At 71.0% G+C, this 114436-nt stretch carries 97 protein-coding genes and 4 pseudogenes (2 of these 101 cut by a window edge); 54 read left to right on the top strand and 47 right to left on the bottom strand.

Going from position 1 to position 114436, the window contains the following annotated elements:
• The 3 genes in view from ACFYZJ_RS07485 to ACFYZJ_RS07475 are tightly spaced (at most 53 nt apart) and all read right to left on the bottom strand, a layout consistent with a single transcriptional unit that may run on beyond the window.
• Nucleotides 1-824, bottom strand: the 5' portion of a protein-coding gene (locus ACFYZJ_RS07485) for a TauD/TfdA family dioxygenase (RefSeq protein ID WP_388563879.1). Its footprint begins 181 nt before the window's first position; the window shows 824 of its 1005 coding nt (coding positions 1-824); it begins with the start codon at nucleotides 822-824; its stop codon lies off the left edge, out of view.
• A 53-nt stretch (nucleotides 825-877) separates the two neighbouring features.
• Nucleotides 878-4144: an amino acid adenylation domain-containing protein gene (locus ACFYZJ_RS07480; RefSeq protein WP_388563877.1), complete on the bottom strand. Its 3267-nt coding sequence runs from the start codon at nucleotides 4142-4144 to the stop codon at nucleotides 878-880.
• A gap of 21 nt (nucleotides 4145-4165) precedes the next feature.
• Complete coding sequence (locus ACFYZJ_RS07475) at nucleotides 4166-6751, bottom strand: Pls/PosA family non-ribosomal peptide synthetase (RefSeq protein ID WP_388563875.1); 2586 nt, start codon at nucleotides 6749-6751, stop codon at nucleotides 4166-4168.
• Nucleotides 6752-7128: 377 nt separating this feature from the next.
• Between ACFYZJ_RS07475 and ACFYZJ_RS07470 the strand changes: the two genes are divergently transcribed.
• Both ACFYZJ_RS07470 and ACFYZJ_RS07465 read left to right on the top strand, forming a co-directional pair.
• Nucleotides 7129-7674 (top strand): substrate-binding domain-containing protein, encoded by a 546-nt coding sequence (locus ACFYZJ_RS07470; RefSeq protein WP_388563874.1) that lies wholly within the window; start codon nucleotides 7129-7131, stop codon nucleotides 7672-7674.
• Between the two features lie 249 nt (nucleotides 7675-7923).
• Nucleotides 7924-8442, top strand: a complete 519-nt coding sequence (locus tag ACFYZJ_RS07465; RefSeq protein WP_388563872.1) for a YceI family protein — start codon at nucleotides 7924-7926, stop codon at nucleotides 8440-8442.
• An 11-nt stretch (nucleotides 8443-8453) separates the two neighbouring features.
• Here the strand turns inward: ACFYZJ_RS07465 and ACFYZJ_RS07460 are convergent, their stop codons facing one another.
• The 5 genes from ACFYZJ_RS07460 to ACFYZJ_RS07440 all read right to left on the bottom strand — a co-directional run bounded on the left by ACFYZJ_RS07460 (nucleotide 8454) and on the right by ACFYZJ_RS07440 (nucleotide 12802).
• The gene (locus ACFYZJ_RS07460; RefSeq protein WP_388563870.1) at nucleotides 8454-9446 is read right to left on the bottom strand and encodes an NADPH:quinone reductase; all 993 of its coding nucleotides are present in this window, start codon (nucleotides 9444-9446) and stop codon (nucleotides 8454-8456) included.
• A gap of 114 nt (nucleotides 9447-9560) precedes the next feature.
• Nucleotides 9561-10136 (bottom strand): Dps family protein, encoded by a 576-nt coding sequence (locus tag ACFYZJ_RS07455; RefSeq protein ID WP_388563868.1) that lies wholly within the window; start codon nucleotides 10134-10136, stop codon nucleotides 9561-9563.
• A gap of 133 nt (nucleotides 10137-10269) precedes the next feature.
• Nucleotides 10270-10713, bottom strand: a complete 444-nt coding sequence (locus ACFYZJ_RS07450) for an SsgA family sporulation/cell division regulator (protein ID WP_388563866.1) — start codon at nucleotides 10711-10713, stop codon at nucleotides 10270-10272.
• A 181-nt stretch (nucleotides 10714-10894) separates the two neighbouring features.
• Nucleotides 10895-12136, bottom strand: a complete 1242-nt coding sequence (locus ACFYZJ_RS07445) for an MFS transporter (RefSeq protein WP_388563864.1) — start codon at nucleotides 12134-12136, stop codon at nucleotides 10895-10897.
• 186 nt (nucleotides 12137-12322) lie between these two features.
• Nucleotides 12323-12802, bottom strand: a complete 480-nt coding sequence (locus ACFYZJ_RS07440) for a carboxymuconolactone decarboxylase family protein (RefSeq protein WP_388563862.1) — start codon at nucleotides 12800-12802, stop codon at nucleotides 12323-12325.
• A 122-nt stretch (nucleotides 12803-12924) separates the two neighbouring features.
• On the opposite strand from ACFYZJ_RS07440, the gene ACFYZJ_RS07435 reads away from it, so the two are divergent.
• From ACFYZJ_RS07435 to ACFYZJ_RS07420, 4 genes are all read left to right on the top strand, one after another.
• Nucleotides 12925-13914 carry a pirin family protein gene (locus ACFYZJ_RS07435; RefSeq protein ID WP_388563860.1) on the top strand — a complete coding sequence of 330 codons (990 nt, stop codon included), beginning with the start codon at nucleotides 12925-12927 and terminating at the stop codon, nucleotides 13912-13914.
• 22 nt (nucleotides 13915-13936) lie between these two features.
• Nucleotides 13937-14275, top strand: a complete 339-nt coding sequence (locus ACFYZJ_RS07430) for a GNAT family N-acetyltransferase (protein WP_388563858.1) — start codon at nucleotides 13937-13939, stop codon at nucleotides 14273-14275.
• A 559-nt stretch (nucleotides 14276-14834) separates the two neighbouring features.
• The gene (locus ACFYZJ_RS07425) at nucleotides 14835-16577 is read left to right on the top strand and encodes a pyruvate dehydrogenase (protein WP_388563856.1); all 1743 of its coding nucleotides are present in this window, start codon (nucleotides 14835-14837) and stop codon (nucleotides 16575-16577) included.
• A gap of 218 nt (nucleotides 16578-16795) precedes the next feature.
• Nucleotides 16796-17227, top strand: coding sequence for a BTAD domain-containing putative transcriptional regulator (locus ACFYZJ_RS07420; protein ID WP_388563854.1), 432 nt, complete (start codon nucleotides 16796-16798; stop codon nucleotides 17225-17227).
• Here the strand turns inward: ACFYZJ_RS07420 and ACFYZJ_RS07415 are convergent.
• The 5 genes from ACFYZJ_RS07415 to ACFYZJ_RS07395 all read right to left on the bottom strand — a co-directional run bounded on the left by ACFYZJ_RS07415 (nucleotide 17162) and on the right by ACFYZJ_RS07395 (nucleotide 23106).
• On the bottom strand, nucleotides 17162-18889 hold the full coding sequence (locus tag ACFYZJ_RS07415; protein ID WP_388563852.1) for an MFS transporter: 1728 nt from the start codon (nucleotides 18887-18889) through the stop codon (nucleotides 17162-17164). The two genes, ACFYZJ_RS07420 and ACFYZJ_RS07415, sit on opposite strands and share 66 nt — an antisense overlap.
• Before the next feature lie 241 nt (nucleotides 18890-19130).
• Entirely contained in the window at nucleotides 19131-19868 is a 738-nt protein-coding gene (locus tag ACFYZJ_RS07410) for a YoaK family protein (protein WP_388563850.1), read from the bottom strand.
• Nucleotides 19849-20373: a DoxX family protein gene (locus ACFYZJ_RS07405; protein ID WP_388563848.1), complete on the bottom strand. Its 525-nt coding sequence runs from the start codon at nucleotides 20371-20373 to the stop codon at nucleotides 19849-19851. Before ACFYZJ_RS07405 ends, ACFYZJ_RS07410 begins: the two co-directional genes overlap by 20 nt.
• 53 nt (nucleotides 20374-20426) lie before the next feature.
• Nucleotides 20427-21089, bottom strand: coding sequence for a hydrolase (locus ACFYZJ_RS07400; RefSeq protein ID WP_388563846.1), 663 nt, complete (start codon nucleotides 21087-21089; stop codon nucleotides 20427-20429).
• 130 nt (nucleotides 21090-21219) lie between these two features.
• Nucleotides 21220-23106 carry an amidohydrolase gene (locus tag ACFYZJ_RS07395; protein WP_388563844.1) on the bottom strand — a complete coding sequence of 629 codons (1887 nt, stop codon included), beginning with the start codon at nucleotides 23104-23106 and terminating at the stop codon, nucleotides 21220-21222.
• A gap of 392 nt (nucleotides 23107-23498) precedes the next feature.
• Here ACFYZJ_RS07395 and ACFYZJ_RS07390 point away from each other — a divergent pair, with 392 nt between their 5' ends.
• From ACFYZJ_RS07390 to ACFYZJ_RS07360, 7 genes are all read left to right on the top strand, one after another.
• On the top strand, nucleotides 23499-24470 hold the full coding sequence (locus tag ACFYZJ_RS07390) for an alpha/beta hydrolase (protein ID WP_388563842.1): 972 nt from the start codon (nucleotides 23499-23501) through the stop codon (nucleotides 24468-24470).
• Nucleotides 24471-24580: 110 nt separating this feature from the next.
• Nucleotides 24581-24706 carry a hypothetical protein gene (locus tag ACFYZJ_RS07385; protein WP_388563840.1) on the top strand — a complete coding sequence of 42 codons (126 nt, stop codon included), beginning with the start codon at nucleotides 24581-24583 and terminating at the stop codon, nucleotides 24704-24706.
• Nucleotides 24707-24960: 254 nt separating this feature from the next.
• Nucleotides 24961-25560: a sulfite oxidase-like oxidoreductase gene (locus ACFYZJ_RS07380; RefSeq protein ID WP_388563838.1), complete on the top strand. Its 600-nt coding sequence runs from the start codon at nucleotides 24961-24963 to the stop codon at nucleotides 25558-25560.
• A 1-nt stretch (nucleotide 25561) separates the two neighbouring features.
• Nucleotides 25562-26272: a ferredoxin reductase gene (locus ACFYZJ_RS07375; protein ID WP_388563836.1), complete on the top strand. Its 711-nt coding sequence runs from the start codon at nucleotides 25562-25564 to the stop codon at nucleotides 26270-26272.
• A 31-nt stretch (nucleotides 26273-26303) separates the two neighbouring features.
• Entirely contained in the window at nucleotides 26304-26618 is a 315-nt protein-coding gene (locus ACFYZJ_RS07370) for a DUF6510 family protein (RefSeq protein WP_388563834.1), read from the top strand.
• A gap of 188 nt (nucleotides 26619-26806) precedes the next feature.
• Nucleotides 26807-27730, top strand: coding sequence for an NADP-dependent oxidoreductase (locus tag ACFYZJ_RS07365; RefSeq protein WP_388563832.1), 924 nt, complete (start codon nucleotides 26807-26809; stop codon nucleotides 27728-27730).
• 305 nt (nucleotides 27731-28035) lie between these two features.
• Nucleotides 28036-29361: a UDP-glucose dehydrogenase family protein gene (locus ACFYZJ_RS07360; RefSeq protein WP_388563830.1), complete on the top strand. Its 1326-nt coding sequence runs from the start codon at nucleotides 28036-28038 to the stop codon at nucleotides 29359-29361.
• Nucleotides 29362-29477: 116 nt separating this feature from the next.
• Here ACFYZJ_RS07360 and ACFYZJ_RS07355 read toward each other — a convergent pair whose 3' ends face one another.
• From ACFYZJ_RS07355 to ACFYZJ_RS07295, 13 genes and pseudogenes are all read right to left on the bottom strand, one after another.
• The gene (locus ACFYZJ_RS07355; protein WP_388563828.1) at nucleotides 29478-30419 is read right to left on the bottom strand and encodes a LysR family transcriptional regulator; all 942 of its coding nucleotides are present in this window, start codon (nucleotides 30417-30419) and stop codon (nucleotides 29478-29480) included.
• A 573-nt stretch (nucleotides 30420-30992) separates the two neighbouring features.
• Nucleotides 30993-32213, bottom strand: a complete 1221-nt coding sequence (locus ACFYZJ_RS07350; RefSeq protein WP_388563826.1) for an SGNH/GDSL hydrolase family protein — start codon at nucleotides 32211-32213, stop codon at nucleotides 30993-30995.
• Between the two features lie 98 nt (nucleotides 32214-32311).
• Nucleotides 32312-33865: a glycoside hydrolase family 95-like protein gene (locus tag ACFYZJ_RS07345; protein WP_388564536.1), complete on the bottom strand. Its 1554-nt coding sequence runs from the start codon at nucleotides 33863-33865 to the stop codon at nucleotides 32312-32314.
• Between the two features lie 108 nt (nucleotides 33866-33973).
• A pseudogene (locus ACFYZJ_RS07340) lies at nucleotides 33974-34513 on the bottom strand (glycoside hydrolase N-terminal domain-containing protein); the annotation flags it as partial.
• Between the two features lie 406 nt (nucleotides 34514-34919).
• Nucleotides 34920-36794, bottom strand: coding sequence for an alpha-galactosidase D (locus ACFYZJ_RS07335; RefSeq protein ID WP_388563824.1), 1875 nt, complete (start codon nucleotides 36792-36794; stop codon nucleotides 34920-34922).
• Between the two features lie 429 nt (nucleotides 36795-37223).
• A complete protein-coding gene (locus ACFYZJ_RS07330) occupies nucleotides 37224-38360 on the bottom strand; it encodes an ROK family protein (protein ID WP_388564534.1) in 1137 nt (378 codons plus the stop codon).
• A gap of 875 nt (nucleotides 38361-39235) precedes the next feature.
• On the bottom strand, nucleotides 39236-39676 hold the full coding sequence (locus ACFYZJ_RS07325) for a VOC family protein (RefSeq protein ID WP_388563822.1): 441 nt from the start codon (nucleotides 39674-39676) through the stop codon (nucleotides 39236-39238).
• Between the two features lie 323 nt (nucleotides 39677-39999).
• Nucleotides 40000-40233, bottom strand: a pseudogene (locus ACFYZJ_RS07320) (transposase); the annotation flags it as partial.
• 114 nt (nucleotides 40234-40347) lie between these two features.
• Nucleotides 40348-40695, bottom strand: a complete 348-nt coding sequence (locus tag ACFYZJ_RS07315; protein ID WP_388563820.1) for a DoxX family protein — start codon at nucleotides 40693-40695, stop codon at nucleotides 40348-40350.
• A complete protein-coding gene (locus ACFYZJ_RS07310) occupies nucleotides 40692-42725 on the bottom strand; it encodes an acetoacetate--CoA ligase (protein WP_388563818.1) in 2034 nt (677 codons plus the stop codon). The genes ACFYZJ_RS07315 and ACFYZJ_RS07310 overlap by 4 nt, the downstream gene beginning before the upstream one ends.
• 16 nt (nucleotides 42726-42741) lie before the next feature.
• Entirely contained in the window at nucleotides 42742-44343 is a 1602-nt protein-coding gene (locus ACFYZJ_RS07305; RefSeq protein WP_388563816.1) for a bifunctional 3-(3-hydroxy-phenyl)propionate/3-hydroxycinnamic acid hydroxylase, read from the bottom strand.
• Nucleotides 44340-45314 carry a fumarylacetoacetate hydrolase family protein gene (locus tag ACFYZJ_RS07300; protein ID WP_388563814.1) on the bottom strand — a complete coding sequence of 325 codons (975 nt, stop codon included), beginning with the start codon at nucleotides 45312-45314 and terminating at the stop codon, nucleotides 44340-44342. Before ACFYZJ_RS07300 ends, ACFYZJ_RS07305 begins: the two co-directional genes overlap by 4 nt.
• Nucleotides 45311-46456 carry a VOC family protein gene (locus tag ACFYZJ_RS07295; RefSeq protein ID WP_388563812.1) on the bottom strand — a complete coding sequence of 382 codons (1146 nt, stop codon included), beginning with the start codon at nucleotides 46454-46456 and terminating at the stop codon, nucleotides 45311-45313. Before ACFYZJ_RS07295 ends, ACFYZJ_RS07300 begins: the two co-directional genes overlap by 4 nt.
• Before the next feature lie 138 nt (nucleotides 46457-46594).
• On the opposite strand from ACFYZJ_RS07295, the gene ACFYZJ_RS07290 reads away from it, so the two are divergent.
• The 3 genes from ACFYZJ_RS07290 to ACFYZJ_RS07280 all read left to right on the top strand — a co-directional run bounded on the left by ACFYZJ_RS07290 (nucleotide 46595) and on the right by ACFYZJ_RS07280 (nucleotide 49874).
• Nucleotides 46595-47230 (top strand): TetR/AcrR family transcriptional regulator, encoded by a 636-nt coding sequence (locus tag ACFYZJ_RS07290; RefSeq protein WP_388563810.1) that lies wholly within the window; start codon nucleotides 46595-46597, stop codon nucleotides 47228-47230.
• 548 nt (nucleotides 47231-47778) lie between these two features.
• Nucleotides 47779-48438: a TetR/AcrR family transcriptional regulator gene (locus ACFYZJ_RS07285; RefSeq protein WP_388563808.1), complete on the top strand. Its 660-nt coding sequence runs from the start codon at nucleotides 47779-47781 to the stop codon at nucleotides 48436-48438.
• A gap of 293 nt (nucleotides 48439-48731) precedes the next feature.
• Nucleotides 48732-49874: a PP2C family protein-serine/threonine phosphatase gene (locus tag ACFYZJ_RS07280; RefSeq protein WP_388563806.1), complete on the top strand. Its 1143-nt coding sequence runs from the start codon at nucleotides 48732-48734 to the stop codon at nucleotides 49872-49874.
• Between the two features lie 115 nt (nucleotides 49875-49989).
• Here ACFYZJ_RS07280 and ACFYZJ_RS07275 read toward each other — a convergent pair whose 3' ends face one another.
• The 3 genes from ACFYZJ_RS07275 to ACFYZJ_RS07265 form a co-directional block, all read right to left on the bottom strand.
• Entirely contained in the window at nucleotides 49990-50319 is a 330-nt protein-coding gene (locus tag ACFYZJ_RS07275; protein ID WP_388563804.1) for an NIPSNAP family protein, read from the bottom strand.
• Nucleotides 50320-50361: 42 nt separating this feature from the next.
• On the bottom strand, nucleotides 50362-50583 hold the full coding sequence (locus ACFYZJ_RS07270; RefSeq protein ID WP_388564531.1) for an SsgA family sporulation/cell division regulator: 222 nt from the start codon (nucleotides 50581-50583) through the stop codon (nucleotides 50362-50364).
• A 535-nt stretch (nucleotides 50584-51118) separates the two neighbouring features.
• Nucleotides 51119-51559, bottom strand: a complete 441-nt coding sequence (locus ACFYZJ_RS07265) for a hypothetical protein (RefSeq protein ID WP_388563802.1) — start codon at nucleotides 51557-51559, stop codon at nucleotides 51119-51121.
• 1048 nt (nucleotides 51560-52607) lie between these two features.
• Between ACFYZJ_RS07265 and ACFYZJ_RS07260 the strand changes: the two genes are divergently transcribed.
• The 8 genes and pseudogenes from ACFYZJ_RS07260 (at nucleotide 52608) to panD (ending at nucleotide 59359) form a co-directional block, all read left to right on the top strand.
• On the top strand, nucleotides 52608-52826 hold the full coding sequence (locus ACFYZJ_RS07260) for a ferredoxin (protein WP_388563800.1): 219 nt from the start codon (nucleotides 52608-52610) through the stop codon (nucleotides 52824-52826).
• Entirely contained in the window at nucleotides 52823-54226 is a 1404-nt protein-coding gene (locus ACFYZJ_RS07255; protein ID WP_388563798.1) for an NAD(P)/FAD-dependent oxidoreductase, read from the top strand. Before ACFYZJ_RS07260 ends, ACFYZJ_RS07255 begins: the two co-directional genes overlap by 4 nt.
• Before the next feature lie 68 nt (nucleotides 54227-54294).
• The gene (locus ACFYZJ_RS07250; RefSeq protein WP_388563796.1) at nucleotides 54295-55563 is read left to right on the top strand and encodes a cytochrome P450; all 1269 of its coding nucleotides are present in this window, start codon (nucleotides 54295-54297) and stop codon (nucleotides 55561-55563) included.
• 24 nt (nucleotides 55564-55587) lie between these two features.
• Nucleotides 55588-56667, top strand: coding sequence for an NAD(P)-dependent alcohol dehydrogenase (locus tag ACFYZJ_RS07245; protein ID WP_388563794.1), 1080 nt, complete (start codon nucleotides 55588-55590; stop codon nucleotides 56665-56667).
• 66 nt (nucleotides 56668-56733) lie between these two features.
• Nucleotides 56734-57411 carry an HdeD family acid-resistance protein gene (locus ACFYZJ_RS07240; RefSeq protein ID WP_388563792.1) on the top strand — a complete coding sequence of 226 codons (678 nt, stop codon included), beginning with the start codon at nucleotides 56734-56736 and terminating at the stop codon, nucleotides 57409-57411.
• A 263-nt stretch (nucleotides 57412-57674) separates the two neighbouring features.
• Nucleotides 57675-58095 (top strand): annotated as a pseudogene (locus ACFYZJ_RS07235) (CBS domain-containing protein).
• A 298-nt stretch (nucleotides 58096-58393) separates the two neighbouring features.
• On the top strand, nucleotides 58394-58630 hold the full coding sequence (locus tag ACFYZJ_RS07230; protein ID WP_388563790.1) for a hypothetical protein: 237 nt from the start codon (nucleotides 58394-58396) through the stop codon (nucleotides 58628-58630).
• Between the two features lie 306 nt (nucleotides 58631-58936).
• Entirely contained in the window at nucleotides 58937-59359 is a 423-nt protein-coding gene (gene panD / locus ACFYZJ_RS07225) for an aspartate 1-decarboxylase (protein ID WP_388563788.1), read from the top strand.
• An 873-nt stretch (nucleotides 59360-60232) separates the two neighbouring features.
• Here the strand turns inward: panD and gndA are convergent.
• Nucleotides 60233-61672: an NADP-dependent phosphogluconate dehydrogenase gene (gene gndA, locus ACFYZJ_RS07220; RefSeq protein ID WP_388563786.1), complete on the bottom strand. Its 1440-nt coding sequence runs from the start codon at nucleotides 61670-61672 to the stop codon at nucleotides 60233-60235.
• Nucleotides 61673-62047: 375 nt separating this feature from the next.
• On the opposite strand from gndA, the gene ACFYZJ_RS07215 reads away from it, so the two are divergent.
• The gene (locus ACFYZJ_RS07215; RefSeq protein ID WP_388563784.1) at nucleotides 62048-63226 is read left to right on the top strand and encodes a peptidoglycan DD-metalloendopeptidase family protein; all 1179 of its coding nucleotides are present in this window, start codon (nucleotides 62048-62050) and stop codon (nucleotides 63224-63226) included.
• Here the strand turns inward: ACFYZJ_RS07215 and ACFYZJ_RS07210 are convergent.
• Entirely contained in the window at nucleotides 63216-64286 is a 1071-nt protein-coding gene (locus ACFYZJ_RS07210; protein WP_388563782.1) for a DMT family transporter, read from the bottom strand. The two genes, ACFYZJ_RS07215 and ACFYZJ_RS07210, sit on opposite strands and share 11 nt — an antisense overlap.
• Nucleotides 64287-64578: 292 nt before the next feature.
• On the opposite strand from ACFYZJ_RS07210, the gene ACFYZJ_RS07205 reads away from it, so the two are divergent.
• The 3 genes from ACFYZJ_RS07205 (at nucleotide 64579) to glgC (ending at nucleotide 67794) form a co-directional block, all read left to right on the top strand.
• Nucleotides 64579-65286, top strand: a complete 708-nt coding sequence (locus tag ACFYZJ_RS07205) for a (2Fe-2S)-binding protein (RefSeq protein ID WP_388563780.1) — start codon at nucleotides 64579-64581, stop codon at nucleotides 65284-65286.
• Nucleotides 65287-65360: 74 nt separating this feature from the next.
• Nucleotides 65361-66536 carry a glycogen synthase gene (glgA, locus tag ACFYZJ_RS07200; RefSeq protein WP_388563778.1) on the top strand — a complete coding sequence of 392 codons (1176 nt, stop codon included), beginning with the start codon at nucleotides 65361-65363 and terminating at the stop codon, nucleotides 66534-66536.
• 37 nt (nucleotides 66537-66573) lie between these two features.
• Nucleotides 66574-67794: a glucose-1-phosphate adenylyltransferase gene (glgC, locus tag ACFYZJ_RS07195; protein ID WP_388563776.1), complete on the top strand. Its 1221-nt coding sequence runs from the start codon at nucleotides 66574-66576 to the stop codon at nucleotides 67792-67794.
• 25 nt (nucleotides 67795-67819) lie between these two features.
• On the opposite strand, the gene ACFYZJ_RS07190 is transcribed toward glgC, so the two are convergent.
• Nucleotides 67820-68665, bottom strand: a complete 846-nt coding sequence (locus ACFYZJ_RS07190) for an NAD(P)H-binding protein (RefSeq protein WP_388563774.1) — start codon at nucleotides 68663-68665, stop codon at nucleotides 67820-67822.
• Nucleotides 68666-68772: 107 nt separating this feature from the next.
• Between ACFYZJ_RS07190 and ACFYZJ_RS07185 the strand changes: the two genes are divergently transcribed.
• From ACFYZJ_RS07185 to ACFYZJ_RS07135, 11 genes and pseudogenes are all read left to right on the top strand, one after another.
• Nucleotides 68773-69171 (top strand): winged helix-turn-helix transcriptional regulator, encoded by a 399-nt coding sequence (locus ACFYZJ_RS07185; RefSeq protein WP_388563772.1) that lies wholly within the window; start codon nucleotides 68773-68775, stop codon nucleotides 69169-69171.
• A gap of 9 nt (nucleotides 69172-69180) precedes the next feature.
• Nucleotides 69181-69360: pseudogene (locus tag ACFYZJ_RS07180) on the top strand (hypothetical protein); the annotation flags it as partial.
• A gap of 149 nt (nucleotides 69361-69509) precedes the next feature.
• Nucleotides 69510-71840 (top strand): GH92 family glycosyl hydrolase, encoded by a 2331-nt coding sequence (locus ACFYZJ_RS07175; RefSeq protein ID WP_388563770.1) that lies wholly within the window; start codon nucleotides 69510-69512, stop codon nucleotides 71838-71840.
• Nucleotides 71841-71984: 144 nt separating this feature from the next.
• Complete coding sequence (locus ACFYZJ_RS07170) at nucleotides 71985-73346, top strand: wax ester/triacylglycerol synthase family O-acyltransferase (protein WP_388563768.1); 1362 nt, start codon at nucleotides 71985-71987, stop codon at nucleotides 73344-73346.
• 214 nt (nucleotides 73347-73560) lie between these two features.
• Nucleotides 73561-75048, top strand: a complete 1488-nt coding sequence (locus ACFYZJ_RS07165; protein ID WP_388563766.1) for an SDR family NAD(P)-dependent oxidoreductase — start codon at nucleotides 73561-73563, stop codon at nucleotides 75046-75048.
• Between the two features lie 99 nt (nucleotides 75049-75147).
• Nucleotides 75148-75381: a hypothetical protein gene (locus ACFYZJ_RS07160; protein WP_388563764.1), complete on the top strand. Its 234-nt coding sequence runs from the start codon at nucleotides 75148-75150 to the stop codon at nucleotides 75379-75381.
• Nucleotides 75382-75548: 167 nt separating this feature from the next.
• Nucleotides 75549-76241: a DNA polymerase beta superfamily protein gene (locus ACFYZJ_RS07155; RefSeq protein ID WP_388563762.1), complete on the top strand. Its 693-nt coding sequence runs from the start codon at nucleotides 75549-75551 to the stop codon at nucleotides 76239-76241.
• A 424-nt stretch (nucleotides 76242-76665) separates the two neighbouring features.
• Complete coding sequence (locus ACFYZJ_RS07150) at nucleotides 76666-76842, top strand: hypothetical protein (protein ID WP_388563760.1); 177 nt, start codon at nucleotides 76666-76668, stop codon at nucleotides 76840-76842.
• A 43-nt stretch (nucleotides 76843-76885) separates the two neighbouring features.
• Complete coding sequence (locus ACFYZJ_RS07145) at nucleotides 76886-77368, top strand: GNAT family N-acetyltransferase (protein ID WP_388563758.1); 483 nt, start codon at nucleotides 76886-76888, stop codon at nucleotides 77366-77368.
• A gap of 55 nt (nucleotides 77369-77423) precedes the next feature.
• Nucleotides 77424-78314: an SDR family oxidoreductase gene (locus tag ACFYZJ_RS07140; RefSeq protein ID WP_388563756.1), complete on the top strand. Its 891-nt coding sequence runs from the start codon at nucleotides 77424-77426 to the stop codon at nucleotides 78312-78314.
• Between the two features lie 44 nt (nucleotides 78315-78358).
• Complete coding sequence (locus ACFYZJ_RS07135) at nucleotides 78359-79882, top strand: FAD-dependent oxidoreductase (RefSeq protein WP_388563754.1); 1524 nt, start codon at nucleotides 78359-78361, stop codon at nucleotides 79880-79882.
• Between the two features lie 119 nt (nucleotides 79883-80001).
• Here the strand turns inward: ACFYZJ_RS07135 and ACFYZJ_RS07130 are convergent, their stop codons facing one another.
• From ACFYZJ_RS07130 to ACFYZJ_RS07115, 4 genes are all read right to left on the bottom strand, one after another.
• Nucleotides 80002-80370, bottom strand: a complete 369-nt coding sequence (locus ACFYZJ_RS07130) for a TraR/DksA family transcriptional regulator (RefSeq protein WP_388563752.1) — start codon at nucleotides 80368-80370, stop codon at nucleotides 80002-80004.
• Between the two features lie 55 nt (nucleotides 80371-80425).
• Nucleotides 80426-81613: an alcohol dehydrogenase catalytic domain-containing protein gene (locus ACFYZJ_RS07125; protein WP_388563750.1), complete on the bottom strand. Its 1188-nt coding sequence runs from the start codon at nucleotides 81611-81613 to the stop codon at nucleotides 80426-80428.
• A gap of 120 nt (nucleotides 81614-81733) precedes the next feature.
• Nucleotides 81734-84004, bottom strand: a complete 2271-nt coding sequence (locus tag ACFYZJ_RS07120; RefSeq protein WP_388563748.1) for a catalase — start codon at nucleotides 84002-84004, stop codon at nucleotides 81734-81736.
• 197 nt (nucleotides 84005-84201) lie between these two features.
• Nucleotides 84202-84375 (bottom strand): hypothetical protein, encoded by a 174-nt coding sequence (locus ACFYZJ_RS07115; RefSeq protein WP_388563746.1) that lies wholly within the window; start codon nucleotides 84373-84375, stop codon nucleotides 84202-84204.
• Nucleotides 84376-84617: 242 nt separating this feature from the next.
• Here ACFYZJ_RS07115 and ACFYZJ_RS07110 point away from each other — a divergent pair, with 242 nt between their 5' ends.
• Complete coding sequence (locus ACFYZJ_RS07110; RefSeq protein ID WP_388564528.1) at nucleotides 84618-85037, top strand: CBS domain-containing protein; 420 nt, start codon at nucleotides 84618-84620, stop codon at nucleotides 85035-85037.
• Between the two features lie 21 nt (nucleotides 85038-85058).
• Here ACFYZJ_RS07110 and ACFYZJ_RS07105 read toward each other — a convergent pair whose 3' ends face one another.
• From ACFYZJ_RS07105 to ACFYZJ_RS07070, 8 genes are all read right to left on the bottom strand, one after another.
• Nucleotides 85059-86435 carry an amidase gene (locus ACFYZJ_RS07105; RefSeq protein WP_388563744.1) on the bottom strand — a complete coding sequence of 459 codons (1377 nt, stop codon included), beginning with the start codon at nucleotides 86433-86435 and terminating at the stop codon, nucleotides 85059-85061.
• A gap of 143 nt (nucleotides 86436-86578) precedes the next feature.
• Nucleotides 86579-88762 carry an alpha-galactosidase gene (locus tag ACFYZJ_RS07100; RefSeq protein ID WP_388563742.1) on the bottom strand — a complete coding sequence of 728 codons (2184 nt, stop codon included), beginning with the start codon at nucleotides 88760-88762 and terminating at the stop codon, nucleotides 86579-86581.
• Between the two features lie 88 nt (nucleotides 88763-88850).
• Nucleotides 88851-90212, bottom strand: a complete 1362-nt coding sequence (locus ACFYZJ_RS07095) for an ABC transporter substrate-binding protein (protein WP_388563740.1) — start codon at nucleotides 90210-90212, stop codon at nucleotides 88851-88853.
• 15 nt (nucleotides 90213-90227) lie between these two features.
• Nucleotides 90228-91244: an acetylxylan esterase gene (locus tag ACFYZJ_RS07090; protein ID WP_388563738.1), complete on the bottom strand. Its 1017-nt coding sequence runs from the start codon at nucleotides 91242-91244 to the stop codon at nucleotides 90228-90230.
• Nucleotides 91238-93655 carry a glycoside hydrolase N-terminal domain-containing protein gene (locus tag ACFYZJ_RS07085; RefSeq protein WP_388563736.1) on the bottom strand — a complete coding sequence of 806 codons (2418 nt, stop codon included), beginning with the start codon at nucleotides 93653-93655 and terminating at the stop codon, nucleotides 91238-91240. Before ACFYZJ_RS07085 ends, ACFYZJ_RS07090 begins: the two co-directional genes overlap by 7 nt.
• 32 nt (nucleotides 93656-93687) lie before the next feature.
• Entirely contained in the window at nucleotides 93688-94626 is a 939-nt protein-coding gene (locus tag ACFYZJ_RS07080) for a carbohydrate ABC transporter permease (RefSeq protein WP_388563734.1), read from the bottom strand.
• A gap of 11 nt (nucleotides 94627-94637) precedes the next feature.
• The gene (locus ACFYZJ_RS07075; protein ID WP_388563732.1) at nucleotides 94638-95645 is read right to left on the bottom strand and encodes a carbohydrate ABC transporter permease; all 1008 of its coding nucleotides are present in this window, start codon (nucleotides 95643-95645) and stop codon (nucleotides 94638-94640) included.
• Nucleotides 95646-95695: 50 nt separating this feature from the next.
• Nucleotides 95696-97768, bottom strand: coding sequence for a fibronectin type III domain-containing protein (locus ACFYZJ_RS07070; RefSeq protein WP_388563730.1), 2073 nt, complete (start codon nucleotides 97766-97768; stop codon nucleotides 95696-95698).
• 400 nt (nucleotides 97769-98168) lie between these two features.
• Here ACFYZJ_RS07070 and ACFYZJ_RS07065 point away from each other — a divergent pair, with 400 nt between their 5' ends.
• On the top strand, nucleotides 98169-99353 hold the full coding sequence (locus tag ACFYZJ_RS07065; RefSeq protein ID WP_388563728.1) for an ROK family protein: 1185 nt from the start codon (nucleotides 98169-98171) through the stop codon (nucleotides 99351-99353).
• On the opposite strand, the gene ACFYZJ_RS07060 is transcribed toward ACFYZJ_RS07065, so the two are convergent.
• Nucleotides 99347-99796, bottom strand: coding sequence for a DUF5709 domain-containing protein (locus ACFYZJ_RS07060; protein WP_388564527.1), 450 nt, complete (start codon nucleotides 99794-99796; stop codon nucleotides 99347-99349). The two genes, ACFYZJ_RS07065 and ACFYZJ_RS07060, sit on opposite strands and share 7 nt — an antisense overlap.
• A gap of 172 nt (nucleotides 99797-99968) precedes the next feature.
• On the opposite strand from ACFYZJ_RS07060, the gene ACFYZJ_RS07055 reads away from it, so the two are divergent.
• Nucleotides 99969-100214, top strand: coding sequence for a hypothetical protein (locus tag ACFYZJ_RS07055; RefSeq protein WP_388563726.1), 246 nt, complete (start codon nucleotides 99969-99971; stop codon nucleotides 100212-100214).
• A gap of 151 nt (nucleotides 100215-100365) precedes the next feature.
• On the opposite strand, the gene ACFYZJ_RS07050 is transcribed toward ACFYZJ_RS07055, so the two are convergent.
• Complete coding sequence (locus ACFYZJ_RS07050; RefSeq protein WP_388563724.1) at nucleotides 100366-101067, bottom strand: FadR/GntR family transcriptional regulator; 702 nt, start codon at nucleotides 101065-101067, stop codon at nucleotides 100366-100368.
• A gap of 164 nt (nucleotides 101068-101231) precedes the next feature.
• On the opposite strand from ACFYZJ_RS07050, the gene ACFYZJ_RS07045 reads away from it, so the two are divergent.
• The 8 genes from ACFYZJ_RS07045 (at nucleotide 101232) to ACFYZJ_RS07010 (ending at nucleotide 109077) form a co-directional block, all read left to right on the top strand.
• Nucleotides 101232-102302, top strand: coding sequence for a sugar ABC transporter substrate-binding protein (locus ACFYZJ_RS07045; RefSeq protein WP_388563722.1), 1071 nt, complete (start codon nucleotides 101232-101234; stop codon nucleotides 102300-102302).
• Entirely contained in the window at nucleotides 102299-103795 is a 1497-nt protein-coding gene (locus ACFYZJ_RS07040; protein ID WP_388563720.1) for a sugar ABC transporter ATP-binding protein, read from the top strand. Before ACFYZJ_RS07045 ends, ACFYZJ_RS07040 begins: the two co-directional genes overlap by 4 nt.
• Nucleotides 103788-104813 (top strand): ABC transporter permease, encoded by a 1026-nt coding sequence (locus ACFYZJ_RS07035; RefSeq protein WP_388563718.1) that lies wholly within the window; start codon nucleotides 103788-103790, stop codon nucleotides 104811-104813. Before ACFYZJ_RS07040 ends, ACFYZJ_RS07035 begins: the two co-directional genes overlap by 8 nt.
• A gap of 101 nt (nucleotides 104814-104914) precedes the next feature.
• A complete protein-coding gene (locus tag ACFYZJ_RS07030; RefSeq protein WP_388563716.1) occupies nucleotides 104915-106255 on the top strand; it encodes an L-fuconate dehydratase in 1341 nt (446 codons plus the stop codon).
• Nucleotides 106252-107007: an SDR family NAD(P)-dependent oxidoreductase gene (locus ACFYZJ_RS07025; RefSeq protein ID WP_388563714.1), complete on the top strand. Its 756-nt coding sequence runs from the start codon at nucleotides 106252-106254 to the stop codon at nucleotides 107005-107007. Before ACFYZJ_RS07030 ends, ACFYZJ_RS07025 begins: the two co-directional genes overlap by 4 nt.
• Nucleotides 107004-107987, top strand: a complete 984-nt coding sequence (locus tag ACFYZJ_RS07020) for an aldo/keto reductase (RefSeq protein WP_388563712.1) — start codon at nucleotides 107004-107006, stop codon at nucleotides 107985-107987. The genes ACFYZJ_RS07025 and ACFYZJ_RS07020 overlap by 4 nt, the downstream gene beginning before the upstream one ends.
• Nucleotides 107987-108241 carry an L-rhamnose mutarotase gene (locus ACFYZJ_RS07015; protein ID WP_388564523.1) on the top strand — a complete coding sequence of 85 codons (255 nt, stop codon included), beginning with the start codon at nucleotides 107987-107989 and terminating at the stop codon, nucleotides 108239-108241. The genes ACFYZJ_RS07020 and ACFYZJ_RS07015 overlap by 1 nt, the downstream gene beginning before the upstream one ends.
• A complete protein-coding gene (locus ACFYZJ_RS07010) occupies nucleotides 108238-109077 on the top strand; it encodes an amidohydrolase family protein (protein WP_388563710.1) in 840 nt (279 codons plus the stop codon). The genes ACFYZJ_RS07015 and ACFYZJ_RS07010 overlap by 4 nt, the downstream gene beginning before the upstream one ends.
• Here the strand turns inward: ACFYZJ_RS07010 and ACFYZJ_RS07005 are convergent.
• Nucleotides 109065-110489 (bottom strand): lipase maturation factor family protein, encoded by a 1425-nt coding sequence (locus tag ACFYZJ_RS07005; RefSeq protein WP_388563708.1) that lies wholly within the window; start codon nucleotides 110487-110489, stop codon nucleotides 109065-109067. The genes ACFYZJ_RS07010 and ACFYZJ_RS07005 overlap by 13 nt on opposite strands.
• A 208-nt stretch (nucleotides 110490-110697) precedes the next feature.
• Here ACFYZJ_RS07005 and ACFYZJ_RS07000 point away from each other — a divergent pair, with 208 nt between their 5' ends.
• The 4 genes from ACFYZJ_RS07000 to ACFYZJ_RS06985 all read left to right on the top strand — a co-directional run.
• Nucleotides 110698-112770: a SpoIIE family protein phosphatase gene (locus ACFYZJ_RS07000; RefSeq protein ID WP_388563706.1), complete on the top strand. Its 2073-nt coding sequence runs from the start codon at nucleotides 110698-110700 to the stop codon at nucleotides 112768-112770.
• 47 nt (nucleotides 112771-112817) lie between these two features.
• Nucleotides 112818-113678 carry an Fpg/Nei family DNA glycosylase gene (locus ACFYZJ_RS06995; protein WP_388563704.1) on the top strand — a complete coding sequence of 287 codons (861 nt, stop codon included), beginning with the start codon at nucleotides 112818-112820 and terminating at the stop codon, nucleotides 113676-113678.
• A 95-nt stretch (nucleotides 113679-113773) separates the two neighbouring features.
• The gene (locus ACFYZJ_RS06990) at nucleotides 113774-114349 is read left to right on the top strand and encodes a GNAT family N-acetyltransferase (RefSeq protein ID WP_388563702.1); all 576 of its coding nucleotides are present in this window, start codon (nucleotides 113774-113776) and stop codon (nucleotides 114347-114349) included.
• A protein-coding gene (locus ACFYZJ_RS06985; protein WP_388563700.1) for a DUF6461 domain-containing protein crosses the window boundary here: on the top strand, nucleotides 114346-114436 show its beginning. Its footprint extends 500 nt past the window's final position; the window shows 91 of its 591 coding nt (coding positions 1-91); the start codon lies at nucleotides 114346-114348; its stop codon lies beyond the right edge, outside the window. The genes ACFYZJ_RS06990 and ACFYZJ_RS06985 overlap by 4 nt, the downstream gene beginning before the upstream one ends.

Genomic DNA, 114436 nt, shown 5'->3' with positions numbered 1-114436 from the left:
GTGTTGAGCAGGGCGACGACGTCCTCACCGATGGGACTGCCGTCCCCGAAGCGGGTGTTGAACGGCAGCCCGTCCTCCCCGTACTCGTCCACCAGGTACTCGCGCACCTCGGGCGCGAGCGTCCATTCGTTGAGGAAGGCGATCTGGTTGAACCAGCAGCGCCGTCCGGTGACCGGGTGCCGGACCACGGCGGCGCGCCGCTGCCGGGTGCGCAGCGACCCATCGGGCCGCCAGTCGGTGTCGATGGCGTTCTCACGGCAGTAGCGCTCGATGGCGGACCGGTCGTCGGTGCCGAACGACTCGGCCAAAGACGCCCCGATCTCGTCGTTGTAGCTGCGGGTGAGCAGCCACCCCTCACGCTCGAACCGCTCGCTGATCTCGGCCGGCAGTGCCCGCAGCACCTCTTCCGCGTCGGCCACCGCGGTCGCCCCGCCCTGACCGGGCGCGGTCAGGCACGCGAACAGCATCAGGCCGGGACACTCCAGGGTGTAGCTCAGCTCGTGGTGCATGCACATCGGCTGGTTGGCCGGCCAGGTGGCGGAGGAGTACAGCCGGGGGCCGTGGGTCTGCCGGGGGGCGAAGGCCTCCCGTTCGAGCATCAGCTCCCCGGCCAGCGCGGTGAACACTGCGCCGACCTGCTGCGCCTCCTTCAGCCCCAGGCCGCGGACGAGCAGTGCGCCGTGCTCGGCGACCCGCGCGCGCAGCGCTTCCCGGTTCTGGTCCGCCCAGCTCGCCGCGTCACCGGGGGCCTCGATGCGCAGGATCGGTGGTTTGCCCGGCTGCAGTGCCACTTCGGGCAGTGAGGCCAGGGACGATGACGACATCTGTGTTCTTCCTTTCGGTTGCCTGACGCGGAGGCTGACGGAGAGGCAGGGATTCAGGAGGACGGCAGGAGTTCGGTGGCGCCGAGGACGGCCCGTGCCGTCTCGGCCGGGCGGGTGCGCGGGAAGTAGTGGCCGCCGTCGGGCAGTTCGCACAGCTCCACCTGCTCGGCCAGCAGCTGCCAGTCGCGGTACCGGTCGCGGTACTCCGCCGTGTTCGGGTCGTCGGCGGCGACGACCACGGTGACGGGCGCGGACAGCCGCACCGCGGGCGGGGCTTCCAGGGCGTCGGCGAAGTAGTGGTGCGCACCGACGCAGTCGTGCCGGTAGGCGGCGCCGACGTGCTCCGCGTGCTGCGCGCTCAGCTCACCGAGTTCGCTGTAGCCGCTGTCCGCGCTCAGCCGGGCGGCGATCTCTGTGTTGCTCCGCCCCGTCAGCTCGGTGACGGCGGCGCGCCGCTCGGCCGCGGTGCCGAGCAGCTGGGCACCGAGGAACACCCGTGGCACGTCCACCCCGTGCTCCCGCAGCCTCCTCGCCGTCTCCAGCGCCAGGGCGGTGCCCGAGGAGTGGCCCCAGAGCATGACCCTGGTCAGGCCACGCCCGGCGATCTCGGCGACGACCTGCTCGGCCACCTGGGGGATCGGCGCGAACGGCTCGCTGGTGGCGGCCAGGTCGTGACCGGGCAGCTCGACGGCGTACACCGCGGGCCCGCCGTCCGCCAGGGCCGCGGCCATCGGACGGAAGTTGACCGCGTTGCCGCCCGCGTACGGGAAGCAGACCAGGGCGCAGTCCGGCACCCCGCCCGGCTGCGACAGCGGCTGCAGCAGCTCAGGGCGCTGTGGGGCGGCGGCACCGTCGAGGAGGGCGGCGAGGTCGGCGAGGACCGGGTGCCGGGTGATGTCCTTGAGGGACACCGCTCGGTCCAGGGCGATGGTGAGCTTGACCGCCGACAGCGAGGTTCCGCCGGAGTCGAAGAAGTGGTCCTGCCGGCCGATCCGGTGCTCGGCGACCCCCAGCAGCTCGGCCCAGGTCGCGGCCAGCTTCCGCTCGGTGGGGGTGCGCGGGGCGCGGTCCTCCTCCCCGGCCCCGTCGCCGTCGGGGGCCGGCTCGGTCCGTTCGGCGAGCGCGGTCAGGGCCTTCCGGTCGATCTTGCCGTTGGCGGTCAGCGGCAGACTGTCCTGCCAGTGGAAGGCCGTCGGGACCATGTAGGCGGGCAGCACGACGCCGAGCGCCTCGCGCAGCGCCTCCGTCTCCTGACGCCGACCGGTGTAGAAGGCGATCAGGTGCGTGCTGCCACCGGCCAGTTGAGCGGTGACCACCGCGCCGTCGCGCACCCCGGGCACCCGCAGCAGCGTGTTCTCGATCTCGCCGATCTCGATGCGGAAACCGCGGATCTTGACCTGGTTGTCCCGGCGGCCCAGGAACTCCAGCTTGCCGTCGGGATGCCAGCGCCCCCAGTCACCTCCCAGGTAGAGGCGCTCACCGGGCCGGTACGGATCCTGCAGATACGCCTGGCGGGTCCGCTCGGGATCGTTGACGTACCCCCGTCCCACGCACACCCCGGAGAACGCGATCACGCCGGGGGCACCCAGCGGCACCAGCGACAGGTGCTCGTCGACGACGTAGACGCGCACGTTGCTGACGGGACGCCCGAGCAGCACCCGTTCGGGCACCCGGTCAAGGACTTCGTGGTTGGTGTCGTCCGAGGTCTCGGTCAGACCGTAGGCGTTCAGCAGCCGGATCCCCGGTTGGATCGCGAACCAGCGCTGCACCAGCTCCCGTTTGAGGGCCTCACCGGTCACCGACACACACGTCAGGTCCGGCAGCTCGCGGGGGTGCCGCTCCAGATACGACACCACCACCTCCAGATAGGAGGGCACGACCTGCACCACCCCGACCCGGCCGCGGACCAGGGTGTCGACGAACCGCTCCACGTCCACGACCACGTCCTGCTCGACCAGCAGCGTCCGCCCGCCGACCAGCAGCGCGGCCAGCAACTGCCACAGCGAGATGTCGAAGCACTGCGGGGCCGTCTGCGCGACCACCCGCCCCTGGCCGATCCCCAGGTCCTCGATCTTGGCGTGGAGGTGGTTGAGCATCCCCGCGTGCTCGCACATCGCCCCCTTCGGCTCACCCGTGGAGCCGGAGGTGAAGTAGATGTACGCGAGCTGACCGGCGCTCACCTTCACGCCGGGGTCGTCCTCTGCGTGTTCCTCCGCGTACGCCGTCTCGACCAGCAGCTTCTCCATGCCCGGCAGCGTGGCCAGGGCCTGGTCGAGGGTGTGGGTGCTGCCGGACTCGGTGAGCACCAGCCGGCATCCGGCACGCGACAACGTCGTCCCGATCCGGCCCGCCGGGAAGTGGGGCTCGATGGGCAGGTAGGCGCCTCCGGCCTTGAACACCGCCAGCACCGATGCCAGCCAGTCGAGGTCGCGTTCGGTGACCACCGCCACGACGTCCTCCCGGCCGAGTCCACGCGCCAGAAGGGCCCGTGCGAGCCGGTTCGCGCGCGCGTTCAGCTCGGCGTACGTCCACTGCCGCTCGCCGTGCACCGCGGCCACCGCATCCGGGTGAGCCCGCACCCGCTGCTCGAACAGCTCGTGCGCCCGGATGTCGGGCAGGGCCCGGTGCGGTCCGACCAGTCCTTCGAGCTGGTACCTCATCTCCTCCGGCGACAGCAGGCTCTGCCGCGCGTGCCCGGCGTCCGGGCCGACCGCGATCAGCCGCAGGGCGGTCAGGTGGTAGCCGCCGATGCGAGCGGCGCACTCGGCGTCCAGGGCGTCCGTGCGGTACCGCACCCGCACCACGGGCCGCCCGCCACGGTCGCTGAAGCCCACGCCCAGCACGGCGTCGTCGGCCGGCCCGTGCCCGGCGCCCGTGGGGTCGAACACGACCTCGTACGACGGCTCCGAGAGCCCCAGCTCCCGGCGCAGCGCGGCCACCGGGAAGTCCCGGTGGGCCAGCATCTCGGCTTCGACGCGGTGCGCGTCGAGCACGAGTTCGCGCCACGACCCGGGGGCGACCGTCAGACGGCACGGCAGCGGCCCGCCCACCGCCCCGGTGGCGTAGCCCGTCACCACCTCACGCTCACCCGACAGCGCGGCCAGCACCTTGGCGTGCGCCGCCAGCAGCACCGAACTCACCGGCACCCGCAGCTCGTCCGCCAGGCCGCGCACCGCCGCGGCGATGTCGTCCGGCAGCACCGTCTCCTGCTCGGCCGCACCCGCCACCGGCTCCCGCACCCAGCGGGGCACCGCGGTGAAACCGCCGGCGGTCAGCACGCCGCGCCAGTACTCCCGGTCCGCTTCCACGAGCGCTCCCATCGATCGTCTTCCTGAAGTTCCTCAACCAGCCGCCGTCGCGGCGCCCTTCTCCGAGGCCATGCCTGTCGTCGTGCCGCTGCCGTCACCTGTGGTGTTGCGCAGCTCGACGGCGGGGTTTCCGCCCCACAGGGCGTTCGGGGGGACTTCCTCGCCCTTCATGAGGAAGGAGTCGGGGGCCAGGACGGCGCCCTCGCCCATGGCCACGCCGTAGTGCACATGGGCCCCGACCCCGAGGGTGCAGCCGGCACCGAGCACCGAGCGGTCGGACTTGAACGTGCCGTCCTCCTGCGAGTGGCACTGGATCTTGGAGCCGACGTTGAGCGTGCAGTCGTCGCCGATGGCGGTGAGCTCCCGCTCCGTCACGTAGCAGCCGTCGTCGAAGACCCTGCGCCCGATGCGCACCCCCAACAGCCGCCAGATCACGTTCTTGAAGGGGGTTCCGTTGAAGACGTTGAGATATTCGGACGGCACCTTCCACAGGCGTTCGTGCCACCAGAAGTACGGGTCGTAGATGGAGCACAGTCGCGGGCGCAGCGGCCGGAACAACGTGATGCAGCGCTCCACCAGGACGTAATAGCCCGCGGTGAACAGGAGCGTGACCGCCAGATACCCCGAGATCACCAGATAACCCAGCACTCCGTACAGGTCCACGGAGGCGACGGCGAGCGCCGTGAGTACAAAGGTGTGCAGCCAGCGCAGGAACAGGAACAGCGTCATCGAGCGGAGGTTGTAGCGGTTCTTGGCGGCCAGTCGGCGGCGCAGCTCCTCCCCGGTTCTCAGATGGTCGAACCGGGTGTCGCGCTCCACCGTCCGCGGAATCTCGAAACTGGGGGAGCCGAGCAGCCCGACGCCCTCACGCATCTCTCCGTCCAGCGGGACCATGACCTTTGTCGCGAGCAGACAGTTGTCGCCCGTTCTCGCCCCCGCGGGATACACGATGTTGTTCCCGATGAAGTTGCGCGCGCCGATCGACGCCCGCGACACCCGGAAGGACGTGCTGGAGAAGTCCGCATTGAGAATGGAGAGCCCGTCGGCCACCATCGTGCCGCTGCCGACCACGGCCAGATACGGGGTCTCGTGCTGGACCTCCGTACCGAAGTTGGAGCCGGTCTGCTCGACGCGGGACAGGTTGTATCCGAGACCGATCAGGTAATGGACGATGTAGGAGCTGTCACCGAAAAGCCAGGCGAAGAACTTGACGTTCGTCATACCGGAGACCGCCCGGAACGCCGCATAGCGGAAGCCGTAGAGCGGATAGACCTGGTCGGGCTTGACGGCCAGGTGCAGCAGGCGGGGCACGGCGAACAAGGCGGCGAGTCCCAGCACGACGAACCCGAAGAACACCGCCACGGACAGCAGCAGCGTGTCCACGAGGAACTCCGTCGTCAGGATGCCGACATCGTCCGGGTTCAGTCGGTCGTCGAGAGCGGGGATCCAGGTGAAGAGCATGTACAGGCCACCGACGGCCAGCGGGATGTACAGCAGGAACAGCTGGAGCAGGCCGACCAGAGCGAACCAGGCCCGGCGCCGCGTGCCGCACCGGGCCGGTGCGACCCTGACGTAGTCGATGTCCGTGCGCTGGGCCGGTGACCCGTGATGGCGCTCACCGGCCGGTACCGTCTGTCCGCGGTACAGGGCTGACGCGTGTCCGAGCTGGGCTCCGTCACCCATCGACGTGTCGATGTCGAGCACGGTCTTCGAGCCGATGTACACGTCCCGGCCGAGCGTGACCCGGCCGGTCTGGATGCGCCCTGCGTGCGCCCGGTAGCAGAGGAGGAAGGCGTCCTTCCGGATCACCGATCCCGACCCGATCGTGAGCAGGTCGGTGCAGACCGGCACGGACCGGGAGAGGATCGTGACGCCCTTGCCGATCCGCGCGCCGAGCGCCCGCAAGTACATGACGTAGAGCGGGTTGCCGACGAAGAGGATCACCGGATTGGCGTGGAGCAGCGCCTTGACGATCCAGAAGCGTACATAGGTCAGGCTCCAGACGGGGAACTCGCGGGGTTTCCAACGGCCGATGAGAACCCACTTGGCGATGACCGGGAACGCGCACAGGGCGATGAAACCGAGGCCGCCGAAGACGACCGAGCGCAGATAGACGTCGGACACGCCCGAACCGTCGGAGACCCACTCGTAGCCCTTGGCGGCGACGAGACCGGTGACGAAGGAGTAGCCCAGGAAGAACAGCAACTGGAGTGTGCCGCACAGGACGTAACGCGGCGTGCTTCCCGGAGCCGGAGCCGGATTCGGTGCTTGCGCCGGTGGTGTCGTGGGCGTGGGGGAGCCGTCCGGAGCCGGGGCGGCGTCCGCGAGGGCCGCCGCCAGGGAGCGGACCGTGGGATACCGGTAGATGTCCTTCATCGACACGGACGGAAGGTCCGGCCGCTTCCGGACCCGGGCGCAGAATTGCGCCATCACCAAGGAATTGGCACCGAGATCCTCGAAAAAATGACTTTCGGACGATACGCTTTCAGCGTCGACGACCTCGGCCAGAACTTCGGCGAATTTCCTCTCGGTCTCCGTCGCCGGGCCTGCGCCGCCGGGCCGGGCGATCGCGGGTCCGTCCTGACCGAGGACCAATGCCTCGGCAGACTTGTCTACCATTCAAGCTCCTTGAGGAAATCCGACGACCACCGGTCACGGGTGACCGGTCCGGTGTCTTCCGTGCTCGGCAGTGCCCGGACCGAGCAATCCGGAAGCCACGATGTCGCGCGCTCTTATCTGATCACGCCACCACGCGGTTCAGTTTGTGTCGGACATACTCAAGTTGCCACTCGTATTCGATCGCGACGAAACGACAGTAGCGCTGAACAGGGCGGTGTCTCCTGTTCCGTACCTCGATGGGGTGAGTGGCAAGTCACCCGTATGGGGGTTCACTCCGGCGGGGCGTGACAGGGGCGCCGAGTGGGGGACCGGCGAAGGCCCCCGGATGCCGGCCGGGGTGCCGGTTCCTTGTCCGCGTCGCACGTGACTGCGCAGTCATGACGGCGTCGTCATACGGCCGACCGGATAGGATCGCGCCGCCGGAGAAATCGGAGACGCCGTCACGCGAGTGGGAACACAAGGCACGGGCCCCGCCGCGCCGCGCAGTCGCCCGGGCCGGTGATGTGACGGCGGTGTTCGCCGCCAATGACGACATGGCCATCGGTCTGATCCGTGCGTTGACGGAGGCGGGTCTGCGTGTGCCGGAGGAGGTGAGCGTCGTCGGCTTCGACGACATCCCCGTCTCCGCCTGTGTGAATCCTCCGCTGACCACGGTGCGTCAGCTCTTCGACGCCGTGGCGCGGGAAGGACTCCGGCTCCTGGTGCAGGCCATCGAGAAACCGGACGTGGGGCCCGCGCCCCCGGCGACCCCCCGGTCGAACTCGTCGTCCGCGCCTCCACCGCTCGCCCGAGGTCCCTCGGGGCCGCGGACCGGGGCCGGCACGCGGCCTCCCGTCCGCGTGCGGGGGTGCACGCGCCCTCGGGCACGGATCCGTTCACCCCGTGATCAGGGATCCGCAGGTGTCCGCCTTCGTCGGAGGTGAGGGACCCGTGGGAGAGCGGGCCGGCCAGGCCGCGCGCCGGTCCGGGCCGACGAAGCCGACCAGGACGTGGGCGAGGGCGGGGACGGAGCGGAATGATCAGCCGTGCGCCCGGGAAGACAATGCTCCAAAACTGAACGATCTCCCCGCCAAGTGATGGTCCAAATTCGGATCACCTGCTAGCGTGCTGTTCAAATTTGGATGAGCTGGTGGCCGTCCTTTCCGGCCACCCTCCGCTGTCAGGAGATCCCCATGACCACCGCTGCGGTCGAAACCGGCCTCTTCGTGCTTGACTCCGCCGCCTCCACCGTCACCCTGAAGCACAGGACGATGTGGGGCCTGGTCACCGTCAAGGGCACCTTCACCACGGTCACCGGCCAGGGAGAGGTGCGCCCGGACGGCACCGCCACGGGCAGCATCAGCCTGGACGCCGCCTCCCTGGACACCAAGCACGCCAAGCGCGACGCGCACCTGCGCTCCGACGACTTCCTCGCCGCGGACCAGTTCCCCGCCATCGTGTTCGACGTGGTCGACGCGACCAGGCGCGGCGATGACACCGTCACCGTCCGCGGCCGGCTGACCGTACGCGGCATCACCCGGCCGCAGACCGTCACCGCCACCCTCACCCAGGCCGGACCCGACGGGGTCACCCTGACCACCGAGTTCACCGTGGACCGGGCCGAGTTCGGCCTGACCTGGAACCAGATGGGCATGATGCGCGGCCTGACCACCGTCAACGCCACCCTGAGCTTCCAGCGCGCATCCGCGTGAGGACGGGCGGCCTACCGGGCTTCGTCTTCCGGAGTGACACGCAGGACGATCTTTCCGCGTACGTCTCCCGACTCCAGCAGGCGGTGCGCCAGGGCCGCCTCCTCCAAAGGCATGGTGACGACGGCCGGCGGGCGCAGTGAGCCGTCGGCGAGCAGCCGGCCGACTCCGGCCGCGGACTCGGCGAGTTCGGCGGTGGTCGCGTGGGAGATCGTGAAGCCGGTGACCGAACCGTCCTTGAGGTAGAGCGCTCCGGTGGGCAGTGGCGGACGGGTCCTCATCCCGGACAGCACGACGATCCGCCCGCGCCGGGCGAGCAGATCCACCGCGGTGTCCAGGTCGTTGACGGCCGAGGTGTCGAGGAACAGGTCCGCGCCACCGGGACAGGCCCGCCGCAGACGCTCCGGCACATCGGCACGGTGGTGGTCGACGACCTCCGCCGCGCCCAGCGCACGCACCCGCCCCGCGTCACGGGCGCTCGCGGTGGCGACGACGCGGGCACCCGCCCGAGCGGCCATCAGCGTCAGGGCGCTGCCGACGTTCCCGCCACCGCCCAGCACGACCACGGTCTGCCCGGCGCGCAGGCGCCCATGGGTGAACAGAGCCAGATGGGCGGTGGCCGCCGGGTGCGCCACCGCCACGGCGGTGGTGGGATCGACGCCCGCGGGCAGGTGGTAGAGCCGGTCCGCCGGTACCACGACCTGTTCGGCCGCGGCGCCGGACCGCCCCGAGTGCCCCATGCTGTTGCACCACACCCGGTCACCGACGGCGAACCCGGGGGCTCCCGGCGACGTTTCGGCGACCGTACCCACCAGATCACGGCCGACGACGAACGGCAGGGGAACCGGAGTCCGCCAGGCACCGGAGCGGACGAACGTGTCGACCTGGTTGACGGCGGTCACCTCGACGTGCACCAGGACGTCGGTCGGGCCGGGCCGGGGCGCGGGCAGATGACCGCAGCGGATCGCCTCCGGGCCCCCGAACTCCTCGATGTAAGCGGCGAACATGGCCGGGATTCTGACAGTTCCCACCGGGGCGCGTCCGCGCACCGCGCCAGGCGTGGACGGCCCAGGACGCGGCCGGCTGCCGCGCCCGGTGCGGTGGGGGACGGTCTGTTCCGGTCAGGCGCGGACCAGGGGAGTGTCGACCAGGTGCTCCGCGATGAACCAGGCCTGCAGCTCGCCGGTGCGGATCACCTGCGAGACCAACAGGTCGTTGGTGCCGTCGTCGCCCAGCTCGGCGGTCCGGGCAGCCGCGTCATGCGCGTCCGCCAGGATGGTCTCGTGGGCTTCCAGCAGCCGGGAGAGCATGGCGGGGACCTCCTCGACGCCGTCCGGCGGACGCGGAATGGAGGTGATCTCCGCGACGTGCCGGGGGTCGCCCACGGCGACGCCGCCCAGGGTCTGGACCCGCTCGGCGATCGTGTCGACAAGCTCCAGCTGTTGCTCCGCGTGCTTGTCCAGGAGCAGGTGCAGCTGGTAGAAGGTCGCGCCGCGCAGAAGCCAGTGGTGCTTCTTGTAGAGGCTGTAGAGGATCTGGGTGTCGGCCAGGGCCTTGTTCAGGCGCTGGCAGGAGTACATGCGCGCGTCGTAGGACAGCGCGAGGGGGAACTGCTTGACGGTCCCGAACTCCTGGATGACCTCGCCCTTCTGATGCAGCCACGGCTGGCTGCTCGTGGGATGGGAGCTGGTGGTCATGGCATGCCTCCTGCGATGCGGTACGTGGATACATGACCGACGCTAGAGGCGGGAACGGGGGACGGGTTGCCCTGGAGTGCACCAGGTGGGGCCGCAGAGTGCACGGCTGCCCGGCGGGACAGGGCGCGGGGTGTCACTCGCTGCCGGCGGTGAGCCTCACGACGACGTCGTCCAGGTCGATGTGGCGGTGCTCGGTGCCCGGCGGCACGATCGCGTCGGTCCGTCGCAGAAAGGACGTGACCGCGCGGATCCCGACCTCGAGGACCGCCGCTCCGGTCCGCGTCCTGAGCAGGATGCGGAGCGCGTCCGGGTGGCACCGGTGGCGCGGGACCACCACCACGTCCCCGATCCCCGCGGACCGGCGAAGTCCGTCCGCGAGGAGCGACCGGGCGAACACCCAGTCGACGGAGGGGGCGCCGGGGGCACCCAGCGACAGGCACACGGCGTACGGGTCGCTCATGTCGTAGCGGAGCTCGGCGGGGAGCGGTACCGGCGGTTCGTCGGACACGGAGACGATGATCTCGGTCCTGTGGACGACCGACCTTTCGTCCGCGGTACCGAAGAGAGGGTGTCTCATGCCGCCCCCTGTCTGCGACTGTGCTTGCGGTTGCGTTCGTCAGCGCGGGATCTGACGGTGGATGCTGCCGACGACCGTAGGACAGGCCCGGGCGAGCGTCTTGCCGAAGAGCGCACGGGGTGTGGTCCGAAGACGAACCCCGTGCGGCACCTCTCGGCGGGCCGTGCCGCGCAGGGGCCCCTCACTCGGCGTCGTGGTCGAGGGTCCGTCCGGCGCGGCGGTGTTCGGTGGTCCAGTAGAGGAGTGCCAGGACCGGCAGGGCCGCACCGAGGACGGAGACCGCGCCCCAGCCGCCGGCGCGGTAGGCGATCGAGCCGAGCTGGGAGCCGAGGGCTCCGCCGAGGAAGAAGGTGGCGATGAAGGCGCTGTTCAGACGCGCCCGGGCGTGCGGGTCGAGCTGGTAGACCGTGTGCTGGCCGAGGATGAGGGTGGTCTGGACGGCCATGTCGAGGACGACGGCGGCGAGGGCGAGCAGCACGACGCTGTGCCCGCCGAGGCCGGCGAGTGCGAAGGCCGGCGCGGCGGCGGCGAACGCGGCGCCGGTCATGCGCCGGGTCAGCCCGTGGTCGGCCCAGTGCCCGGCGAGCGGGGCGATGGCCGCACCGGCGGCTCCGACGAGCGCGAAGATGCCCACGCCGATGGGCGAGTAGTGGAAGCGGGGGCCGGTGAGGACGTAGGAGACGGTGGTCCAGAAGGCGCTGAAGGCACCGAACATGGCTGCCTGGTAGAGGCCGCGGCGCAGCAGTGCGGGGTGGGTGCGTACCAGCGCGGCGGTGGAGCGCAGCACGTGGTGGTACGGCACGGTCGTGGTCGGGGCGTGCCGGGGCAGTGCGACGCGCAGGGCGACGGCCAGGGCGGCCATCAGGACGGCCGAGCCGAGGTAGACGACGCGCCAGCCGGCGATGTCGGAGACCAGACTGCTGACCGTGCGGGAGAGCAGGATGCCGGTGAGCAGGCCGCTCATCACCCGTCCCACGATCCGGCCGCGTGCGTGGTCCGGGGCGAGACTCGCGGCGAACGGGACGAGTATCTGGGCGACCACGGAAGTGGCACCGCTGATCAGGGAGGCGGCCAGCAGCATGGGGAAGCCGGTGGCGAGGCCGGCCGCCACCAGCGCGAGCGTGGTGACGGTCAGCAGGATGGTGATCAGGCCGCGCTTCTCCAGCCGGTCGCCGAGCGGCACCAGGAAGATCATGCCGATCACGTAACCGACCTGGGTCAGCGTGATCAGGGTGCCCGCGGTGGCCGTGCTGATGTGGAAGACGTCCCGCAGGGACGACAGCAGGGGCTGCGCGTAGTACAGATTGGCGACCGTCATGCCGGAGGCGACGGCCAGCAACGCGATCAGCCAGCCCGGCACACCGTGCGCGGGTGCGGTGCCGGCGACCTTGGACGGACTGTGGAGACCGGATGGCTGGGACAAGGGGGACCTTCTTCGGGGCGGGGAGCCGGCCGGACCGGCTCGGAAGGACGCCTGGCGGTGATCGAGCAGCTTCCTCGGTGCTCTCACGGGGGCGTAAGCGCTCGGCCGCCCCGTTCGCTTCCCCACCCGTCGTGATGGTTTCGAATAACGGTCATCTCGTTCGGAGATGAAGGCCGCGGGGACCGTCTACCGGTGCCGCACCGGATGCCCGCTCATGACCGAGACCCGGTTGAAGGCGTTGATGGTGACCGCCACCCAGATCACGGCGGAGATCTGGTCGTCGGTGAGGACCTCCCGGGCGGTGCCGTAGGCGGCCTCCTGTGCCATGCCGTCGGCGACCGCCGTGGTCGCCTCGGCGAGCGCGAGCGCCGCGCGTTCGTCGGGCGTGAACAGTTCGGTGTCCCGCCAGGCCGCCAGCACGCCGAGTCGCTGCGGGGTCTCACCCGCGCGCAGGGCGGCGTTCGTGTGTACGTTGAGGCAGTACGCGCAGCCGTTGATCTGCGACACGCGCAGATTGACCAGTTCCACGAGCGTCCGGTCGAGCCCGGCCTCGGCGGCGACCGCCCGCACGGCTTCGGAGGTCCGTACCAGCGCCTGATAGGCCGCGGGGCTCTGCTTGTCGATGAAGATCCGCTGGATCGCGGACCCGGTCGGGTGGGTGCTCAACCTGGGACTCCTTCGGGGGCCGCGGAGGGCTCCCTTTCTGTTGGTGTGCGCGGTGCCGTCGCCCTATGATCGGGCCTGGTAGTTGAATATAGAACAAACAGACGGCTGGGAGGCGGTCCACGGTGAGCAATGTCGAAACGAAACCGATGGAGCTGCGGTGCGGCGCATCGGCGGACGGCCGGCGGCCGGCCACCACGCCGGGAGTCGACGTGCTGACCCCACGCGATGTGCCCCTGGGCGGTCCCCGGGCGATGACCGTGCGGCGCACACTGCCGCAGCGTGCCCGGACCCTGATCGGAGCCTGGTGCTTCGCCGACCACTACGGGCCCGACGACGTCTCCGAGACGGGCGGCATGGACGTCGCCCCGCACCCCCACACCGGGCTGCAGACGGTGAGCTGGCTGTTCAGCGGCGAGATCGAGCACCGGGACAGCCTGGGCAGCCACGCCTTCGTACGGCCGGGCGAGCTGAACCTCATGACGGGCGGCTACGGCATCAGCCACTCCGAGGTCTCCACCCCGCGGACCACCATCCTGCACGGCGTCCAGCTCTGGGTGGCACTGCCGGACGAGCACCGCGACACCGCACGCGACTTCCAGCACCACGTCCCCCAGCCCGTGCGGATCGACGGAGCCGAGATCAGGGTCTTCCTGGGCTCCCTCGCCGGGGTCACCTCGCCGGTGCGGACCTTCAGCCCCCTGCTCGGCGCCGAGATCCTCCTCGAGCCGCACGTGACCGTCACGCTCGCCGTGGACCCCGCGTTCGAACACGGCCTTCTCGTCGACCAGGGGGACGTCCGCCTCGCCGACTCCCTGGTGCACCGCGCCGAGTTGGGTTACGCACACCCGGGCACCGACACGCTGACGCTGACGAACGAGTCGGAGGACACGGCACGGACGGTGCTGCTCGGCGGCACTCCCTTCGAGGAGGAGATCGTCATGTGGTGGAATTTCATCGGGCGGAGCCACGAGGACATCGCGAAGGCCCGGGAGGAATGGCAGAACTCCTCCGACCGATTCGGCGTCGTGGAAGGATATGCGGGAAACCGTCTTCCTGCCCCCGCCCTGCCGAACGCCGTCATCACGCCGCGCAGAAATCCGCCGCGTCACTGAACCCCATTCTGAAAGGCGCCCCATGAGCCAGTCTTCCACCGCTCCCCTCGTCGAGCGGATAGATGCGAAGAACCGCTACGAAATCCTGGTCGACGGCACGCGTGCCGGGCTGACCGCCTACCGCGACCGCGGTGAACAGCGGGTCTTCTACCACACCGAGGTCGACGACGCCTTCGCCGGTCAGGGCCTCGCCTCCCAGCTGGTCCAGCAGGCGCTCACCGACGTCCGGGCTTCGGGGAAGCGGATCGTGCCCGTCTGCCCCTATGTTGCCAAGTTCCTGAAGAAGCACGAGGAGTTCGCCGACATCACCGACCCGGTGACGCCCGACGTCCTGCGCTGGCTGGACACGGAACTGGGCTGAGGGCCCACGCACCGGCCCGGCCGCCGGTCACGGCGGCCGGGTGTACGAGTCGTGCACTGCCGCTGTTCCCACAGTGCACGATATGAGCCCAGGACTGCCCTTCCGCTTTCACCGTGGTCGGTGTCGAAGCCGCTGAATTCCACCGGTTCGGCGTTTCCCATGAACGCCGTGTGGCGACGGGCGGAAAATGCCCGCACGACGATTGGCGCAGGTGCGCTCTCGAGGGTGGGCGCGACGACGCCGCAGGAGAAGGCGTTGGCCTTCGCGGGGAACTCCTCGCCGCGCGCGGCGGCCGCGGCGGCCGTCCGTTCTTCCTGCCGGACGGGGCCCCTCCACGTGGCGGACGAGGACCGGCACCTACAGGTGCGCTGTCGGAACCGATCTCGTGCGCTGACGGTCAAGTGGCGGTCATCCGCGCTCACTAGCGTCGTCCGTGCGCCACCGCACGGGTCCCGCCGTGCCGGCGTTCGGCGGGTCGCGCCGTGTCCGCGCACGGCGGGTCTCGCCGTGCCCTCGTACCGTCGCGCCCGCCCCCCGAGCAGGAATTCCGAGGAGTGCCATGGCCAAGCAGACCATCGCCGAACAGTACGTCGACCTGATGGCCCGGGCCGGTGTACGGCGTATCTACGGGGTCGTCGGGGACAGCCTGAACCCCGTGGTCGACGCGGTCAGACGGCACGAGGCCATCGAGTGGGTCCAGGTCCGCCACGAGGAGGTCGCCGCGTTCGCGGCCGGTGCGGAGGCCCAGCTCACCGGCCGGCTGGCCGCCTGTGCGGGCTCCTGCGGACCGGGAAACCTCCATCTGATCAATGGCCTGTACGACGCCCACCGTTCGATGGCGCCGGTGCTCGCACTGGCCGCCCACATCCCCAGCGGCGAGATCGGCACAGGATACTTCCAGGAGACGCACCCCGACCGGCTGTTCGCCGAGTGCAGCCACTACTCGGAGCTCATCTCCTCGCCCCGGCAGATGCCGCGCGTGGTGCAGACGGCGATCCAGCACGCCGTCGGCCGGCGCGGCGTCTCCGTGGTGGCCCTGTCCGGCGACACCGCCGCCGAGGACTCCCCGGACGCCGCGCCCGAACTGGCCATGCCGCTGGACCTGCCCGCCATCCGCCCGAGCGACCAGGAACTGACCCGGCTCACGCAACTGGTGGACGCGGCGGAACGCGTCATGGTGTTCTGCGGCCGGGGCGTCGCCGGCGCCCACGCCGAGGTGATGGCCTTCGCCGAGAAGGTCAAGGCACCGGTGGGTCACGCCCTGCGCGGCAAGGAGCACATCCAGTACGACAACCCGTACGACGTCGGCATGTCCGGCCTGCTGGGCTACGGAGCCGCGTACGACGCCATGCACGAGTGTGACCTGCTGCTGCTCCTCGGCACCGACTTCCCCTACACCGACTTCCTGCCCCGCCATGTGCGGACCGTCCAGGTCGACGTGCAACCCGAGCGGCTCGGGCGGCGAACCCAACTCGACTTCGCCGTCTGGGGAGACGTCCGCGAGACCCTGCGGTGCCTCACCCCGGCGGTGCGGGAGAAGCACTCGCGCCGGTTCCTCGACCGCATGCTGGAGCGGCACGCCCACGCGCTCGAGGGCGCCGTGAACGCCTACACCCGCAACGTCGACAAGCACACCCCGATCCACCCCGAGTACGTCGCCTCGGTGCTCGACGAAGAGGCAGCCGACAACGCTGTGTTCACCGTGGACACCGGCATGTGCTGTGTGTGGGCGGCGCGTTACCTCACGCCGAACGGACGCCGCCGCATCCTCGGCTCGTTCGTGCACGGCTCGATGGCCAACGCGCTGCCCCAGGCCATCGGCGCACAGTTCCTCGACCGCGGCCGCCAGGTCGTCTCCCTCTCCGGCGACGGCGGGTTCTCCATGCTCATGGGCGATTTCCTGACACTCGTCCAGTACGGGTTGCCGGTGAAGGTGGTCGTCTTCAACAACTCCTCCCTGGGCATGGTCGACCTGGAGATGATGGTCGACGGACTGCCCCCGCACGCCACGAGCTACCCGCACACCGACTACGCGGCGATCGCCACTGCGGCCGGTGCGCGCGGCATTCGGGTGGAGAAGCCCGCCGAGGTACGCGACGCGCTGCGCGAGGCCTTCGCGCATGACGGACCGGCGCTGGTCGACGTCGTCACCGACCCGACGGCGCTGGCCGTCCCACCGAAGATCACCGCCGAGCAGATCAGCGGCTTCGCGCTGTCCGCCGGCCGGACGGTTCTGACCGGCGGAGTGGGACGCATGGTCCACCTGGCACGGGCCAACCTCCGCAACATTCCCCGCCCTTAGGGCGCACCCGGGGGTGCCCGGCAACGGGCACCCCCGCCAGGGGAGTGCGCGCACGGACGCTCGCAACTCCGGGTGACTCCCCCGGTCCTTTCGGCGGGCCGCCGGCTGATCCGTGGCGCGGGCGGGTACCGGCTGCGGGCCGACGGCGACTCGGTGGACCTCCTGCGGCTCCGCGAGCTGAGGGAGGAGGCCCGGCGGGCCGCTCGTCCGCACCGGCCGTGGAGCTGCTCACCGCGGCCCCGTGGCGGTGGAGGGGACCGGTCGCCGCCGCGATCGTGCCTCAGGCGCGCGCCCGCGCCGCGTGCGGTGCCGCGGAACGCGGGCACATGGCGGCGCGGGAGGCAGCCGACGCGGCGCTGCCCGCCGGCGTACCGGACGCGGTGCTGCCCGAACTCCGCAAGGCGGCCGACCACCCCCTGGACGAACCGCTGCCGGCGAGACTCGTCCTCGCGCCGGCGGCCACGGGCCGCCGTTCCGAGGCACGGGAGACCTACGAGGCCGCGGTGCAGGGCCCGGCTCCACGAACTGGACGAGCGGCTCGGCGCGGTGTGAACGTCAACGGCAGGTCCGGACCGGACGCCGGATCATGCGTGGCCGGATTCGGGCGCGGGTGTTTCCTGCTGTTCCCGCCGCCGTTCCTCCTGGTCTGACCGTTCCTTGCCTCCCCCCGGTTCCCCCCGTTCCCCCTGATCCGGCACGGCGGGTCCCGAACCGGCCGCGAAGGCGTGGGTGACCTCGGGCACCGTGCCCGGGACGAGCAGCGCGCGGGCCCGCTCCTCGTAGCGGCGGTCGGTGACCGTGAGGCGGCTGTGGTGCTGGGCGACGTGTTCCGCCCAGGACGCGACCAGGTAGTTCTCGACGAACCGCTCCGGGTCGTGGCCGTCCTGGTAGAGGCCCCATTCGAGGGCTCCCGTACGGCGCCTGGACCACGCGACATGGTTCATCCGGTCGGTGAACGCGGCGCGGTGGTCCGGGGCGACCCGGTAGACGACGGAGACCAGAACCGGGCCGTCGGTCTCTCCGGGTTCGAACACCAGTGGGGGAGCGGGCCAGTGGTCGGACAACGACGGGTCGATGCCCTCCGCGTCGTACAGCGGCCACCGCCGCACGCTGGCCGCGCTCAGCAGCATCACGGCGCCGGCGACCAGGAGGGCGGCCGTGAGCCCGAGCCAGTCCGCCACCGCGCCCCACACGGGTGCCGCCAGCGCTTGACCTCCCTGGAACACCAGGAGGTAGACGGCGAGTCCGCGCGCCCTCACCCAGCCCGGAAGCCGCGTCTGCACCGCCGCGTTCAGGGTGGACAGCACGCTGATCCAGGCGAGGCCCGCGGGCAGCAGGGCGATGGTCACCAGCCAGGGCATCCGGACCGTGGCCAGCACCGTCAACACCGCGGCGAACACCACCGCCCCGGCGGCGAGCGTGCCGTTCGTGCCCAGTAGCCGCCGGATCCGTGGCAGGACGAAGGCCCCCGCCACGGCACCCACGCCGACCGCCGTCAGCAGCAGCCCGTATCCGCCCGAACCGAGGCCGAGGGAGCGGCTCGCGCTCAGCGGCAGCAACGACCACAGGGCGGCGCCGCCGGGGATGAACAGGATCGTGCGCAGCAGGACCCGACGCACGCCGGGCGCGTTCCAGACATAGCGGCGGCCCGCGTTCAGGGCGGCCGACAGCCGCTCGTTCCCCGCGGTGGGCAGGGTCGTCCCCGGGCGCCGCCACAGCACGAGGACCGCCGCGATGCCCAGATAGGACACCGCGTTGAAGGCGAAGACCCACCCCGCGCCCGCCGCCGCGACCACCGCCCCGCCCAGTGCCGGGCCGACCGCGCGGGCCAGGTTCACGTTCACCGCGCCCAGCGCCGCCGCCTGACCGAGCCGCCGGCGTTCCACCAGCTCCGGCTGGATCGCCTGCCAGGCCGGGCCCATCAGCGCGGTGCCGCACCCCAGGAGAAAGGTGAGGGCGAGCAGCGCCGTCGGCCTGAGCGCATCCGTGAACGCCAGCACGGCCAGCGCGCCGGAGACCGCGAGCATCGCGAACTGCGCGACGAGCAGCACCGAGCGGCGGTCGAACCGGTCGGCGACCACCCCGGAGGGCAGGGCGAGCAGCACGACGGGCAGGCTCGACGCGGTCTGGACGAGGGTCACCAGAGCCGCGTCGTGCCCGACGAGCAGCCATTGGGCGCCCACCGTCTGCATCCAGCTGCCGATGTTGGAGACCAGCTGGGCGATCCACAGTGCCCGGAAGACGCGCCCTGCGAGCGGCGCCCAGGGGGAGTCGGACCTCGAGGGGCCGGGTGATGACGGAGCGGCGCTCATACTGGTCCTGACCGGTGCGGAGTGGGGGCGGAGTGCGGGCGAAGTGCGGGCGAAGCAGGGAGCAGTGCGGGAGGACATGCCCTGCCAGGTGGTGCGGTCGCATGAGAGCCCAGGAGTCACCGACCGCCGAGTGCTGCCCGGGAGCGCACCGGTCGTGGTCCGCCGGCGCACCGGCCCGGCCCCGGCCGGCGCCGCGTCCGTGTTCCTGTACGGCGGGGCCTGCCGCGGGACGGGCCCGCCCTCACGACTCCGACCGGGTCCAGGCGGGACCGCCGGCCGAGAGGCGGTGAGTGGCCGCGGAGGTGACCGCGAGCAGCAGCAGGGCCAGGCCCAGGGTGAACACGAGGTGACCGTGCAGCAGCAGTCCGGTTCCGACGAGGGCGCCGAGGAACATCGCCAGCACGGACAGGATCCGGCGGCCGGGCCGCGGTGCCGCACCGCCGGCCGGGGTGGAGTCCGCGGCCAGCCCCGTCAGGGTCAGGGTGAGTACGGTCGTGGTGAGATCCGGGACGCCCAGGCGCCGGGCGACCGCGTTCTGCAGGCCCATGCCGAGCCCCAGGAACACGATCAGTGTGTACTGGACGCCGGTCGTGACCCGGCCGCCGGTGACCGCCGCGACGGCCACGGTGACGGCGACCAGGACGGTCTGCACGGCGGTCGCCGTCTTCAGCAGGTGCCCGCGGTGCGCCGCGAACCGCGTGCCGACCCGGCCGCCGGCAAGCGCCCCGAGGAGGAACGCTGTCAGCGAGACGACGGAGGCGAGTGCGGACAGGTTGGCGGCGCCCGCCAGCGCGAACCCCAGGAACACCACGTTGCCGGTCATGTTGGCGACGAAGACATGCCCGAGCGCCAGATAGCTCACCGCGTCGACCAGACCGGTGACCACCGTCAGCGTCAGCATGAGGGGAGGCAGAGGTCCGTGGCGGTCGCCCGTGGGCGGCACGAGCGTGCGGACCGCGTCATTCAGCAGCCGGCGCATGCGGCTTCCTTTCCGGTGCGGTGGGCGCGCGGTGCAGCACCACGCGGGTGAGCAGCCCGCTCAGCGGGCCGATCACGATGGCCGGCAGCACGATCCACAACGGCCAGGGCGTGATGCCCAGCGCGTGGTCCAGGGACCGGCGGCCGGGCCCGGTGAGTGCGAGCGCCGCGGAGATGACGACCAGGACCATCGGATACTCGTAGCCGTCGTTCTGCACCCACAGGCCGTGGGACCACTTGACGGTGCCCGCGACCGTCATGACGCCCATGGCGGCCATCGCGGCCAGGGGCGTGAGGAGTCCGGCGGCCAGGAACAGGCCGGCCCCGATCTGACTGGCTCCCGCGACGACCGCGGTCAGCCGACCGCCGCGGAACCCGTCGTGGCGGAACTCCTCGGTTCCGCCCGCCAAGCCATGGCCCCCGAGCCGGAAACTCACCTTCTGCACTCCATGACCGGCGATGAGAAGTCCCGTCACCAGCCGGAGGACCAGCAGCCCAGCGTTCATCTGTTCCTGCCTGTTCCTGACTCCGTCCTGACTGCTCTGCGAAGGAGCCGGGATCAGCCGGCGGCGTGGGCCCCGATGATGGCCTGCGCGTAGACCATCCCGAGGCCGTAGGTGCCGCCGTGCTCCTTGACCACGTCGCCCACGGCGGCGTACGTCTCGGTGCGGGCCCAGTCACGCTGCAGCTCCAGGAGGACCTGCACCCAGGTGACCGGGACCGCGCCGGCCTGGACCATGCGCTGGACGGCGTGTTCGTGGGCCTGCGGGGTGACGCCACCGGAGGCATCGGTGACCACGTAGACCTCGTAGCCCTGAGCGAGCGCGGAGAGCACGGGCAGGACGATGCAGACCTCGGTCCACAGGCCGGCGAAGACCAGCTTCTTGCGGCCCGTCGCCTTGACCGCCTCGACGAAGTTGACGTCCTCCCATGCGTTCATCGTGGTGCGGTCGATGATCTTCTGCTCGGGGAAGACCTCGGGCAGCTGAGGCATGATCGGGCCGGAGAAGGTTTCGGCGGCCACGGTGCTCAGCACGACCGGCACGTCGAACGCCTTGGCGGCCTTCGCCAGGCCGACGGTCGAGTTGATGATCGCGGTGCGGTCGCCGCTGCCGGTGCCGAAGAACATCTGCGGCTGGTGGTCGATGAACAGCACCGCGCAGTCGTCCGGGGTGAGCAGGTCGGGGCTGGGGGCAGCGGTGACCTCGGAGATGTTGACCATGGGAGTGCCTTTCCATGAGTGAGACGCGGACGGGCGTCCGTGTCGGGCAGGCGCCCTCCTGGGGACGGGGCCTGTGGTGGGGTGGTGTCCCGGGAGGGGCGGCTCCGGGGCCGGGCCCCTCCCGGGAGCTCTAGAGGACGAAGCAGGGGTCGAACGGGGTGCCGGCGCCGTCCGGGGTCAGACCGCGCTGGACGCGCCACTCGCGGTGCCGCTCCGACTCGGCCACGGCCTCGCCGAGCGCCTGCGCCTGCCGGGCGCCCGCGAGGCCCTGCCCGGACGCCTGGTAGCCGCCGAAGTGCGCCACCGGGCTCCAGGCGGGACTGATGGGCGGCAGCTCCTCGTCGAGGCCCTCGTACTCGGCGGCGGCGTACACGATCCGGCCGCCGGTGACCGTGAGGAGCGACTCGATGTGGGGGATGACCGGCTCGGGGGCGGTGAAGTAGTCCTCGGACAGCACCGCCAGGTCCGCGTAGCACCCCGGGCGCAGCACGCCCTTGACCTCCTCCTCGCCGGTCAGTTCGGCGCCGGCCCGGGTGAACATCTCCAGTGCGGTCTGCCGGTCGACCTGGTTCGTCCAAGGACGCAGCGCCAGGTCGCCGACCGTGCGGCCACTGACCAACCAGTGCAGGGCGACCCAGGGGTTGTAGGTGGAGACCCGGGTGGCGTCCGTGCCGGCGGCGACGGTCAGCCCGCGGTCCAGCATGGCGCGGATCGGCGGGGCGTCCGCGGCGGCGCCGGGGCCGTAGCGGCGCAGGAACGCATCGCCCTGGAACGACAGCCGGTTCTGCACGGACATGGCTCCGCCGAGGGCGGCGACGCGGTCCAGGCTGTCCGGCGAGACGGTCTCCGCGTGGTCGAACAGCCAGCGGTTCCCGGCCGGGAAGAGCCCTTCCGCGGCCAGCTTCTCGAACACCTCGAGGTCCCGGCGGATGGTGTGGTCATACGTGGCGTGCAGCCTGAATCCCCACCCGTTCTCCATGAGGAGACGGACCGCCTTCTCGAAATCCGCCTCGTAATCCGGGGCGAGGTCCGGGCGCGGCTGGGCGAAGTTCTCGAAATCGGCGGCCGCCCAGGTGAGATTCTCTCCCGCCCCGTTCAGCCGCAGCCATTCGTCCCCGTCCTCGGGACGGGCCATTTCGATCCAGCGGGTCAGGTCGGCTATCTCCTGCCCGGCCGTCTGCGGGAAGAGATGGTAGGCGATGCGCAGCGACAACTGACCGGCCTTCGCCAGTTCGATGACGGTGCTGTAGTTTTCGGGGAAGTTCTGGAATCCGCCGGCCGCGTCGATGGCCGAGGTCAGTCCGAACCTGTTCAACTCGCGCAGGAAATGCCGGGTCGAGGTCTTCAGGTCCTCGCCCTGGAGCACCGGCGCCTTGGCCAGGGTCGAGTACAGGATGAGAGCGCTGGGCGCGGCCAGCAGCATGCCCGTCGGCTCCCCGTCCCGGCCGCGTACGATCTGCCCGCCCTTGGGATCGGGCGTGTCCTTGCCGTAGCCCGCGGCCTTCAGCGCCGCCCGGTTGAGCACGGCCGACTGGTACAGGTGCAGCACGAACACCGGGGTGTCCGGAGCGGCGGCGTTCAGTTCCGCCACGGTCGGCAGCCGGCGCTCGGCGAACTGCTCGGCCGACCAGCCCCCCACCACCCGCACCCACTGGCCCTTCGGGGTACGAGCGGCCTGTTCACGCAGCATCGCCAGGCCCTGACGCAGGCTGCGCACCCCGTCCCAGCGCAGCTCCAGGACGTAGTTGAGCCCGCCGCGGATCACATGCAGATGGGCGTCGTTGAGGCCTGGGACCACCCGTCGCCCGAGCGCGTCCACCACCTTGGTGTCCGCACCGACGTACGGCGCCACGTCCCTGTCGTCGCCGACGAGCGTGATGACACCGCCCCGGACGGCGATCGCCTCCGCCTGGGGGCGGTTCGGGTCTCCCGTGTGGACCTTCGCATTGCGGACGACGAGCTCCGCGGAATCGTCGGTGGCTCGGGGAACCAGTCCGCCGACCGGCATTGCTGACATGTGTGTACGACCCCCTCCGGGACGAACGGATGCGATGTCCGCTGTGGTTGACGTCCGCGGACGAAGCGAAGCGGAATTGTGCGTGTGTACGTCGGCCCGAATGCACGGGCGGACCGCGACCGCTCGGCCACCACACTAGGCCCGCTGGAAACCGTGGTGTTTTCTGTCAGTGCACCGCCGTCTTCCTCTCAGCGCACCGGGATTCGCAGGTCGTCGATCGGCGACCACGGCGACGCCTGTGCGCTGTGGGTAAAACAGCCGTGCGCTGTGGGGCAACCGCCGCGCCCACCGTGGTTTTACGCTGGCTGTCAGCGGCGCCGGAGTGGTCAGCACACGAACCGGGTCGTTCGCCGGCAGGACCGGCGTCCCCGACGTAATCCGAGGAGTTTTCCATGTCCGATGCCGTCGCGCTGGTTCAGCCGGTACTGGAAGCGGCCGCAGCCGAGTTCGCCGAGGCGACCGCCAATCCGCCGTACCTGTTCGACCTTCCCCCGGCGGAAGGGCGCAAGGCCGTCGACGAGGTGCAGTCCGGCGACATCGACAAGCCGGCGGTCGACGAGGAGTGGATCACCGTCTCCGGCGGTCCGACGGGCAGCGTCCGGGCGCGCATCGTCAGGCCGGCCGGCGCCACCGGCACCCTTCCGGTGATCCTCTACATCCACGGCGCGGGCTGGGTCTTCGGCAACGCCCACACCCACGACCGCCTGGTGCGCGAACTCGCCGTCGGCGCGAGTGCCGCGGTCGTCTTCCCCGAGTACGACCTGTCGCCCGAGGCCCGCTACCCGGTCGCCATCGAGCAGAACTTCACGGTCGCCCGCTGGGTCGTGGAGGAGGGCGCGGCCAAGGGCCTCGACGGCTCCCGGCTGGCCGTCGCCGGTGACTCCGTGGGCGGCAACATGACCGCGGCCCTGACCCTGATGGCCAAGGAGCGCGGCGGCCTCCCGCTGGCCCAGCAGGTGCTGTTCTACCCGGTCACCGACGCGAACTTCGACACCGGCTCCTACCACCAGTTCGCCACCGGCTACTTCCTGCGCCGGGACGGCATGCAGTGGTTCTGGGACCAGTACACGACCGACGAGAGCGAGCGCGCACAGATCACCGCCTCCCCGCTGCGCGCCACCACCGAGCAGCTGAGGGACCTGCCTCCGGCCCTGGTCATCACCGCCGAGGCCGACGTGCTGCGGGACGAGGGCGAGGCGTACGCCAACAAGCTGCGCCAGGCGGGAGTCCCGGTCACCGCCGTGCGCTTCCAGGGCATCATCCACGACTTCGTGATGCTCAACGCCCTGCGCGGCACCCACGCGGCCGAGGCCGCCATCAGCCTGGCGGCGCGCACCCTGCACGCGGCTCTGCACACCGCCTGACGAAAGGAAGTGGACGTACCCCGTCCCGGGCGGCGAGGACGCGGTCGAGGTCACCACCGCCGAGGAGGCCTTCCCGTCGATCTTCGCCGCCGACGTCCCGGCGGACGCGAGTGCTTCGGCGCGAAGCGGGCGGGGCGACCGTCGCCGAGCTGGAGGGCGTCTCGCTCGCGGTCGCGGTCTCGGGGCCCGAGGAGGTCACCCACCTGATCCGGGACACGGTCCGCGCGACGAGCTGACCGCGCGCACGGACGGCCGCGCGGAGGCACTCCCGCCCCGCTGCGTGCGGAGGCACTCCCGCACCGCGTCCGCACGGCCCCACCGCGACCGAGTGGTGGGGCGGCCCCGGCCGCCCGACACTGGAGAGGTGGCCGGGCCCTCGGTGGCCGGTGCACCAGGCGCACCGGAGGTACGGACCGCATGGGCGGCGCCGGCCGCGTCGCGGGCATGACGGCATCGGCCGCAGCGGCGGCATCAACTCAGGAGACCAGCTGTGACTTCCTTCTCACCGGGCTTCCATGGGCGCGGGCGGCGCCTCGCGGACCGGCTGCCGCCCGGTCAGTACCCGACCGAGTCCTTCCCCGTGCTGTCGGCGGGTCCCACACCGAGGGTCCCCACCGAGACGTGGTCCTTCACCGTGACCACGGAACTCGGCGCCACGCACAGCTGGACCTGGGACGAGATGATGGCCCTGCCGCAACAGGAGACGACCCACGACATCCACTGTGTGACGCGCTGGTCGAAGTTCGACACGCAGTGGCGGGGCGTCCCCGTCGACGCCTTCCTCGAGGACGTGGAGACCGCCGCGGACTACGCCGTCGTCAGCAGCTACGGCGGTTACACGACCAACCTCCCCCTGGAGGACCTCCTCGACGGCAAGGCATGGATCGTCCACACCTACGACGGCCACCCGCTGTCGCCCGAGCACGGCGGGCCCGCGCGACTGCTCGTACCGCACCTGTACTTCTGGAAGTCGGCCAAGTGGGTGCACGGACTCACGCTCACGCACGAGGACGAGCCGGGTTTCTGGGAGAGCGTCGGATACCACAACTACGGCGATCCCTGGCGCGAACAGCGCAACTGGGGCGACTGACATGGCCATCGCCTGGCGCGGCGCCCGGCTCCTCGCGCGCCACTCCCAGACCGCCACCGCCCGCTCCCTGGTCTTGGCGGTGCCCGGCTGGCCCGGCCATCTGCCGGGCCAGCACGTCGACGTACGGCTCACCGCCGACGACGGCTACCAGGCCGTACGCAGCTACTCCCTGGCCGCGCCCGCCGACGGCGACCGCATCGAACTCGGTGTGCAGACCGTGCCCGACGGGGAGGTGTCGCCCTACCTGGCCGACGGGCTGCCGGTGGGCGCGGAGGTGGAAGTACGCGGCCCGCTCGGCAACTGGTTCGTCTGGCGGGCCGAGCAGACCGAGCCGGCGCTCCTGGTGGCGGGCGGCTCGGGTGTGGTCCCGCTGGCGGCCATGGTCCGTGCCCACCGCGCGGCACGGTCGCGCGGCCCTCTTCACCTGCTGTACTCGGTGCGCACCCCCGACGACGTCTGGTACCGCGACCACCTGGCCGACGGTGACCCCTTCCTCGACGTCCGCATCGTGTACACCCGGCGGACTCCGCCCGGCATCGCGCGCCCACCCGGCCGCCTCACACCGACGGACCTGGACGAGGCCACGGCCCGGCTGAAGCCGGCCAGTCCCGTGTACGTCTGCGGGCCCACCGGTTTCGTGGAGGCTGTCGACAACCTGCTGATCGACAGGGGCCGGGACCCGGTCACGATCCGCACCGAGCGCTTCGGATGATCCACCGACCCCGACCGCACGGGAGGTCCCCATGGCAGAAGCCACCCCTCACCTCGACGGCAACTGCCTCGCCGGCCCGCTCTCCGAGATCCTCTCGGTGGAGCCCACCACGGCCTGGTGGCGGTGCCCCGAGTGCGCCCGGTCGGGTCCGCTCGCCGAACTCCACGTCTACGGCCCCGAACCGGGCCTGACCGCCCGCTGCCCGGGCTGCGCGTACATCGCCCTGCGCCTGGTCAGGGACGGCGAGCACATCTGGCTCACGATGGGCGGGGGCACCGGCGCGTTCCGCTTCGCCACGAGCGGTGCGCGGTCCTCGGCGGCGGGGGCGGCGCAGGTGTCGCCGTAGGTGCCCCGCTCCTCCGTCCTCCGCCTCCAGCGGCCCTGACGGTCCGTCGGGGATCGCCCGTGGCGGTGAACAGGCGCAGCGCGGTACGTGTCGGCGACGCAAGCGGATGGTGTTGCCGATGAAGCCTGTTCGTGGAGATGCGGCAGAGACCGCGGACCAGCCACCCCGCGACGCCTATCGTGTCCGCTATGCACGCAATTATTGTCAACCGTTACGGTGGCCCGGAGACCCTGGAACTGGCGGAGACCGACGACCCCAAGGTCGGACCCGACTCGGTGCTCGTGCGGGTGAAGGCCGCCGGCGTCAACCCGGTGGACTGGAAGATCGTCGCTGGTTACCTCGACCCGATCATGAACGTCCACTTTCCCCTCGTGCCCGGATGGGATGTGGCGGGCGTCGTCGAGGCGGTCGGCCTCGACGTCCCCGAGTTCTCGGTCGGCGACGAGGTCTTCGGGTACGTCCGCAAGGACGAGGTACAGCACGGCACCTATGCCGAGCTCGTGGCCGCGCCCGTGCGAACCCTCGCGCGCAAGCCGGCGTCGCTGAGCTGGCAGCAGGCGGCCGGCGTCCCGCTGGCAGGGCTCACCGCCTGGCAGTCACTGGCCCGGGTGGGGGTCGGCGAGGGCGACACGGTCCTGGTCCACGCGGCGGCCGGCGGTGTCGGGTCCTTCGCCGTGCAGATCGCGGTGGCCAAGGGGGCGCGGGTGATCGGCACGGCCGGCGAGCACAACCACGACTTCCTGCGCTCCCTGGGCGCGGAACCCGTCACCTACGGCGACGGTCTGGCCGATCGGGTCCGGAAGCTGGCGCCGGAGGGCGTCGACGCGGCGGTGGACTACGTCGGCGGTGACGCGGTCGCCGTCTCCGAGCAGCTGCTGAAGGACCGCTCCCGCCTCGCGTCGATCGTCGACGCCGCGGTCACCGAGCGCGGTGGGCACCACGTGTGGGTCCGGCCCGACAGCGCGGACCTCGCCGAGCTCGGTCGACTCGCCGACGCCGGCAAGCTCGGTGTCCACGTCGAGCACGCCCTGCCCCTGGCCGAGGCCGCCGAGGCGTTCCGTCTCAGCATGAGCGGGCGGACCCGCGGCAAGATCGTGTTGGAGGTCGGCTGACCAGCGGCTCGGGGCATGACCGGCGGCGGCAGCGCACGGGAGAGCAGCCCGTGGCTGCCGCCGCGGCTGTGCCACGCGACCGTCCCCCGGCACGCTTCCCCGACAGAAGGACGCCGCAGTTCGCCGCCCTCGCCGCGGCGCCGCACACTGGTTGATAGCCCGCCGAGGACCCGGCCGACCGGTTCGAGGCGGGGCACAGACGCAGGAAACCGGTGACCGGTTCGGGCCGTGTGGGCCGTACGCAGACCGCTGTCACGCACCTGCCGCCCGGGAGGGCGGGTGCGACGCACCCAGCGGAGGAAGCCATGCACGTCGCTGTGATGGGGCAGGGCTATGTCGGGGTGACCGGTGCGGTGGAGCTGACCCTGCGGGGGCACCATGTCACCGGCATCGAGCTGAACCCGGCCCGGCTGCGCGACCTGGGAGGCGGACGCGTCCCCTTCAGCGAGCCGGGGTTGCAGCACGCGCTGTCGGCGGCCCTCGCCACCGGGCGGCTGTCCTTCACCGGCGCCCTCGCGCCACCCCACCGACACCAGCCCCTCGACGTTGTCCTCATCACCGTGGGGACACCGCCCGACGGGCACGGATGGGTGGATCTCTCGCAGATCCACACCGCCCTGGACGCCGTCCTCCGGCTGCGGCCCGCGCCGCGTGTGGTGGCGGTGAAGTCCACCATCCCACCGGGCACCAGCAACGACCTCGCGGCCTCCCACCCCGGGCTGCGGGAGCGTTACGTGCACAATCCTGAGTTCCTCAGCCAAGGCAGCGCGCTGCAGGACTGGGCCCGCCCGGCCCGGATCGTCGTGGGCCTGTGGTCGCACGACCTCCTTCCGGCGCTCCGCGATCTGTACGCGGGCCCGTCCTGTGACTGGGTGGTGACCAGCCCCACCGGCGCGGAGATCATCAAGTACGCCAGCAACGCCTTCCTGGCCACCAAGATCAGTTTCGGGAACGAGATCGCCCGCCTGTGCTGTCTGCCGGACGTCAACGTCGACGACGTCATGCGCGGCATCGGCGCCGACCCGCGCATCGGGCACACCCTGCTGCAACCCGGCCTGGGATTCGGCGACCACTGTCTGCCCAAGGACACCGCCGCCCTGGCCCACTGGGCGGCCGGCCTGGGCGTTCCCACGCCGCTGCTGGACGCCACCATCGCCGTCAACCGGGACCAGCCCCAGCTCGTCGTCCGCACACTTCAGAGCGCCCTGGACGGGCAGCTGCCCGACGCGGTCGTCGCCGTGCTGGGCCTCAGATACCAGCCGTGGAGCGACGACCTGCGCGCGGCCCCCAGCCGCAGCATCATCCCCGCCCTGCTCGACCAGGCGGCCGAGGTCCGGGTCTGGGACCCGGCCACCGGCAAGGACGACATCGCCGCGCTGTTCCCCGGCACCCGACCCGCGGACTGCCTGAGCACCGCGGTCCAGGGAGCCCACGCGGCCGTCATCCTGACCGAGTGGCCGGACATCGTGGAAGCGGACTGGCGTGCCCTGAGCGGCCTGCTCACCGAACCCCGCCTGATCGTGGACGGCAAGAACTGCCTCCAGCCCCGAAAGCTGCTGGGCCTGTCCGCCCGCTACCACTCGATCGGCTCCCGCCCACCCACCACCGGATCGGCGCCCCGGCCGGCCTGAACGACCTGTAAGCGTCGCCCGGGCCCCACAGTTCGTCGATGTCGGCGGACGAAGGCGGCGCCCCCAGGTGGGGGACACCGCCTACGGGGCTGTGGACAAGGGCGATGCGGTCGTACCTACCGATCGTCGCCGGGCACCGGAGCTGTCTCCGGCTCACCGGTGCCGAGCGTCTTCGTGCAACTCGCGGTGACCGTGTCGGCAAAGGTCCGAGCGAGCGGGGACAGGGCGTCCCAGCGGCGTACGGCCCAGCCGACCGACAGCGGCGGCAGCGCCGGAACGGGGATGAGACGCAGGGGGCTGCCGTCACCGGGTGTCGGGAGACCCGGTACGGCGGGGACGACGGCGTGGCCCAGGCCGAGTTCGGCAAGGAGCAGGGCTGTGTCCCAGTCGGCGACGCTCGTGTCCGAGCCGACCCGGATGCCCAGTTCGGCGAAGGCGGCGTCCAGACGGGCGCCTGAGGTGGAGTTGGGCGGCAGTCGGACGAGGCGGATGCCCATGAGGTCGGAGGCGTCGATGCGCGGCCGGGCCGCGAGCGGGTCATCGGACCGCATGGCGAGGACCCAGGGCAGGTCGGCGACGGGTCGCTGCTCGATGCCGCGCACCGGGCCGCCGATGGTGATCCAGGCCAGGTCGAGGTTGCCGGCATGGAGGGCGTCGAAGCATCCGCGACTGGAGGTCTCGGTCTGGAACTCCAGGCTCACCTTCGGGTAGCGCCTGCGAAAGGAGACGATCGCTTCGGCCATGAAGTGCCGGACGGTCGTTCCGCCGGTCGTGATCCGCACGGAACCGCTTTCACCGTTCACCAGGTCTCCCAGGCGGCGCAGCGCGAGATCGAGCCCGGCGATCCCGTCGGCGGCGGCGTCGCACAGGACGCGCCCCGCCGCCGTGGGAACAACCCCTCGCGGCTGACGTTCCAACAAGCTCACGCCCGTCTCTCGCTCCAGGCGCTTGATGTGCTGGCTCACCGCAGACTGCGTACAGGCGAGCTCACGGGCCACGGCGCTGAGGCTTCCCGCCCGACACACGGCCACGAACACGCGCAGGTCATCCAGAGTCATGTCTAAGCTTAACCTTGGGTGATGCGAGAAATCCCCAGGATTGACTGGGGTACCGAGGTGTCAGAGGATCGTTGCAGGGCCCAGGCGGCAACCCGTGCGGCGCCTTCGTACGGATCCGGACCGACGAGGGCGCTGCGCGGGTGCCGACCAACCCGTCACCGAAGACGGCACCGAAAGCATCGCCCACCCCGGCGGAGCTAGCCGCCGGTGCACATCAGCGGCTTACCTGTGCTGACCCGGCCGGCCCAGGGGCAGCGTGCGGCACGTCGACACCACCGCGTACGGCATACCCGCCCGGGGGACGACCCGGCCGCTGCCGGTGACGACGCTGACCGTCGGCCTGGACGGACTCAACACCTCGGGGAGCGTCAAGGGGGCCCATCCGCGCAGCGTCGAGGCGACCGCCTTTCGTCCGACGTGTGACGTCCCGGCCGGTCAGTCGAGGTCAGTCGAGGTCGGACCCGCCTTCCACCGGTCTGCGTCCCGAATACCTCGGCACGCACAGTGCCCCACGCCGAGCCGTTTCGGACGACGTGGGGCACCACCTCCAAGGGCCTGGTACCAGGGGCCGCGTCAGCTGCGCAGGAGTCGTAGGCCGATCGCGTCGGCCATGGCCTTCATGCCCTCGTCGTTGGGATGGATGTGGTCGCCCGAGTCATAGGCCGGGTTGAGGGCGGCCGGGTTCGCGGGGTCACGCATGGTCTTGTCGAAGTCGATGACTCCGTCGAAGTCGGCGCTGGTGCGGATCCACCGGTTGACGCTTTGGCGGATCGCCTCCGCGGCAGGCGTGTAGTAGCCGTTGCCCTGATCGGGCATGAGGGTCGCGCCGATGACGCTTACGTGGGCGGCATGCGCCTCGTCGATCAGGGTGCGGTAGCCGTTGACGAGGTCCTGGGCGGTCAGCGCGCGGCCGTCGGGGCCGGCGTTGTTGCCTATGTCGTTGATGCCTTCGAAGAGGATCACGTCCTTCACACCCGGCTGGCCGAGGGCGTCGTGCCCGAACCGCTTGAGGGCGCTGACACCCTGCCACAGGGTCGGGACGTCGGTGAGCACCCGGTTGCCGCCGATGCCGGCGTCGACGACGCTCAGCCGCTGCGGCCCCGGTCCGGCGCCCAGCCGGCGGCCGAGGAAGTCGGGCCACCGGCTGTAGGTGCCGGTCGAGGAGTGGTAGCCGTCCGTTATGGAGTCACCGAAGGCGACGACGGTGCCCCGCGCGGTGGGTGACACGACGTCCAATCCCGCCAGGTAGTACCAGGATGTCGTGGCGGTGCCGAACGCGGCGGCGCCGTCGTCGCCGGTGTGGTTGCCGGAGGCGATGTAGGTGGTGTCGAACGCGTCGGAGTGCCAGGTCGACATACCGGTTGTGCCGGGCACGTAGAGACTGACGAGCAGGTTCTCCCCGGCTCCCACGGATATCGGGATGACGTCGCTGACCGCCTCTTCGCCCGCGGGGATCGTGACGTCGTGGGCCTGGCCGAAGGTGACGTTCCGGGTGGTCCCGCGCGTCGCCTCGCCGCCGTCCGCCTGGACGGCCACGTCCACGGCGCGGACAACGAGCGGGGAGGTGCTGTACCGGTTGGACAGGGTGATGCGGGCACCGAAGCCGGCGACGCTGCCGTGCACCACCATACGGATGGTCTGGTTGTCGAAGGACGGGCCGCCGGTCGTCATACTGGGCGACCAGGCGCTGACCCGGGTGCCCTTGCCCTGTGACGTGGGCGCCCCAGCGCTTGCCGGCTGCGCGGCGCTCAACGGCACGACCGTCAGAGCCAGTCCGGTCAGCGCGCCGCACACGGACAGCAGGGTTCCACGACGCGGTCGACGACCCGTCGCCGTGGTTCTCTCTTCCGGGGACATTGTCGATCACTCCGCTCTTCTCGTGGTCCGCATCCTCAGCCGAAACTGCCCAGAGTGACGGACTCTCCGGGTTCGAGGCTGATCTTCCGTGAGGTGCCGCCCGAGAGGACGGTCGTGTCACGGCCGCCGACGCTCTTCAACGTCACCTGTGTGACCTTGCCGTTCTTCCACTTCAGGTCGGCGACGAAGCCGCCGCGGACGCCTACGCCGGTCACCGAGCCGGATGCAGCCCATGCGGTCGGCAGCGCGGGCAGCAGTTCGACGTGGCCCGGCCGCGAGTGGACGAGCATCTCGATGATCGCGGAGGGGGTGCCGAAGTTGGCGTCGATCTGGAAGATGCCACGGCCTTGTCCCATGTCCATGATGTCGAAGAGGTTCGGCGCGGTGCCGTTGCTGCCGTTCACCGAGGGCTTGAGGTTGTTGACGACGAGTTGGTAGGCCTTCCCCGCGTTCTTCAGCCGGGCCCAGCACAGGCTGCGCCAGGCGTTGGACCAGCCGTAGCTGTTCATGCCGCGGGCGGTCAGGAGGGCCGTGGCGCCGGCGAGGATGTCCTTCGGGGTGGAGTCGTCCGGGCGGATCCGGTCGCCCGGGAAGAGGCCGATGAGCGGGGAGAGGTGCCGGTGCGTGGTCTCGCCGAGGTTGTCGGGTGACATCCACTCCTCCAGCCAGCCGGTCTTGGGGCTGACCACGGGCAGGTACAGGCGCTGACGCAGCGCGTCGATGGTCGCGCTGTAGGAGGTGTCCCTGCCGAGCAGTTGGGTCGCGGTGTGGTAGTTGCCGAACAGGTTCCACACCAGTTCCTGGGCGTAGGTGATGCCTTTGGCGTCCAGCGGGCCCTGCTCGGGCGACCAGTCGCTGTCGGCGATGAGGACCTCGCGCGAGGCTCCGGAGGCGTCGGTGACCGTCGTGGTGATGAGGCGAGCCTCCCAGAACTGGACGGCGCCCTTGAGGAGGGGGTAGATCCTCTGGAGGTAGGCGCGGTCCTGGGTGTATTCATAGTGCTCGAACAGGCTCTGGCAGAGCCAGGCGTTGCCGGCCGGGTGCCACCACCAGCCGCCTCCGCCGTAGGGGTTGGTGGAGATGGCTACGGTCCAGCCGGCGATCTTCCCGCTGGAGTTGCGGTATCGGTTGGTCTGCGTGTTGAACAGCCGCCGGGTGACGTCCGTCCAGGAGGGCAGCTGGGCGAGGCAGTAGTCCGCGAAGGCGTCGAAGCAGCTCGACAGGCCGGCGCGGTCGGCCATCCAGTAGTTCATCTGGACGTTGATGTCGGTGTGGTAGTCGCCCATCCAGTCCGGGTCGTTGCCGTCCAGCCATGGACCCTGCAGGCCCATCGGCAGGGTGCCCCGCGACCCGGAGATCATCAGGTAGCGGCCGAACTGCAGGTAGGCCGCTTCCAGTTCGGGGTCGGGTACGTCGTCCCGGTAGCGGGCCTGTATCCGTTGCCAGGTGTCCAGCCTGCGCTGCGCGGCGGACGAGGTGCCGAGGTTGATGTCCAGCTGCTCGAAGACGGGGCGGAAGTCGGCGACGTGTGTGTGCAGCAGGGTGCTCGCAGAGTGGTGGGCCGCGTTGAGGACCTTCGTACGCGCCAGGTGCTCCGGGTCCAGGGACGGGTCGCGGAAGCCGGTGGCCGCGTCGGGCGCGTAGTCGGTGCCGCCGCTGACCACGACGGTGAGGTCCTTGCACCCCTTGAAGGAAATCGACGAACCCTTCACGGAGACCGTGCCGCTGCTGCTGTAGGCGGTGACGGCGGCGCCGTACTTCAACCCGTTGGCCAACGAGCCGCCGAACGAGGCACAGCCCCCTGGGCCGTCGGCGGTGGTGTTCTCCCCGTGGGTGCCGGCGAGGGCAACGGTACCGGTGTAGCTGCCGCCACCCTGCTGGGAGAAGTACAGGACGATGACGTCGTCGGGGCGGCTGGCGAAGATCTGCCGCCGGTAGGTGACGCCGGACAGGTCGTAGGAGGCGCTGACGAGGCCCTGGGCCAGGTCCAGGGTTCGGCGGTAGTTGTCGACGGAGCCCAGATCGTGGGCGGGGATGTCGACGGTGAGTTCGGCGAGCAGGGTCAAGGAGCCGAAGTCATCCCGTCCGTAAGGGAATTGGCCGTCGCTCTGCAGGGTGTCGTTGAGGCCGCCGGTCCACAGCGTGGCGTCGGTGATCGTCAGGAGTTCGCTGGAGGGGTCGTTGCCCGCCAGTGCTCCGAGGCGCCCGTTTCCTACCGGCAGGCCCTGCTGGATCATCGAGTTGGCGGAGCCGGGAGCCTGCCACCACAGCTGGTTCTTCGCGGCGGCGGCCCCGGACAGCAGGGGAGAGGTGGCGGGGCGCACGGGTGCCGCCGAGGCGGTGAAGGCGGGAAGACCCCCGAGAGCGGCGGCCGCGCCGGCGGTGGCGGCGAGAGCGAGGAAGCCTCTGCGGCTCGGGTGGTTGTCGCGCGATTCGGTGTGATCGGTGTGCTGGGTGTCCACGTTGTGCACTCCAGGTTCGGGGAACGGCGCATGCGGGAAGGGCGGGTCCGGGCCGTCGCGCGTTGCGTGAGGCGAGGAGCCGGGCGTGGGCACGCCCGGGTCGCGGGACCGTGTGTGCGGGGGTGGGGACGGTCCCCGGCGCGGGCCCCGGGGCATGTCACTCCCGGGACCCGCGGAGGGTTCAGGCGGACTTGGGTACGTCGATCCTGTCGATGTCGGGCGAGTAGTCCCAGCCGCTGTCGAACGTGATGCTGTTGGAGCCCGCCTTCAGCGCCAGCTGGACGCTGACGGTGTCGACCGTGGACCAGTCGCCGGTGGAGGGGAACTTCAGGCTGGTTCCGTGGCCGCTGTTGGAGTGGACGGTCACCGAGCGAGGGTCACCGCTGACGTAGGAGACGTTGACGGTGTAGATGCCGGCCTTCTTCACCGTGATGTCGTTGAACTGCAGCTTGCTGTCGAGATAGAGGTTGCCGATCTTCTTGCCGCCGGAGCAGGAGTCGCATGGGGCGACGGAGGCGTTGCCGGTCAGGGTGTTGTTCGCCGACTCGGCCTCGTAGCGGGTGGTCGCCAGCGGGGTGCCACCGGGATGGACGGTGAACAGCCGGGAGCCGTGCGCGGGCAGCGCCGCAGTGATCCTGTTCCTGTACGTGCCCAGGTCCTGGTGGTTCCACAGGTCGCGCACGGAGGCGGCGCCGGTGAAGCCGAAGGACGCCCAGTCGGCGGTGACGGAGGCCGACGAGCCGCCGAGGTTGAACAGGGCGACGGTGTATGTGCCGTCGGCGTTCTTCGTGCCCCAGACTTGCTGGTCGCCCATCGGCGTGACGGGACGGGCGACGGGTGAGGTGTTCTGGTCGACGGCGATGACCTCCTGGTTGGTCAGCAGGGAGCGGCCGTAGTTGTCCAACTGGGTGAGGTCGTCACCGGTGAACAGGGGCGACTTGTTGATGGCCCACAGGGTCATGTAGCTCTGCCGCTCGGCGTTGGTGAGGCCGTCCATGGCCCCGTTGCCGATGTCGATCGCATCGAGGTCGTTCCAGCCGCCCGGGCCTGCCTCGTGGCTCCACACGGGGGCGTCGTTCCACCGGTCGTTGACCGAGTTCTCCCAGGTGACCAGGGTGTTGCAGTAGCACTCCACATCGGTGTCGATGCGCCAGCCGTTGGAGTACTTCTTCCAGTCGGCGGCGTGACCGATGTCGAGGGACCAGGACAGTTCGAGGTGGATCGGGCGGCCGGTGGCGGCGATGGCCTGGTGCCAGGCGGCGACGTCCGCGACGTTGTTGTAGTTGTCCCCGGACTTGAACGAGCCCGGACCCACCCCGTCCAGCTTCAGGAAGTCATAGCCCCAGTCCGCCAGCATCTGCGCCTGCGAGTCGATGTACTTCTGCGCGCACGGATTGTCGAAATCCAGCTTGTAGGCGCTGTCCCAGCCGTTGGTCGTACGCAGGTCCGGGTAGACGACGTCCGCCGTGGTGCAGCCGGGGGCGTTCCATATCGGCAGCTTGCCGCCGCCGTACGCGCCCTTCTCCAGGCCGACGGGCAGGTAGATGCCGGCCTTGAGGCCCTTGGAGTGGATGTGGTCGGCGACCGACTTCATGCCGTGGGGGAACCGGACCGGGTCGGGTGTCTGCCGGCCGTACTGGTCGAACTCGGACGTCCAGTTCTTGTCCATCCACCAGCCGGCGTCGATGTTGACGTAGTCGTAGCCGTACTTCTTCAGCGTGGTGGCCAGGGCGTCCGTCTGCTTCAGGACGTTCGCCTCGGTGAGGTAGCTGTAGTTGCCGTCCGGGTTCAGGCCCGGGTACCGGGAGGACTGCATGCTCCAGCTGGACCAGCCCATGTACGGCTTGGCCGGCAGGCTGGAGGTGGCATCCGCCGTGGTGGCGGCGGAAGTGACGGCTGCGCTTGTGGACTTGGAGGCGACGGCCATGGCCTGACCGGCGGCCGGGACCGCCGCGGCGAATCCGGCCGTGACGGCCAGGACCAGCATCGCGCGGAGGGTACGGCGCGGGAAGCCGGGGAGGGCTCCGCGCAGGGCTCTGTACGGGGATGACCGCATGGGTCGCCTCCTGGGGTGAGGGAGCGGAATTGTTCGAGGGAGCACCCGGTGGGGGACGGGCGTTGTCCGGGCAGGGGAGGGGGTGAGGTGTCGGGCAGGACGCCGGGTGGAGCGGTCGGGCGGCCGGTCGCCGGGGCGTCGGGTTGGTGGCTGGGCCCTTCCCCGAGGCGATGGTGGGCCCGCTGATGAGCCGTCGCCGCAGCGTGAAGTGCACCAGGGGCATGGGGACAGCGGTCCCGAGAGCACCGTCCGCTATCAGACGGGACTGAGGCGCCGTCCTCGCATCGGACCGGCCCCTGCGCCGCGGGCGGCGGGAGAGGGCGGGGCCGCAGTGGCGGCTCCGCACCGGACGGCGCCCGGAGCACCGCGCGGCGGCCGGTTCCCGTGACGGCCTATGGGCTGCGGCTCTGCAGCGTCATCGCTACTCCTCTACAGGTCAGACCCCATGAAGGACTGGATCGCGGTGGCCGCGGCTCCACGCGCCCACTCCTCGAAGGGCAGGGGATGTGTCACCACGTCGCACTGCGCAGCGGTGCCGAAGGCGGACGTGGCGAACGCGTCCCGGATGCCGTCGGCGAAGAGGTCGTAGGCGGCCAGGCCCTCGCCGGAAATGACCACCCGCTCGGGACCGAAAAGGTTCACCAGGAAGCCGATGGCCTTGCCGATGACCTCGCCGGCCCGTGCGTAGACCGCTCGGGCACCGGGGTCTCCGCCGTGGGCCAGGGCCAGGGCTCCGGCCACATCGGTCACCTGCTTGCCGGTGGCCGCGCGCACCGCGCGGAGTATCGCCGGGTCCGCCGCGATCGCCTCCACGCACCCGCGGTTGCCGCAGTGGCAGAGCGGGCCGAGCGGATCCAGCGCCAGGTGCCCGATCTCGCCGGCCACGCCGTGCGCGCCGGACACCACCCGTCCGTGGACGACCAGGCCGCATCCGATTCCGGCGCCCACGGTGACCAGGGCGAAGTCGGAGAGCCCGACGCCGGCGCCGAACCAGTGCTCGGCGACCGTGAGCGCCCGTACGTCGTTGTCCACCGTGACCGGCAGCCCGGTCGCGGTCCCGACGATCTCCGCGAGGCGTACGTCCCGCCACTCCAGGAAGGGGGAGTAGCGGACCACGCCCTCCGCGCGGTCCACGTCGCCCGAGATCGCGATGCCCAACCCCCGCACCTGGACACCGAATCCGTCGGCCTCGGTGAGCAACTCCTGTACCAGCGCGGTCAGGACGGGGAGCACGGCCTCCGGCTCGCGGCCGGTGAACGGTACATGCCGGGAGATCCGGATACGGCAGCACAGGTCGGCCAGCACGGCGATGATCTCGTCGCCGGTCACCTTGATCCCCATGAACAGGGCTTTCCCCTCGTCCACCCGCACCAGGTTGGCCGGACGTCCCACCGAGGGCCGTGCCTCTTCGTCCACGCCCTCGACCAGATAGCCGAGTTCCATCAGCGGACGGACCGCCTTGGTGACGGCTGCCGGAGAGAGCCCGGTCCGCCGCCCCACCTCGGCCCGGGTGAGCGGACCGTGCGAGAGCAGGGTGGTGAACACCAGGGAGGTGGCCGGAGTCATCGTCACGACTGACTCACGGGGGATGAGGCGCGCATGGCCGGAAATCTAGGGGTCAATATTTTCCGCTGTCAATGAAAAAACATCCGTCCATCAAGGGATCTGACGGGGAGCCATCGAGCCTACGAAAGCTCGTTCTGTCACGTGCGTTGACACATGATCCAAGGCGCGGTTGGCTGCTCACCGTGAGGACCAATGTCTACGATCACCTTCGATCCGGCCTCCGACGTCTGCCTGCTCTCCCTGACCACCTCGGGCTCCACCCACAGTCCGCACCGCATCCCGAGCGCGTGGACCTGGATGCGGTGGAGCGGCTCCACTCCCATCCGCGCCCAGTTCTCACCCGGCTTCGTGCGCCGCGACTTCGTAGAGGTCACGGCTGTTCGACCACGCCTGGGCCGTGCCGACCCGTACGACCCGCTCGGTGACCCTCACGCCGAACGGGCGGATGTTCCTCGCCGAGGCCCGCGCCCGGCGTGGAGCAGACCGCCGGTCGGACTGCCGTGCGTGTTTCGACTGGCACGGAGTCAGAGAGGTCAACAAGGGGTCAGTGTGAATTGTCAGCATGCGTGGCAGCCGTGTCTCCGTTCCGCCGGCACCGGACATGACGGACGGGTGGCGGGCGGCGATCCGGTCCTCGGGCGCAGCCTCTCATCCTGCGCCCGAGGACCGAGGGGCTCGACCGTTACGCAGCCTGCGCTGGTCCGTCGTTCGCCGACGGCAAGGGCCCGCAGCAATCGAGGAACGGACCAGAGCGCCGCGCGCCGCTGTCCTGTGCCACCTTGAGCGGGTGCCAACGCAGTGTGGGTGGCACGGGGGTTTGGTCGTCAAGGGTGGTGGTCGGACGGCTTGCGGGTGCACCGGATCCCCGCCACCCGTCAGCTGAGTTGCTCGGCCAGTCCGACGATGATGCCCTCGGGGCCGCGGACGTAGCAGAGCCGGTAGCTGTCCTCGTACTGTGCCAACTCGCCGACGAGTTCAGCGCCGTGAGTGCGCAGGCGGGCAACGGTGTCCTCGATGTCGTCGACGGCGAACATGACGCGGTGGGTGCCCAGAACGTTGTGCGGCCTGTTGCGCGGCCCGGCGCTGATCGCCGCGGGGCTGCGGTACTTCGCCAGCTCGAGCCGGCTGTGACCGTCCGGGGTCCGGAGCATCGCGATGTCACAGCGGACGCCGTCGAGTCCGGTGCACTGGTCGGCGACGAGACCCTCGACCTCCGCCCTGCCCTCCAGCTCCATACCGAGTTCCACAAAGAACGCGATGGCGGCATCCATGTCGTCGACGACGATGCCGACGTTGTCCATCCGCTGAATCGCCATGCTGGTTTCTCCCTCTTCCGCGTGCGGCCGGTGGTGGCCGCTGATGCCCCTGGGACGGAGCAGGTGGCTCGTTCTCGACATCCTGCGCCACGAATCCCAGCGAGCGGCCTGCACCAGTCACGTTGGCACACGCTGAAGGTCCGGTGGCACAGGACAGCCGCCGGCCGCCGAGCTGGTGACTGCGCCGCCAGCGCATCCCCTCGGCCGGCAGGATCCGGCGCACCTGGGAGCGGCCGACCTCGATGCCCGGGTCCCGGGCCCGCGGCAGCCAGCGCGTCCAAGGTCCACTCCGAGGGCCCCGACTCGTCCGCGGCCCACATCTCGTTCGACGGCTGTACCTCCAGCCGACCCGGCGGCGTCAGCCCGACCAGGCCGACGATCCGGGAGCGTTCGGCCTCGGTGATCCTTTGCTTGCGGCCCTGCCCGCCCAGATCCTCCAGGCCCTCAAGTCCCGAGCGCTTGAAGCGGTGCAGCCAGCGGCGCACCGTCTTCTGATCGCACCGCAGCTCGTCGGCGATCTGCGGGACCAGCCAGCCGTCCCAGCTCAGCTCCACCATCCGGCAGCGCTCCACCACAACCTTTGTGCGTGGCGGTGGGCGGGCCGATCATCGTCCACGGCAGCGCCGCCCTGCCGACGCCGCGGCAGAGACCGAGAGATCCCCCGGAACGGGTCAGAGGCCGGCGAGGAGTACGAGATACCAGACGACCAAAGCAGCGCATGTCACCGCGGGGAGGAGTTTGGTCAGCCCGTCGCCTTTGCGTACGTGCGTGGTCACGGCGCCGACGAGCAGCATCAGCAGCCCGGCACCGGCCAGCCCGCCGCACAGCGGTACGACCGGGCCGAGGGCCACGCCGACGGCGCCCGCCAGCTCCAGGCCGCCGATGACCCGGTAGGCCGCGGTGGTGAAGCCGGCGTGGGCGGCCAGCTCGGGCATCGGACCCAGGGCCAGGATTTTGGCCGCGCCCAGCAGGGCGAAGATCAACGCGATGAGACAGGTCAGCGAGGCGGAGAGGATCACGAGACGCCCTCGGGGGTGTGCGGGTGGCGGAGCTGACGGCGTTCGGCTCCCAGGGCGGCGAAGTAGGCGATCAGGTCGGGGTTGTCGACCGCGGAGGGGTTGAGGACCTGCTCGGCGGGCGCGCCCTGGAGGAGGCGTTTGACCGGGACCTCGAGTTTCTTGCCGGTCTTGGTGTGCGGGATGGCCGGTACGGCGAGGATCTCGTCGGGGACGTGGCGGGGTGAGGCGCCGGTGCGGATCGCGTCGCGGATCTTCTCGCGCAGGGCGTCGTCCAGGACGGTCCCTTCCGCGGGGACGACGAAGAGCGGCATCCAGTAGCCGCCGTCGGGTTCCTCCGCGCCGATGACGAGGGCCTCGGTGATTTCGGGGAGGCGTTCGACGATGTCGTGGATGTCGGCGCTGCCCAGGCGTACGCCGTTGCGGTTGAGGGTGGCGTCGGAGCGGCCGTGGACGATCACCGAGCCGTGACCCGTGACCGTGATCCAGTCGCCGTGGCGCCATACGCCCGGGTAGGCGCTGAAGTATGCGTCGCGGTAGCGGCTGCCGTCGGGGTCGTTCCAGAAGTACAGCGGCATCGACGGCATGGGCCGGGTGACGACCAGTTCGCCGACCTGGTCGACGACCGGTTGTCCCGCCCCGTCGTACGCCGCCAGCGCCACGCCGAGGTTGGGTGCGGACAGCTCGCCTGCCCACACCGGGGTGATGGGGGCGCTGCCGGCGAAGGCGGAGACGATGTCGGTGCCGCCGCTGGTGGAGGCCAGCTGGATGCCTGCGCCCACGTGGTCGCGGACCCAGGGGTAGGCGGAGGCGGGCAGGGCGGAGCCGGTGCAGCCGATGGCGCGGAGCGCCGAGAGGTCGTGCACGGAGGGTTCGATGCCGAGCTTGGCCGTGGCCAGCAGGTACTGGGGGCTGGTGCCGAAGACGGTGACCTTGTGGCGGGCCGCCAGCTCCCACAGGACGTCCGGGCGCGCCACCGGCGCGGGGCTGCCGTCGTAGGTGCAGGTGGTGGCGCCGGTGAGCAGGGTGGAGACGACCAGGTTCCACATCATCCAGTGGGTGGTGGTGTACCACAGCAGGCGGTCTCCGACGCCCAGGTCGCAGTGCAGGCCGAGGGTCTTGAGGTGCTCCAGCAGGACGCCTCCGTGGCCGTGGACGATGCCCTTGGGCAGCCCGGTGGTGCCGGAGGAGAAGACGATCCACAGCGGGTGGTCGAAGGGAACCGGGGCGATGGTGAGGTACTCGGTGCGGCCGGCCGCGTCCTCCCAGGGAACCGTGAGGCCGGCGGCCCAGGTCTGGGGCCAGGCAAGGCCCAGGTGATCCACGAGGACCGTGGCTTTCAGCGTGGGAAGGGCGGCGGCCAGGTCCAGGGAGGCGGCGCGGCGGTCGTGACGGGCGCCGTTGAAGAGGTAGCCGTCCGCGGTGATGAGCACCGTGGGTTGGAGCTGGGCGAAGCGGTCGGCTGCGGCCTTGGGCGCGTAGTCCTGGCCGCACACGGACCACACGGCGCCCAGGCTGGCGGTGGCGAGGAAGGCGATGACGGCGTGGGGGGTGTTGGGCAGGTAGCCGATCACCCGGTCGCCCGGTCCGACGCCGAGGTCGCGCAGGGTGGCCGCGACGGAGGCGACCTGGGCGCGGAGCTGCCGGCCCGTGATCTCGTAGGCGGCTCCGGTCTCGTCCAGCGCGGTGATCGCGGGGGCGTCCGGGTGCAGGTTGCGCAGTGCGTGGTGGGCGTAGTTGAGGGTCGCGCCGGGGAACCAGCGGGTGCCGGGCATGGTCTCCTCGGCCAGCACGCGCTCGTACGGGGTGGTGGCGTCGATGTCGAAGTACTCCCACACCGCGGCCCAGAAACCCTCCAGGTCGGTGACCGACCAGCGGTGCAGGTCCTGGTAGTCGGTGGGGTCTTGGACCCCTTCGGCGCCTTGGTGCCGGGCGGCCCAGCGGGCGAAGTCCGCTATGCGGCTGCCGGCGGCCGCTTGCGGGTTGGGCGGAAGGAAGGGTTCCGGACAAGGAGTGGAGTGCGGGGTGGTCATGGTGTGGTGTTCCTCGTCAAGGGGCGGGCCGGGCTTCGGCGGGGCGGCGGGCCGTGTGCAGCAGGGGAGCCCAGGCGGCGGTGTCGGTGAAGTCGCCGGTGCCGGTGGGGACGGTGTCCATCACGACGCGGTCGGGTCGAAGCAGGACGGCGTCCGCCCGGCCGCGTGCCAGCCAGGCGGCCAGGGTGCCGTCGTCGGGCAGGTCGTCGACATGGTTCACGGATGCGCCCAGGGCCGTGGCCACGCCCGTCATCCGTGCCGTGGGCGGCACGGCGGTCAGTACGGCGAAGGAGTCCCCGAGGATGTTGTCGAGGCGCTCCCGCCTGCCGTCGTACAGCACCCAGGGTTGTGGGCAGAAGGTGCCGGCCAGTGAACGGCCGGTCAGCCGGGGGCGGCGTCGTACCAGCGGGCCGGGGGGCAGTGCGGGGCTGAGGTCGCGGCTCACTGTCGCGGTCACGCCGGGGATGCGGCAGGCCGCGCCCACGAGGGTCCGGCGGATGGCCGCACCGCGGTCCTGCCCGCCGGTCATGGCCCAGCCGACGGCGACCGCGAGACGGATCACGTGGCGGGCGTGCGGCTTGCGCTCCTGCTGGTAGGTGTCCAGCAGGCGGTCGTCTGCGCTCTGTTGAAGGACGCGGGCGAGTTTCCAGGTGAGGTTGCGGGCGTCGCGCAGGCCCGTGCACAGGCCTTGTCCGATGAAGGGCGGGGTGAGGTGGGCGGCGTCGCCGAGCAGGAAGACGCGTCCTCGGCGCCACCGGTCGGCGAGGCGGGCGCGGAAGGTGTATTGCGCCTGCCGGATGACCTCGAAGTCGTCGCCCCCGTGGGCAGCGGACGACAGGTCGATCCAGGGGGTGACCAGTTCACGCAGGTGCTTCAGCCCTGCTGGGCCGTCCAGCGGCGCGTCGTCGGCCAGCCGGAACTCCCAGCGGTAGCGGTCTTCGCCGAGGCGCATGAAGGTGGCGGGCTGGGTGGGGCAGCAGATCTGGTCGACGCCTTCCCAGGTGCGTACCGGGTGGCTGGTGCGTACGTCGATGACCCGCCAGTTCTCCTCGAAGTGCAGGTCCTCCCATACGGCGCCGATGGCGTCGCGGGTGAGGCTGCCGGCGCCGTCGCAGCCGAGGACCGCCTCGGCCCACACGTGCTCGTCCTCGTCGCTGCCGTCGCGGCGGAAGGTCACCCGCACCGGAGCCGTACCGTCGGCCGGCTGGCTGACGGACATGACCTCCACCCCGCTCCACAGCTCGCACTCGGGGCGGCGGGCCAGTGCGGCGCGCAGCAGGCGTTCCAGGTCGGGCTGGTCGAACATGCTGGTCTGCGGGTAGCCGTGGTGCCCGTGCGGGGATCGCGTGAATTCGGCGATCACGCGGTGCTGGGAGTTCAGCAGCCGCAGTCCGCGTGCGGGACGGGCGAGGGCGGCGAACTCCTCCTGGATGCCGACGCTCTGCAGGATCCGGCGGATTTCGTCGTCGGCGACGACGGCGCGCGGCAGGGGGTAGATGTCCCGGTGGCGTTCCAGGAGCAGGCTGGGTACTCCGTGGCGGGCGAGCAGGAGTGCGGCCGTGACTCCCACGGGCCCGGCACCGATGATCACCACCGGTCTCTGGACTACGGCGCTCACCTCGCGTCCGCCACTGGGGTCCGCTGTTCGCCGAGGTCGATGTGCCCGTCCGGGGTGGCGATGGTGGCGGTGACGACGTCGCCCGCACGCAGGTAGAGGGGGTTGTTGACCTGACCCTTGAAGAATGCCTTCCACTTCAGGGCGGGCGGCAGCAGGGCGGCGATCTTCTCGACCGGCTTGGGCGGGGCCTTCAGGGCGGTGCCGCCGGGTGTGCCGGTGAGCAGCAGGTCGCCCGGGTCGAGGGTCTGGAAGCGGGCGAGCACGGTGAGCGCCTGCGCGGGCCGGACGATCATGTCGGCGAGGGTGCGGTCCTGGCGCGGTACGCCGTTGACCGACAGCCGCAGCCGCAGGTCGAGCAGGCGGTCGAAGTCCTCGGGCTCCAGCAGCGCCAGGTACGGCCCGGTCGGGGTGAAGGTCGGGTAGGACTTGCTCTCGTAGAACTGGGTCTTGGTCAGCTGGACGTCGCGGGCGCTGACGTCGTTGGTGAGGACGAGCCCGGCGATGTAGTGCGGCAGGTCGCTCTCCTCTACGACGGTGCCCACGGGCAAGGGGGCGCCCATGACGAGTCCGAGTTCCACCTCGTAGTCGAGGAAGTTCACGTGTGCGGGGCGGACGATCGTGTCGTGCGGGCCGCTGACCGAGCCGGACGCCTTGCGGAAGAAGGTGGGCGGGATGTCGCCGGTGAAACCCGAATCACGGGCGTGGCTGCGGTAGTTGACCATCTGGGCGACCACCCGGCAGGGGGTGGTGACCGGAGGCAGGGCCACCAGGTCGGCGACGGGTGTGCCGCTCTCGTCGGAGGCGGCGGCCTCGCGGACGGCGTCCCGGTCGGCGATCAGTTCGGCGGTGGTGACCGCCTTGGTCTCGATGCGGACGGCGCGCTCGTCCCGGACGACCCACCAGCCTCCCCCACGCTCGGCTCCGCTCGAGCGGGAGGTGCCCCCACGGGTGCGCAGAACGTTGGTGCTCATGAGCTCATCGCTTTCATCAGGCCCAGCAGGCGTGTGGGGTCGAGTTCGTTGTCGCCACGCAGGGCCGTCATGACCTCGCGCAGCTTGGCGGGGGAGGGGCTGGCGCCCAGGAAGTCGCGGGTGACGGGCGGCCCCCACTGGGCCAGGCCGCTCGCCGACATCGGCGCCCATCCGGGTTCGAGGTCGCAGGAGAACAGGTCGCCGTCGGCGAAGTGCTCCAGCATGAAGCGGTCGGGGTCGCGCCAGTAGTCGAAGAGCTGGCTGCCCTGGATGTGCCGGCCGATGCCCCAGCTGCGCCGGTAGCCGCGCTCGGCCAGGTACTCGCCGCCGACGGCGATCGAGTCGAGGTCGGTGACCTGGTAGGCGGAGTGGACACAGCCGGTGCCAGGCCCGAGGTGCAGGGCGAGGGTGTGGTGGTCCACGGGCGTGCTGCCCTGGTCGCAGCGGATGAACGCCATGGTCGGTCCGCGCCCGCGCTGCCCGTCGAGGAACAGGAAGTCGGACACGATCATCCCGAGGGTGTCCAGGTACCAGTTCAGGGCTCGCATGAACACCCGTGTCTCCAGCACCACGTGTCCGAGCCGCTGGATGCGCGACGGTTCGCGAGGCGGTCGCTGGGTGGCGTTCGTACGGCGGTGCTCGGTGCCGGTGTTGAGGATCAGCGGCGGCTGCTCGGGAAGTGCGGGCAGCTGTTCGGCGCAGTGCACGACCCGGACCGGGAAGCCGGAGGGATCGAGCAGGGTGACCGCCTGTCCGCCACCGGGTACGTCGATGTCACGGATGTCACTGCCGGTCGTCCGGGCCAGCCGGTCGAGGTCGGCCCGTTCGGCCGCGCGGAACGCCGGCCCTATGAAGCGGGACGCCTGCCCACGCCGGATGACCATGCACGGGGAGCCCGCGAAGGTGCCGCGCAGCCACAGTTCCCGCTCGGTGCGGGCGGCGATCGCGAACCCGAAGTCGCGGGCGAACACCTCGGCCCGGTCCAGGTCCGCCTTCTCGAACTCCAACCAGGCCAGGTCGGCCACCTTGATGGCGGGGTTGCGCGCGCGTCCGGGGTGCTCGCCGCGAAGGGCGCCCAGCTCGCTGTGGAGATCTTGGTGGGGCGTCTGCAGATCGGCCCTGTCAACGGGGGTGTGGGACATGGTGCCCTCCAAGCAACACTGCCGTAATGAGGAAATCATCAACTTTGCCGTTACTCATCGTCAATAGAGCAGACCCAAATAATTGAGGGAATCATCAGTCATGCGGGTGTCATCGGCACGGTTGTTACACTCGGTCGTATGCCGACCTCAGCCCCGCCCCGCAACCGTTTCGAACGGCGCCGCGCCGAGACCCGTCAGGCGCTCATCCGTGCGGCGCGGCAGATCCTCGCGGAGACCGGGGACACCAGCGCCAGCATCCAGGCCATCGCCGAGCGCGCGGACGTCGGTTTCGGCTCCTTCTACAACCACTTCGAGTCCAAGACGGAGCTGTTCGACGCCGCGGTGACGGACGCCCTGGAGGAGTTCGGGCAGGTCATCGACGCGCGCGTGGAAGGGATCGAGGACCCCGCCGAGCTCGTCTCAGCGGGTTTCCGGCTCACCGCACGGATGGCCGACTCCCACCCCGAGCTCATGCGGATTCTGCGCGACCGCGGCCTGGCCCACATCCACTCGGAGCGTGGCCTGTCCCCACGAGCACTTCGCGATCTTGAGCGTGGCATCGCCTCGGGTCGCTTCACCGGCACCGATCCGATCATGGCCCTGTCCGCTCTGGGCGGCACCCTGCTGTCCCTGGTGGCGTTGAGGCTGGACCGCCCCGACCTGGACGGCGACGAGGTCGCCTCCGACCTGGCCGCGATGGTCCTGCGCATGCTGGGCCTCCCCCCGGAGGACGCGCACGAGGTCACCCGGCGCGCGCTGCCCGGCCTCGACTGACCGTCAACGCCCCTCTGACGCCGGCTCCGTGAGCGATGCTGTCGAGACTCGCGTCGGGGTCGTCCCGCAGTTTCTGCCGGTCGGTGGTGAGGGTGCGGCTGCGGCTGGAATGAGCATCCCTGTGCTGCGGAATGCGAGCCAGGGTGTCGAACGTTGGTGCCGAACCCGGAGCGCTCACCGCGGTCCGCGATGGTGCGCGCCAGGTCCTCGCACGAACCCAGGCTGGAGCCGTAGGCGACGGCCAGGCTCACACCGACGCCGCTCACCGCGGCCTGCTGCCGCTCGTCGTCGCTCTGCATCTCGGCTCCTCTGCGTGGAGTGGAGGGGATGGGCAAGGGCGCGTTGCGCGGGTCGGTGCCGCACCGCACCATGGAAACATACGCCGTATGGATAAGTACCATACGTCGTATGGAAACTCGATGCAACCTCGGCTGAGGGAAGCGGTGCCGTGGCCGGAGTCATTTTCCGTACGCCGCATGGGGGCTGATACCGTACGAGGTATGGAAAAAAAGGTGAGACGTCCCCCGCGGGGAACGAGGAAGAGAGACGTGCCTCTGACCGAGGCCGGGATCTACGCCGCCGCCCTGCGGCTCATCGACGAGGACGGGGCCGAGGCGCTCACCATGCGCAAACTCGCGACCGTGCTCGACGCGAACCCGATGTCGCTGTACCACCACGTGCCGAACAAGGAAGCCGTGCTGCGTGGCGTGACGAGAATGGTCGGCGCCCAGTTCCGCACCGTGACGCTTGAGGACGCGCCCTGGCAGGAGCGGATCCGCCTGCTCGCCACGGACTTCCGGACGCTGGCACACCGGCACCCCAAGCTGATGGCGTACTCGTTCAGCCACCAGCCCGACTTCATCCAGCCCGACGACCCGTTCTGGACCGCGCTCACCGCGATCGTGGCCGCTGCGGGGGTGCCGCTGTCCGAGGTCGCGGAGATCGCCGCGCTGATCGTCGCCGTCGTCATCGGTGTGCTCAGCGCCGAACTCAACGGAGCGCTCCACCAGTGGGCGAACCTCAAGCCCCCCGGACCTGGTACTGACGGCGAAGACGGGCCCACGGATGCAGCCCCTGGCTCCACGGGTGCAGGTACTGCGGGCCCCGATGGGGACCACATGTTCCGTCTCGTGATGGACACGCTGATCACGGGCCTGGAAAGCCGGCTCACCGCAGGCCGCGAGGGCCAGGACGCCGGCCGTCGCTGAGTCCGCGGCTGAGGTGCTACGGCGTGAGGCTCGTCCGTGGCAGGCGAGCTCGGGGTGCTGCGGCGGGAGGAGATCGTTTCCCGCGCTGTCGGTCCGAGCTGGCTGCGTTCCGAGCTCGGGTCAGCAGTAACGGCAGGCTCGCTCCTACCGAGAGGCGTGTGGAGAGCAGCACCGCCTCGAACCAGTCCGCGCACCGTACCGACCTCGACAAGGAGCAACGCGCGGAGGATGCCCAGCCCGACAAGGCGTAGAAATGGCTTATGGGTGCACGCGGGAGATCGGAAGACCGCTTCTTGGCACAGCAGGCGGGGCGCGGGCTGCTGGTGATCGCGCTCGCACTGATCGTGGTCATCACTGTGACGGATCTCGGCATCGGCACCAGCGTTCATCTGGGCCCCTTGCTGGTCATCGCGCCGACTCTGACCGCCTCCTTCGCCGGTCCGCGGCTGACCGCTCTGGTCGGGGTTCTGGCGCAGGCGGCTTTGGTGATCATCTCCGTCTTCCACGGCGGGCTGACGACGACGAATCACGTGGCGCAGCTCATCGCCCTGGCCGTGCTGTCGGCTCTGGTGGTCTTCATCGCCTATGTGCGGGAGCGGCGCGCCCGGGAGCTGAGCCGGGTGCGGTCGGTGGCCGAGACAGCACAGCGGATTCTGCTGCGGCCTCCGCCCCGCCGGATCGGACCCTTGCGGGTGACCTGGCTGTATCTGGCCGCCGAGGACGAGGCCCAGATCGGGGGCGATCTGTTGGCGGTCGCCCGCGCCGCTCATCCCTGCACCCGGGTGCTCATCGGCGATGTACGAGGCCATGGGATGGCCTCCATCGGCGAGGCAGCGGTGGTGATGGGCGCGTTCCGTGAGGGCGCTCACCGGTACGCCTCCCTGCCCGAACTCGTCAGCGCCGTCGAGGAGAGCGTCTGCCGGAACCTGGACGAGGTCGCCGAGACCGCGCACGACGCCGGCGAGCACTTCATCACCGCCATCATGATCGACATCCACGATCACGGTCCGCAGGCCGAGATGCTCAACTGCGGCCATCCGCCACCCTTGCTGATCCGTGGAGACCAGGTGACCGTCCTGAACTCCCGCCGACCGGCACCCCCGTTGGGCCTGTGCGCCCTCTGCACCCGGAACGACCGCACCGACCCGTTCACCTTGGAACCGGGCGCCATGCTGCTGCTCTACACCGACGGCGTGATCGAAGCCCGCTCACCGACCGGAGCCTTCTACCCGCTCGCCGAGCGGGTCGCCGCCTTTCCCAGCTCAGGCCCCGACGCCCTGCTGCACCGCATTCACCGCGACCTGCTCGCGCACACCGGTGAGCAGCTCACCGACGACGCGGCCTTCCTGATCATCGAACGCACCCCCTCGCGCCATCTGCACCGGCCGCACCTCATGTCCCACACCGACGGATCTCCCCCGTCCACAACCGGCTGACCGGTCACGCCGGTCCCCGCCAGGTGGCGCACTGGTGCCCACCACGGGGCCCGACCGCCGCCCATGCCCCCCGTGGACTGACAGTCACCTGGCCGAGTTGGACCAAGCCGCTGAGTCAGCTCAAGGGCGAGTCGACGGTGGGCGTCAGTACGGTCTCGGTGACGCCGACGATCTGGCTGAGGTCGAAGCCCGCCATGTCGGCGCGGAATTCGGGGCCGGCCAGGTACGCCTGCAGCCGCTCCTGTACGTCGTCGGCGTCCCTGTAGGAGACGAGGGCGTACAGCTGCGGTGTCTCGCTTCCCGAAGTGGCGGGCACCGTCCAGACGCCGTGCGTGGTGATCCGGTGCTTCGCCATACCGGGGATGTGCTGGGACCAGACGTTCTCGTAGACGGCGAGGGCCTCCGGGCTGGACAGGGTGTAGACACGAAGCTGGTACTGGGACATGAACGCTCGTTCCTTTTCTGTCTGGTCATGGATTGTCAGCGGTCAGCTTTGCGAGAGCAGGTACGCCAGTTCGGCGTCCCAGTCGATGCGGCCGGCCTCGGTGCCCGGTGGCACCAGAGCCTCCGTGCGCTCAAGGAATGCCCTGACGTCCTGCACGGGAACCCCGAGCAGGGCGGTGCCCGCGCGAGACCCGAGAGCGATGTACATCGCCTGGTCGCCACGACCGACGGCCGACCGGATCCGGACGTCCCCTGACCTGCGCAGCCTTCCAGGCCATCAGCCAGGAGATCACGCCCCAGGACCCATTCGACCGGCTCGTCACTGTGGGGGGAAGAAGGCCGCACGGACGACATGGGGATCAGCGGGCTCGTACCGCAGACGCATACACAGGGGCAGCGGGCAGGCCCGCGAGACGACGGGCCGAGCGGTCACCCCCTGGACGACGGTCCTGGAAGACTCCATCGGCATTCACTCCAAGGCGCCTTCTGCCTCGGCTGCGCCTCGCCGCTCGCGGCGGCGATGACGCATCGGAGGAAGGGGTGTTGCAGCAGGGCCCGGGCGCCGGGACGGCATCGGCGGACCGCGCGATTGGTGGCGTCGCGGCAGATGGGCGACGCGTGCCTGCGGCACGAGGTGGCTGTGGGCAGGCAGGTTCGAGAGGGACGGATCCTCACTCAATCGCCCGCCTGGGCGGCGGTCAGGGGACCGCTCATCGTTGATCAGCGGTCGCGTCCCTGCCGCCGACGGGCATCAGGGCGAGGGGTACGGCTACGGCCCATGGGCACGAGCAGTGCCTGTCTCACCGGTCACCGTGGTTCCGGTCGATGTGGTCCCAGCCGAGGTAGTACCGGTCGCCGTGGTTCCGGCTGTGGTGGTCCCAGTCCCGGCCCTCGTGCTCGTAGCGGTTCCAGGTGTGCCGGTGCGACCTGCCGGACTTCCATCCGCGCCCCTCGTCGTCCCAGCGGTGGCAGCGACCCTCGGCGCTGTGCCAGGACGAGTCGGTGACACGGTCGTCGTGGTGCCAGCCACGGTTCTCGTCCCAGCAATAGCCCTGCTCGATCAGGTAGCCGATGCCGTGGTCCCAACGGTAGTCGGCGGCGTCGACGCCGGCGGCCGGCCGCTGGACGTGCACGGGGGAGGTAGTCGCGGCCGAAGCGGTGCCCCCGGCACCGATGACGGCGACGCCCGCGACCGCCACGGAGGAAGCAGCGACAGCGATCCGCTTCGTGAGCTTCTTCATGATCTTTCCTTCCGATTGGCGCGATCTGCGCCAACGGCTGCTGTGCAGGCGATGTGTAGCGCCTGGCGTTGTCCGATCGAGATTTCCATACGATGTATGGAATTGCCCCTCCAGGGTAACCATACGACGTATGGAAATGTCGAAGTGGAGACGGTGACACGCGCCACAGGCTGGAGAAGAGCGTGTGGGGTCGTTCTGACGATCTGGCCGAACGTCGCACCACCACTTCGGCGAGGTGGCATCCCTGAACAGCCCTTCAACCTTCGGTGCGATACTCATCCGCGCTGATCGTCTGGGCTTGACTGCCGAGTGGATGGGCCATGCCGATGAACAACTGGGCGTTCGTCCCCGAGCACTCATCCGTCAAAAGCCTGCGGCCGTCGCCACTCAGCCGTACGAGCCCCGCCGTTCCCCGTCGGTGGGCCATTTGGTCATGTGGCGTGGGGCGTCCACGCCCGCCTGCTGGACTCCCAGGGCGGACCGGCCGGAGAAGCATCCCCGTCGCGAGATCGTCGACGCGTGGCTCGCCCACCGGCAGCGGACCTCATGAGTGTGTGGTCGAGGGTGGTGATCGGGCCACGCCAGGTGTGTTCAGCGGCTTCGGCGGGGGCCCGTCTTGTCTCCGCAAACGCTCGTGATCAGGTGGCAGTTTCCTCGCGAACGTGCTCTCCGGAAGCCCCCGACCTGCATGAATCCGTCAATGACCAAGAACCGCCCCGCCCCGGAGACGTGCTGGGCCCACAACGGCGGTTTGCGATTGTCGGAAGGCGGCGCGAGCATTTTTCTAAGGCGCAATGGCCGGGCCAAGCCGTGAATGCCGGCGCCATTGGAGGAGAGGCACGCCCTTCGCGCTGCGACACTCCAACAGACGTCACCGTGACGGCGGCGACGCAGCGAACAAGACCGGGCCCGCTCAGCCGGTGTCCTGGGGTGACGGGTAGGACTCCCGCGGTCGGCTCACCTGGCAGAGGGACCGAGCCCCCATAGCTGCATGACCGTTCGATGGTCGCCGCCGCGGGGCGAGCGGCGGAGCGGAAGGAGTCTGCCCATGCGGATCGTCGTGGACCTGAATCGCTGTCAGGGATACGCACAGTGTGTGTATCTGGCGCACGAGGTCTTCAGGTTGAACGGTCAGGAGGCGCTCACCTATGAGCCGAACCCCGATGACGAGCTGCGCCTCCAGGTCGAGCGAGCCGCTGCGGCGTGCCCGGTGCAGGCGATCGTGATCGACCGCGTGGACGGAGCGGAACGGGGCGAGACGTCATGACCTTGCGGGCAACGGTCGCGGAGCTGGTGCGCGAGTTCCGGGCCAGCGGCCGGATCGTCATCGTGGGCGCTTCTCTGGCCGGGCTGCGGGCCGCGGAGACTCTGCGCGAGGAGGGCTTCACCGGTTCCCTGACCATCATCGGGGACGAGCCCTACGAGCCGTATGACCGTCCGCCGCTGTCCAAGCAGGTGCTCAAGGGCTGGGTGCCGGCCGACCACACGAAGCTGCCCCGTATGCGGGAAGTGGATGCGGACTGGCGGCTCGGGGTGGCTGCCACCGGGCTGGACCGGGCCACCAAGCAGGTGCGCCTGGCGAACGGCGAGCTGGTCCCGTACGACCGGTTGCTGATCGCCACGGGCACCCGCGCACGACGGTGGCCCAACCCGGCCGAGGCCGCACTGCACGGGGTCCATACCATCCGCTCGCGTGACGATGCCGCGCAGCTGCAGAAGGAGCTGGCCGAGCCGCCGTCGCGAGTGTTGGTCATCGGCGCCGGGTTCATCGGCTCGGAAGTGGCGTCCGTGTGCCGGGAACTCGACATCCCGGTGACCGTCGTCGAGCGGGGCGCGGCGCCGCTGGTCGGTGCGCTCGGCGGGGTGATCGGGGAGGTCGCCGCGCAGCTGCAGCGCGATCACGGTGTGGACCTGCGCTGCGGGCTGGGCGTGTCGTCGCTGGAGGGCGACCCTGGTGGGCACGTGCGGCGTGCGCATCTGTCGGACGGATCCACTGTCGACGCCGATGTGGTGGTGGCTTCGCTGGGGTCGATCCGCAACGTGGAATGGCTGGAGGGCTCCGGGCTGGCGGCCGGTTTCTGGGGTGTCGGGTGCGACGCCGGTGGTCGGGCCTTCGACATCAACGGCGTGGTCACCGACAGCATCTACGTGGCAGGGGACGTGGCGCGCGCTCCGCATGTGCTGTACGAGTACCAGTTTCTCGCGATGGAGCACTGGGACAACGCCGTACTCGGCGCCGAGGCCGCGGCCCACAACATGGTGAACCTGGAGCCCCACTATCGCCCGCATTTGCTGCTGCCCGGCTTCTGGTCCGGTCAGTTCGGCGTGAACATCAAGTCCGTCGGGGTGCCGCCCTTCGGTGACGAGATCGTCTTCACCCAGGGGTCCGTCGAGGACCGCCGCTTCGCCGCCGCCTACGGTCGGCGGGGCCGCATCGTCGCCGCCGTCACCTTCGATCACGGCAAGTGGCTGGAGTACTACGGGAAGTTGATCGAGCAGTCCGGTCCCTTCCCGCCTCCGCCGCCAGGCTGGGACCAGCCGCCCGACATGAAGCCGATGCCGGCGGAGTTTCCGGACCCGAGGGTCCCGACGGCGATCCCCGACGTCGTCCTGACCGGCCATGCCCCGAGCGAGCGGACGGCCGAGTTCCGGCCGCGCCGTCACTGACGCGCCCGCCGCCCGCCAGGTCACGCGTGCAAGCGGACAGCACCGACAGGAAGAAGGAGGGGAGCCTCGTGGTCGAGGAAACCCCCTGGCAGCAGGCCCTGCGTTACGCCAACCGCGCCAACCCGTACCCCTTCTACGAGGAACTGCGCAAGACACCGGTGGCGCGACAGCCGGACGGAACCTATGTCGTCAGCAGCTACCGGGAGATCGTCACGCTGCTCCACGACCCCCGGGTCAGTTCGGATCCGAGAAAGTGTCCCGTCCTCGGCGCGGCCCGGACAGAGGGCTCGGGGCAGCCGGCGGCTGAGCCGATCAGGGAGGCGCTGACCGAGCCCAACATCATCACCTGCGATCCGCCCGAGCACGATCGGGACCGCCGGACGATGATGCCGCATTTCGTCGGCCCGCCTCATGCGCCTCACCTGATCTCCGACCTGGAGCCCGAGATCCGGCGCCTTGTGGACGGTCTGCTGGACGGCATGAGGGGCAAGAACAGGATCGATGCCGTCGACGACTTCGCCTATCCCCTGCCGGTGACGGTGATCTGCAAGGTTCTGGGCGTGCCGCTGGAGGACGAGCCGCGCTTCCACCACTGGATCGAGACCGCCCTGGACGCATTGGACTTCGGCCCCGAGGCCGCCTCTGAAGAGATCCGGAGTCGGCTGGCCGGGGGCCGGCAGGCCGTGCAGGACTTCGGGCAGTTCGCAGCCGAGTTGCTCGACCGGTACGCCGACCAGCCCGGCCCGGGCATGCTCTCAGCCTTGGTGAACGAGGACGGCCCGGAGGGACGGATGTCCAAGGGCGTACTCGCGAGCAACGCCCTTCTCCTGATCTTCGCGGGGCATGAGACCACGGTCAATCTCATCGCCCACAGCGTGCTCACGCTGCTGCGGCATCCGGACGCGCTGGAGGAGCTGCGCCGCCGGCCCGAGCTGATCGTGCCGGGGGTGGAGGAGCTGCTGCGCTTCGAGTCGTCGGTGCAGTTCTGGCACACCCGCTCCGCTCTGGAAGACATCGACATCGCCGGCACCACCATCCCGAAGGGTGCGCCGATCTTCCTGGCGTACGGCTCGGCGAACCGCGACCCGGAACGGTTCACCGACCCCGACGAACTCGACCTCGAACGCCGCGACAACCAGCACCTCGGATTCAGCCAGGGCATCCACTTCTGCTTCGGCGCCCCGCTCGCGCGGCTCGAGGTCCAGGTCGCGGTCGGCGAGTTCGCCCGCCGGGTGCAGAACCCGCGGCTCGTCGAGGACCCGCCGCCGTACCGGCACAACCAGATTTTCCGCGGGCCGCGGCACGTCCTTGTCGACATCGACGGCATACGCGACTGACCAGTGTGTGCGTGAGGGATCGCTATGCGGGCTTTTCAACTCGTCGGGTGGAGGCAACCGCCCGAGCTGCGCGAGGCTCCGGTGCCCGAGCCCGCAGCGGGGCAGGTCCTGGTGAAGGTCGGAGGCGCCGGTGCGTGCCACTCCGACCTGCACATCATGGAGGCACCCGGGCCACCACTCGGGCTCGCCACGGAACTGCCCTTCACGATCGGCCACGAGAACGCGGGATGGGTGGAGAGCCTGGGACCGGGCGTCACCGGGTTCACACCCGGAGACCCTGTGATCGTCTACGGTTCCTGGGGCTGTGGCATCTGCGCCAACTGCCGTCAGGGCAGGGAGAACTACTGCCAGAACCTCGGCGGTCAGGGCCCGGGCCTTGGAGGCGGTCACGACGGCGGAATGGCCGAGTACCTGCTCGTCCCCGCGCCGCGCTACCTGATTCCGCTGGGCACCCTCGACCCCCGCCAGGCCGCCCCGCTCAGCGACGCCGGACTGACCAGCTATCACGCCGTCAAACGGTCGCTGCACCTGCTGGGGCCGGGGTCGACCGCGGTCGTGATCGGGGCCGGCGGTCTGGGCCAGATGACGATTCAGATCCTGCGGGCGCTCACCACGGCGACCACCGTCGTCGCCGTGGACACCGACGCCGGCAAGCTGGAAACCGCCAGGCACATCGGAGCCGACGAAGCACTTCTCTCGGGTGACGAGGCGATCGCGCGCATCAGGGACGTCACGGGGCAGCAGGGCGCTGAGCTCGTGTTGGACATGGTCGGCATCGACCCGACTCTCCGGATGGCCGCTCAGGTGGCCAGGGTGCTCGGCCACCTGACCATCGTCGGCCTCGGCGGAGGAGCCCTGTCGGTCAACTTCACCAGCCCGCCGCACGAGTGCTCGGTCGCCTCGCCCTACTGGGGGACCCTCCCCGAACTGATGGAAGTGATCACCCTGGCACAGCAGGAAAAGATCAGGATGCTGGTCGAGCCCTTCCCGCTGGAACGCGCTGACGAGGCGTACCAGCTCCTGCACGACGGCAAGATCCAAGGACGCGCCGTCATCACCCCCCACGCACGAGTACCGACGTCAACGCAGCCAGAACGCACATGAGGCCGGCCGAGTGACGACGGACATGCACTGACGCGACAACGCTGCTCCAAGGAGGAGGCAGGTGCCATGACATCTCCCACCGAATCCCCGGGCCCCGTTCCCCCACGCGGCACCGAACCAGAAGAGAGGCTCCTGGCCGAAGGCATGGCCGCCCTGGCGAACATGGGCTGGCAGATCCTGCTCACCATGGGCCTCGCCACCATCGCCCTGGGCGTCATAGCCCTGGTCTGGCCAGGCGCGACGCTGCGCGTCGTCGGCATTCTTTTCGGCGTCTACCTACTGGTCACAGGCGTCTTCCAACTCGCTGCCGCATTCGGCACACACGTCCCACGGCACCTTCGTGTCCTGCACTTCATCACCGGCGCGGCCTCCATCCTGCTGGGACTGATCTGCTTCCGGGGCACCCTTGAGTCGATCCTGCTGCTCGCCCTGTGGATCGGATTCAGCTGGCTACTGCGCGGTACCACGGAGACGGCCGCGGCGGCCTCCGCTCCGGCCATGCCGGGGCGCGGCTGGCACGTCGCCTTCGGGATCATCGGCGCTCTGGCCGGCGTCGTGATGATCGTCATGCCGTTCGCCTCGATCGCGACCCTCACCCTGGTGGTGGGCGTCATGGCCATCATCCTGGGCCTGACCGAGGTGGTCCGCGCCATCAGGACGCGCGTCGAGATCGGCCAGCTCGCTTCGGGCACGGCCACCCAGCGGCGCCCCCTGTTCCGCGCGCGTCCGCACCCCCAGCACTGATCGGCTGGAAGCGGTGAGCGGCGTTCGGGGGTCAGTCGGTGTGGCGGCCATGAGACCGTCCGGCAAGTGAGGCGGCCCGCTGGACGGCGGCCCATCCCAGCGGTCGCCATCCGGTGGGCACGGCGCCCGGCCGGTGACGGGGAACCCATACCCGAAGTGTCCGGGGACTGATCCGGCACCGCACGGTCGTCGGCAGGGGGACGGCTTCGCCGTCCAGCCCGACGGGGGCGACCGGGGCGTCGGCGTGGATGACGATGTCGTTCATGGCTCAGCAAGTACGGGAGATCATGACACCGGATCCGGTGACGGTGCCGGAGCAGACGCCGCTCACCGAGGTAGCGCGGCTGATGCGGGAGCGCGACTTCGGCGACGTGATCGTCACCGAAGCGGACGATGTCCGCGGCCTGGTGACCGACCGCGATCTGGGTGATCCGCGCCCTCGCCGAACACCGCGACCTCGACGCAACGACCGTCGGCGAGGTGTGCAGCCACGACCTGGTCACCTGCTCCCCGCAGGACCGGATCGACGAGGCCGTACGGCTGATGCGCGAGCACGCGGTACGGCGGCTGCCGGTCATCGAGGAGGGCCATCTCATCGGTGCCCTCAGCCTCGGTGACCTGGCCGTCGAGCGCGATCCGCAGTCGGCGCTCGCCGACATCAGCGCCGCAGAACCAAACGAATAGCCTGCTTTGCCGCACCCACCGATGCCCCCGCTCCTGGGCGCGGACCCACGCGTCGAAGCCGTCCGCCGGTTCCCGAGGACCGCTGCGGACCGGCCCCGGCCGGCCGCTCCCAGCTGGGTACACGGCCCGCTTCCCGGTGCCCGCGTACGCCGACACAGGAGGTGCCTGACATGGGGGCGACGCTCTCACCGGGACGCCTGGCGGGCATCCGCGTCGGAGTGCACTGGAGCGTCCTGGTCATCTTCACCCTGATCGCCGTCGGTCTGGCGGCAGGGCGCCCCCCACGCCAACCCCGACCATGGCGGCAGGGCGCCTGCCCCACGCCAACCCCGACCGACCGGCCGGACTGTACGCAGTGGTGGGAGTGGCCGCCGCAGTCATGCTCGCTTCGGTTCCGGTCCGCCGTGCGATGACACCCGATCCCGCGACCGTCCCGGCCGCCACCACGATCAGGGAGGTCCAGACCGGCCCGCCCTGGGAATACCGGCACTCGGCCTTCCCGGTCACCCATGCCGCCGGACACCCCTGGGTCTGATCAGTGTCGACCGGGCCGGGCAGGTCCCGATGACCGAGCGCGACCGCACCACGGTCGCTGACGTGCTGGTGCCCTCGACGATCTCCCGACCGCCGACCCCGACGACCGGCTGATCGACCTGCTGCCCTCCATCGAGACGTGCCCTGCCCGCCGCGCTCTCGTCCTGGCGCAGGACCGGCAAGTGGTCAGCATGAGTCCTGAAAAACCTGGGGAAAGCTGCCCGAACGTGCGACTCGTTGTAGGCTGTGGAAACAGCCCTTGACCTGCAAAAACGCGGGCAGGGAGCCTACTTGTGGGAGTGCCCCGATGTTGCGTACCATGTTCAAGTCCAAGATCCACCGTGCCACCGTCACCCAGGCCGATCTCCACTACGTCGGTTCCGTGACCATCGACGCCGATCTCCTCGACGCCGCCGACCTGCTGCCCGGTGAGCTGGTCCACATCGTCGACATCACCAACGGTGCGCGCCTGGAGACATATGTCATCGAGGGCGAGCGCGGGTCCGGGGTCATCGGTATCAACGGGGCCGCGGCCCACCTCGTCCACCCCGGGGACCTGGTGATCATCATCAGCTACGCCCAGGTCTCCGACGCCGAGGCACGGACGCTCAGGCCGCGGGTGGTGCACGTGGACGCCGACAACCGGATCCTGGCCCTGGGCGCCGACCCGTCCGCCCCGGTGCCCGGCTCCGACCAGGAGCGCAGCCCGCAGGCCGTGGCCGCCCTGTAACCCCGTACTCCGGCCCGCTCACCCTGCTGCACACCTCGCCCGTCCACGTCCCCGTCTTCGAGGGCCCGCGCGACACGGCCCATCCGAGGCTCCGCCTGACGCATCACGTGGCCGCGGAGTTGCCGGACCGCGCCCGCGCGCGGCCCCGGCGCCGTGGCCGGCGACGTCCGGGACGTCCTGCGCGGGCGCGGTCCGCGGTGGCCCGTGGCCCGACCGGGCCCCGGGCCCTGCGCGACGGGGTGAGTGCGCGTACGGCGGCCGGGTACCCGGGGGACAAGTCCAGAGCCGACGTACGACTGGCTGGAGGACACGATGACGCATCCGTTCCCCGATCCCGCTCAGCCGGGACCACCACCCGGACCGGGACCGACCCCGGGACCGGAGCCGACCCCCGAACCGGGCCCCGCGCCGGGGCCTGAACCCGCGCCCCCAGAACCAGGGCCCACGCCCCCAGGACCGGCGCCGACACCTCCGGCACCCGGCCCCACGCCCCCGGGACCCGAGCCGGTGCCGCCAGGACCGGGCCCCGACCGTCCGCACCCCGGCCCGGGGCCGGTCCCCACCCCGGAGCCGCCCCCGTCGCCGATCCCGAAACCGCCGGGCCCGGACCCCGTTCCCGAACCCGGAGAACCGGGACCGCCCCTTTCGTAGGACGGACCGGCACGCAAAGCACGTGGCCCGGCGCGCGGGCGGAAACCCCGCGCACCGGGCCATCGCCGTATCCGGGCGTGGGCGGAGCGGTGCGCTGCCGGACCCAGGCCTCGACAGAGCGCCGCGCCACCGCGCCACCGCGCCGGCCCGGCTCGATCGAGTCCCGCTCCCGGGACCCCCAGCGGCCCGACCTCCGAGTCGACCCCTGACGACCCCTGCCCCCTACGCCTCCACCTCGGACCGGTCCCCGCCCCACAGTGTGTGGAACGACCCCGCACGGTCCGTCCGCCGATACGTGTGGGCGCCGAAGAAGTCACGCTGGCCCTGGGTCAGCGCGGCCGGCAGCCGCTCCGCGCGCAGGGCGTCGTAGTAGGCGAGGGCCGCGGAGAAGCCCGGCGTCGGCACGCCCTGGCGGGTCGCGGCCACCAGGACCTCGCGCCAGTCGTCCTGTGCCGCGGCGATCTCCTGCGCGAACGTCTCGTCCGACAGCAGGCTCGGCAGGTCGGCCCGGGCGTCGTAGGCGGCGCGGATGCGGTCCAGGAACGCGGCGCGGATGATGCAGCCGCCGCGCCAGATGGACGCCACCTTGCCGAGGTCGATGTTCCAGTGGTACTCCGCGCTGCCCGCCGCGATCTCGTGGAAGCCCTGGGTGTAGGACACGATCTTCGACGCGTACAGCGCCTGCTCCACACGGTCCGCGAACGCCGCCGCCTCGGACCCGCCGAGCGGCGACGCCTTCGGCCCGGCCAGGCCCCTCGACGCCTCGCGCAGCGCCGTGTGCCCGGACAGCGAGCGGGCGAAGACCGCCTCCGCGATACCGGACACCGGCACGCCGAGGTCCAGCGCGATCTGGACCGTCCAGCGGCCGGTGCCCTTCTGCTCCGCCTGGTCCTGGACCACGTCCACGAACGGCTTGCCCGTCGCCGCGTCCACGTGGGAAAGCACTTCCGCCGTGATCTCGATCAGGTACGAGTCCAGGCGGCCGGTGTTCCAGGTGCGGAAGATCTCCGCGATCTCGGCGGGTGAGTAGCCGGCGACGTCCCGCAGCAACTGGTACGCCTCGCCGATCAGCTGCATGTCGGCGTACTCGATGCCGTTGTGCACCATCTTCACGAAGTGCCCGGCGCCGTCCGGGCCGACATGGGTCACGCACGGCGCGCCGTCCTTGGCCTTCGCGGAGATCCTTTCCAGCATCGGGCCCAGCGACTCGTACGACTCGGCGGAGCCGCCCGGCATGATGCTCGGTCCGTGCAGCGCGCCCTCCTCGCCGCCGGAGATGCCGGTGCCGACGAAGTGGATGCCCCGCTCCCGCAGCTCCTTCTCGCGGCGGCGGGTGTCCGCGAAGTGCGCGTTGCCGCCGTCGATGATCATGTCGCCGGGCTCCAGCAGCGGCGCGAACTCCTGGATCACGGCGTCTGTCGGCCCGCCCGCCTTCACCATGATCATCAGACGCCGGGGCCGCTCCAGCGCCGCCACGAATTCCTCGGCGGACTCGGTCGCCACGAAGTCGCCCTCGTGCCCGAACTCCTTCACCAGCTCATGGGTCCGTGACACGGTGCGGTTGTGCAGGGCGACCGCATAGCCGTTGCGCGCGAAGTTACGGGCGAGATTGCGGCCCATGACCGCGAGACCCGTGACGCCGATCTGGGCTGAAGTGCTCATAACGGTTGGCTCCTAGAGGTCCTGGAATCGGCGGTGCCGGTTCGATCCGGACGACATCATCGAAAGGTGGTGCCGCTCGTGCTGGTCAGTATTGCCCGGTGACCATCCTGACGCGCCGGTACACCCGCCGCACATCCGGGATCTCATGGCGAGGAGTGGGCGAGGAGTGGGCGAGGAGAGGGCGAGGAGAGGGCGAGGAGTAGGGGAGAGGTGGTCGACAAGTAGGCACCCTTCCCCCACAGCTCCCGGGCGGCCGCCGTAACCAGGCGCGCTTCCCGGCCAGTTGACGTGACGGAGCGGCCGATTCCCCGTCTTGTCATGCCTCTTCGCGGCATTTACTTTTGCCCCTCCTGACGCATGTCGAGGGGGCTTTCCATGGCCGTACGCGGCCGGCACCGCCGGTATCAGCCGACAAGGATCAACCGCGCCTCGCTCACCGTCACGGCGGGCGGCGCCGGCATGGCACTCCCGCTCATCGGCACCGGCGTCGCGCACGCGGCCGACGTGGACACCTGGAGCAAGGTCGCCGCCTGCGAGTCCAGCGGCGACTGGGGCGTCAACACGGGCAACGGCTACTTCGGGGGACTGCAGTTCACCCAGTCCACCTGGGAGGCCTACGGAGGGACGGCGTACGCGCGGCGTGCGGATCTGGCCACCGAGGACCAGCAGATCGCCGTGGCCGAGAAGGTCCTCAAGGGGCAGGGGCCCGGCGCCTGGCCGGTGTGCTCCGTTCGCGCCGGTCTCACCCGGGCCGGATCTGGCCCCGACACGCCGACGGCCGCCCCGGCAACCGTCAAACGTTCCGTGCGCGACGTGAAACCGCAGACCACGCCCCAGTCGCAGGCGGGCACCACCGAGATGTACACCGTGGTGCACGGGGACACGCTCTCCGGCATCGCCGACTCCCACCACGTCCGGGGCGGCTGGCAGCGGCTGTACGAGGCCAACCGCACGACGGTCGGCGCGGACCCGGACCTCATCCTGCCCGGTCAGCGGCTGAACCTGCGGGCCACGACGGCCAAGGCCCCGGCGCACCCGGAGGCGGGGCCGGAGCGGACCCCCAGGACGCCCGAGCCGACTCACAAGACGCCCGAGCGGACCCACAAGTCGGCCTCCCGGAAGACGCCTTCGCACCACAGTGCCACCACGCAGTCCATGGTCGCCCCGGTGCACGCCGCGACGGGCACGCCGTACCACGCCGCGGGTTCGGAGTGGTCGAAGGGCTACCACACCGGCGTCGACTTCCCCGTGCCGACCGGCACCTCCGTGCGGGCGGTCGCGGCCGGGCGGGTGGTCGGCGCCGGCTGGGGCGGCTCCTTCGGCTACCAGGTCGTCATCCGGCACGCCGACGGCCGCTACACGCAGTACGCCCATCTGTCGGCGATCTCCGTCAGGGACGGGCAGAGCGTGGTGGCCGGCCAGCGCATCGGCCGTTCCGGTTCCACGGGCAACAGCACGGGCCCGCATCTGCACTTCGAGGTGCGGACGGGGCCCGACTTCGGCAGCGACATCGATCCGGTCGCCTATCTCCGCGCGGGCGGCGTCACCGTCTGACACCGGTCGGTCCGGTGCCGTCCGACGGAACCGGACCGGTCAGGACCCGGCCCGAGCGATCCCGCTCCAGGACGGGCGCCGGAATGAACACCCCGGTGCGCAGCGGCCCGTACGGGCAGGACGGCTCGCCGTACCCGGCGGGACCCCAGTCCTCGTACGCCTTGTCGAACATGTCCTGCTCGTCCGGAACGGTCCTCCGGGTGACGGCCTCGCCAACCGCCGTCGGTTGTCGTTCGCCGCCGATCCGCTCCGTCAGCAGGATCAGTCCACCGGCGGCGAGGACACCGCAGCCCAGGGCGAGCACGGTGCCGGTGGTGCCGTAGCGGAAGGTTTCGCCGAACAGGGTGATGCCCACCGCGGCCGCCGCCACCGGATTGACGACGGTCAGCGTGGCGAGCGGGGCCGCGAGGCCCGCACCCCGGTAGGAGGCCTGCGACAGCAGCAGACCGGCCGTCGCGAAGACACCTATCGCCGCCAGGCTCGGCAGGTCCGCGAGGGAGACCCCGCCGGTCCAGTCCACGGCGACCGTCTTGGTGAACACCGACGACATGCCGAACGCGACACCGGACGCCACCGCCAACAGCACACTGCGTACCGCCGGATGCCGGCGCGTCGCCCGTCCCGCGACCATCAGCGCCAGCACGCCGGTCGCGGTGACCAGGGCCAGCGCCATCCGCTGGGCGCCGGCGAGGGAGTGCGTGCCGGAGGCGCCGACCAGGGACAGCAGGCCCGCGAGGCCAACGGTCGCCAGCACGGCACCGCGCCAGGCGGTCGCCCCTGCCTCGCGACCCACGCACAGGGCCGCCATCGGCAGCGCGAACACGATGGTCAGCGCGCCCAGCGGCTGGACCAGGCTCAAGGGGCCGTAGGCGAGCGCCGCCACGTGCAGCAGCCCGCCGAGACCGTTCAGCACGACCGCCGCCCACCAGGCCGGCCTGCGCAGCGGCGCGTAGGACCGGCCGGGCGCGGACAGGGCCACCTGCTCCTGCACGATCGCCCCGCCCGCGTACGCGACGGCGGAGACGACCGACAGGAGCACGGACAACGCGAGGGCGCTCATCAGCGTCTCCTTCGCGGGGAACCGGCGCGGGCGGCCCGGCGCGGCGAACGGTCTTCTTCCATGGTCGACACGATGCCGTCCGAGGCTGTTCCCGTCGTCGTCCCTGAGCACCCATTGGGTCATACTGCCGATGGAGTACGAAGGCGCTTCTCTCCTCCCCAAGAGGGGTGCCGACGGTCGGAACCCCTTGGGTCGTAACCCCTGGCCCTCGCAAGCCGCTGCCCGCAGCCCGCAGCCCGGAGTTCGCAGCCCGGAGTTCGCAGCCCCAAGTGCGCTTGGTAGTACTGCCTTCGTGGACCTCGATCCCGATCTCTCCGCGCTCGGCGCCCTCGGCGGCTTCTTCGTGCTGCGCACCGGAGCGCCGGCGCGCGGTGCACCGCCCACGCTGGCGCAGGCGTACGCGTCCGGGCCGCCGGAGGGCGGCGCGGATCCGCTGGCCGTGCGCATCCGCAAGGTCGCGCGCACTCTGCGGGCCCCGGAACTCCGGGTCGCCGCCTCCCTCGCCCACCAGGGCCTGGCGGCCCGGCTCTGGTCGGTCGCGCTCGGCTGCGCCGCTCTGTACGGGCGGCTGCCCGACCTCGATCCCCGGCTGCTGCGTTGGGACCCGGAGGGCAGCATGCCCGACGATCTGTGGCTGAGCGACGTCCGCCCGCTGCCCGTCGCCTCGCTCGACACCGTCGTACGCGAGGGACACCTCGCCCCCCTCACGGCCGCTCTCGGCGCCCGACACCGCATCTCTCCGGGGCTGCTGTGGGGCAACGCGGGCTCCGCGCTCGCCGGCAGTGTCCGTACGCTCGACCGCTGGGCACGGAAGTACGGTCGTGCGGACGTGGCGGAGCGGGCCCGCTCCCTCGCCGCGGCGCTGTTCGCGCACCCCGACCTGTCCGGCACCCTGGACCCGGCCACCGGACGCCGCCGCAGCTGCTGCCTCCACTACCGGCTGCCCGCGGGCGGATTGTGCGGCGACTGTTGCTTCGACCGCCCGCCGGGGCGCGAGTGAACACAGGTGGTCTTCCGCAACGGCCGCATCTGGGTGACCATGTGGGAACCAACCGCTGAGACAGGGGGTACCGGGTGCGTGTGGGACTGCTGACCCGGGAGTACCCGCCGGACGTGTACGGCGGCGCGGGCGTCCATGTCGAGTTCCTCGCCCGGGAGTTGCGCTCCCTGGTCGACCTGGACGTGCACTGCTGGGGCGAGGGCGGCGCGGGCGGCGTCATACGCCACCGGCCGTGGACCGGTCTCGACGCGGCCAACGACGCGCTGCGTACCTTCTCCGTGGACCTGTCCATGACCGCCGCCCTGCAGGGCCGCGAGCTGGTCCACTCGCACACCTGGTACGCCAACCTCGCCGGCCACCTCGCCAAGCTGCTGTACGGCATCCCGCACGTGATGACCGCGCACTCGCTGGAGCCGCTGCGCCCCTGGAAGGCCGAGCAGCTCGGCGGCGGGTACGCGCTCTCCAGCTGGGCCGAGCGCACCGCGATCGAGGCCGCCGACGCGGTGATCGCCGTCTCCGGCGCCATGCGTGATGACATCCTCGCCTGCTACCCGGCCCTCGACCCGGCGCGGGTCCACGTCGTGCACAACGGCATCGACACCACGCTGTACCGGCCGGACCCCGGCACGGACGTACTCGCCCGCCTCGGCCTCGACCCGGAGCGCCCCTACGTCCTGTTCGTCGGGCGGATCACCCGCCAGAAGGGCGTGCCCCAGCTGCTGCGCGCCGTGCGGCACATCGACCCGGCGGCCCAGGTCGTCCTGTGCGCGGGCGCACCGGACACCCCGGAGATCGACCGCGAGTTCCGCGACCTGTTCGAGGAGCTGAGCAGGGGCCGCGAGGGCGTGCACTGGATTCCGAAGATGCTGCCGCGCCCGGAGGTGATCCAGCTCCTCACCCACGCCACCGTGTTCGTCTGCCCGTCGGTGTACGAGCCGCTCGGCATCGTCAACCTGGAGGCCATGGCGTGCGGCACCGCCGTGGTGGCCTCGCGCACCGGCGGCATACCGGAGGTCGTGGACGACGGCCGCACCGGCCTGCTGGTCGACGTGGACGACGACTTCGAGGAGCACCTCGCGCGCGCCCTCGACGCCGTCCTCGGCGACCCCGAGGGCGCGCGGCGGATGGGGGACGCCGGACGGGAGCGCGCGGCCAAGGAGTTCGGCTGGGACACGGTGGCCCGCCGCACGGTCCGCCTGTACGAGGAGGCACTCGGCAGGGAAAGTGCCCCGGACAGGGGTAGGGAATGAGCAACAGCGGCACAACCGGGCGTAGAGGGGCGGCGGCATGCGGCGCGGTGGACCTTCGGTGCTGGGAATCGTACTGGCCGGCGGGGAGGGCAAGCGGCTGATGCCGCTGACCGCCGACCGCGCGAAACCGGCCGTGACCTTCGGCGGCACATACCGCCTCGTGGATTTCGTCCTGTCGAACCTCGTCAACGGTGACATCCTGCGCATCTGTGTGCTCACGCAGTACAAGTCGCACTCGCTGGACCGGCACATCACCACCACCTGGCGGATGTCCAGCCTGCTCGGCAACTACGTCACCCCCGTGCCGGCCCAGCAGCGGCTCGGCCCGCGCTGGTACCTGGGCAGCGCGGACGCGATCCTGCAGTCGCTGAACCTGATCCACGACGAGCAGCCGGAGTACGTGGCCGTGTTCGGCGCCGACCACGTCTACCGCATGGACCCGCGGCAGATGCTCGCCCAGCACATCGAGGGCGGCGCGGGCGTGACGGTCGCGGGCATACGGGTGCCGCGCGCGGAGTCCTCGTCCTTCGGCGTGATCACGCCCGGCTCGGACGGTCAGACGGTCGAACGCTTCCTGGAGAAGCCCGCCGACCCGCCCGGTCTGCCGGACGACCCCGAGACCGTCTTCGCCTCCATGGGCAACTACATCTTCACCACCAAGGCACTGCTGGAGGCACTGCAGCGGGACGCCGAGGACCAGAACTCGGTGCACGACATGGGCGGTTCGATCCTGCCCCAGCTCACGGACCGGGGCGAGGCCCAGCTGTACGACTTCAGCAGCAACCACGTGCCCGGCGAGACCAGCCGGGACCAGGGCTACTGGCGTGACGTGGGGACCCTGGACGCGTACTACGAGGCCCACATGGACCTGATCGCGGAGCGCCCTGCCTTCAACCTCTACAACCGCAACTGGCCCATCTACACCCACTCCAACCAGCTGTCCCCGGCCCGCTTCAACTCGGGCGGCATCGCCAGCGAGTCGATCATCAGCGCCGGGTGCCTGATCCGGGGCCAGGTGACGCGGTCGGTCCTGTCCCCGGGTGTCGTGGTGGACCCGGGCGCCGTGGTCCAGGGCTCGGTCCTGCACGACAGCGTCCACGTCGGCCGGGGCGCGATCGTCCGCGGAGCGGTCCTCGACAAGAACGTGGAGGTACCCCCGGGCGCGACGATCGGCGTCAATCCGGAACGCGACGCGGCACTGTACACGGTGTCGAAGGGCGGAGTGATCGCGCTGGGGAAGGGGCAGCGGGTGCCGTAGCCGGCCGGGTCCGACCGGCTCCCTCTCAGCGGAAGGCGGAGACGTGCTCCCGGGCCCAGTCGGCGAAGGGACGGGGCGGGCGACCGAGGACGCGTTCGACGTCGGGGCTGACACGCTGTTCGGCGGGGGTCGGCTCGCCCAGGATGGACAGCGTGGTCTCGACCACGGGCTCGGGCATGAACCGCAGCATCTCCGCGCGGGCCTCGTCGCGGGTCTGCTCGACGAACCGTACGGGTTCGCCCAGTGCGTCACCGATCGCCTCCACGCGCTGCCGGGGCGTGGTCAGGGACGGCCCGGTCAACTCGTACACCCGGCCCTGGTGACCGTCCTCGGTCAGCGCCGCCGCGGCGACGCCGGCGATGTCGACCGGGTCGACGGTCGGCAGCCCGACGTCGCCGAACGGTGCCGCGACGGTTCGCCGGGTACGGACCGACTCGGCCCAGGCCCAGGCGTTGGAGTGGAAGCCGCCGGGCCGCAGGATCGCCCACTCCAGGCCCGACTCCCGTACGGCGTCCTCGATGGCGCGGGCGACGCCCCCGTGCGAGCCCGACTCCGGCCGGGTCGCGACCCCTTGCGAGGACAGCAGCACGACCCGTTCGACGCCGCCGGCCTTGGCGACGTCCAGGATGTCCCGCGGGCTCAGCAGGTGCGCACCGGGGCCGCCGTTCTGCAGGAAGAGCGTGTCGGCGCCGTCGCACACGGGCCGCAGGCTCTCCGCGTCGGTCAGGTCGGCCGTCCGCCACCGGACGCCTTCCGGCACATCGGCCCCCGAGATCCCGCGCGATGTGGCGGTCACCCGCTCACCGGCGGCCGCCAGGATCCGCGTAAGCGCCCGGCCGACGTTGCCGGTCGCACCCGTCACTACGATCATGGTCAACTCCCCGCTGTTTCAAGGTGGTTGTCGTGGTTGTCGAGACGCAGGGACGCTAACACCGCCGATATGGTAGGTACCTAGAGGAAAGTGGCTGTCCTGGAGGGATGCGCATGGCCGGCGAAGCGACCTGGGTGGCCGCCGCCGCGACCGACCCTGCTCTCGCCTGTCCGATCGCCCCGGTCGTGGACATCGTCTTCAGCCGCTGGACGACCCCGATCCTGTGGACCCTTCACACCCATGGCCGTCAGCGCTTCGTCGAACTTCAGCGGCGTATCGACAGGATCACACCGAAGGTGCTGACCCAGCGGCTGCGGCAACTCGAACGCGACGGGCTGATCGTGCGCACGTACCATCCGGAGGTTCCCCCGCGGGTCGAGTACGAGATCAGCGAACTCGGCCGCAGCCTCGCCCCGCTCTTCGCGCACCTCGCCAAATGGTCCGCCGAACACCTGGACGAGGTCGAACAGGCCCGGAGCGACTACGACACCGACCAGGCCCGGTAGCACCGCCGGGCGGCACGGCCGGGTGAACAGCCGCCGTCGGTGAAGAACCTCGGCGAGCGCATCCTCGTTCCCTATCCCGTGGAGTCGCAGCGCTTCGGCATCGAGCGGCACGAGGACCGTATGGGGAACCGCCGCACCTTCGCCCTGCCCGCGGGCCGGCACATCGGCACGGGCAGGCGGCTCCAGCTCACGAGCCGGACGCCCCGCGTCTGCCGGCTGCGCCCCAGGCGCTGATCCGCGACGTGTCCCGGAAGCCAACCCGGCCTTTTCCCCGGGAAACTGACGCCCTGCCACCTCACTGTGCTCAACGACGTCGATCCTTTCGGAGGTCTTCCCAGATGAGACGCACCCGGCGCCTGCGCCTCGCCGCCGCGAGCACGGTGGTGGCCTCGGCGCTGTGCCTCCCGCCGGCCGCCCGTGCCGCCGAGCCGCGCGACGGCGGGCTCACCGGCCTGGTGAACCCCTTCATCGGCACGCAGAACGAGGGCAACACCTTCCCCGGCGCCGCCGTGCCCTTCGGCATGGTGCAGTTCTCCCCGGACACCGGGCACAACACCGGCTACGACCACACCCAGAACCGCATCCGCGGCTTCTCCCTCGTGCACCTCTCCGGCGTCGGCTGCGCCATCGGAGGAGACCTGCCGGTGCTGCCGACGACGGGTGACGTGACCCAGACGGACTACACCAAGTACGCGGCCACGTTCCGCCACGCGAACGAGCAGGCGAGCCCCGGCTACTACAGGGTCGGCCTCGACAGCGGCATCGAGGCCGAACTGACGGCATCCGAGCGCACCGCCGTGCAGCGCTACGCCTTTCCCGCCACCGACAAGGCGAACGTGCTGCTCAACGCGGGCCAGGCGCTGCACAAGAACGTGTCGTCCAAGGTGGAGATCCTCGACGACCGCACCGTGCGCACCGAGATCACGGGCAGCGGCTTCTGCCGCTCCACCCGGCCGTACACGCTCTACACGGTCACCCGTTTCAACCGGCCGTTCACCGCGCACGGCACCTGGTACCAGGACTCGATCACCCCGGGGGCGACGAAGTCGTCGGGGCCCGGTCACAACGGCGCGTACGTCACGTTCGACACCAGGAAGAACCGCACCGTCGAGGCGACCACCGCGCTGTCGTACGTCGACGCACACGGCGCGGACGTCAACCTGGGTACCACGTACGGCCGTTCGTTCGACGCCGTGCGGGAGGCCGCCCGCCGTTCCTGGGAGGCCCGCCTCAACACCGTCCGGGTCCAGGGCGGCGACGCCACCCTCCGCACCACCTTCTACTCCTCGGTGTACCGCTCGCTCCTCGCGCCGAACATCGGCAGCGACGCCGACGGCCGCTACACCGGCTGGGACCAGAAGGTCCACCGTGCGCAGGGCTTCACGTATTACCAGAACTGGTCGCTGTGGGACACCTATCGCACCCAGTCCCAACTGCTGTCCCTGCTCGCGCCGCGCGAGGCGCGCGACATGGCGCTCTCCCTGCTCCGGATCGACGAGCAGGGCGGCTGGCTGCCCAAGTGGGGCTACGGCACGGTCGAGACGAACATCATGAGCGGCGACCCGGTCACCCCGTACCTCACCCACGCCTATCACCAGGGACTGCTCAAGGGGTACGAGGAGCGGGCCTACCGCGCGCTGAAGAAGAACGCCGACGGCGTGCCACCCGCCGACACCATGTACGTGGGCCGCGAGGCGAACCGCGAGTACATCGCGGGCGGCTTCGCGCCCTACATCAAGAAACGCCCCTACATCAAAACCGGCGACTCCGACTACCACCACGGCGGGTCGGTGACGCTGGAGTACGCGCTCGCCGACGCCATGCTCGCCCAGATGGCGCGCGACCTGGGGCACCCGGCGGACGCCGCCCGCTACGCCGCCCGGTCGCGGAACTACCGCACCATCTTCGACCCCTCGACCGGTTTCTTCCGCGCCCGGGACGCCTCCGGCGCCTTCGCCGGGCCGGCCGATCCCGCCAGGAGCGAGGGGTTCCACGAGGGCACCGCCTGGCAGTACCAGTGGCTCGTGCCGCAGGACCTGCCCGGCGTCGTCGGCCTCATCGGCGGCCGGAAGGCGGCCAACGACCGGCTCGACGCCTTCTTCGCCCACGACAAGCTGCTCCAGGACCCGGCGAGGACGGCGCGCGAGGTCTGGGTGCACGGGCCGTACGCCTACTACAACGCGGACAAGTACAACCCGCAGAACGAGACCGACCTGATCGCCCCCTACACATATCTGTCGACGGGTGAGCCCTGGAAGACCACGGACGTGGTGCACGCGGCGCTGACCCTCTTCACCGACGGGCCGACCGGGATGACCGGCAACGACGACCTCGGCACGATGTCCGCCTGGAACGTGCTGTCGTCCATCGGCCTCTTCCCCGTGCAGCCCGGCTATCCCACCTGGGGCCTGACCACCCCGGTGTTCGACCGCGTCGACCTCGTGCTCGACCGGGCGTACTACCCGCACGGCACGCTGACCATCACCGCACCGGGTACATCGCAGAGCGACCGGTACATCCAGAGCGTGCGCATCGATGGAACGACGTACGAACGCACGTACATCACGACGGACGCGTTGCGCCGTCTGGGCACGCTGGAATTCACGGTCGGCGCGCGGCCGTCCGGGTGGGGTACGGCGCCGGAGGCCGCGCCGCCCCCGCTGAAATGACCTCTTCCGCCACACGAGTCCCGCCTCTCTCGGCGAGGCGGGACTTAATCCGCTGTTAACTGTACGTAGCCTGATCGTACTTGACCGTAATCGTCTGTCGGAGGTTGACTCGTGCTTCCCTCATCGTCGACGCGAGGCAAGCCATTGACTTCTGACCTGCTCGCACCACTCGACCTGGCGTTCTGGAACATCGAGTCCGCCCGGCATCCCATGCACCTCGGTGCCCTCGGCGTGTTCTCCTGCCACTCGCCGACCGCCGGCGCCCATGCCGCGGACCTGCTCGCGGCCCGCGCCGCCGCGGTGCCGGGACTGCGCATGCGGATCCGCGACGTCTGGCTGCCGGACGTACGCCTGCCCCGCGATCTCGCCGCCGCGCGCCTCCCGCTGGCCCTGGGCGGCGCCACCCGGGAACCCGACCCGGACTTCGACCCCCTGCGCCATGTGCGGTTGCACGCGCCCACCGCCGACTTCCACGCCGAGGCCGGGCGGCTCATGGAACGCGCGCTGGTGCGCGGCCGGCCGCCGTGGGAGGCACATGTGCTGCCGGGGGAGGACGGCACCTCCTTCGCCGTGCTGTTCAAGTTCCACCACGCGCTCGCCGACGGACTGCGCGCACTGACCCTCGCGGCCGCCGTCATGGACCCGATGGACATGCCGGAGCCTCGACCGCGCCCGCCGGAGCCCGCCCGGGGGCTCCTGCCCGACGTGCGCAGACTCCCGGGGATGCTGCGCGGCACGCTCGCCGACGTGGGGCGTGCCCTGGACATCGGTGCCTCCGTCGCCCTGTCCACCCTCGGCATGCGCTCCTCCTCCGCGCTCACCTCCGAGCCCAGCGGCACCCGCCGCACGGCCGGTGTCGTCATCGACCTCGACGATGTGCACCGAGTGCGCAAGTCGGCGGGCGGCACCGTCAACGACGTACTGATCGCCGTCGTCGCGGGCGCCCTGCGGCGCTGGCTGGACGAGCGCGGCGACGGCAGCGCGGGCGTCGAGCCGCGGGCGCTGATCCCGGTGTCCAAGCGCCGGCCGCGCACCGCGCACCCACAGGGCAACCGGCTCTCCGGCTACCTGATACGGCTTCCGGTCGGTGACCCGGACCCGCTGGAGCGGCTGCGGACGGTGCGTACGGCCATGGACCGCAACAAGGACGCCGGGCCGAACCGGGGTGCGGGCGCCGTCGCGCTGCTCGCCGACCACGTGCCGGCGCTGGGGCACCGGTTGGGCGGGCCGCTGGTCAGCCAGGCCGCGCGGCTCTGGTTCGACATCCTGGTCACCAGCGTGCCGCTGCCCAGCCTCGGCCTGAAGCTCGGCGGCAACCCGCTCGCCGAGGTCTTCCCGCTGGCCCCCCTGGCCCGTGGACAGTCCCTGGCCGTGGCGATCTCGACGTACCGCGGCCGTGTCCACTACGGGCTCGTCGCGGACGGCCGGGCGGTACCGGACCTGGAACGCCTGGCCAGGGCGGTCCCGGAGGAGGTGGAGACGCTGCTGGCGGCGTGCCGCATCTGAACGGGCGGACGTGTGCCCCGGCACCCGAGCGGTGCCGGGGCACACGTCACCACCCGGTGGCGAGGTTGCAGGCCGACGGCGGGGGCCGGGGGCGCCGTCCCCAGGCGCGTGATCAGCGCTGGTTTGGTGACCGGCCCCGCCGCTCCGTAAAATTCCGCGTTCGAAAGCGAGCGCGGTCGGAGCGCTGCGCGGGTGAGCGAGGAACGGCAGCGCGATGACCTTGACAGAGGACGGCCCGGTGGGCGGCTCGGCGGCCCCGGACGAGGTGTCGTACGGCCCCGGCATCGACCCCGAGCGCCTGGCCGTCTGCCTGAGCGTGCTCGAGGAGCTGGACAAGCTCGACGTCGACCACCCTGACGCGATCAAGGTGCGCCGCGCCACCTCGCACATCTACCGCACGGTCAAGCAGCGCCGCCGCCAGGAGCGCCGCGCCGCCAAGACCGCGCACGACAAGGCCGTCACCGAGGCCACCGCCACCGGATCCGCGCAGCGCATCGACGACGAGACCGAGGGCATCCTGCCGTCGTCGCGGACCGAGACCGGGCAGATCGCGGGGATACTCCAGCGCCCCCGCTCCTGCTACGTCTGCAAGGCCCGCTACGTCGAGGTCGACTACTTCTACCACCAGCTCTGCCCGCGGTGCGCCACCGAGAACCGGGCCCGCCGCGACGCCCGCGCCGACCTCACCGGCAAGCGCGCCCTGCTCACCGGCGGCCGCGCCAAGATCGGCATGTACATCGCGCTGCGCCTGCTGCGCGACGGCGCCCACACCACGATCACCACGCGCTTCCCGAACGACGCGATCCGCCGCTTCAAGGCCCAGCCGGACAGCGACGAGTGGATCCACCGGCTGAAGATCGTCGGTATCGACCTGCGCGACCCGGCCCAGGTGGTCGCCCTCGCCGACTCCGTCGCCGCCGAGGGACCGCTGGACATCCTGATCAACAACGCGGCGCAGACCGTGCGCCGCTCCCCGCAGGCCTACAGCGAACTGGTCGCCGCCGAGTCCGCCCCGCTCCCGGCGGGCGAACTGCCGGCCGCCGAGGTCATCGGCACGTTCGGCTCCGGAGCCGTGGCCGCGCTGCCCGTGGCCGGCGGCGGCGCGCTGACCGCGCAGGACGTCACCGACCTGGCGCTGGTCTCCGGCTCGGCGTCCCTGGAGCGCATCGCGGCGGGCACGGCGATCGACGCGGGCGGCCTCGTGCCCGACCTGCACGACACCAACAGCTGGGTGCAGACGGTGGAGGAGGTCACGCCCGTCGAGCTGCTGGAGGTCCAGCTGTGCAACTCGACGGCGCCCTTCATCCTGATCAGCCGCCTGCGCCCGGCGATGGCGGCGTCCAAGGCCCGCCGCACCTACATCGTGAACGTCTCCGCCATGGAGGGCGTCTTCAACCGCGGCTACAAGGGCGCCGGCCACCCGCACACCAACATGGCCAAGGCCGCCCTGAACATGCTCACGCGCACCAGCGCCCAGGAGATGTTCGAGAAGGACCGCATCCTGATGACCGCCGTCGACACCGGCTGGATCACCGACGAGCGCCCGCACCCGGACAAGGTGCGCATGGCGGACGCCGGCTTCCACGCGCCGCTCGACCTCGTGGACGGCGCGGCCCGGGTATACGATCCGATTGTGCGCGGCGAGCAGGGCGAGGACCTGTACGGCGTCTTCCTGAAGGACTACGCGCCGGGCAAGTGGTGAGCCCGGAAGCGGCCCGAAGGCGGTGACGCGGCGCCCCTGACGCGTCATCCGGCGTCGGCCGGGAACTCGTTCGCGACGAGTACCGCGCTAGGAGGTCCCATGTCCACTCCACATGAGATCGATCCCCGCGCCGCCGGCGATCCCCGCAACGTGTACCCGAGCGACGAGCAGTTCTACATGTCCGACCGCCCGGCGGACTGCGTCCTGCCGGAGGACCGGCCGCGCGGCGGCGGCCCCGCCGAGCCGGTGAGGCACCGCGGGACCTGGACCACCGTTTGGTTGATCGTCGGCATCGTCCTGCTGATCATATTCGGGATCGCACTGTTCCCGTGAGGGCCACCGCGTGCGCCCCGGAGGCCGAGGCCCCCGGGGCGCACGCCTGAGCCTGCGAAAAACTGTTCGCTACGGCGTCGACCCGGCGGCTAACGTCCGTCATGCCCTGGCTCCCCGCTGCTCCGGATCTCCCGGCGCACCCATGAGAACCAAGGAAGGCGGCCGACGTGACCGTCCCGAACGTCCTGCTGTCCGGTGTCGTCGGGTCCACCGCGTACGGGCTCGCCCACGAGGGCTCCGACGTGGACCGGCTCGGCCTGTTCGCGGTGGCCACCGAGCGGCTGCACGGACTGCACCCGCCGAAGGAGTCCCATGTCACCACCGCCCCGGACCGCACTCTGCACGAGGCCGCGAAGTGGTGCCGGCTGGCGCTCGGCGGCAATCCGACCGCGATGGAACTGGTATGGCTCCCGGACGAGTTGTACGAGGTGCGCACCGCGCTCGGCGACGAGCTGATCGGCATCCGGACGTCCTTCCTGTGCGCCAGGCGCGTCCGCGACGCCTATCTCGGCTACGCCACCCAGCAGTTCCGTCGCCTGGAGTCCCGCGGGGACGGCTCCTTCTGCGCGGGCACCCGCGGACGCACCGCCAAACACGCCCGCCACCTCAAGCGGCTCTGCCACCAGGGCCTGGAGCTGTACACCACCGGCCGCCTGACCATCCGCGTGGACAATCCGCAGGAGTACCACGAGTTCGGCGAGCGCGTGGCCACCGACCCGACCCTCGCGCTGCCCCTGCTCCGGCGCTGCGAGAACGCCTTCGGCGAGGCACGCGCCGCGCTGCCGGAACGGCCCGACGAGAGGGCCGTCGAGGCATGGCTGCGCCGCGTCCGCGCCCACTTCTACCCGCCCGACGGGTGAGCTCGCGTCCCGGCCGACGGGACCTGAACCGCACCGCGCGCGCCGGTCCGTACACCTGCCGTACCGGTATGCAGTTCGAGGAGGGGACCGAACGGGTGGCCGTGAACCGCACCGAACACCGTCAAACCGGAAGAAAAAAGGGTCGTGTGGTGCCGCACGACCCAAGACAGTTACATGGTTGTTTCAGCCCCATCGAGCGGGAGCGCGCTCATTTGGTTAACCTGAGGTGTACGGACAGCCATTGGGGTCCTACCCACACCCACGGTCCGTCCCGGGGCAGGCCGGTCATCACGGCCTGCTCCCGCACGAGTTGCCGGCGCCACCGCGTCCGACCTTTTTGACTCATACCCGACCGGACGTCGAGGCACAGCGGCACACTGGACCGGAACGTCCTGAGGGTTACCCGACACATAAGGAGTGCGCGGTGACACCGGAGAAGACGCATCACGAACAGTGCCCCAAGGAACGCGTGGAGCGCGGGGCCCGTCGTACCGAGAAGAAGCTCGGCAGCCTGGACGTGTGGGCCCGTTCCGCCCCCATCCGGCTGGCCGGCTACGAGGACGACCTCGCCGAGCCGCACATCCTGCCGAGTGTGGACTGACCGTCGTGCTCGCTGACGGCATGGGCGTGCCAGACTCGCGCCCATGCTGATCAGAGAAGCCGCGGCCGACGACTGGCCGCGCATCTGGCCGTTCTGGCACCGGATCGTCGCCGCCGGGGAGACCTACACCTGGGACCCCGACACCACCGAGGAAGCGGGCCGCGCCCTGTGGATGGCGTCGGCCAAACGTGTGTACGTCGCCGAGGACGACACCGGAGCGGTAGTCGGCTCGGCCTATGTGACGCCCAACTACGGCGGTCCCGCGGCCGGTATCGCCAACGCGGGCTTCATGGTGGACCCCGATCGCGCCGGACAGGGCATCGGCCGCGCTCTCGCCGAGTACATCCTGGCCGCGGCGAAGTCCCAGGGCTACCGGGGCATGGTCTTCAACGCGGTCGTCGAGACCAACCCCGCGGTGGCGCTGTGGACGTCCCTCGGGTTCACGATCGTGGGCACCATCCCGGACGCGTACGACCATCCCCGGTTCGGGAGGGTCGGGTTGCACGTCATGTACCGGGCGTTGTAAGGGCGCTTCCCACGGCGCATGTGTCGATCCCGTCCGGAGGGGGACTCGGCGCACCGTGAACGCGAACGACGACGCACCTCAGCACCCCGGACAGCAGCACCCCCAGCCGGAGTTCCCCCAGCAGGACCAGCCGCACCCGGGCTGGACCGGCCCGATGGACCCGCCGCCGGACCACGGGGAGGAGTCGTACCGCGGCAGCGACCTCCTCGCGGACCGGAAGGCCGTCATCACCGGTGGCGACTCCGGGATCGGGCGCGCCGTCGCACTCGCCTACGCGCGGGAGGGAGCCGACGTCCTGTTCACCCATCTGGAGCAGGAGAGCGGCGAGGCCCGCGAGACGGCGCGCCTGATCGAGGACGCGGGCCGCAAGGCGGTCCCGGTGTCCTGCGACATCCGTGACGAGGAGCAGTGCGACCGGCTGATCGAACGGGCCCTCTCCGAGTTCGGGCGCATCGACATCCTGGTCAACAACGCCGCGTACCAGATGGCCCAGTCCGACGGCATCCAGGCCATCAGCACCGAGCAGTTCGACCGGGTGATGCGGACGAACCTGTACGGCATGTTCTGGCTGTGCAAGAAGGCACTGCCGCACATCCCGCCCGGCGGGTCGATCATCAACACCACCTCGGTACAGGCGTACAAGCCCAGTCCGCACCTGCTCGACTACGCCACGACCAAGGGTGCCATCGTCACCTTCACCCAGGGCCTGGCGCAGATGGTCGCCGCCGACGGCGTCCGGGTGAACGCGGTGGCCCCCGGGCCCGTGTGGACCCCGCTGATCCCGGCCACGCTCCCGGACACCACCGAGTTCGGCAAGCAGGCACCCCTGGGCAGGCCCGCCCAGCCGGCCGAGATCGCTCCGGCGTACGTCTTCCTCGCCTCGCAGCACGCGAGCTACATCACCGCCGAGATCGTCAACGCCACGGGCGGCACACCGCTGCCCTGACCCGCCCGCGCTTCGACGGCCCGCCCCGGGGAACTCGGTGCGCCATGAGTGATCACACCGGCACGCAGACGTCGTACTGGATCGAAACGGCGCCCGGAGTTCCCCGGCCGGCCCTCAGCGAGGACATCACCGTCGACGTGGCCGTCGTCGGGGGCGGGATGGCGGGCCTGAGCACCGCCTGGGAGGTGGCACGCGGCGGCCGCAGCGTGGCGGTGCTGGAGGCCGACCGCCTCGCCGAGGGCGTCACCGGGCACACGACCGCCAAGCTCACCGCGCTGCACTCCCTCGTCTACCAGCGGCTGCGCCGCACCCGGGGCGAGGACGGCGCGCGGCTGTACGGCCGGTCCCAGCTGGAGGCCATCGGCCGCGCCGCCGAACTGGTGGACGAGCTCGGCATCGACTGCGAGTGGGAGACCGCACCGGCGTTCACCTACGCGACGGACGACCGTGCCTCCGAGCTGCGCGCCGAGGCGGAGGCCGCGCGCGAGGCCGGACTGCCGGCCGAGTTCGTCACCGACACGGACCTTCCCTTTCCCGTGGCGGGCGCGGTCGGGGTCGCCGACCAGGTGCAGTTCCATCCGCGCAAGTATCTCCTCGCACTTGCCGAGGCTCTGGAGCGCGGCGGCGGACAGCTGTACGAGCACACCCGTGTGGTCGGGCTGCACGAAGGCGAACCCTGCCGTCTGACCACCGAGGCCGGGCACACGGTCACCGCACGGGACGTCGTGGTCGCCACCCACTACCCGATCTTCGACCGCGCGCTGCTCTTCGCCCGGCTCTCCCCGCGCCGCGAGGTCGTGCTGACGGCCCCGATCGACGCCGGACGCGCGCCGCAGGGCATGTACATCACCCCCGAGGAGAACACGCGGTCGGTACGCACCGCTCCGTACCGGGACGGCACGCGTCTGCTGATCGTCACCGGCGAGCACTTCACCCCGGGCACCTCCGACACCGGGGAACACCTCACCCGGCTGGCGGACTGGGCGACCGCGCACTTCGGGCCACTGGAGTTCCGGCACCGCTGGGCCACTCAGGACAACGACTCATCGGACACCGTGCCGCTCGTCGGCCCCCTGCACGCGGCGAGCCGCCACACCTACGTCGCCACGGGCTTCGGCGGCTGGGGCCTGAGCGGCGGTGTCATGGCGGGGCTCCTGCTGTCCGCGCTGATCGACGGGCGGGAGCCGCCCTGGACGGGGTTGTACGACCCGCGCCGGGTCGGCACCGTCCTGCGGGAGGCGCCCGCCTTCCTCAAGTACCAGGCGAAAGTCGCCCAGCACTTCGTGGGTGACCGGCTGGCGCCGTTCCTGGAGGGCGGTTCGGTCGACGACGTCGCCCCGGGCGACGGCGCGGTGATGCGCGTCGGCGGCCATGTGTGCGCGGTGTCCCGGGACGACTCGGGGCAGCTGCACGCGGTGTCGGCGCGCTGCACCCACCTGGGCTGCCTCGTCGCCTTCAACCGGGCCGAGCGGGCGTGGGAGTGCCCCTGCCACGGTTCGCGCTTCGACGTCGACGGACGCGTCCTGCAGGGCCCGGCCACACGGCCGCTGGAGCAGCGGGACGTCTGAGACGCCCAGCCACGCCCATCCACGCCTTCGACCGCCCGCCCATCCACGACGTCGGCCCGCCCCCGCGTCGGCCCACGGGCATCGGAGCGCGGCCCACGGGCATCGGGCGGACGCCGGGTTCACGCCCCGCCGTCCGCCCCCGTCCGTGCACAGCTGATGCAGCGGTCCGTGTGCGGTACCGCCAGCAGACGGTCGCGGCCGATCTCGCCACCGCAGGAGGCACAGCGGCCGAAGCCGGGCGCCCCCACCCGGGACAGCGTGGTGAGGATCCGGTCCAGCAGCGTCCGGGCGCGCGCGGTGTCCGTGCGCAGGGCCTCGAGGGCGGTCGCCTTCGCGCTCGCGTCGCCCGCGTCCAGGTCGCAGTCGGCGGACAGGGCGGACATCTGTGCCTCGGCCGCCGCGAGCTCCACGCGCAGCGCGTCCGCCTCGGCGGTCAGCCGCTCGGCGATGTCACGCCGGTCCTCGGTCGACAGTTCCTTCGTCGGCATGGGTATGTCACCTCGGGCTCGGTCCTCAGTCCTCGGTTCTCGGTCCTCAGGACGGTCATGGCTTGAGCAGGGTCTTGACCATGCCGTCCTCCTTGGCCTGGAACATCGCGTAGGCCTTGGGGCCGTCCTCGAGCGGCATGGCGTGCGTCTTGAATCCGTCCACGCCCAGCGGGTCCTCGTCCGTGAGCAGGGGCAGGATGTCGTCCACCCAGTTCCAGACGTTCGCCTGGCCCATGCGCACCTGGACCTGCTTGTCGAACATGGTCAGCAGGGGCATGGGGCTCGCGGCCCCGCCGTACACACCGGAGATGGAGAGGGTGCCGCCGCGGCGTACCAGGTCGATGGCCGTGTGCAGGGCCCCCAGCCGGTCCACCCCGGCGTGCTCCATCAGCGGCTGCGCCACCGCGTCGGGCAGATGACCGGTCAGCCACTGCGCGGCCTTGGCGAACGGCGCGCCGTGCGCCTCCATGCCCACGGCGTCGATCACGGAGTCCGGTCCCCGCCCGCCGGTCAGCTCCCGAACGGCCTCGGTCAGGTCCTTGCCGCTGTGCCGGCGCAGGTCGAAGCAGGTGACCCCGTGCGCCGCGGCGCGCTCCAGCCGCTCGTCCACCAGGTCCACGCCGATGACCAGACCGGCGCCCCGGTGCCGGGCGATCCGGGTGCACATGTCGCCGATGGGCCCGAGGCCCAGGACGGCCACGCTGCCCCCCTCGGGCACCGCCGCGTACGCCACCGCCTGCCAGGCGGTCGGCAGCACGTCGGACAGGTACACGTACCGGTCGTCCGGCGGCCCCTCGGGCACCTTGATGGGCAGCTTGTCGCCGAACGGCACCCGCATGAATTCCGCCTGCCCGCCCGGCACCTGTCCGTACAGCTTGGTGTAGCCGAACAGGGCGGCGCCGGTGCCGCGCTCCCGGACCTGGGTCGTCTCGCACTGCGAGTGCAGGCCCTGGTTGCACATGAAACAGTCACGGCACGAGATGTTGAACGGGATGACCACGCGGTCACCTGGTTTGAGCGTGCGGACCTGCGGTCCGACCTCCTCGACGATGCCCATGGGTTCGTGGCCCAGGACGTCGCCCGGGTCGATGTAGGGGCCGAAGAGCTCGTACAGGTGGAGGTCGGAACCGCAGATCCCGCTTGAGGTGACCCTGACGATGATGTCGTCGGGCTTGTCGATCCTGGGGTCGGGGACGGTCTCCACGCGCACGTCGCGTCGGCCCTGCCAGGTCAGTGCTCGCATGCTCTGCTCCTCCGGTCGTACCGCATGCCGGAATCGGCACCGGTCCCGTCGGGGACCGGGCTCCCGGTCCGAGTCCCCGGGGCGCCGGGTTCGACACACCGACGTGGCGGCCCACGGCGGTCACACCCGGGAGGCGAACCGCTCCCAGACGCGGTGCTTGGTCAGCAGCCCGCTGATCTGCTCCAGCGCGCCGGAACCGGTCTCGGCCGTCACCACTCCCGGAGCGTCCGTGGGCACACCGGCCGCCCGAAGCGCGGCCTCGGCGCCGGCCCAGCCACCGATCGCCTTGCCGTGCCGGAAGGCCTCCGCCAGCATCAGCAGCACCCGGGGATCGACGCTGCTGTCGGCTCCGGGCTCCCCGGCCTTCGCGTCGCGCGAGCCGTACGCGTCGGGGGCGGGTGCCGGGGCGCCGGCCAGCAGCACGGCGTCGTACTCGACGGACCGGGCGGTGGTGAAGCTGCGCTGGACGGTGACGGGCTCGCCCTCCGGGTCGAGCTTCCCGCCGGTGGGAGCGATGATCAGTGGCACCATGCCCGCGCTGAACACCGCGTCCCGCACCGTGCGCAGACCTTCCAGGTCGGTGCTGCCGTCGGTGACGACGCCGATGACGCGCCCGTCCAGCGGCCAGACGTCGCCGACCTGCGACAGGGCGGGACTGGGGTCGAGGGCGACGATCGGCACGGTGGCCTCGGGCGCGGGCAGACCGAGGCCGGCGGCGACCTGTTCGCACAGCTCGGGGTCGATGTTGGCGAGGACCCGCAGCCCTCGTTCCTTGACGGCCTGTTCGTAGCATTTGCCGAGCTCGAAGGTGTAGGCGGCGACCAGGTGTTCCCGCTCCACCGGGCTCAGGCTCAGCCAGAACATCCTCGGCTGCGTGAAGTGGTCCGCGAAGGACGCCGGGGACGTACGGGTCTTCGTCGCCTCGGGGATCCGCACCGGGGTCTCGACGTACGCGTGGTCGCCCGCGCCCGCCGTGAACGGGCAGCCGCCGTCGAGGGAGTTGGGCCGGTAGGGGGCCACCCCCGTGTGCACGGCGGTCTGGTGCATGCCGTCGCGCAGCATGTCGTTCACCGGGGCGTGCGGGCGGTTCACCGGGATCTGCGCGAAGTTCGGTCCGCCCAGGCGGGTGATCTGGGTGTCCAGGTAGGAGAAGAGGCGGCCGGCCAGCAGCGGGTCGTCGGTGATGTCGATGCCGGGCACGAGGTGGCCGGGGTGGAAGGCGACCTGCTCGGTCTCGGCGAAGAAGTTCGACGGGTTGGCGTTCAGCGTGAGCAGGCCGACGGGCTGCACCGGTGCCAGTTCCTCGGGGACGATGTTCGTGGGATCCAGCAGATCGATGCCCTCGAAGGTCTGTTCGGGGGTGTCGGGGAAGGTCTGGATGCCCAGCTCCCACTGGGGATACGCGCCCGCCTCGATCGCGTCGGCCAGGTCGCGCCGGTGGAAGTCCGGGTCCGTTCCGCCGATGAGCTGGGCCTCCTCCCACACCAGGGAGTGCACGCCGAGCTTCGGCTTCCAGTGGAACTTCACCAGCGTGGTGGCGCCCTCCGCATCGACCAGCCGGAAGGTGTGGACACCGAAGCCCTCCATCATCCGGAACGAACGGGGAATGCCCCGGTCGGACATGTTCCACATCGTGTGGAACGTGGCCTCGGTGTGCAGGGTGACGAAGTCCCAGAACGTGTCGTGCGCGCTCTGCGCCTGCGGGATCTCCCGGTCGGGGTGCGGCTTCGCGGCGTGGACCACGTCCGGGAACTTGATCGCGTCCTGGATGAAGAACACCGGGATGTTGTTGCCGACCAGGTCGAAGACGCCCTCACCGGTGTAGAACTTGGTCGCGAAACCCCGGGTGTCGCGCACGGTGTCGGCCGACCCACGGGAGCCGAGCACCGTGGAGAACCGGACGAACACCGGTGTCTCCACGTCCCGCTGCAGGAAGGCCGCCTTGGTGACGTTCGCGGCCGTGCCGTAGCTCTGGAACACCCCGTGCGCGGCGGCACCGCGGGCGTGGACGACCCGCTCGGGGATGCGCTCGTGGTCGAAGTGGGTGATCTTCTCACGCAGATGGTGGTCCTGAAGCAGGACGGGCCCGCGCGCACCGGCCTTCAGGGAGTGGTCCGTGTCGTGGAGGCGGTTGCCCTGCGCGGTCGTGAGGTAGGGACCGCCCTGGGCCCGCGCCGTCGTGTCCGCGTCCGTGGGGCGGCCGGTCGGGCTGACCGCCGCCGGGGTCGTCTGGTCGGGCTTGGGCGGCAGCGGCGGCCTCGGCTCGGTCGGCTCCGCCACCTCGGGCGGTTCGGCTCCGGGCCTGCCAGGGATGGCGCCGTCCGTCCGCCCGTCGCCCCGTAGCGCGTCGACCACCTTGTCCTTCATCCCTTTGACCGGGTTCTCGCTCATGTGGTTGCCGCCTTCCGGGCGTGTCGTCCACGCGGCGACGGGTCGCGGAGGGGGACGCCCTCCGGCGCCCGTGGAGGAAGCGCCGCGCGCTCGCGTTCGCTTGCCCCGCCTGGGTACCCACGCCCTCCTCGGTGAAGCGTGTACAGGGCAGCCAAATGACCCGGCCGTTTCCCTCGTCCCGGCCGTTCCCCCGGCCCTCAGTCCTCGCCCCGGACGATGTTCTCCTCCGGGCCGCGGCGCGGCCAGGGCCGCTTCCCGTCGTCGACGGCCGGGACACAGGTGCGCAGGCCGTTCTCGCGCGGGCGGCGGGCCTTCGCCCAGCCGGTTTCAGGCGGACGGACCACGGGCTTCTCACTTGGCTGTGCGGTCACGACAGTTCATCTTCTCTCTGCATCCTCGAGCGCCGGTCCCCGTCTCGCCGGGGTCTCACGGCGCTTGCTGACCGAGTCCCCAGCGACGGCCCGGGGAAACGGCCTCACGTCCCACGAGCCACAACGCGCGACAACACCCTGCGCGCAGCGGTGGGAACGACCGGGTGAGGCGTCGGGTTCGCCGGGTACCCGGCGGCCGAGCGCGGTGACCGGCACCGCAGCGATGCGCGAAGGGAGACATGATGGCCCAGCACGTACGCGACATCATGACCGCCGCACCCGTGACGGTGGAACCGCGGACCCCGGTGGCAACCGTGGCCCAGGTGATGCGCGACCAGAACATCGGCGCGGTCCTCGTGACGGAGGGCGACCGGCTGCGTGGGCTGGTCAGCGACCGCGACCTGGTGGTGCGCACGGTCGCGGAGGGGGCGGACCCGCGGGAGACCACGGTGGATCGCGCGTGCAGCGGCGACCTGGTCACCGTCAGCCCCGAGGACGAACTGGACCGCGCGGTACGCCTGATGCGCGAGCACTCCGTGCGCCGTGTCCCGGTCGTCGAGAACGGGGAGCCCGTGGGCATCGTGTCCCTCGGCGACCTGGCCATCGAGCGGGACCCGGAGTCGGCGCTCGGTGACATCAGCGTCGCGAAGTCCAACCGGTAAGCCCACCAGCAAGCAGGGTGGTCAACCGGCCGGCTCGGAGCGTGGGGCGGCACCCCGGCTCAGCGGTGCGGTGCGCCGCCAGGGCCGCAGGGACTCCAAATGGCTTGCCACCGCGAGGAGTTCGCGCTCCGAGCCCGGCCGTCCCACCAGTTGCACCGCGCAGGGCGCGCCGCTCGGGAGGGTGTCGAACGGGACCGACATCGCGGGCCAACCCGTGAGGTTCCACGGCGGAGTCATGGGGGAGTAGGCGGTGTTGGCCAGCACGTTGCGCAGCCAGCCGCGCTCGTGCCAGGCATCGGCGACCGGGCCGCGGCGGGCGAGCGTCGGGGTGAGCAGCACGTCGTGCGTGGCGAAGAACGGTTCGAGGAGTCGGCGCAGCTGTTCGCGGCGGTCACCGGACCGCACGTTCCCCACGAAACGCCGCCCCACCGCCGCGTGCACCCGGGTGCGCCGGGCCAGCCGCCGCCGGTCGAGGCCCTCGGCGTCGACCGCCGTACCCGCCGTCCAGTGCGCCAGCGACGTCGTGCCCAGCCACCAGGGGTACGGCGGCTCGTCCGGACGCACGTCATGACCCGCCCTGGCCAGCAGTGCGGCCGCCGCGCGGGCCGCGTCCGCGTACGGGCGGCTCACGTTCACGCCGAGCAGGGGACTGCGCAGGGAGAGCGCGATCCTTCGCGGCACGCTCCCCGGCGCCCGATCCGCCCCTGTCCCCGCCAGGACGTCGAACATCAGCCGCGCGTCCTCGACCGTCGTCGCCAGCGGCCCGTTCTCGGACATCCCGAACCAGTCGCCGTTGCCGATCCCCGCAGGGACCGTCCCGTGCCCCGGCTTGAGGGTGACGAGGCCGCAGTTGGCGGCCGGGATGCGCAGCGACCCCATCCCGTCGTTGCCGAGCGCGATCGGCACCATCCCGGCGGCCACGGCCGCCGCGCTGCCGCCGGAGGAGCCGCCCGCCGTGCGCGTCAGGTCCCACGGGTTGCGGGCGGTCCCGTGCACCCCTTCCGTGGTACCGAAGACACACAGCTCCGGCACGTTGGTCAGACCGACCACCACGGCGCCCGCCGCGCGCAGCCGGGCCACCGTGGCATGGTCCTGCTCGGCGGGTGCGTCGGGGGTGGCGGCCGAGCCGTTGCGAGTCGACTCGCCGCGCACCGCCAGATTGTCCTTGACCGCCACGGGAACGCCGGCCAGTGGCAGGCCGGCCAGATCGGCGCGCGCCGCCAGCTCGTCGGCCTCGGCGAGCGCCGCCTCCGTGCGCACCCGGCGGAAGGCGCCGACGCGGCCGTCCAGCTCCTCGATCCGTGCGAGGTGCTCGGCCACCACCTCCCGCGGGGTGGCCCGCTTCTCCCGTACGGCGGCGGCTATCTCGGCGGCGGTCCGGCCGACCCAGCTGGTCACGGGTGCTCCCTGTCGGTGCTCGGCGTGTTGACGCATGAACGTACTGACGAGTACGAGCAGCACTGTGCCGTGCGGGCGGCGCCACGTCGAGAGCACGGGGCAGACCTGTCACCGGCGTCACCCCCGGACCGCACGCCCGTTCCTCAGCCGTCGGCCCGCCGCACCTCCAGCAGCAGCGCCTGGTCCGGGTTGAGGTTCGGCATGGGCAGTCCGGCCACCGTGAGCACCGCACCCGGCAGCGTCAGCCAGTCGTCGAGCGCCGCGGTCAGCCACGCCGGGCCGGAGGTCTGGTGGAAGGACGGCAGCCCCAGCTCGGTGCGGACCCGTACCCGGTAGTCGGCCTCGGCGGAAAGTCCGGGCAACCGGACCCGCCCGGACTGCCCTTCGGGGGAGGTGGCCACCCGGGCCCAGCAGTAGAGCGCGGCCGTACCGTCGTGCGCCACGACCCCGTGCAGCAGGGTCGCGTCACCGGGGAGGTCGGCGCGGACCGTGCGGCCGCCGTGCAGCAGGGGCCGCAGTTCGCGGTAGAGCCCGGCCCAGGCGGTGAGCCGGGCGAGTTCTTCGGGGGTGCACCGGGTGATGTCCTGTTCGATACCGGCGTGCCCGAACAGGGCCGTGGTCAGCCGGAAGGTGTCGGAGCTGACCCGGGCGGTGGTGTGACTGGTGGCGGCGCCGACGTGGGCGCCGATCAGCTCCGGCGGCAGCAGTTGCGCCGTCCACCGCTGGATGGCCTGACGCTCCACCGGATCGTTGCAGTCCGAGGCCCACACCCGGTCGGAACGGGCCAGGATGCCGAGGTCCACCCGGCCGCCACCGCTGGCGCAGCTCTCGATCTCCAGCCCCGGGTGGCGCTCCTTGAGGGCGTCGATCAGCCGGTAGAGCGCGAGGACCTGGGCGTGCGCGACCGGGCGGTCGGCGGGGCCGTGGACGGCCTCGTGCAGCTCCCGGTTGTGGTCCCACTTCAGATAGGCGATGCCGTACTTCTCCACCAGGGCGTCCAGCGCACTCAGCAGGTAGTCCCACACCTGAGGGTTGGCCAGGTCCAGGACGTGCTGGTGCCGCGAGGACGGGCCGACGCCGCGCGCCGGGCCGAGCACCCAGTCGGGGTGTTCCCTGGCCAGGTCGGAGTCCAGATTGACCATTTCCGGCTCGACCCACAGCCCGAACTCCATGCCGAGCGAGCGCACATGGTCCACCAGCGGCGTCAGCCCCTCGGGCCACACCACCGGGTCCACCGTCCAGTCGCCCAGCCCGGCGTGGTCCGAGCGGCGCCCGCGGAACCAGCCGTCGTCGAGCACGAAACGCTCGACACCGACCTCGGCGGCCTTGTCGGCCAGCCGCAGCAGCCGGTCCAGGTCGTGGTCGAAGTACACCGCCTCCCAGCTGTTGAGGATCAGCGGGCGGGGTGTGCGCGGATGGGTGGGCCGGGACCGCAGCAGGGTGTGGAAACGGTCCGCGAGCCCGTCGAGGCCCTGATCGGACCAGGTGAAGTGGCAGACGGGCGTGGTGTACGACTCGCCGGGGGCGAGCCGGATCTCCCCGGGACGCAGCAGCTCTCCGGCGCCGAGCACCGCGGCATGGGTGCCCGCGCCCTCCGGCAGCTGCTCCACCAGGTACCGCTGGTCACCGCTCCAGGCGAGGTGCACGCCCCACACCTCGCCCCGGCGGAAACCGAACCCCGGCACACCGACCGCCACCAGGTACGGCGAGTCCAGGCCGGGTTTGCCCCGTCGCACCTCCCGGGTGTAGGTGCCGAAGCCCAGCGGGCGGCGCTGCGGGGAGCGCTCCCGGCTCCACTTGCCGGTGAAGTCCAGGATCTCCGCGGCCCGGCGGGGCAGTGGCAGCAGCGTGGTGACCTGCGCGAGGTCGTACGGCTCCGGGGCGGCGTCCGGTCGGCGGCCGATCCGGGTCTGCACGCCGAGGACACCGGAGGGCTCCAGGCGGTAGGTGACGGTGACGTCGAGTCCGGCTCCGGGGTCGGTCAGGTCCAGGGACAGCTCCCCGCCCTCGACCTGCGGCCGGTACGACGTTCCGGCCAGGCCGAGCCGCGGTGCGGCGGTGGTACCGGCCAGATGGCCCTGGTGGGCCGGGGTTCCCGACCAGCCGTCCGCCTCGGTGGGCCAGACGGTGAAGCGGCGCGGGATGTCGATGGAGTTGTTCAGCACGGCGGGTTCGCCGGTCAGGGCGAGCGCCGCCAGACCGGCCTCCGGCAGCTCCCCGAGGTCGGCTCCCCAGTGCAGGACTCTGGGCACCGGCTCGGCGAGCTCCACGACGAGTGAGGTGCCGGCCGCGCGCAGGGCCAGGATCCGCGCGGTGGTGTCAGGCATGCAGAGTCCTTTCATGGATCCGGCCCGCCGGACGGACCCTGGTCGGGGGCCGCGTCCGGCGCCCGGACAACCGGTTGCCTTCGGTGGTTCAGTTCTTCGCGAGCAGCGTCCTGCTCTTGTCCCGCATGTCCGTGAACACGGAGTCGTCCTTCTGACCGGCGAAGTACGCCTCGAACAGCGGCTCCAGCGCGTCCTGGAGGGCGGCGCCGTTGCCGTAGACCGGGGAGGGGTAGAGGATCTTGTTCTTCATCATGTCGGTGAAGACGGACAGGTCCACACCCTTGGCGGCCAGCGCCTTGGCCGAGGAGTCCATGGCGGCTGGGATCGACGGGAAGAATGTACCTGTCTGCGAAGCCTTGGACTGGCAGGACTCGGAGCCCATGTACGAAACCCACTGCCAGGCCAGGTCCGGGTTCTTGGTGCCGGCCCAGATGTTGTTGCCGTTGGAGTTGCTCAGCACGGCCCGGGTCTTGCCGTCGGGGCCGTAGGGGGTGGGTGCGATGCCGACCTTCAGGTTCGGGATCTTCACGAAGGTGGCCGCCTCCCAGGAACCGGCGCTCTCCATGGCGACCTTGCCGGACGACAGCAGGTCCACGTCACTGACGCTGTTGGCGAAGTCACCGATCTTCGGTGCGTAGCCCTTGTCCGTCAGCGAGCGGATCCAGTCCATGGTCTTCACGAACCGCGGGTCGGTGTAGTTGAACACCGACGGCCAGGTGGGCTTGTCGCCCAGGCGCCAGCCCGTGGTGTCCACCAGCGGGCTCCAGGTGGTCTGGCCGATGAAGTCCTTGGCCGCGACCTGCCCGTAGCCGTAGGTCTTGACGTGCGACTTGTCGAAGCCCGTTTGGTCGCCGCGGCGTCCCTTGGCGTCGACCGTCAGGTGGGCGATCATCTTGCCCAGGGTGCCGCCGTCGTCCGGGTTCCAGTTCAGCGAGTCGACGTCCTTCTTGCTGTACCCGGCCTTGGCCAGCGCGTCCGCGTTGTAGTAGATGCCGGTCGCCGCCCAGTCCAGTGGCAGCGCGTACTGCTTGCCGTCGGTGAACTTCCAGGCGTCCACGCCGACCGAGAAGCGGGACAGGTCGAACTTGTCCTTGGCGATGAAGTCGTCCAACGGCATCAGCTGGTGCTGGGAGGCGTACGCCTGGAAGAACTGGACGCTGTTCTGGAAGGCGTCGGGCGCGCTGCCGGCCACGAACCCGGCAGTCAGTTTGGTGAAGTAGTCCGCCACGTTGTACTGGGTGATCTTCACCGTGACACCGGGATGGGCCTTCTCGAAGTCCGTGGCGCACACCTGGTATGCCGCGGCCTGCTTGTCGTCCCAGGTCCACCAGTTGACGGTCTTGGCACCGCCGCTTGAGGAGGAGCCGGAGGAGCAGGCGGAGACGACTGCGGCGAGGGTGACCGTGGCGCCCAGCGCCACGGCCTTGCGCAGGCCCATGACTTTTCTCATCGTTCCTTCTTTCCTTCAGGACCCAGGGGCGGGGGACGGCACCCCTGGCGGACGGGACGACGTCTTCAGAAGCGCGCCGAACGCGCTCAGTGCGGTGGCCAGGTCCTCGGGACCGCCGGCGTCATGGCCGTTGAACTCCCACAGCCGCAGCTGCTTGGGTCCGCCGTAGGCGTGGTACGCGGCGATCGCCGTGACCGGCGGGCACACCTCGTCGCGCAGCCCGGCGGAGAACCAGGCCGGGGCCGTGGCCCGGCGCGCGAAGGCGAGCCCGTCGAAGTAGCTCAGCGTGTCGAAGGTCTGCTCGACCAGGTCCCGCCGGGCGGCCAGATAGCCGATGATCTCGGCATAGGGGTGCGCGTCGGTGAGCCGGGTGGCCTGCCGGATGTCGCACAGGAACGGCGCCTGGAAGTGCGCGGCCGCGAGACCGGGTACGAGTCCGGCGACCGCGAGTGCGATGCCGCCGCCCTGGCTGGGGCCGACGACGGCGACCCTGGCGGGGTCCACCAGGTCGGTGCGGCCGCGCAGCGCCTCGACCGCGCGGACGGCGTCGGTGAAGACCCGCCGGTAGACGTAGGTGGTCCGGTCCTGGATGCCCCGGGTGAGGAAGCCTGGATACGCGGGGCCGCTGCCGACCGGGTCGGGCGTGCCGCCGCCGCCCGCCCAGGCGCCGCCCTGACCGCGGGCGTCCACCAGCAGATGGGCGTATCCGGCCGAGGCCCACAGCAGGTCGTCGATGGGGGCGCCGCGTCCGCTGCCGTAGCCGTGGAACTGCACGACGGCGGGCAGCGGGCCGGTCCGCCGGCGGGGCATGCGCAGCCAGCCGCGGACCGGGTGGCCGTCGAAGCCCGGGAAGACGGCGTCGAAGACGTCCACGGTCTCCAGTCCGGTCGCCACCGGCGTCAGGTCCAGCGCGGCCTCATGCCGGGCGCGGGCCTCGGCGAGGGTGTCCTTCCAGAAGACCTCGAAGTCGGTGGGCTCCCGGTAGGCGCTGCGGTAGGAGAAGAGTTCGGGCAGGTCCTGCTCGGTCAGCACGGCACCGGCTCCCCTCGCGGGCACAGGTCCGCGTCGAGGGTGACCTGCGTGCGGGCCGGGACGCGTAGCTCGACACGGCGGTCCCGGTGGCGGACCCGGACCGGCTCGGCGTCGTCGCCGGCGAGCCGGCGCACCGTGACCGAGGTCAGCGAGCCCCCGCTCCAGGCGAAGTCGGCCGCTAGGCCGCCACGGCAGCGCAGGTCCGTGGCCTCGCCGTCCGGCCACTCGGCGGGCAGTGCGGGCAGCAGGTGGAGGGTGCCGGTGTGGCTCTGCAGCACCATCTCGGTGAGAGCGGCCATGAAGCCGTAGTTGCCGTCGATCTGGAAGGGCGGATGGGTGGAGAAGAGGTTGGGCAGCAGCCCGCCCCACTGGGAGCCGTCCACCGGGGCGTCGGTGCCGGGGTCGCCGTCGAGCGGGCGGCTCGCCTCCAGCAGCAGACGGCGCGCGGCCCCGGCGTCGCGCAGCCGGGCCCGCAGGGCGATCTTCCATGCCCAGGACCAGCCCATGGCACCGGGACCGCGGTGATCGAGCACCTTCCGCGCCGCGTCGGCCTGTTCGGGCGTGGTGTCGGGGTCGACGAGGCCCAGCGGATGCACGGCGACCAGGGAGGAGAGGTGACGGTGGTGCGGGTCGGCCTCCGGCAGGTCCTCGGCCCACTCCTGGAGCCGGCCGTCGGCGGAGATCCGCGGCGGGCGCAGCCTGGGCAGCGCGGCGCGGATCTCGTCGGCCGGCGGGGTGTCCACGCCGAGGATCTCGGCCGCTTTCAGGACGCGCTCGAAGGTGGCCCGGGTCAGCGCCATGTCCATCGCCGAGGAGCGGGTCAGCGACCTGGGGGTGCCGTCGGCGTCCAGGAAGAGGTTCTCGGGGGAGGTCGAGGGGAGGGTGTCCAGGTACCCGGTGCCGTCGTCGGTCAGCCAGTCGAGCAGGAACTCGGCGCAGCCGCTGAGCAGCGGCCACGCCCGCTCCCGGAGGAAGCCCAGGTCGCGGGTGAACTCCCAGTGGTCCCACAGGTGCTGGGACAGCCAGGCGCCGCCCATCATCCAGATCGCCCACGAGGGGTTGCCGTGACCCATGCCGACCGGCAGTGCCCAGCCCCACATGTCGGTGTTGTGGTGTGCCACCCAGCCGCGGGCGCCGTACAGCTCGCGCGCCACCTCGGCGCCCTGGGCGGAGAGCCGGTCGAGCAGGTCGAACAGTGGCTCGTGGCAGGGGGAGAGGCCCGCCGCTTCGGCACCCCAGTAGTTCATCTGGGTGTTGATGTTGATGGTGTAGTTGGACGACCAGGCGGGGCGCAGGTCGGCGTTCCAGATGCCCTGGAGGTTGGCCGGGGGACCGGTGTGCGGGCGGGAGGCGGTGGCCAGCAGATACCGGCCGAGCTGGAACAGCACGGTCGCGGTGAGGAGTTCGTCGTCCCCGCTGAGGATGTCGCGCGCCACGTCGTGGGTGCCGCCGCGACGGGCGCCGATGCGCAGGGCGGTGTCGCCGAGGAGGCCGCGGATGTCGGTTTCGTGAGCCTTGAGCAGGCCATCGGCGCCCCGGAGGGCGGCGCCCGCGGCCGTCCGGGTCGCGGTCTGAAGGTGGGTGGCGCGGTCCGCGGTGGGCTGTCCGTGCCAGTGGCGGGCGGCGTTGGTGGAGCCGGCGAGGGTGACCAGGGCGTGCGAGGCGCCGGTGACGAGCAGGGTGCCGTCCGCCACGGTCACCTCGCCATCGGTGCTCAGGGCGAGGGCGAGCGCGCCGAACGGGTCGTAGCCGTCGACGGGTCCGTCGGCGTACCGCAGCGGTTCGGCGACATCGGGCTCGTGGGCGGGTGCGCCGTCCACCGGTATCTCCACACCCAGCAGGAGTCCGCGGACCGAGGCCGACCGGTGAACCTCCCGCAGCGGGGTGGACAGGTCGACGCGCAGATCCACGGTGCCGCCGGCCGCGTCCATCGTCGTGCAGACGGTGCCCGTCACGGCGTCGGCCCAGACCCGGCGGTGGACCGCCGTGCCGTCGAGGACGAAGCGTTCCTCGGCGACCGCCGTGTCGAGGTTGAGGGTCCGGCCCTGGTAGGCGGCCCGCTCGCCGCCGGACACGGTCAGCCACAGGTCGGCGTAGGGCAGGTACTCCTGGCTGTAGGGCCCCTCGAAGGCCATCAGCAGGGCCTCGGCCCGGTCCTGGTCGCCGGAGCGGAGCGCGGCGCGCACCTCCTCGAGCCGCCGCGGTCCGGCGCCGGCCGCACGGACCGCGGCGAGGGCGGCGGCCGGGCCGCCGGGGGTGCCCGACCACACGGTGGAGTCGTTGAGCTGGATCCGGGCCCGGTGGGCGCCGCCGAAGACCATCGCGCCGAGCCGGCCGTTGCCGACGGGCGCGGCCTCGGACCACCCGGCCGCGGGCGCGGGCCACCGCAGCACCAGGTCGGTGGAGTGCATGGCTGTGCCTTCCGATCGAGGTGGAGAGCCGGTCACTTGAGGCCGGAGAAGCCGATGGAGTTGACGACGCGCTTGCCGAAGGCGATGAAGAGCAGCAGCATCGGCAGCGCCGCGATCAGCGCGGCGGCCATCAGGCCCGCCCAGTCCGGTGCGGCCTGTGGCGAGGACTGCTTGAAGACCCCCAGCGCGAGGGTCAGGGGCTGCACGTCTTGACCGTTGGTGATCAGCAGGGGCCAGAAGTAGTCGTTCCAGGCGTTGACGAACATCAGCAGCGACACGGTCGCGAGGGGCGCGGACGACATCGGCAGGATGATCCGGAAGAAGATCCGCAGCGGTCCGGCGCCGTCGATGATGGCGGCCTCCTCGACCTCGCTGCTCAGGCCGAGCATGAACTGCCGAAGGAAGAACAGCGTGAACGCCTGGAAGAGCGCGCCGGGCAGGATCAGCCCGGCGAAGGTGTTGGTCAGCCCGAGGTCCTTCACAAGGACGAAGTTGGGCAGCAGCGTGAACACACCGGGCACCATCAGGGCGCTGATCAGGACGTTGAACACCAGGTTGCGGCCGCGCCAGTGCAGCCGGGAGAAGGCGTATGCGGCGCACGCGGAGAACAGCACGATCAGCGCCGTCTGCACGGACGCGTAGATCAGCGAGTTGCGCAGGTACAGCGCGATGTCGAGGGAGGCGCCGGAGCCGCCCTGCGCCTGGGCCTCGGCGGTGGAGGCGATGCCGAGGGCCCGCTCGAACGCGCCCCAGGTGAAGCCGACCGGCAGCGGGGAGGAGGGGTCGGTGGCCAGCTTGTAGTTGTTCGACAGCGCGGTGCGCAGGATCCAGTAGAACGGGAAGAGGGTGGCCACGACGATGACGCCGAGGTAGATCCAGGCGGCGATTCTGCCGGGTGTGAGCCTGCGGGTGTCCTGGTGGGGACGGTGGCGCGGGACGGCCGCCCGGCCGGGTGCGAGGGTGACGGCCACGTCGGCCTCCTTCAGTTCAGGTCGGACTCGCCCGCGCGGGCGAGCCGCAGCTGGGTGAAGGTGACGGTGATGAGCAGGGCGAACAGGGCCAGCGACAGGGTGGCGGCGTAACCGAAGTCGAACTGCCGGAAGGCCTTGTCGTAGATGTACATCTGCAGCACGTTCGAGGCGTTGGCCGGCCCGCCCCTGGTGGTGACCTGGACGATGTCGAACACCTGGAAGGAGTTGATCACTGTGAGGACGACCACCATGACGAGGATCGGCCGCAGCAGGGGCACCGTCAGCCGGCGGAACATCTGCATCTCGCTCGCGCCGTCGACCCGGCCCGCCTCGTAGATGGTCGACGGGATGGTCTGCAGGCCGGCGAAGATCAGCAGAGCGTAGTAGCCCATCCACTTCCACACGCTGATCGCAGCGAGTGAGGGGATCGCCCAGCCTCCGCTGCCGAAGAAGTGGATCGAGTGGCCGGTCAGGTGCCTGAGCACGATGTTGACGACGCCGAGTTGCGGGTCGAGCATCCACTGCCAGACCAGGGCGGCGATGACGTTGGAGATCAGGAACGGCAGCAGGATCACGCCGCGCAGGAGCGACGACCGGGCCACCCGGTGCAGCACCACCGCCGTCACCAGGGAGATCAGGGTGCCGAAGCACACGGACAGGACGACGAAGTAGACGGTGACGAGCAGGGAGTGCCAGAAGACGTCGTCACCGAACATCTCCCGGAAGTTGGCCGACCCCACCCAGTTCGGCGGGCTGAGGACGTGGAAGTCGGTGAAGCTGAGGTAGATGCCGCGCAGGGTCGGATACGCGAAGAAGACCGCGAAGCCGGCCACGGCGGGGAGGATCAGCAGCAGGGCGGCCGGCAGGTCCCGGCGGCGGGCCGCCGCCGACCTGGTCGGCGTGTGGCGGCCCGGCTTGCGGATCTTGCGGGGCTCGCCCGGGCGGGCGGCCGTGGTGGCCACCGCGGCGGACGGCGGTGTGACCGGCGTCGTGGGGTTGCCCTGTGATGTGACCACCACGGCACTCTCCTTACATGGTCAGGCGGGCGGAAAACCGACGGACGGAATGATCAGAGGGTGATCCGGTCCACGTCGGACACGTAGTCCGAGGGGTTGCCGAAGCTGATCGTGTTGGTGCCCGCCTTCAGCTGCACCGGCACGGTGATCGACTGCGGGTGGCCCCAGATGTTGTCGTTGGTTCCCGGCAGCGGCAGTTGGAAGGACGTCCCGCCGGCGGTGACGACGACCGTGCGGCCGGAGGAGCCGTCGGTGTAGTCGAGCTTCATCAGGTAGGTGCCGTCCCTGGGCACGGTCACGTTGTTGACGGCGACCGAGCCGCTGTAGCCGAGGTTGCCGACCTTCTTGCCGCCGGAGCACTCGGAGCAGTCCGCGACGCTCGCGTTGCCGCTGAGGGTGTTGCCCGCCGCCTCGGCCTCGTAGGAGACAGGTCCGCCGGCCGCCGGCGTGGTGACGGGCACCGCCTTGCTCGGTGCGGAGGTGCGGCCGCTCGCATCGTGGGCGACCACGGTGAAGGCGTAACCGGTGGCGGCGCTCAGACCGCTCACGGTGGCGGAGGTGCCCGTGACGGTGGCGGCCTTCGCCCCGTTCGCGTAGACGTCGTAACCCGTCGTGGTGGTGCCGGAGTTCACCGCGTCCCAGGCGAGCGAGACGCTGGTGGCGGTGGAGGCGGTGCCGTGCACGGCGAGCGGGACGCCCGGGTGGCTGCCGGTGCTGCTCGGGGTCAGGCGCAGCAGGCGGGAGCCGTGCGGCGGCAGGTTGTCGGTGAAGGAGCCGCCGACCGAACCGAGGTTCTTGTGGCTCCACAGGTCGCGGACCGCGGCCTTGCCGCTGATGCCCAGGTCGCTCCAGTTCGCGGTCACGTCCGCGTAGCCACTGCCGAGGTTGAACAGCGCCACGGTGTAACTGCCGTCCGGGTTGCGGGCGTACCAGACCTGCTGCGGCGTGTTCTGGCTGACCGGCCTGGCCGGGTGGCCGGCCTGGTCGACCGCGATGACCTCGTCGTTGGTCAGCAGCTTCAGACCGTAGGAGTCGAGCTTGGTGAGGTCGTCACCCATGTACAGCGGCGCGGACTCGATGGCCCACAGCGTCATGTAGCTCTGCCGCTCGACGTCGTTGATGCCGTCCATGGCACCGACGCCCACGTCGAGGGAGTCGAGGTTGTTCCAGTGGCCGGGACCGGCGTCGGGTATCCACTGCACGACGTCGTTCCAGCGCTGCTTGACCGAGTTGTTCCAGGTGACCAGCGAGTCGCAGTAGCACTCGACGTCCGTGTCGACCCGCCACCCGTTGGAGTTGGCCTTCCAGACGTCGGCCTTGTTGTGGCTGAGCGCCCAGGACAGGATGAACTGGATGGGGCGCCCGGTGTTCTGCAGAGCGGTGTGCCACGCCTGGATGTCGGGCACGTTGTTGTGCGCCTCGTCGCCCTGGAAGGAACCGGGGCCCACTCCGTCGATCTTGAGGAAGTCCACGCCCCACCCGGCCAGTTCGTCGGCGATGGACTGGATGTACTTGGTGGTGCAGGGGCTGGCGAAGTTCAGCTGGTAGGAGACGTTGTCCCAGCCGCTGGTCTTGCGCAGGTCCGGGTAGACGATGTCCTTGGTGGTGCAGCCCGGCGCGTTGTGGATCGGGGTTCTGCCGTCGTTGTAGTAGTCCTGGTAGAGACCGACCGCCAGGTAGAGACCGAACTTCAGTCCCTTCCGGTGCAGGTAGTCCCCGACGTACTTCATGCCGTGCGGGAACTTCTTCAGGTCGGCGGTCGGACGGGCGTAGCCGTCCGAGACGTTCTTGCCGTTGTCGACGTTCCAGCCGGCGTCCACGTTGACGTAGTCGTAGCCGTGGGACTTCAGTTTCGAGGCCAGGACGTCGGCCTGTTGCAGCACATGGGACTCGGTGAGCCACTGCTCCCCGCCGTAGCCGGGGAAGTTGGTGGACTCGAGGCTCCAAGTGCTGTAACCCATGTACGGCTTGGCGGCCACGGCCGGGGCAGACGTGGCGCCGGAAGCCTGGGTGCCGGAAGCGGATGAGGGCGTCGCGGCCCATGCGGTGGGCGCGGCGAGGGCCACCGCGAGCGCCGTGGCACCGGCGAGTGTTCTGAGGCGTGGGGGTCGAGCTGGACGAGCCATGGATGTACTCCGTCTCGGCGCGAGCGCAAGCGGTCTTCCGCCTGAGGGATCTGGGGTGGTGGGAGCTCCCTCGGTGGTGGTCGTCCCGGAGCGCCACCGAGGGGGAAACACTGAGGACCAACGGGGAATGTGTGGTCACGCCCCTCCCCGGTGCGGACCCGTCCCGTCCGCTCCGACGAGGAGTGCGGCGAATGTAGCCATGGTTTCCTTCCAGCGTCAACATAGTCGGCGCACAGAAGTCCGATGTCTCCTGGAGTGGCATGTCCGGCACTTCCCCAGGGAATCCCTGCCTGGAGTTGGCCTTCGTCTGATGTCTTGCCCCGGCAGTGGGCGCAGGGCCCGTGCGCCCTGCGGAGATCTGGCCTTGTTTTAGTTTCCCTTGGAAATGTACGGTGCCCAGGTGAGCCTCGCCGACCTGCCCCCCGCCGCCGTGATGGTCTTCCAGACCCTGCTGGCGCACGGCCCGCTGAGCCGCGCCGACATCGGGCGGCGGACCGGGTTGACGCCGGGGGCCATCACCAAGGTGGCCACGCCCCTGATCGCCGACGGCTGGATCGCCGAAGCCGGCCGGCCCACCGGGGAGCGCGCCGGCGGCCGTCCGGCCACGCTGCTCGCCGTACGGCCCGGCCGCGCCCGGTTCGCCGGCGTGAAGGTCACGGGCGACGAAGTCATCGGCGTACTGGCCGATCTGACGGCCCAGCCGCTGGCCTCTCAGCGCTCCGCTCTCGGCTCACGTGACGTGGGCACCGTGGTGCTGGCGATCGCCCGGCTGGTGGACCGGCTACGGGCCGAAGCGGGCGTGGAGGGGGCCGACGCGCTCCACGGGGTCGGCGTCACCATCTCCGGCGACGTGGACGGCCAGACCGGGACCGTGCAGTACTCGCCTTTCCTGAACTGGCGCCGGGTACCGCTGGCTCAGCTGGTCGAGTCGGCCACCGGCACCCCGACGGTCATCGAGAACGACGTCCGGGCCCTGACCGTGGCCGAGCAGTGGTTCGGCGCCGGTGCCGGCCTGTCGTCGTTCGCCCTGGTCACCGTGGGTGCCGGCATCGGCGCCGGTCTCTCCATCGGCGGCCGGGTGGTCTCCGGGGCGCACGGCGTGGCGGGCGAGATCGGCCACCTCCCGGTGGGCGGCACCGACCGCACCTGCACCTGCGGCAACACCGGCTGCGTCGAAGCGGTCGCCTCCACCCACGCGATCACCGAGCAGGCCCGCCAGGCCACCGGCGACCCGGAGCTGACCATGGGCAAGGCGGTCCGGCTCGCCCATGGCGGCGACCCCGCCGTCCGGGCCGTCTTCGCCCGCGCCGGACATGCCATGGGCCTGGCGCTGGCCTCGGTCGCCAACCTCATCGGCCCGGAACGGATCATCATCTCCGGTGAGGGCGTGGCGTCCTACGACCTGTTCGCCGACCAGATCCGGCAGACCTTCGCAGACCACGCCTTCGGCGCCGCCGCGGACTGCGACCTCGTGGTCCGGCCGCTGCCCTTCGAGGAGTGGGCCCGGGGCGGCGCCGCGGTTGCGGCTCAGCGCGTCTTCGCTCCCGTCAAGCAGACGGCCCTGGCGCCTGCCGCGCGTCAGTAGGTGTCGTCGTCGCCGATCAGGTGCATCGCGGCCTCCTCGGCCGATGCCCCGGCGCCGTCCAGCCCGACGTCGGAAGCGACCAGGTCGGACTCGCTGTTCTCGCGAATGCCCTCGTCGGGTGAGACGAGCCGTCCGGCGCGCACATCGCCGACCTCGTCGTCGATGAGCTCGCCGTCCGTGTCCCAGGTGTCCCCGATACCGTCGCCGTCCGGGACACCGATGTCCGGTACCTCCTCGGCAAGGCGCTCGTCGAGACTCTCCCCGCGCTGTCTCTCCGACGCCGTGACGCCGGTGTGCTGCACTCCCCAGGGCCGCTCCGGCGGAGAGTACCCCTCGTCCAGAGCCTGGTCGCCGCCCCGGTAGTCCAGGGTGTCCGAGGCGTCCAGCAGCCCGGCGTCGTCCTGCACTTCGGAGCCGTCCGGCTGGTAGACCTCATCGCCCATCGCTTCGTCGGTCACGTGTGCTCCCTCTCTGTCCGTTCCTTCAGTTTCTCGCAGAATCCAGGCCGGAGGAGTGGTCCAGGACTGCACACTCCTGTCCTGAGCGTGCAGAGTTCACCGCGCGCCCGCCGCGGTCCGTTGCAGGGACGCCGTGCCCCCGTGGACCATGTGCGCCATGAGCGAAGCCGATGCCCCCGAGGGCCACCACCACGGCGTCCGGGGTCTTGTCCAACGGATGAACGAGCACCACCGGGACGCCGTCCGGCGCCGGGAGGAGGAAGAGCTGGAACGCGCGGCGGAAGACGCCGGTTTCGACCTGGGCGCCGACATGGCGCATCCCACGGTGGGTCCCGCCGCGGTCGGCTACGACGTCGAAGCCGATCTCGGACTGGACAACGAGCCGCCGGAGCTGCGCCGGTAGAGAGCCTCGTCGCAGTCGGCAGAGAGTCGTCGCAGCCGGTAAAGGGTCTCGTCGCAATCGGCGACAGCTGAGAACCGGCCGTTCGAAGCCGTGAGTTCCGCTCGCCGTGGTGGCGGGGTGGCGGGGCAGGGTGGCGGCGCGGCGGCTGCCCTCAGGAGGGCAGCTGGCTGCGCAGCCACTCCTCCACCTCGCCGACGTGCGCGGCGGCAGCCGCCCTGGCCGCCTCCGGGTCATGGGCGGCCAGGGCGCGGTGGATCGCCGCGTGCTCGCGACGCGTGCGCGCGAAGGCGCCCTCCTCCTCGTAGCCGCGCCACACGCGGGCGCGGAAGGTCCGGGAGGACAGGCCCTCCAGGATCGCCGCCATCGTCTCGTTGCCCGCGGCGATCGCGATCTCCCGGTGGAAGGCGAGGTCGTGCGCGAGGATCTCCTCCGGATCGTCCGTCGCGTTCATCGCCGCCAAGTGCTTCTCCACCTCGGCGAGTTGGTCGTTCGTGATACGGGCGGCCGCCAGCGCCGTCGCCGTCGACTCAAGGACCCGGCGCACCTCCAGCAACTCCACCAGGCGCTGCCCGCGCGAGAGATCGGCCACCACGCCGAAGGTCTCCAGGAGGTCGCCCGCCTGGAGTTGGGTGACGTAGATGCCCGAGCCGTGCCGGGCCTCCAGCACGCCGAGGACCGTGAGCGCGCGGATCGCCTCCCGCATCGAACTGCGCGAGATGCCGAGCTGCGCCGCGAGGTCGCGTTCCGTCGGCAGGCGCTGGCCCGGTTCCAGCCGGCCCTCGGCGATCATCGCCGTGATCTGCTCGATGGCGCGCTGCGTCACGGTGCCCTTGTACGGGGCTGTCTCCTCCACGCTGCTCCTCCAGTCACCGGGTGCGTCGCAGTCTAACCACCAAGGTGGTCGGACCACTATGGTCTGACGACGCGGAAATGTGCCGTCGAGGGGTGTTCTGGCGGGGGAGTGGTCTGATAAGTATGCGGGCATCTGCTCGCACACGCTCAACGAGGAGCTGCCAGATGCCCGGCAGAACACTGAGGAAGCGGAACAGGCCCCGGATCATCGGCGCGGCGGCCCTCGCCGTCGGCGCCTCGCTCGTGCTCGCCGCATGCGGCAGCACCAAGGACACCGGCGCCTCCAGCGCCGCGGGCGGGGGCACCGGCGAGGTCGGGGTGATCCTGCCCCTGCTGACCTCGCCGTTCTGGCAGTCGTACAACGACTACGTGCCCAAGATGGCGAAGTCCGAGGGTGTCGACGTCCTCAAGACCGTCAACTCCAACAGCGACCCCTCGCAGCAGATCACGGACATCAACAACGAGCTCAACCAGGGCGTCAAGGGCCTGGTCGTCGCCCCGCTGGACAGCGCCGCCATCCAGGCCGGCCTCGACCAGGCGGAACGCAAGGGCGTCCCCGTGGTGGCCGTCGACGTGGCGCCCGACAAGGGCAAGGTCGCCATGGTGGTGCGCGCCGACAACGTCGCGTACGGCGAGAAGGCGTGCGACTACCTCGGGCAGCACATCACCAGCGGCAAGGTCGTGCAGATCATGGGCGATCTCGCGTCCGTCAACGGCCGTGACCGCTCTCAGGCGTTCCGCTCCTGCGTCAAGGAGAAGTACCCCAAGCTGAAGGTCCTGGAGATCCCCGCCAAGTGGGAGTCCGACACCGCGGCCTCCAAGCTGGACACCCTGCTCAACGCCAACCCCGACATCAAGGGCATCTACCTGCAGGCGGGCGGCGTCTACCTCGCGCCCACCCTGCAGACCCTGAAGTCCAAGAACATGCTGAAGGCGGCGGGCCAGAACGGCCACATCGTCATCGTGTCCAACGACGGCATCCCGCAGGAGTTCGACGCCATCCGCAAGGGCGAGATCGACGCCACCGTCTCGCAGCCCGCGGACGCCTACGCCAGGTACGGCATGTACTACATCAAGGCCGCGATGGAGGGGAAGACGTTCGAGCCCGGCCCCACCGACCACGGCTCCACCATCGTCAAGCTGCCGAACGGCATCCTGGAGGACCAGCTGCCCGCCCCGCTGGTCACCAAGGACAACGTCGACGACCCCAAGCTCTGGGGCAACACGGTCAAATGAGCACCCCACTGGTCGAGGCGAGGGGCATCGTCAAGCGCTACGGTCCCACGGTCGCCCTACAGGACGGACAGCTCGCCGTGCTCCCCGGCGAGTCCCACGCCCTCGTCGGCCGCAACGGCGCCGGCAAGTCCACACTGGTCCACGTCCTCACCGGACTCCAGGCACCCGACGAGGGCACGGTCCGCTTCGACGGCGAGCCCGCACCCCCGCTCGCCGACCGCGACGCCTGGCGCCGCAAGGTCGCCTGCGTGTACCAGAAGCCCACGGTCGTCCCGGAGCTGACGGTCGCCGAGAACCTGCTCATCAACCGGCAGCCCACCGGGCGTGGCGGCCTCATCAGCTGGCGGAGGCTGAAGGCCGAGGCCGCCGAGGTCCTCGCCACCTGGGACGTGCACGTCGACCCGGAGGCCCGCACCGCCGACCTCAAGGTCGAGGACCGTCAGATGGTGGAGATCGCCCGCGCGCTCAGCTTCGGCGCCCGGTTCATCATCCTCGACGAGCCGACCGCCCAGCTCGACAACCGGGAGATCGAGCGCCTCTTCACACGGATGCGCGCGCTCCAGGACTCCGGCGTCACCTTCCTGTTCATCTCCCACCACCTCCAGGAGGTCTACGAGGTCTGCCAGACCGTCACCGTCCTGCGCGACGCCCGCTGGATCACCACCGCGCCGGTCGCCGACCTGCCGCGCGCCGCCCTGGTGGAGGCCATGGCGGGGGAGGCCGTCGCCGAGCGAGAGGCGGCCGTGCGGGGCGCGGTCGCGGACGACGCGCCGGTCGCCCTGGAAGTCCAGGGGCTCACCGGCCAGTCGTACCGGGACATCGACCTCACCGTCCGCCACGGAGAGGTCGTCGGACTCGCCGGCTCCAGCGGCAGCGGCAAGGTGGAACTCGCCGAGGCCCTGGCCGGACTGCACACCCCGGCCGCCGGCACCGCCCGGCTCGACGGCAGGCCGCTCCTCTTCGGCGACGTCCAGGCGGCGCTCAGGGCCGGCGTCGGCTGCGTACCCCGGGACCGCCACGAACAGGGCCTGGTCCCCGGCATGTCCGTCGGCGACAACGCCACCATGAGCGTCCTGGACCGCCTCGGCCGCCACGGGTTCGTCGGCACCCGGCGCAAACGCGGCTTCGCCGGCGACCTCATCCACCGCCTCGACATCCACGCCGAGGGACCCGACCAGCCCGTCTCCGACCTGTCCGGCGGCAACGCACAGAAGGTGGTCATGGCCCGCGCCCTGGCCTCCGACCCGCGCCTGCTGGTCCTCATCAACCCCACCGCAGGGGTCGACGTGAAGTCCAAGGAGTCGCTGCTGTCCCGGGTGGACAACGCCCGCGAGGACGGCACCGCCGTGCTCGTCGTCTCCGACGAACTCGACGACCTGCGCCGCTGCGACCGCGTCCTCGTCCTCTTCCACGGCCGGATCGTCGCCGAGCACCCGGCGGGCTGGCACGACCACGAGCTGATCGCCTCCATCGAAGGAGTGGACCATGGCTGACACCAAGGCCCCGCCGCTCACGCCCCTCCCGGTCCCGGACGCCCGCTCGGCCAAGACCGTCCTGCTCCGCCGGGCCCGTGAACTCGCCCTGCTCCCGGCCCTGGTGCTACTGATGGTGCTCGGCGCGTTCGTCAACGACTCCTTCCTCACCGAACGCAACATCATCTCCATCCTGGGCGCGTCCGCGGCCCTCGCGATGGTGGTGCTCGCCGAGTCGCTCGTCCTGATCACCGGCAAGTTCGACCTGTCGCTGGAGTCCGTGGTCGGCATCGCCCCGGCCGTGGGCGCCCTGCTCGTCCTGCCCGCCGCCCAGTCCGGCTGGGGCACCGCATGGCCCACCGCCCTCGCCCTGGTCGCGATCCTCGTGGTAGGCGCGGCGATCGGCGCCTTCAACGGCATCCTGGTGGTCAGGTTCAAGCTCAACGCGTTCATCGTCACTCTCGCGATGCTGATCGTCCTGCGCGGTCTGCTGGTCGGCGCGACCAAGGGCAAGACTCTGTTCGGGATGCCCGACGCGTTCTTCACCCTCGCCACCACGACCTTCCTGCGGATCCCGATGTCCGTGTGGCTGGCCGCGGTCGCCTTCGCGGTCGCCGGGCTCGTCCTGCGCTACCACCGCGTCGGGCGCGCCCTGTACGCGATCGGCGGCAACGCGGACGCGGCCCGCGCGGCCGGCATCCGCGTGGAGCGCGTGATGCTCGGCGTGTTCACGGTCGCCGGTCTCCTCGCCTCCGTCGGCGGGATCATGCAGACCGGGTACGTCGGCGCGATCAGCGCCAACCAGGGCCAGAACATGATCTTCACGGTGTTCGCGGCGGCGGTCATCGGCGGCATCAGCCTGGACGGCGGCAAGGGCACCATGCTCGGCGCCCTCACCGGTGTGCTCCTCCTGGGTGTCGTGCAGAACCTGCTCACCCTCGCCCAGGTGCCGTCGTTCTGGATCCAGGCCATCTACGGCGGAATCATCCTCGTCGCCCTGGTGATCGCGCGGGTGACGACGGGCCGTGCCCAGGACTGACCCGCTTCGTTGTCGTACGGCGCCGTACGACGTACGCCCTCGCGCACGACCTGTGCACCACCCGGTGCACGACCTCGTGCCCCCGGACCGAAAGGCCTCCCGTGTCCCCAACTGCCGCCCGGATCACCGCGGTCGACACCTTCGACATCCGTTTCCCCACTTCCCGGGAGCTCGACGGCTCCGACGCGATGAACCCGGACCCCGACTACTCGGCCGCCTACCTGGTGCTGCGCACGGACGCCGCCGACGGTGTCGAGGGCCACGGATTCACCTTCACCATCGGGCGGGGCAACGAGGTGCAGGTCGCCGCGATCGAGGCGCTGCGCGGACACGTGGTCGGACGGAGCGTGGACGAGGTGTGCGCCGACCCGGGACCGGTCTACCACGACCTGGTCGGCGACAGTCAGCTGCGCTGGCTCGGACCCGAGAAGGGCGTGATGCACATGGCGATCGGCGCGGTCGTCAATGCCGTCTGGGACCTGGCCGCCCAGCGCGCCGGCAAGCCGCTGTGGCGGCTGCTCGCCGAGGCCGACCCCGAGTGGCTGGTCCGCCAGATCGACTTCCGCTACATCACCGACGCGCTCACCCCCGAGGAGGCGCTGGAACTGCTCAGGCGCGGCAAACAGGGCGCCGAGGAGCGCACCGCCCGGCTCATGGCCCGGGGCTACCCCGCCTACACGACCTCCGCCGGCTGGCTCGGCTACCTCGACGACAAGCTCAGCCGTCTCGCCGCGCAGGCGGTCGCCGACGGCTTCCGGCAGATCAAGCTGAAGGTCGGCGCCGACCTCGCCGACGACGTGCGCCGCTGCCGGGTCGCCCGCTCCGTCGTCGGCCCCGACGTGCGGATCGCCATCGACGCCAACCAGCGCTGGGACGTGGAGGAGGCGATCACCTGGACCAAGGCGCTCGCCGAGTTCGACCCGTACTGGATCGAGGAGCCGACCAGCCCCGACGACGTCCTCGGCCACGCGGCGATCCGCAGGGCCGTGGCCCCGGTGCGGGTCGCCACCGGAGAACACGTGCAGAACCGCGTCATCTTCAAACAGCTCCTCCAGGCCGGGGCCATCGACGTGCTCCAGATCGATGCGGCCCGCGTCGGCGGCGTCAACGAGAACCTGGCGATCCTGCTGCTGGCCGCCAAGTTCGGGGTGCCGGTGTGCCCGCACGCGGGCGGTGTCGGGCTCTGCGAGCTGGTCCAGCACCTGTCGATGTTCGACTTCGTCGCGCTCTCGGGCACGACCGAGGACCGGGTGATCGAGTACGTGGACCATCTGCACGAGCACTTCCTCGACCCGGTGGTGATCCGGGAGGGCCACTACACGGCACCCGCCGCGCCGGGCTTCTCCGCCGCGATGCGACCCGAGTCCATCGCGGAGTACACCTTCCCCGGCGGCACCTTCTGGGCCGCCGACCTCGACCGCAAGAAGGGGCAGGCTGCATGAGCGACTTCGAGGGCCTCAGGGCCCTGGTGACCGGCGGGGCGTCCGGCATCGGGCGGGCGACCGCGGAACTCCTGGCCGAGCGCGGGGCCCAGGTGGCCGTCCTGGACCTCGACCCCTCGTCGGTGGAGAAGCCGCTGCTCGCGCACCGGGCGGACGTCGGCGACGACGCGTCCGTACGCGCCGCAGTGGCCGCCGCTGTCGCCGACCTCGGCGGCCTGGACGTACTGGTCAACAACGCGGGCATCGGTGCCCAGGGCACGGTCGAGGACAACGACGACGACCAGTGGCGGCGGGTGTTCGACGTCAACGTGTTCGGCATCGTGCGGGCCACCCGCGCGGCACTGCCGCACCTGAGGAAGTCCGCCCACGCGGCGATCGTCAACACCTGCTCCATCGCCGCCACGGCGGGCCTGCCGCAGCGGGCCCTGTACAGCGCCAGCAAGGGTGCCGTGTACTCGCTGACCCTCGCCATGGCCGCCGACCACGTCCGCGAGGGCATCCGCGTCAACTGCGTCAACCCCGGCACGGTCGACACGCCGTGGGTCGGCCGCCTCCTCGACGCGGCCCCCGACCCGGCCGCAGAGCGGGCCGCGCTGGAAGCCCGCCAGCCCACCGGCCGCCTGGTCGCGGCCACCGAAGTCGCCGGTGCCATCGCCTACCTGGCGAGCCCGCTGTCCGGCGCCACCACGGGCACCGCGCTCGCCGTGGACGGCGGTATGCAGGGCCTCAGGCTGCGGCCGGTGGGCCGGTGAGCGCGCTCGGCGGCAGCGGCGTCGAGGTCAGCCCGCTGGCCTTCGGCGCCGCCGGCATCGGCAACCTCTACACCGAGGTGAGCGAGGCGCAGGCGTACGACGCCGTCCAGGCGGCCTGGCAGAGCGGGATCCGCTACTTCGACACCGCACCCCACTACGGCCTCGGCCTGTCCGAACGCCGCCTCGGCGCGGCCCTGCGCGAGCACCCCCGCACCGCGTACACGCTGTCCACCAAGGTCGGCCGCCTGCTGGAGCCCACGGACGAGGGCGGCGACGACCTGGCGAACGGCTTCGCGGTCCCCGCCGGCCACCGCCGGGTCTGGGACTTCAGCGCGGAGGGCGTACGCCGCAGCCTGGAGGAGAGCCTCGAGCGGCTCGCCCTCGACCGTGTGGACGTCGTCTACCTCCACGACCCGGACGACCATGCCGAGCAGGCGTTCCGCGAGGGCTACCCGGCGCTGGAGAAGCTGCGCACCGAAGGCGTGGTGGGCGCGATCGGCGTCGGCATGAACCAGACGGAGATGCTGACCCGGTTCGTGCGCGAGACGGACGTGGACGTGGTGCTGTGCGCGGGCCGGTACACCCTGCTGGACCAGCGCGCCCTGACCGAGCTGCTTCCCGCGGCGGTCGAGCGCGGGGTGTCGGTCGTCGTCGGCGGCGCCTTCAACTCCGGCCTGCTGGCCGATCCGCGGCCGGGCGCCACGTTCAACTACGCCACCGCACCGGGCGAGTTGCTCGACCGAGCCCTGCACCTGAAGACGCTCGCGGAACGCCACGGCACCACGCTGCGGGCCGCGGCCCTGGCCTTCTGCTCCGCCCACCCGGCCGTGGCGAGCGTGCTGGTGGGCGCCCGTTCGGCGGCCGAGGTACGGGACTGCGCCGAGCAGTTCGAGGCGACCGTACCGGCCGGATTCTGGCAGGAGCTGAAAGAGGCGGACCTCCTGCCGCCGCACGCCCCCGTGCCCACCGAGGAGACATGATGAGAGTAGCCCTGCACACCAAGGTCCGTGCCGACCGCGTCGAGGAGTACGAGGCCGCCCGAGAGCTCGGGGGAGGGACCGACCTCTTCCATGTGCTGGAGTGCGAGGACTACGGGCGGCTGCCGGCCGAGCCGGAGAAGCTGAAGGTCGACGTGGCCTGGCAGGCGCGGATGGCGGAGCTGCCCGACGTGGCGCACGACTACTCGGCCGAGGGCGCGGACGCGGGGCTGCCGGTGGTCTGGGAGCTGGCGTGACGGTCGACGCGCACCACCACGTGTGGGACCTCTCCGTCCGCGACCAGGACTGGATCAGGGGCCCGGAACTGGAGCCGATCCGCCGCAGCTTCACGATCGCGGACCTGGAACCTCAGGCACGACCCATCGGCGTCGACCGCACCGTGCTCGTACAGACCGTCACCGTGGCCGAGGAGACACCGGAGTTCCTCGCCCTGGCGGAGCAGAACGAGATCATCGCGGGCGTCGTCGGCTGGACGGACCTGACCAGCCCGGACGTGGCGGACCGACTGGCCCGGCTGCGGGAGCTGCCCGGGGGCTCGTATCTGCGCGGCATCCGCCACCAGGTCCAGGGCGAGGCGGACCCCGAATGGCTGCTGCGCCCCGACGTACGCCGGGGCCTGGCCGCGGTGGCGGAGGCGGGCCTGGTCTACGACCTGGTGGTGCTGCCGCACCAGCTCCCGGCGTGCGTCGAGGCGGCGGCGTCCCTCCCGCACCTCACCTTCGTCCTCGACCACGTGGGCAAGCCTCCCATCGCCTCCGGATCCCTGGAACCCTGGGCGTCGCACCTGCGCGCCCTCGCCGCCCTGCCGAACACCGCCTGCAAGCTGTCGGGCATGGTGACGGAGGCGGACCGGAAGAACTGGCGGGTGGAGGACCTGCGCCCCTACGCGGAGACGGTGCTGGACGCCTTCACGCCGTCCCGGCTGATGTTCGGCTCGGACTGGCCGGTGTGCACGCTGGCGGCGTCCTACGCGGACGTGTGGGACACGGCGGTGGCGTTGACGCGGGGCCTTGGCCAGGACGAGCGCCACCAAGTCTTCGAGGGCACCGCCACCCGCGTCTACCGCCTCTGAGCCATCGGCGCGGCCAGCCGGGTCGGCGGCATGAACTCCCGGACGTAGGTGCGGTGCCAGCAGGCCCCCGTCTCCCGTAGTTCCCGCCACGTCGTGTACCGGTAGCGGAAGAGGCGCGCCCGGATGCAGCGCGGCGGCTCGTCCGCGGGGAACGGGGAGCGGCGCAGCAGCTTCAGGGTGTCGCGGTCGTTCTCCAGGAGACGTTCGACCAGGCCGCCGAACCAGGAGCCCGCGTACGCGGGGGAGAGCGCCGCGAACCACATCAGCCAGTCGAGTCGCAGGTGGTACGGGGCGAACTGGCGCGGCCAGTGCCGGGGATCGCCTGGTTTGCCCTTGAACTCGTACTCCCGCCACTCGGAGTCCTCCCGCGGCACGTCGTCCGCCGTGCCCTCCACCACCACCTCGTACCGGATCCGGCTGACGCTGCCGAACGCGCCGTAGGTGTTGACGAGGTGCAGCGGGTCGAAGGAGCGGTTCATGATCTGTGCGCGGGAGGTCATGTTGCGCACGGGGTGGTAGCTGAGGGCGAGCAGGCCCGCGCCGACCGCCAGGACCAGGACCTCGTACCACAGGGGGGCACCGGAGACCTTCGGGGCGGTGGTGGGGAACAGGACCGCCGACAGGCCCAGCACGATCGTGATCCAGTTGAGCCAGGAGAAGTTGCCCGACAGGACCAGCCACAGCTGCGTCACGATCATCAGCGACGCGGCGGCCGTCGCGACCGGCTGCGGCGTGAACAGCAGGACCGGGACGATCAGTTGGGTGACGTGGTTGGCCGCCACCTCGACCCGGTGCAGCGGCTTCGGCAGATGGTGGAAGAACCAGCTCAGCGGGCCCGGCATCGGCTGTGTCTCGTGGTGGTAGTCCAGGCAGGTCAGCTTCCGCCAGCAGGCGTCCCCGCGCATCTTGATCAGCCCCGCGCCGAACTCCAGGCGGAACAGGATCCAGCGCAGCAGGAAGAGCACCACGACCGGCGGGGCGACCTCGTCGTTGCCCAGGAACACCGCCAGGAACCCGACCTCCAGCAGCAGCGACTCCCAGCCGAACGAGTACCAGGTCTGGCCGACGTTGACGATCGACAGGTACAGCAGCCACGGGATCAGCCAGAGCACCATCGCCGCCCACAACGGCACCAACGAGTCGGCCCCGGCGACCAGCGCCGCCGACACCGCGCACCCCGCCCACGACCAGGCGGCGAAGAAGCGGTCCGAGTAGTGGAGGTGGAAGACGCTGGGCGCCAGTTTGAACGGCACCCGGGAGACGTACCGCGGCACCGGCAGCATGCCGCGCTCCCCGATCAGCGCCCGGAACTGCAGCGCGGCGGTCAGGAAGGCGACGAGGTACACGACGGCCAGGGCCCGCTGGAAGACCAGTCGGCTCAGCCAGTACTCCGGTGCGACGAACCAGTCCACGGCAACCGCTCCTCTCCCTCCAGTGTGACCCGGTACCCCCGGCCGGGCCGGTCAGCCCGTCACTCGGTGTACACCGATTCACCGGTTGCGTAACCCGCCGTCGGCGCGACCCCGGCCGCACGGCCTTGCCGGACCGCCGCCCTCGGGCACGGGAATACCGAGCCGGGCAGAAGTCGAAGAATCCGGCAATCCCTGGCATGGTGGCCCCATGGTTGATCGGGGAGGGAGCACCCTGCCACTCCCGGAGGACTGGCCCGCCCACCCGGGTCCGATCCTGGCGCTCAACCGCATGGGCAGCTTCGACTGGGACCTGGACACCGGGCTGTTCCACATGGACGCCCGCGCCCACGAGATCTTCGACATACGCCCCGAGGAATACGACGGCCGCCCCGAGAACCTGCGGCTGCGCGTCCCCCCGTCCGAGGGCCGCCACGTCGACGCCCTGGTGGCCCGGGCCATCAAGGACGGCAGCGAGAACTACGGCACCTACTTCCGCGTCCGCCGCCGCGACGGCAGCCTGCGCTGGACCCACACCCAGGGCTACATCCGGCGCGACGAGACGGGCCGCCCGCGCCGGATCATCGGTATCGTCCGCGACGCCACCCAGGAGCTGCGCGACGGCCTGGCCCGCAGTGAACAGCTGGCCCAGGACGAGGCGCTGCGCCGGCAGACGAACATCGTCGAGTCCACCACCGCCGCGCTCGCCCACGCCCGCACCGTCCAGGACGTCATCGACGTCCTCAAGGACAGCCAGGGCCTCACCCACTTCGGCGCGGCCAGCCTCGTCATGGGCCTGGTGGAGGCCGGCCGCATCCGCATCGTCGCCGAGGGACCCGCGGGCAGCGCCGTGCCCGGCACCCAGGTCACGCGCGTCGACGAGCCCTACCCGATGAGCGAGGTCGTACGGACCCTCCGCCCGCGGTTCATCGAGTCCCCGGAGGAGTTCGCCGAGCGCTACCCCATCCTGTGGCCGCACCTGACGGACCTGCGCGTCACCTCAGCCGCCTATCTGCCGCTCGTCGCGCAGGCCCGCCCCATCGGCGCCATGGGACTGCTCTACGACGACCGGCGCGGCTTCACCCCCGACGAGCGCAACGTCCTCGTCGCGCTCGGCAGCAGCATCGCGCAGAGCCTGCAGCGCGCCATGCTCTACGAACAGGAGAAGGACCTCGCCCAGGGACTCCAGCAGGCGATGCTGCCGCGCTCCATCCCCAGCGTGCCCGGCGCCGACGTCGCCGTCCGCTACCGCTCGGCGTCCCTGGGCCGGGACATCGGCGGCGACTGGTACGACCTGATCCCGCTGCCCGGGGACCGGGCCGGCGCCGTCATCGGCGACGTGCAGGGCCACGACACGCACGCGGCCGCCGTCATGGGCCAGCTGCGCATCGTCCTGCGCGCCTACGCCGCCGAGGGCCACCCGCCCGCCACCGTGATGGCCCGCGCCTCCGTCTTCCTCCAGGAACTCGACACCGAACGCTTCGCGACCTGCCTGTACGCGGAGGCCGACCTGGCCACCGGAGTGGTGCAGCTGGTCCGCGCCGGCCACATCGACCCGCTGCTCAGACTGGCCGACGGCAACTGCCGACGACTGCCCGTCGAGGGCGGCCTGCCGCTCGGACTGTCCGCCGAGTTCAACCGTCTGGAGTACCCCGTCACCACGGTGGAGCTGGACCCCGGCCAGACCCTGGTGCTGTGCACCGACGGCCTGATCGAAGAGCCGGGCGCCGACCTCGACGAGGGCGTGCACACCCTTCAGCAGCTGGTCTGCGCCGGCCCCGGCGATGTGCACGACCTCGCCGACCGGCTCATCGACGTGGCCGAGGAGCGGGGCGGCGACGACGACGTGGCCCTGCTGCTTCTGCAGCGCCGGGGACTCACCCGGCGGTCCGGCGGCCGCCTCCAGCAGCACGTCCCGCCCGGTGATCCGGAGGCGCTCACCTCCGCCCGGCACATGATTCGCACCACCGTCCGGGCGTGGGGTGCCGGCGAGCGCTCCGACGAGATAGAACTGGTCGCCGACGAGCTGATCACGAACGTCCTCGTGCACACCGAAAGTACCGCCATCGTCACCCTGCGGGTTCTCACCGGCCACGCCCGCCGCTTCCGCGTCGAGGTCGAGGACGCCTCCAGCGCGCTGCCCCGCCGCCGCGACGCGGGCGAGTCGGAGGTCTCCGGCCGGGGGCTGCTGCTCGTCGACCGGCTCGCCGACGTGTGGGGCGTGGAGGCGCGCGGCGGCGGCAAGGTCGTCTGGGGCGAGTTCCTGGTCCAGGAACGCGGCTGACCGGCACGACGGGTGGCGGCGTCAGGGGCGGGTGGCACCCTGGACACATGCCGGAACTGCCCGAGGTCGAAGCGCTCAAGGACTTCCTCACCGATCGTCTCGTCGGCCACGAGGTGGTCCGGGTGCTGCCCGTCGCGATCAGCGTCCTGAAGACGTACGACCCACCGGTCACCGCCCTGGAGGGCCGCGAGGTCACAGCCGTCGCCCGGCACGGCAAGTTCCTGGACCTCACCGCCGGCGGACTGCACTTCGTGACGCACCTGGCCCGCGCGGGCTGGCTCCAGTGGAAGGACCGTCTGCCCGACGGAGCGCCCCGCCCCGGCAAGGGACCGCTCGCGTTGCGGGTCGCGCTGGAGACCGGGGAGGGCTTCGACCTGACGGAGGCGGGCACCCAGAAGCGGCTCGCGGTGTACGTCGTCCGTGATCCGCTGGAGGTCCCGGGCATCTCCCGCCTGGGTCCCGACCCGCTGGCCGCCGGCTTCGACGAGCAGCGCCTGGCCGGGCTCCTCGCGGGCGAGCGGCGCCAGATCAAGGGGGCGCTGCGCGACCAGAGCCTGATCGCGGGCATCGGCAACGCCTACAGCGACGAGATCCTGCACGCCGCCCGGATGTCCCCGTTCAAGCTGGCGTCGTCGCTGTCGACGCAGGACGTCCACCGCTTGTACGAGGCGCTGCGCACGACGCTCACCGAGGCGGTCGAGCGTTCGCGTGGCCTGGCCGCCGGACGGCTGAAGGCGGAGAAGAAGACCGGCCTCAGGGTCCACGGCCGCACCGGGGAGCCCTGTCCGGTGTGCGGCGACACGATCCGCGAGGTGTCCTTCAGCGACTCCTCGCTCCAGTACTGCCCGACCTGCCAGACGGGCGGCAAGCCACTGGCGGACCGCAGGCTGTCACGGCTGCTCAAGTAGCGCGTGCAGCAGCTGCCGCACCGGCTGCGCGGCCTGTCGGCGGCCCTTCGGGAAATCGGATTGCCTCGGCAGGAGAGCTCACGTTGGCTGGGCGCATGACCGAACTGCATACCGATCGCCTCACCCTGCGTCGATGGCGTGACTCCGACCTTGAACCATGGGCGGCGATGAACGCCGATCCCGAGGTTCGGGAGCACTTGGGCGACCTGCTCACCCGTGAACAGAGCGATGCCTCCGTGGCGCGGTTCCAGGCCGAGTTCGACCGGCGAGGCTACGGGTGGTGGGCCATTGAGGCTCAGGCCACGGGCGAGTTCATCGGCTTCGCGGGCCTGGACCAGGTGGATGACGGGATGCCGTTCACCGGGGTGGAGATCGGCTGGAGGCTCGCCCGATCGGCCTGGGGCCAGGGCTACGCCACCGAGGCCGCGCTGACAGTCCTGGCCTACGGCTTCGACACGCTGGTGCTTCCCGAGATCCTCGCCGTGACAACGGCTACCAATCTCCGTTCTCAGGCAGTGATGCGAAGGATCGGCATGACCCGGGACCCGGCCGACGATTTCGACGACCCGGCCGCACCCGAAGGACCACTGCGTCCGAATGTGCTGTTCCGCATCGCCCGTGGTGCGAGCGGGACGGGGTGTCAGTGGGGCGTGGCAGCATCCGCCACATGACGAGTACAGGTGCGGACCGCGGCCTGGACGTGTTCAGAGCAGGGGACTTTCCCTTCTGCACACTGACCTTCGTGCGGGATCTGCCCC

Source organism: Streptomyces sp. NPDC001848 (genome assembly GCF_042891915.1).
Lineage (GTDB): Bacteria > Actinomycetota > Actinomycetes > Streptomycetales > Streptomycetaceae > Streptomyces.
Note: the sequence above shows the minus strand (reverse complement) of the source record. Positions and strands in the feature narration are given on the sequence as shown.

What these genes read in the sequence shown, in the direction of transcription:
- ACFYZJ_RS07295 (WP_388563812.1), bottom strand. Translation starts at nt 46,456, where the DNA reads ATGTCCCACACCCCCGTTGACAGGGCCGATCTGCAGACGCCCCACCAA.
- ACFYZJ_RS07360 (WP_388563830.1), top strand. Translation starts at nt 28,036, where the DNA reads ATGCACGTCGCTGTGATGGGGCAGGGCTATGTCGGGGTGACCGGTGCG.
- ACFYZJ_RS07395 (WP_388563844.1), bottom strand. Translation starts at nt 23,106, where the DNA reads ATGTCAGCAATGCCGGTCGGCGGACTGGTTCCCCGAGCCACCGACGAT.
- ACFYZJ_RS07070 (WP_388563730.1), bottom strand. Translation starts at nt 97,768, where the DNA reads ATGGCTCGTCCAGCTCGACCCCCACGCCTCAGAACACTCGCCGGTGCC.
- ACFYZJ_RS06990 (WP_388563702.1), top strand. Translation starts at nt 113,774, where the DNA reads ATGACCGAACTGCATACCGATCGCCTCACCCTGCGTCGATGGCGTGAC.
- ACFYZJ_RS07130 (WP_388563752.1), bottom strand. Translation starts at nt 80,370, where the DNA reads ATGCCGACGAAGGAACTGTCGACCGAGGACCGGCGTGACATCGCCGAG.
- ACFYZJ_RS07365 (WP_388563832.1), top strand. Translation starts at nt 26,807, where the DNA reads ATGCACGCAATTATTGTCAACCGTTACGGTGGCCCGGAGACCCTGGAA.
- ACFYZJ_RS07370 (WP_388563834.1), top strand. Translation starts at nt 26,304, where the DNA reads ATGGCAGAAGCCACCCCTCACCTCGACGGCAACTGCCTCGCCGGCCCG.
- ACFYZJ_RS07230 (WP_388563790.1), top strand. Translation starts at nt 58,394, where the DNA reads ATGGCGGCAGGGCGCCTGCCCCACGCCAACCCCGACCGACCGGCCGGA.
- ACFYZJ_RS07480 (WP_388563877.1), bottom strand. Translation starts at nt 4,144, where the DNA reads ATGGGAGCGCTCGTGGAAGCGGACCGGGAGTACTGGCGCGGCGTGCTG.
- ACFYZJ_RS07355 (WP_388563828.1), bottom strand. Translation starts at nt 30,419, where the DNA reads ATGACTCTGGATGACCTGCGCGTGTTCGTGGCCGTGTGTCGGGCGGGA.
- ACFYZJ_RS07160 (WP_388563764.1), top strand. Translation starts at nt 75,148, where the DNA reads ATGTCCACTCCACATGAGATCGATCCCCGCGCCGCCGGCGATCCCCGC.
- ACFYZJ_RS07110 (WP_388564528.1), top strand. Translation starts at nt 84,618, where the DNA reads ATGGCCCAGCACGTACGCGACATCATGACCGCCGCACCCGTGACGGTG.
- ACFYZJ_RS07055 (WP_388563726.1), top strand. Translation starts at nt 99,969, where the DNA reads ATGAGCGAAGCCGATGCCCCCGAGGGCCACCACCACGGCGTCCGGGGT.
- ACFYZJ_RS07015 (WP_388564523.1), top strand. Translation starts at nt 107,987, where the DNA reads ATGAGAGTAGCCCTGCACACCAAGGTCCGTGCCGACCGCGTCGAGGAG.
- ACFYZJ_RS07165 (WP_388563766.1), top strand. Translation starts at nt 73,561, where the DNA reads ATGACCTTGACAGAGGACGGCCCGGTGGGCGGCTCGGCGGCCCCGGAC.
- ACFYZJ_RS07120 (WP_388563748.1), bottom strand. Translation starts at nt 84,004, where the DNA reads ATGAGCGAGAACCCGGTCAAAGGGATGAAGGACAAGGTGGTCGACGCG.
- ACFYZJ_RS07260 (WP_388563800.1), top strand. Translation starts at nt 52,608, where the DNA reads ATGCGGATCGTCGTGGACCTGAATCGCTGTCAGGGATACGCACAGTGT.
- ACFYZJ_RS07465 (WP_388563872.1), top strand. Translation starts at nt 7,924, where the DNA reads ATGACCACCGCTGCGGTCGAAACCGGCCTCTTCGTGCTTGACTCCGCC.
- ACFYZJ_RS07000 (WP_388563706.1), top strand. Translation starts at nt 110,698, where the DNA reads ATGGTTGATCGGGGAGGGAGCACCCTGCCACTCCCGGAGGACTGGCCC.
- ACFYZJ_RS07175 (WP_388563770.1), top strand. Translation starts at nt 69,510, where the DNA reads ATGAGACGCACCCGGCGCCTGCGCCTCGCCGCCGCGAGCACGGTGGTG.
- ACFYZJ_RS07450 (WP_388563866.1), bottom strand. Translation starts at nt 10,713, where the DNA reads ATGAGACACCCTCTCTTCGGTACCGCGGACGAAAGGTCGGTCGTCCAC.
- glgC (WP_388563776.1), top strand. Translation starts at nt 66,574, where the DNA reads ATGCGGCGCGGTGGACCTTCGGTGCTGGGAATCGTACTGGCCGGCGGG.
- ACFYZJ_RS07275 (WP_388563804.1), bottom strand. Translation starts at nt 50,319, where the DNA reads ATGTCCCAGTACCAGCTTCGTGTCTACACCCTGTCCAGCCCGGAGGCC.
- ACFYZJ_RS07455 (WP_388563868.1), bottom strand. Translation starts at nt 10,136, where the DNA reads ATGACCACCAGCTCCCATCCCACGAGCAGCCAGCCGTGGCTGCATCAG.
- ACFYZJ_RS07335 (WP_388563824.1), bottom strand. Translation starts at nt 36,794, where the DNA reads ATGCGGTCATCCCCGTACAGAGCCCTGCGCGGAGCCCTCCCCGGCTTC.
- ACFYZJ_RS07035 (WP_388563718.1), top strand. Translation starts at nt 103,788, where the DNA reads ATGGCTGACACCAAGGCCCCGCCGCTCACGCCCCTCCCGGTCCCGGAC.
- ACFYZJ_RS07330 (WP_388564534.1), bottom strand. Translation starts at nt 38,360, where the DNA reads ATGACTCCGGCCACCTCCCTGGTGTTCACCACCCTGCTCTCGCACGGT.
- ACFYZJ_RS07405 (WP_388563848.1), bottom strand. Translation starts at nt 20,373, where the DNA reads ATGAACGCTGGGCTGCTGGTCCTCCGGCTGGTGACGGGACTTCTCATC.
- ACFYZJ_RS07025 (WP_388563714.1), top strand. Translation starts at nt 106,252, where the DNA reads ATGAGCGACTTCGAGGGCCTCAGGGCCCTGGTGACCGGCGGGGCGTCC.
- ACFYZJ_RS06995 (WP_388563704.1), top strand. Translation starts at nt 112,818, where the DNA reads ATGCCGGAACTGCCCGAGGTCGAAGCGCTCAAGGACTTCCTCACCGAT.
- ACFYZJ_RS07135 (WP_388563754.1), top strand. Translation starts at nt 78,359, where the DNA reads ATGAGTGATCACACCGGCACGCAGACGTCGTACTGGATCGAAACGGCG.
- ACFYZJ_RS07190 (WP_388563774.1), bottom strand. Translation starts at nt 68,665, where the DNA reads ATGATCGTAGTGACGGGTGCGACCGGCAACGTCGGCCGGGCGCTTACG.
- ACFYZJ_RS07265 (WP_388563802.1), bottom strand. Translation starts at nt 51,559, where the DNA reads ATGAAGAAGCTCACGAAGCGGATCGCTGTCGCTGCTTCCTCCGTGGCG.
- ACFYZJ_RS07400 (WP_388563846.1), bottom strand. Translation starts at nt 21,089, where the DNA reads ATGGTCAACATCTCCGAGGTCACCGCTGCCCCCAGCCCCGACCTGCTC.
- ACFYZJ_RS07045 (WP_388563722.1), top strand. Translation starts at nt 101,232, where the DNA reads ATGCCCGGCAGAACACTGAGGAAGCGGAACAGGCCCCGGATCATCGGC.
- ACFYZJ_RS07470 (WP_388563874.1), top strand. Translation starts at nt 7,129, where the DNA reads ATGACGGCGTCGTCATACGGCCGACCGGATAGGATCGCGCCGCCGGAG.
- ACFYZJ_RS07060 (WP_388564527.1), bottom strand. Translation starts at nt 99,796, where the DNA reads ATGGGCGATGAGGTCTACCAGCCGGACGGCTCCGAAGTGCAGGACGAC.
- ACFYZJ_RS07460 (WP_388563870.1), bottom strand. Translation starts at nt 9,446, where the DNA reads ATGTTCGCCGCTTACATCGAGGAGTTCGGGGGCCCGGAGGCGATCCGC.
- gndA (WP_388563786.1), bottom strand. Translation starts at nt 61,672, where the DNA reads ATGAGCACTTCAGCCCAGATCGGCGTCACGGGTCTCGCGGTCATGGGC.
- ACFYZJ_RS07425 (WP_388563856.1), top strand. Translation starts at nt 14,835, where the DNA reads ATGGCCAAGCAGACCATCGCCGAACAGTACGTCGACCTGATGGCCCGG.
- ACFYZJ_RS07125 (WP_388563750.1), bottom strand. Translation starts at nt 81,613, where the DNA reads ATGCGAGCACTGACCTGGCAGGGCCGACGCGACGTGCGCGTGGAGACC.
- ACFYZJ_RS07210 (WP_388563782.1), bottom strand. Translation starts at nt 64,286, where the DNA reads ATGAGCGCCCTCGCGTTGTCCGTGCTCCTGTCGGTCGTCTCCGCCGTC.
- ACFYZJ_RS07325 (WP_388563822.1), bottom strand. Translation starts at nt 39,676, where the DNA reads ATGGCGATTCAGCGGATGGACAACGTCGGCATCGTCGTCGACGACATG.
- ACFYZJ_RS07290 (WP_388563810.1), top strand. Translation starts at nt 46,595, where the DNA reads ATGCCGACCTCAGCCCCGCCCCGCAACCGTTTCGAACGGCGCCGCGCC.
- ACFYZJ_RS07255 (WP_388563798.1), top strand. Translation starts at nt 52,823, where the DNA reads ATGACCTTGCGGGCAACGGTCGCGGAGCTGGTGCGCGAGTTCCGGGCC.
- ACFYZJ_RS07100 (WP_388563742.1), bottom strand. Translation starts at nt 88,762, where the DNA reads ATGCCTGACACCACCGCGCGGATCCTGGCCCTGCGCGCGGCCGGCACC.
- ACFYZJ_RS07375 (WP_388563836.1), top strand. Translation starts at nt 25,562, where the DNA reads ATGGCCATCGCCTGGCGCGGCGCCCGGCTCCTCGCGCGCCACTCCCAG.
- ACFYZJ_RS07240 (WP_388563792.1), top strand. Translation starts at nt 56,734, where the DNA reads ATGACATCTCCCACCGAATCCCCGGGCCCCGTTCCCCCACGCGGCACC.
- ACFYZJ_RS07085 (WP_388563736.1), bottom strand. Translation starts at nt 93,655, where the DNA reads ATGCACTCCACCGACCTGGTGCTGCGGTGGCCCGCGCCCGCGGCCGGG.
- ACFYZJ_RS07300 (WP_388563814.1), bottom strand. Translation starts at nt 45,314, where the DNA reads ATGAGCACCAACGTTCTGCGCACCCGTGGGGGCACCTCCCGCTCGAGC.
- ACFYZJ_RS07245 (WP_388563794.1), top strand. Translation starts at nt 55,588, where the DNA reads ATGCGGGCTTTTCAACTCGTCGGGTGGAGGCAACCGCCCGAGCTGCGC.
- ACFYZJ_RS07475 (WP_388563875.1), bottom strand. Translation starts at nt 6,751, where the DNA reads ATGGTAGACAAGTCTGCCGAGGCATTGGTCCTCGGTCAGGACGGACCC.
- ACFYZJ_RS07040 (WP_388563720.1), top strand. Translation starts at nt 102,299, where the DNA reads ATGAGCACCCCACTGGTCGAGGCGAGGGGCATCGTCAAGCGCTACGGT.
- ACFYZJ_RS07095 (WP_388563740.1), bottom strand. Translation starts at nt 90,212, where the DNA reads ATGAGAAAAGTCATGGGCCTGCGCAAGGCCGTGGCGCTGGGCGCCACG.
- ACFYZJ_RS07215 (WP_388563784.1), top strand. Translation starts at nt 62,048, where the DNA reads ATGGCCGTACGCGGCCGGCACCGCCGGTATCAGCCGACAAGGATCAAC.
- ACFYZJ_RS07415 (WP_388563852.1), bottom strand. Translation starts at nt 18,889, where the DNA reads ATGAGCGCCGCTCCGTCATCACCCGGCCCCTCGAGGTCCGACTCCCCC.
- panD (WP_388563788.1), top strand. Translation starts at nt 58,937, where the DNA reads ATGTTGCGTACCATGTTCAAGTCCAAGATCCACCGTGCCACCGTCACC.
- ACFYZJ_RS07310 (WP_388563818.1), bottom strand. Translation starts at nt 42,725, where the DNA reads ATGACCACCCCGCACTCCACTCCTTGTCCGGAACCCTTCCTTCCGCCC.
- ACFYZJ_RS07185 (WP_388563772.1), top strand. Translation starts at nt 68,773, where the DNA reads ATGCGCATGGCCGGCGAAGCGACCTGGGTGGCCGCCGCCGCGACCGAC.
- ACFYZJ_RS07410 (WP_388563850.1), bottom strand. Translation starts at nt 19,868, where the DNA reads ATGCGCCGGCTGCTGAATGACGCGGTCCGCACGCTCGTGCCGCCCACG.
- ACFYZJ_RS07430 (WP_388563858.1), top strand. Translation starts at nt 13,937, where the DNA reads ATGAGCCAGTCTTCCACCGCTCCCCTCGTCGAGCGGATAGATGCGAAG.
- ACFYZJ_RS07390 (WP_388563842.1), top strand. Translation starts at nt 23,499, where the DNA reads ATGTCCGATGCCGTCGCGCTGGTTCAGCCGGTACTGGAAGCGGCCGCA.
- ACFYZJ_RS07145 (WP_388563758.1), top strand. Translation starts at nt 76,886, where the DNA reads ATGCTGATCAGAGAAGCCGCGGCCGACGACTGGCCGCGCATCTGGCCG.